The following is a 115,343-nucleotide window of genomic DNA, read 5'->3' as shown; positions in this document are numbered from 1 at the left end:
GTCGCATTGCTGTCGGCCTTGGACCATTCCACCAGTGCCGGAGAGATCGATGATGCCGAACCCGCGACCGTGAACAGCGCGTCGGCCACCTGATGAGTCCAGGCCGGGAAGTCGGTGCGCCACTGCGCCCGCATCTCGTCCCACGCGGCCATCGCGATGCCCGCCGGATTGTCCGGCGTCTGCAGCATGAGCGGCAGCGCCGAGGAGACGAGCACGATCCTGGCGACCCGGGCGGACCCGTGTCGCACGAGATAGCGCACGATCTCCGCGGTTCCGGTCGAATGCCCGACGAGGGTGACCTCGCGCAGGTCGAGCCTTTCGATCACGGTCGCGAGATCGTCTGCGAGGGTGTCGAATTCGTATCCGTCCCAGGGTTGGGCGGAGCGCCCGTGGCCACGGCGGTCGTAGGTGACGCAGCGCAGCCCCTGCTCGGCCAGCGCCATCGCCTGGTACTGCCACATCGCCGAACTCAGCGCCCAAGTGTGGGTGAACACTACCGGCGCGCCGACGCCCCAATCGCGGTAGAAAAGTTCGACGTTGTCGTTGACGGTGATGTAAGGCATGGTATTTCGGCTTCCTGCTGGCTCTCTGTCTTGCCGCTCAACCTATTACCTTGCGAGTATCGGAATCCATTACCTCCGTGGTAATTTCGCTCGGCCGCTGCCGATACGCGATGGCAGCGGCGGTCTGAGAAGGCCGGGACGGTCAGGCTCACGCCGCGGACGGGACATCTCCCCCGCAGCTGTCCTGGAGCGGGGCGCCGGATGGCACCAAGAGCTACGCCGTCACCGTCTACGACCCCGACGCACCCACCGGGTCCGGGTTCTGGCACTGGGCGGTGGCCGATATCCCCGCCACCGTCACTGAACTGCCCGAGGGCGCGGGCGATGAGTTGGGCTCCGGCCTGCCCGACGGCGCTTACCAACTGCCCAACGACGCCCGCATGGCTCGCTTCGCCGGCGTCGCGCCGCCCGCCGGGCACGGGCCGCACCGCTATTTCGTCGTGGTGCACGCGCTCGACGTCGAATCCATCGGCGTCCCGGCCGACGCGACGCCGGCCCTGCTCGGCTTCACCGTGTCCGCGCACATCCTGGGTCGCGCGGTACTGATCGCGACCGCGGAAACGCCGGGCGAAAACGTTGAGCGAATAGAGGTTTCGCGGTTCGTGCCCGCCTCCGCCGACGCGATCTTCGCGGTGCTCGCCGATCCGAAGGGGCATGTGGAGATCGACGCGTCGGGCATGCTGATGGATGCCGAAGGCGATCCGGTCGAGCGCGCGGGCGACCGGTTCGTGGTCCACATGGACCGGGAAGCCCTCGGGGATTTTCCGCTCGGCAAGTACGACGTCGAGGTCGTGATCACCGAATTCGTTCCGGGCCGGGAGATCGCCTGGACCGTCGAAGGGCAGATGCGGCCGTTCGTCCGGGACATCTACGGTTACCGGCTGGAACCCGCCGCGGGCGGCACCCTCGTGACCTCCTATTACGACTGGTCGCAGCTCGAGGAGTCGTGGAAGCAGCGGCTCACCTTCCCGATCGTCCCCGAGTCCGCGCTCGAGTCGACCCTGGGGATCCTGGAGCGCACCGTTCGCAGGCGGGCCGCCGATAAGTCGAAATAGGTTGCCGCCGAATCGGATTCGAATTCCGCGTCAGGTGACGACGGTCGGCGTCCGGAAACGCTCCTGCCGATGTTCGGATGCCAGCACCACCTCGGACAGCTGTCGCGCGGCGGCCAGGACATCGGCGTGGGAGACGTAGAGGGCGTTCACGCCGAAGCGCAGCATATCGGGGGCGCGCATATCGACGATGACGTCGCGGGCCGCGAGCGCCCGCGCCAGCGCGTTGGCATCGGGGTGGCGCAGGGTGATCTGGCTGCCGCGGCGGTGCGGATCGCGCGGGGTCACCGTCGTGAAGCCGAGCTCGGCCAGGACGGTGTCGGCGCAGTCGAGGAAAAAACTTGTCAGCGAAAGGCTTTTGGCGCGGACCTCGGCCATGTCGACGCCGTCGAAGGCGGTGAGGGCCGCCTCCAGGGCGAGCAGCGACAGGATCGGCGGAGTGCCGATGCGGGCCCGTTGGACGCCATCGGCCGGGCGGTAATCGCCGCTGAGGCCGAACGGTTCGGCATGCCCGTTCCATCCGGTGAGCGCGTGATCGAAGTCGGCCTGATGCCGTCGAGCGACATACAGGAAGGCGGGGGCGCCCGGCCCGCCGGAGAGGAATTTGTAGCCGCAGCCGACGGCCAGGTCGACGCCGAGCTCGTCGACGCGGATGGGCAGGGCGCCCGCCGCATGGCAAAGGTCCCAGACCGCGAGCGCACCGGCCCGGTGCGCGGCGTCGGTGATCGCGGCCATGTCGTACAGCTCGCCGGTGCGGTAGTCGACGGGGGAGTAGCTTGTCGCGGCGACCCGGTCACCCGCCTCGGCGAGCACCGCCGCGACATCGGCGGGCGGCACCCGGCGGACCTGTAGGCCGAGCAGGCGGCCGACGGCGTCGGCGATGTACTGATCGGTGGGGAAATGCCCTGGATCGGTAAGCAGTAGTGGACGATTCGGCCGCAGCCGGGCCGCGGCCGTGAGCGCGTTGAAAAGCTGCACGCTGGTGGAATCGCCGACCACCGTCTGTCCGGGCGCCGCGCCGATGAGCCCGCCGACGGCGTCGCCGACCCGGATCGGCGCTGCCCACCAAGCGTTTTCGTTCCAGGAGCGAATCAGGCCGGTGCCCCACTGCCGATGCACGACGTCCTCGACGACGGGCGGCACGGCGGCGGGCAGTGCGCCGAGTGAGTTACCGTCAAGGTAGACAACACCTTTGGGAAGCAGGAAGCGCTCCCGCAGCGGTGCGAGCGGGTCGGCGGCGTCCAATGCGGCAGCGTGGGCCGCCAAGGTGTCGTTCATTGCTTTTGGCACCGGTGCTCCGTTCGCTTTCTCGATGTGGGAAGCCTATTTCATCGAGCCGGGCGAAGTGATTGCTCGCCAGCTGCTCTCCCGCGCGGGATCAGTTTGTGGCCGCAGTCGAAAATGCCGAGGATTTCGCACGGACCGCCCTCGGCCCCGATGGCGTGCGCCGGCTGAGGTTCGCCCCGGACGCTCCCGCCGCTCGGTCGTCGTCATCGATGGCGGCGCACCGCGCAACGCACCCGCCGAATTGTTGGCCCGGGTGTGGGGCGCCGGAAACGCCGCCGACCCGATGGCGCAGGTCGGCGCCGCAGCCGGTGCGCATATGAACGCCGATCTTGTTGGCGCAGATACCGATGCGGCCTTGCGGCGGGGTACTGCGCTCGTCTGAACCGGCCTGCTCGGGAAAGCGACTGTGCTGCCGCGACGTTGGGGGCGACCGCATCCGCCCGATTCCCGAACTTGCCCACTGGTCGGTCTCTATGGATCTAGCGTTGTTGTATGGGGGAATTTTTGTGGGTGAGGAGATTTCAATGATCGACATCTTCACGTTTCGCGGTACCAACGAGACGCGCAGCCCGGACGGCACACCGACGGGCATGCTCGCCGCCATAACCGGCCTGCTGGATTCGGCGGATTTCCGTAGTTTCGAACCGAATTGGACCGCATCGATCGGACCCGACCCGAATTTGTGGGGCCCGTCGCTGGACACCTCGGTGCAGGAGGGCACCGCCGCCGGTGTGCAGGCAATCCAGGATTCACCGAATGTCTGTGGGCTGCTGAGCTATTCGCTGGGCGGCATCTGCGTCAGCCGGATCCTGGAGGGTGTGCGGTCCGGGCAGTACACCAATACCGACGGCAGTCCGCTGGAGATAGCGTTCGCCGTCAACCTCGCGAATCCGCTTCGGGCCGAGGGCGATTCGGTCAACAACCTATGCCCGCCGTCGACCTTCGGACTGCACGGGCAGCACGGGCCGTGGCCGGACCAGGTGCAGACGCGCGAATACGCCAATCCGGCCGACATCATCACCGCGTCCCCGGCGGACTCGCCGCTGCGGATCATCGATGTCGGCATCTCGCCGTTCTCCTTCGTGGAGGGCGCGCGTTTCGGCAATGTGAGCTATCTGATCTTCGAAGAGCTGCTGCGGTGGCTGATGCAGGACCCGGTAACGAATTTCGATCGCTACGTCGATGCGACGCGCGGCGTGATCGGCCTGCTGACGCCGTGGCCGGACGGCCCGCACGTCGGCTATTCGGGTCAGAACATGCCGGGCACGAACGTCCTGTGGACAACGCATGCGGCGAACTACATCAACGACACCTTCGCCCACTGAGCGCGATTACACCATCGCGGCGTAATCGCCGACGAGGCTGTGGAATCGGTAGCGCCCCGGCAAAACCTGTTCCAGCATATGCACATCGACGAGGGCTTCCAGGATCCGCTCGGCGGAATCCACATCGATATCGGCCAGTGCGGCGGTGGCGTCGATATCGAAGCTGCGCCCCTGCCGCAACCCGAGCAGCCGGAATACGCGTTGCTGATCGGTCGGCAGATCTTGGAAGCTGGCGGTGAGCGCCGCGGATACGCTGCGGGATCCCGCGGATAGGTGCTCGAGCCGATTCCGCGGCTGGCGTAGTCGTTTGGCCAATCGGTCGATGGGCCAGACCGGCCGGGCCCGGAGCCGCCCGGCGGCGATGCGGATGGCCAGCGGCAGATAACCGCACAGCCGGACGGTCTCTGCCACCGCGTCGGGCTGGGTGAGCACCCGGTCGTCGCTGACGATGCTGGTGAACAGCGTCGTCGCGTCCTCGCGCGAAAGTACATCCAGCGAAAGGGTTCTGGAGACTTCCAGGTCGATGAGCCGGCGGCGGCTGGTGATCAGGACCAGGCAGTCGGGCGTCCCGGGCAGCAGCGGCCGAACCTGATCCGCGTCGGCCACATTGTCCAGGACGAGCAGCACCGAAAGTGAGGCGATTCGCGTGCGCCACAGGGCGGCTCGGGCATCGAGGTCCGCGGGCATCGTCTCGTCCGGCACGCCCACCGCACGGAGGAGCTGTGCCAGCGCGGCCATCGGGTCGACCGGTTCGCGGTCGGTGGCGTACCCGTGCAGGTCGATGTAGAGCTGGGCGTCCGGATAGCGGCCGCTGAGTAGATGGGCCGCGTGTATCGCCAGCGCCGTCTTGCCGACACCGGCCATGCCATCGATGGCCTCGATCAATACGGTGCGGTGGGCGGCCGCCCGCGGCGGTACGTCGGCCAGCAGGCTGTCCAATTCCATACTGCGGCCGGTGAAGTCGGCGATATCGCCGGGTAACTGGTTGCGGCTCGGCTCGCCGGCATCGGCCGCGGTGCCCGCCGGTTCGGGCACGGCGACCTCCGGCACCGGCGTGATCGTGTGCGGCCGACGCAATTCGAGGTCGCGGCCGATGAAATCGGTGATGCCGCCGGTTGATTCGCCGAACGCCGGTTCGATCTCGTCGCGCAGGATCCGCCGGTGCAGTTCGCGCAGTTCCCGGCCCGGCTCGATGCCGACCTCGTTGGCGAGGCGGCGCTGCGCGTCCTGGAAGACCATCAACGCCTCGGCCTGGCGGCCACAGTGGTAGAGGCCGAGCATCAGCAGCGCCCGAAACCGTTCCTGCAGTGGATAGGACACGACGAGTGGGACGAGTTCGGCGACCGCCTCGGCATGCCTGCCGCGGGCGAGTTTGATCCCGGCCCGGAGTTCGAGCGAGGTCAGATATCGCTCCTGTAGTCGTCGGCGCTCGGCCTCGATTGTGGGACCGGCCAGTCCGCTGAACGGTTCGCCGCGCCAGAGCTCCAGCGCGGCATTGGTGTGCGCGGCCGCCGCCGCGAGGTCGCCTTCGCGCCAGTATTGTTCGGCGGTTCCGATACGCCGGTCGAAGGCAACGTAATCCGCAAGTGAAGGGTTGCCGTGTAACACATATCCGGTATCGGCCCACACCAGCGCGGATTCCGACATATTGCGCGCCGGGCGCGGTGCGAGCGCCCGGCGTAATCGGCTGACGTAGGTCTGCACGCCATTGCGCGCATCGCCGGGTGGGTGTTCTCCCCAAACCCCGTCGATGATCGCATTCATTGTTACCGGTCGGTTCATTTCCAAGAGCAGTGCAACCAGAACGGCCTGTTGTTTCGCCGTGCCCAACTCGATCTCACGGTCATCCCGCCACGCCGTGAACGAACCGAGCACGTCGTATCTGATCTGCGGTTGAGCCATGGACAAACCCCTCCTGAGCCATGTGCTGCCACCAACGAGGATAGGCCGCTGACGCCTAGTTGAAGCCTAGAACGACCGATAACACTGTCCGACCAGTCGTTTATGTGGGAGTACAGCGACAATTACGCGGACTGGGACATCCTGATCGGGTGTGCTGCAACGGGATTCGGGGCCTCGATTTCCTGGCCAATCGAAAAAGCCTGTGGTTCACAATAGTTCACCCGGCCGTGGTCGAGCGTTCAACTGTGGGCCTGGCCGTGGTGTGCACCAGTCGGGTCGCCAATGTCGGCGCACCGGGCCACAAAGTCCGTGGCGGTGCGTCGCGAAGCGCGTGTCGGGGCCGGCGTCGTCGAGTGTGCGGAGATCGGGCTTCGGATGAACGCCGAGGTCCACCCAGCCGCTGAGCGGCGGACCGTAGCCGAGGCGCTTGCCGCGGAAGACCTATTCGATCGACACAGGATCGTATCGCCCGATAAACGGTGATAAGCGAGGAAGTTTGCCATGCAATCCGGTAACAAATCGCGCCTGCGCAGTCTCACTTCGATTCAGCATGAGCTGTGGCTGGCACACGAGCTGTCGGATGTTCCCAACAACTGTCTTATCTACATCGACATTCACGCCGAACTGGAACAGCGACTTTTCGTCACCGCGCTGCGGCGGGCATTCGCCGAGTCCGAGGCACTCGGTGTGAACTTCGTCCGCTGCGCCGACGGCCCGATGCAGATCGAGCGCGATACCAGCGATTGGTCGCCGGTGTTGCTGGACCTCACCCGGGCGCCGGATCCGGTATCCGCGGCATTCGAATATATGTCCGGAGAACGGGAATTGGGCTTCGATCTGGAGCGCGATCCGCTGCTACGGGTCGCACTGCTGGAACTCGGTGACAATCATTACTTCCTGGCGATGTGTTTTCACCACATCATCATGGACGGTGTCGGCGTCGCGGCCTGGGCCCAACGCGTTCTGGACGTGTACGGCGCGCTGACGACCGGAATTCCCGTCGGGCCATCGGAATTCGTGCGTATCGACGATATCGTCGACAGCGACCTTTCATATCGCCGCGAACGGCGGGCCGTCGACCGGGAATACTGGCGCGGCCGGATACCGGCGGTAATCGAACCGCTCAGACTTCCCGGTAGCGCGAACGGCGGCGCGCGGCCGGGCCGAATCGGTTGCACACGAGACCTTTCGCGGGCAGAACTCGACGAATTGTCCGAATCGGCGCGATCCGCCGGTGTCAAGCTGCCGTATCTGTTGATGTCCGTCGCGGCGGCGGCGGTGCGTCGCTATGCGTCGCGAGACGAATTCTGCGTACAGATACCGGTATCGAATCGAGGCGGTATCGTCGGTAATACGCCGTGCCAACTTTCGGATACCGTTCCGCTGCTGATCAATTCGGGCCGGGACCTCTCGCTCGGCGCGTTGGCGGGCCGGATCGGTGCGAGCATCGCGAGCGACCGGGACCACTTCCGGTACGGGATGTCGGATATCCGGCGGGATATGGGAATACCCGGTCTCGATGGGAACTCCCTCGGTCCGGTCATCAACGTCATGTCCTTCTTCGGCGCGCTGCGAATGCCGGGCGGGACGGCCGATCTCCAGGTCTACTCGGCGGGTAATCGCGGCGACCTATCGATACTGTTCTACTACGAAAAGCAATCGGCCCGCGGTGGCCAGCTGCGGATCGAGGGCGATTCCGAGCTGTATTCCGAGGACGATCTGCGCGGCTATCTCGGATCGATATCCCGTTATCTGCGGCAGGCGATTTCCGATCCGGGGGCGCCGATAGGAACGGTGGACATCTTCGGCGCCGATCGGCGTCTGGTGGTGCAGACCTGGAACGACACGGCGGTGCCGACCGATCCGGACGCGACATTGGTCGGGCTGTTCGAGGATCGGGTGCGCCGGACGCCGGATGCGGTGGCGGTGGTGTCCGGTGCGGTTGAGCTGTCGTACCGGCGGCTGGACAGCTGGGCGGACAGTGTCGCGCGGACCTTGTCCGCATCGGGGGTGCGTCCGGATTGCGTTGTGGCGGTGGCATTGCCGAGGTCGGTGGAGCTGATTGTCGCCATACTCGCGGTGCTGAAGGCCGGCGGCGCGTACCTGCCGATCGATCCGTCCTACCCTACGGACCGGTTGGTATTCATTCTCGACGATGCCGCACCCGTCGCGATCCTGACCGATGCCGCCACCTCGAAAACCCTGCCGGATACCCGGATTCCGCACCTGCTCGTCGAGGAGTCCGGCACGGAGCGGGCGGGGGCGCCGATCGATCCGCTGCCGGGCAACCTCGCCTATCTGATCTACACCTCCGGCTCCACCGGCACGCCGAAAGGCGTCGCCGTCACCCACCGCAATGTGGTGTCACTTTTCCAGAGCACCGCCGGGTGGTGCGAATTCGGCGCCGATGACGTGTGGGCCTGGTGCCATTCCCAGGCATTCGACTTTTCGGTGTGGGAGATCTGGGGTGCGCTGCTGCACGGTGGCCGGGTCGTCGTCGTGCCGTGGGATGTGGTGCGCACACCGGCGCAATTGTGGGATCTGGTCGTCGACCGGGGGGTCACGATTCTCAATCAGACCCCGTCCGCGTTTCGCGCACTGGCCGAGGCCCGATCGGTTCGCGGCGACACCGATTCGGCCCTGCGCATGGTGATATTCGGCGGAGAGGCATTGCAGGACACTCATCTGCGCCCCTGGTATTCCGGCGATCGCGGCGACGGACCCGCGCTGGTGAATATGTATGGGATCACCGAGACCACGGTGCATGTGACGAAGCTGGAACTGTCGGCGTCCTCCGGCACTCGGGGTGACAGCCCGATCGGGCGCCCGCTCGGGAATATGCGGGTTTACGTATTGGATTCGGATCTGGCGCCGGTGCCGGTCGGCGTCGCCGGTGAGTTGTATGTCGCGGGTGCGCAGTTGGCGCGGGGGTATTACGGACGGGCCGGGATGACGGCGGCCCGATTCGTCGCCGATCCATTCGGATCCGGTGGGCGGCTGTACCGCACCGGCGATGTGGTGCGCTGGAACAGCGCCGGGGTGTTGGAGTTCGTCGGCCGGGCCGACGACCAGGTGAAGATTCGCGGTTTTCGGATCGAACCCGGCGAAGTGGAAAGTGCACTCGCCCAGTACCCCTCGGTATCGCATGCGGTGGTGGTGGCCCGCGACGGCGCCGATGGCGATAAGCGGTTGATCGGTTATGTCGTCACCGACGGCAACGGCACGGTCGACGGGGGCGCGGTGCGCCGTTTCGCCGCCGGCCGATTGCCGGAGTTCATGGTGCCCGCGGTGGTGATGGTTATCGAGTCGATACCGTTGACGCCGAACGGGAAATTGGATCGCCGGGCGCTGCCGGATCCGGAATTGGTGTCCTCGGCGCGATATCGGGCGCCGGGCAACACCGGGGAACGCGTACTCGCGGAGCTGTTCGGTGAGGTACTCGGGCGCGACCGGATCGGCGTCGACGACAATTTCTTCGAGTTGGGCGGCCATTCGCTGTCCGCCACCCGGCTGATCAGCCGGATTCGGGCGGAACTCGGGGTCGAGGTGCCGATTCGGACGGTCTTCGACGCGCCGACGGTCGGCCAATTGGCGCTCAGGTTGGATTCGGGTATACGGGTGCGCCCGAAACTGTTGAGCGGGCCGCGTCCGGAGGTTATTCCGCTGTCGTTCGCGCAGCGCCGGTTGTGGTTCATCAATCGGCTGGAGGGACCTTCCGCCACCTACAACATCCCGGTGGTCGCGCGGTTGACCGGCGCGTTCGACGCGTCGGCGTTCGGGGCCGCGGTCGCCGATGTCGTTGCGCGGCACGAAAGTCTGCGCACGGTCTTCGTCGAAGTCGACGGCGTTCCGGCACAGCGGGTTCTCGATGCCGACGGCGTCGAGGTGCCGGTCGAGATCGCCGAGGTGGCTCCGGCCGAAATAGCCGAGGCGGTTTCGGAGGCGAAGCGGTACCGATTCGACCTGTCCACCCAGATTCCGATCCGGGCGGCCGTATTCCGGTGCGGCGTCGGCGAATCCGTGCTGGTACTGCTGCTGCACCACATCGCCGGCGACGGTTGGTCGGCGGCGACGCTCTTGCGCGATCTGTCGCTGGCCTATGCGGCGCGCGTGGACAACCGTGCGCCGCAGTGGGAGCCGCTGCCGGTGCAGTACGTGGATTACACGCTGTGGCAACAGGATCTGCTCGGGTCGTCCGACGATCCGGAAAGCCTTGTCCGCGAACAGTTCGAGTATTGGCGCAGTGAGCTGTCGGGGCTGCCGGAGCAGTTGCGGTTGCCGACGGATCGGCCGCGTCCTCGGGTGGCGAGTTATCGCGGTGACATGGTGTTGTTCGAGATCGATGCCGAGATTCGTAACGCGGTGGAGCGGTTGGCGGTTCGCGAGGGTGCGACCGTATCCATGGTGCTGCAATCGGCGTTGGCGGTCTTGCTGTTCAAACTAGGTGCCGGGGAAGATATTCCGATCGGGTCGCCGATCGCGGGTCGTACCGATGAGGCACTGAACGAATTGGTCGGTTTCTTCGTGAACACCTGGGTGCTGCGGGCAACCGTCGCTCCGGCAGCGACTTTCCGCGAGATCCTTGCGCAGGTCAGGGCAAAGGCGTTGGCCGCGTACGAGAATCAGGACGCACCGTTCGAATTGCTGGTCGAGCTGCTGAATCCGGCGCGCTCGGCGGCGCACCATCCGCTGTTCCAGGTCCTGCTGAGCTTCCAGGACAACACCCTGGACACGCTGGAACTGCCCGGGGTCGAGGTCGAGCCGCTGCCGCCGGCGGGCGCCACATCGCGATTCGATTTGACGGTCAATATCGGCGACCGCGCGAACGGCGGATGGGACGGATTCATCGAATACGCCACCGACCTGTTCGATCGGCCGACGGTCGAGGCCATATCGGAGCGGCTGGTACGGATCCTCAGGCAGTCGGTGTCGGATCCGGGCGCCGCGGTGGGGACGATCGATGTGCTCGGCACCGAGGAACGTGAGGCGGTGCTGTGGCGGTGGAACGAGACGGCCGCCGCCGTCGCGGGTGCCACCGTCACCGAACTGTTCCGGGCCCAGGCCGCCCGAACGCCGACCGGGATCGCCGTGTTCTGCGGCGATACGGAGGTGACCTACGGGGAACTCGATAGTCGAGCGGATCGGCTTGCACGGGTGCTGATTTCGCGTGGCGTGGGCCCCGACCGTGTTGCCGCGGTGGCATTGCCGCGCTCGGTGGAGCTGATCGTCGCGCTGCTCGCGGTGCTGAGGGCCGGTGGCGCGTATCTGCCGATCGACCCGGCCTACCCGTCGGATCGGTTGGCATTCATCCTCACCGATGCCGCGCCGGTGATCGTCGTGACCGACTCCGACACCGGGAGGATCCTGCCCGACACGGGAATACCGCGGCTGGAGCTCGACACCGCCGAGATCCCGGGCCGGACCGATATGAATCGGATTGTGCGACCGCAGAATCTGGCGTACGTGATCTACACCTCCGGATCGACGGGTGTGCCGAAGGGCGTCGGCATCACGCACGGCAACGTGCTGAACCTGGTCTCCCAGGACTGGTCGGCCGGCCTCGGCGAGCGGGTGCTCGTCCATTCCTCGATCGCCTTCGACGCGTCGACCTACGAGATCTGGCCCGCGCTGACGCACGGCGGCGCGGTGGTTTTGGCGGCGGAACAGCGCTCGGATCCGGCGGAGATCATCCGATTGGTCGCGAAACGGTCGGTGACCAAGATGTTCTCGACACCGGCACTGCTATCGATACTGCTCGATCAAGTGGCGGCGTCGCCCGGCGATCCATTCCGGAGCCTGACCCAGGTGATCGCGGGCGGAGCCGAACTCTCCTCGGCGGTGGTTCGTCGGCTGAAAACCGTTGCGAACGGTTACGGTCCGACGGAAACCACCGTATTCGCCACCATGTTCGCGGCCGATGGCATATCGGCGGACGGTCCGGTGCCGATCGGCTCGGCGTTGGCCAATGTTCGTGCCTTCGTGCTGGATTCGGGGCTGCTGCCGGTGCCGGTCGGGGTACCCGGCGAACTCTATATCGCCGGTGCGCAGGTGGCGCGGGGGTATCACGGCCGGGCCGGGTTGACGGCGGCCAGGTTCGTCGCCGATCCGTTCGATCGGTCCGGTGGCCGGATGTATCGCACCGGCGATGTGGTGCGTTGGAATGCCGACGGGCAGTTGGAGTTCGTCGGACGCGTCGACGAGCAGGTGAAGATCCGTGGCTTCCGGGTGGAGCCCGGTGAGGTGGAAGCCGTTCTGACACAGCATCCTTCGGTCTCGCAGGCGGTGGTTGTCGCGCGCGACGTCGGAGGCGACGGCGGTACTCGGCTGGTCGGCTATGTGACCGGTGACCGGGCCGAAACGAATGGGCACATCGGCGCGAAACGGCTCGACGGCCGCGAGGTGCGCCGGTTCGCGGCCGAGCGGTTGCCCGAGTTCATGGTGCCGGCGGTAGTGATGGTGCTCGATTCGCTGCCGTTGACCGCGAACGGGAAACTCGATCGCGCGGCGCTGCCGGATCCGGAATTCGCTTCGGGAGCGGAATACCGGGCGCCGAACACCATCCAGGAACACCTGCTGGCCGAGCTGTTCGCCGAGATCTTGGAACTCGACCGGGTCGGAGTCGACGACAGTTTCTTTGCGCTGGGCGGTCATTCGCTGCTGGCCACCCGTTTGGCCAGCCGGATCCGGGCGGTGCTCGGAGTCGAGGTGCCCATACGGACGATCTTCGATGCTCCGACGGTGGCCAAACTGGCCGACCGGTTGGACGTGGGCGTGCAGGTGCGCCCGATGCTGTCGGCACGGCCACGGCCGGAAGTCGTTCCGCTGTCGTTCGCGCAGCGGCGGCTGTGGTTCATTCATCGGTTGGAAGGCCGTTCCGCCACCTACAACATGGCGTTGGCGGTCCGCCTGTACGGCGTGGACGCGGCGGCCTTGCGTGCCGCGATCGGCGATGTCATCGCCCGGCACGAGAGCCTGCGCACGATCTTCGTCGACGCCGATGGCGTTCCGTCGCAGCGGGTTCTGAACGCCGATGACGTCGAGCCGCCGATGACGGTGTCCGAGACCGATGATGCCGGGCTTGCCGAGGCGGTGACCGCCGCGGCGCGTTACGGATTCGATCTGTCCTCGGAAATACCCATACGCGCCACCGTCTTTCGCTGTGGCGACGAGGAATCCGTGCTGGTGCTGCTGATGCACCACATCGCCGGTGACGGCTGGTCGCTGACGCCGCTGCTGCGTGATCTGTCGGTGGCGTACGGTGCGCGTCTCGCCGGGCGCGCACCTGGATGGGCCCCCTTGCCCGTGCAGTACGTGGACTACACGCTGTGGCAGCGAGAGTTGCTGGGGGAGTTGAGCGATGCCGACAGTGTGCTGTCGCGGCAGTTCGCGTATTGGCAGCGTGAGCTGGACGGGGTGCCGGAGCAGTTGCGGTTGCCGACGGATCGGCCGCGTCCTCGGGTGGCGAGTTATCGCGGTGACATGGTGCTGTTCGATATCGATCGCGAAACCCGCACCGGCGTGGAGCGGTTGGCCGCCCGCACGGGTGCGACGGTATCGATGGTGTTGCAATCGGCGCTGGCGGTGTTGCTGTTCAAACTCGGTGCGGGAGAGGATATTCCGATCGGGTCGCCGATCGCCGGTCGTACCGATGAGGCATTGAGCGAGCTGGTCGGCTTCTTCGTCAATACCTGGGTATTGCGGACGGAGGTCGTACCGTCGGCATCGTTCACCGAGATTCTGGAGCAGGTCAGGGCTAAGGCGTTGGCCGCCTACGAGAATCAGGATGTCCCGTTCGAATTGCTGGTGGAGTTGCTGAATCCGGTTCGCTCGGCGGCGCATCACCCGTTGTTCCAGGTGTCGCTGGCGTTCCAGAACAACACCCTTCCTGCCCTGGATCTTTCGGGTGTGCGGATCGAACCCTACCCGGCCTCCACCGCGACATCTCGCTTCGATCTGTTCTTCAATATCGCCGACGCCCCGGCGGGTTACGGGTGGAACGGCTTCGTCGAATACGCGACCGAGCTGTTCGACCGGAGCACGGTCGAAGCGATGGCGCGGCGATTGGTGCGGCTGCTGCGGCTGATCGTGTCGGAGCCGAATCTGCCGGTGGGGTCGGTGGATATCCTCGGGGACGCGGAACGCGAGCTGGTATTGCGGCGGTGGAACGAAACCACGCTCGCGGTCGAGGACACCACCCTCGTCGGGCTGATGGATGCGCGAATCGCCGCTACCCCGGACGCGGTCGCGGTGGTGTGCGGTGACGTTTCGTTGACGTATCGGGAGCTCGATGCACGCGCCGCCCAGCTGGCGGGTGCCCTGATTTCCCATGGGGTCGGCCCGGATCGGATCGTCGCCGTCGCGTTGCCCAGATCCGCAGAGCTGCTCGTGGCCCTGCTCGCGGTGGTGCGGGCGGGCGGCGCGTATCTGCCGATCGATCCGGCGTATCCGTCGGATCGGTTGGCGTTCATCCTCACCGACGCGGACCCGCTGGTCGTCCTGACCGATCGCGATACCGGAAAAGTACTGCCGCACAGCGTGATACCGCATCTGTACGTCGACGAGGCGCGAGACCGAGCCGAGCTCATCCCTGCCGCGACTCCGCGACCGGAGAATCTGGCATATGTGATCTACACGTCGGGCTCCACCGGCGTGCCGAAAGGTGTTGGTATCACTCACCGCAACGTGGTGAACCTGATCGCGCAGGCGTGGGCGGCCGGTCCCGGGGATCGGGTGCTGGTGCAGTCCTCGGTCGCGTTCGATGCCTCGACCTATGAGATCTGGCCTGCCCTGTGCGGCGGTGCGACAGCCGTGGTGGCGCGGGAGCGGCGCGCCGATCCAGCGGAGCTCACCCGGCTCATCGAGCACCGGTCGGTGACGAAGATGTTCGCGACGCCGCCGCTGCTGTCCGCACTGCTCGAGCGCGCCGAAACGCTGCCCGGCAACTGTTTCCGGAGTCTGGCGCAGGTGAATACGGGCGCCGATACGCTGACGGCGGGACTGGCCCGCGCCCTGCGAAGCAAGTGCGCGGATGTCCGGATCGACAACCTGTACGGACCCACCGAGGCGACGGTGAATGTGACGTCGTCGGTGGTGCCGGAGGTGATCCACGGTCCGGCGGCGCCGATCGGTGGCCCGGTGGCCAATACCCGAGTGTTCGTGCTGGATTCGGGATTGGTACCGGTGCCGGTGGGCATACCCGGCGAACTGTACGTGGCCGGTGCGCAATTGGCGCGCGGCTATCGGGGCCGGGCCGGATTGACGGCGGCGCGGTTCGTCGCCGATCCGTTCGATCGGTCCGGTGGCCGGATGTATCGCACCGGCGATGTGGTGCGTTGGAATCCCGACGGGCAGTTGGAGTTCGTCGGCCGAATCGATGACCAGGTGAAGATCCGGGGATTCCGGGTAGAGCCAGGTGAGGTGGAAAGCGCACTCGCCCAACATCCTTCGGTCTCTCAGGCGGTGGTGGTCGCCCGCGATACCGATAACGGCGGCAAACAGCTGATCGGCTATGTGGTCGCCGATACGACCGGGCCCGCCGTCGGCGAGGACGAACTGGTCGGCCAGTGGCGCCGGGTGTACGACGACCTGTATTCCGGTGCCGCCGAGACGGAAACGACTCGGACCGAGCCCGAATTCGGCGCGGATTTCGGCGGCTGGAACAGCAGCTACACCGGTATGCCCATCCCGGTGGAGCAGATGCGCGAGTGGCAGTCCGCGACCGTCGACCGCATCCGCGGGCTGCGTCCTCGGCGGGTGCTCGAGATCGGTGTCGGGTCGGGGTTGCTGCTGGCCCGGTTGGCCCCGGATTGCGAAGAGTATTGGGCGACGGACTTTTCCGCCGCCACCATCGCGGCGCTCGACCATCGCCTGCGCGAGATCGGCACGGACTGGGCCGGTCGGGTCTCGCTCAGCGTCCGGACCGCCGACGACACAGCCGGACTGCCGGAGAGCTACTTCGACACCGTGGTGCTGAACTCGGTGGTCCAGTACTTCCCCGGGGCGGCATATCTGCGCAGGGTGCTCGAACAGGTGTCGCGCGTGCTGGTGCCCGGCGGCGCGGTATTCGTCGGTGACGTCCGGAATTTGGCGCTGCTGCCGGAATTCGCGACCGCGGTGCAGCTCGCGCGGCACGGCGACGACGATCCGGCGGCGATCGCCGACCGAGTGCGCCGGGATATCGCCGCCGAGCAGGAATTGCTGCTTGCCCCCGAATTCTTCGTCGACATATGTTGTGCGGCAACGGGTTTCGACGCGGTCGATATCGAGCTCAAGCGCGGGCGCGCGGTCAACGAGTTGACCCGATATCGCTACGATGTCGTGCTGCGCGCGACCCCGGCCGATGCGGTATCGGTCGCCGATGTGCCGAAAGCCGAGTTCCGCGACCACGATCGGCTTCTCGGGTTGCTGCACGAACGAAATCCCGAAGGCATCAGGGTAACCGGTATCCCGCATGCCGGGCTGATCGACGATACCGGTTTCGAAGGGGTACTCGATCCCGTCGACGCGCAGGCGGGTGTGCTGCCCGAGGATCTGCACGAACTCGGGCGGCGGCTCGGTTACACCGTCGCGGTGACGTGGTCCGCGGAGCCGGGTCGGATGGATGCGGTCTTCTTGGACACCGCAACAGTCGGCGACCGACCGCTGACGGGCGTGTATGTGCCTGCGGCGGTCGATGATTCGATACCGCGCGCCAATAACCCGCAATCCGGCCTGTTGGCGGCGGAGGTGCGCAGGTGGGTGAGTGATCGGTTACCGGAGTTCATGGTGCCAGCGGTGGTGATGGTGCTCGATTCGGTGCCGTTGACCGCGAACGGGAAGCTCGATCGCGAGGCCCTACCGGATCCGGAATTCGGCTCCGGAGCGGAATATCGGGCGCCGAGCACCATTCAGGAGCAGATGCTCGCAGAGTTGTTCGCCGAGATTCTCGGGCTGGATCGGGTCGGGGTCGACGACAGTTTCTTTGCGCTGGGCGGTCATTCGCTGCTGGCGACCCGGCTGGCCAGCCGGATCCGGGCGGTGCTCGGGGTGGAGGTGCCGATTCGCACGGTCTTCGACGCTCCGACGGTCGCCCAATTGGCGAGTCGACTGGATTCGGGTGTGCAGGTGCGGCCGATGCTGTCGGCGCGGCCGCGGCCGGAGGTGGTCCCGCTGTCGTTCGCACAGCGGCGGCTGTGGTTCATCCATCGATTGGAAGGACCGTCGGCCACCTACAACATCGCCTTGGCGGTCCGGTTGACGGGCGCGTTCGATACGTCGGCGTTCGCGGCCGCGGTCGGCGATGTCGTTGCGCGGCACGAGAGTTTGCGCACGATCTTCGTCGAGGCGGACGGCACGCCCGTGCAGCGGGTGCTGGCGGCCGACGACGTCGAGGTGCCGGTGACGGTGACCGGTGTCGACGCCGCCGAGCTGGATGCGGCGGTGACCGAATCGGTGCGGTACCGATTCGATCTATCGTCGGAACTGCCCATCCGCGCCAACGTTTTTCGCACGGGGCGCGAGGAATGTGTGCTGGTCGTCCTGATCCATCACATCGCCGGTGACGGTTGGTCGATGACGCCGCTGCTGCGCGACCTGACAACGGCGTATGCGGCGCGGCTCGCGCATCGTGTGCCGGGGTGGGAGCCGCTGCCGGTGCAGTACGCGGATTACACGGTGTGGCAACAGGATCTGCTGGGATCGGCCACGGATCCGGACAGCGTGCTTTCGCGGCAGTTCGAGTATTGGCGCAGTGAGCTCGACGGGTTGCCGGAGCAGTTGCGGTTGCCGACGGATCGGCCGCGTCCTCGGGTGGCGAGTTATCGCGGTGACATGGTGTTGTTCGAGATCGATGCCGAGATTCGTAATGCGGTGGAAAGACTGGCGGTTCGCGAGGGCGCGACGGTGTCGATGGTGTTGCAGTCGGCGCTGGCGGTGTTGCTGTTCAAACTCGGTGCCGGGGAAGATATTCCGATCGGGTCGCCGATCGCGGGTCGTACCGACGAGGCTTTGAGCGACCTGGTTGGGTTCTTCGTCAATACCTGGGTGCTGCGGGCCGAGCCGACCGCCTCGGCTACGTTCGGCGAGATCCTGAGCCAGGTCAGGGCGAAGGCGTTGGCCGCCTACGAGAATCAGGATGTCCCGTTCGAATTGCTGGTGGAGTTGCTGAATCCGGTTCGCTCGGCGGCGCATCACCCGTTGTTCCAGGTGTCGCTGGCGTTCCAGAACAACACGCTGCCGGTGCTGGAGCTGTCCGGCGTTCGGATCGAACCGCATCCCGCATTCACCGCGACCGCGCGGTTCGACCTGTTCTTCAATATCGCCGATGCCCCGGCAGGTCGCGCGTGGAGCGGGTTGGTCGAATACGCGACCGAACTGTTCGACCGCTCGACGGTCGAGGCGATGGCGGCCCGATTCGTTCGGATATTGCGGTCGATCGGGTCCGAGCCCAGCACACCGGTGGGCACCATCGACGTTCTCGGCACCGAGGAACGGGAATCGGTGCTGCGCCGGTGGAACGACACGATTGCCGACGTCGCCGACACCACCGTCACCGAATTGTTCCGGGCGCGGGTCCTTCGCGCCCCGGACGCGGTCGCGGTCGTCTGCGGCGACACGCACATGTCGTATCGGGAGCTCGATACGACAGCGGAACATCTTGCGCGGGTGTTGGTTTCGCGCGGGGCCGGTCCAGACACCATTGTCGCGGTGGCGCTGCCGCGTTCGGCCGAACTGATCGTCGCGCTGCTCGCGGTGCTGAAGGCCGGTGGCGCGTATCTGCCGATCGACCCGGCCTACCCGTCGGATCGGTTGGCGTTCGTGCTCACCGATGCCGCGCCGGTGGTCATGGTGACCGACTCCGCCACCGCGAAACTCCTGCCCGACACCGAGATACCGCGCATTCATCTCGACGCACCGAATACCAATGGTGTGCGGGGCCACCGGCTCGGTGCGGTACACCCGTCGAATCTGGCCTACGTGATCTACACATCCGGATCGACCGGTGTGCCGAAAGGCGTCGGTATCACCCACCGCAACGTGGTGAACCTGGTATCCGAGGCGTGGACCGTCCGCCCCGAGGATCGAGTACTCGCGCATTCCTCGGTGGCGTTCGACGCCTCCACGTACGAGATCTGGCCCGCCCTGTGCGGCGGGGCGACCCTGGTGGTGGCGGCCGAGCGGCGCTCGGATCTGGCGGAGATCACGCGATTGATCGAAACCCGGTCGGTCACCAAGATGTTCGCGACGCCGCCGATGTTGTCGGCGCTGCTCGACCACGCCGAATCCGTGCCGGGCGCACCGCTGCGGACGCTGGGGCGGATCATCGTCGGCGGCGCCGAGCTGACGGCGGATGTGGTGCACAAGCTGACCGCGAAATATCCGGGCGCCCAGGTGATGAACGGATACGGTCCCACCGAGACGACGGCGTGCGTCACCGATTACGACGCGTTGCCGGGCATCGGCGGCGCGGTACCGATCGGCCGTCCGCTCGGCAATGTGCGGGTGTACGTGCTGGATTCGGGGCTGACGCCGACGCCGGTGGGCGTGCCCGGCGAATTGTATGTCGCGGGTGCGCAATTGGCGCGAGGCTACCACGGCCGGGCAGGGCTGACCGCGGCCAGATTCGTGGCCGATCCGTTCGATCCGGACGGGGGCCGACTGTATCGGACCGGGGACGTGGTGCGGTGGACCGCATCGGGACTGTTGGAGTTCGTCGGCCGGGTCGACGATCAGCTGAAGATCCGTGGATTCCGGGTCGAGCCCGGCGAGGTGGAAGGCGCACTGGCCCAACACCCTTCGGTGTCGCAAGCCGTGGTAGTCGCGCGGGAGACCGATACGGGCGGCAAACAGTTGGTCGCCTACGTGGTTGCCGACCGGTCCGGTCCCGTGGCCGGCGAGGACGAATTGGTGGGGCAGTGGCGCCGCGTGTACGAGGATCTGTACGGCGGGAACGGGAAACAAAACGGCAACGGCAACGGCAACGGATCCGGATTCGGCTCGGATTTCGGCGGCTGGAACAGCAGTTACACCGGCGCCCCGATACCGCTGGCGCAGATGCGCGAATGGCGGATGGCAACGGTCGAGCGGATCCGCGCGCTGCGGCCGCGGCGGGTGCTGGAGATCGGCGTCGGCTCGGGTCTGCTGCTTTCGCAGCTGGCACCCGACTGCGAAGAGTATTGGGCGACAGACTTTTCCGCCGCCACCATACACACGCTCCAGGAACATCTGGCGGGACTGGACGCGGAATGGGTCGATCGCGTCGTCACCAGCGTCCAAGCGGCCGACGATCCGGATGGCTTGCCCGAAGGTCGTTTCGACACCGTGGTGCTGAATTCGGTCGTGCAGTACTTCCCCGGGGAGGCCTACCTGCGCCGGGTCCTCGAGCAGGTGCACCGCGTACTGGCCCCCGGTGGCGCGGTATTCGTCGGCGATGTCCGCAATCTCGCGCTGCTCGAGGAATTCGTCACCGCGGTGCAGATCACCCGAAACGGCGGCGATGATCCCGGCGCGGTCCGGGATCGGGTGCGCCGCAGTCTCCTCGCCGAGCGCGAACTGTTGGTCGCGCCGGAGTACTTCCTCGGCGTCGGTGGCTTCGACGCCGTCGATATCGAGTTGAAGCGTGGGTATTCGGTCAACGAGTTGAGCCGCTACCGCTACGACGTCGTGCTGCGCAAGTCACCGGTGCAGCCGCTGTCGGTGCGTGATGTACCGAAAGCCGAATTCCGCGAGCATGATTGGCTGTGCGAACTGCTGCGTACCCGACACCCCGACGGAATTCGGGTTGTCGGCATCCCGCATGCGGGGCTGCTCGGTGAAATAGCGGTCACCGAGTGCATACGGTCCGGTCGAGCCGTCGAGAGTCGGCAAAACGGCTCCCTCGCAGCGGGTTTCGAAGGCGTACTCGACGCGGTGCCCGAGCGCGCGAGTGCGGGTCTGCTGCCCGAGGACCTGTATGTGCTAGGCCGGCGATTCGGATACGCGACCGCGGTCACCTGGTCCGCGGAGCCGGGTCGGATGGAGGCGGTCTTCATCGACGCCGCGGCGGCCCAGGACCGGCCACTCACCGATGTGTTCGCACCGCAGGCCATTTCGGGAGATCCGGCCGCATACGCCAACAATCCGCAGGACACCCTCATGCCCGCCGATGTGCGCCGGTTCGCGGCCGAGCGATTGCCGGAGTTCATGGTTCCCGCCGTGGTGATGGTGCTCGAGTCGGTGCCGTTGACCGCGAACGGGAAGCTCGATCGTGCGGCGCTGCCCGATCCGGAGTTCGCCGCCGCGGCGGAATATCGCGCACCGAGTAGCGAACGGGAACGGGTGCTGGCCGAATTGTTCGCCGAAATCCTCGGGCGTGACCGGGTGGGCGTCGACGACAGCTTCTTCGCGCTGGGCGGCCATTCGCTGTTGGCCACCCGCCTGGCCAGCCGGATCCGCGACGTACTGCGCGTCGAGGTGCCGGTGCGCATCATCTTCGACGCGCCGACCGTCGCCCAACTCGCACAACGATGGCCACAGCTGGCCCCCGCGCGGCGACCAGCTCTGCGCAAGATGAGCCGAGAGGTGGGTCTGTGATGATTCCGCTTTCCTACGCACAGCGCCGGTTGTGGTTCATCCATCGGCTCGACGGACCGTCCGCCGCGTACAACATGCCGGTCGCGGTCCGGCTGCGTGGCGAATTCGACGAGTCGGCCTTCGCCGCCGCGATCGGTGACGTGGTCGCAAGGCATGAGAGCCTGCGCACGATATTCGTCGAAATCGACGGTGTACCAACGCAACAGGTGCTCGACGACGTCGAGGTGCCGATCGCGCTCGCCGACCTGCCCGCCGCCGAGGTGGACGCGGCGATCGCCGATGCGGCGGGGTATCCGTTCGAACTGTCCACCGAGATCCCGATTCGCGTCACGGTAATACGGTGCGGCGCCACCGAATGCGTTGTGCTGCTGCTGATTCACCACATAGCCGGTGACGGCTGGTCGATGGCGCCGCTGCTGCGGGATCTGTCGACGGCGTACGCGGCGCGCAGACAGCGGCGCGCGCCGGACTGGGCACCGCTGCCGGTGCAATATATCGATTACACGCTGTGGCAACGGGAGCTGCTCGGCGAGTCGACCGACCCGGAAAGCCTGCTCTCCCAACAGTTCGAGTATTGGCGGCGCGAGCTCGCGGGCGTGCCCGAACAGTTGCCGTTGCCGACCGATCGGCCGCGTCCGCGGTTGGCGAGCTATCGCGGTGATGTTGTCGTCGCCGGTATCGATCCGGAGATTCGGGCCGGTGTGGAACGTCTCGCCGCCCGCGAAGGTGTTTCGGCGGCGATGGTCATGCAGTCGGCGTTGGCCGTGCTGCTGTTCAAACTCGGTGCGGGCGAGGATATTCCGATCGGCTCACCGATCGCCGGGCGCACCGATGAGGGTCTGGCCGATCTGGTCGGGTTCTTCGTCAACACGTGGGTGCTGCGCGCGATCGTGGTGCCCGGGGCATCGTTCACCGAGCTGCTGCGTCAGGTCAGGGCGAAAGCGTTGGCCGCGTACGAGAATCAGGATGTTCCATTCGAATTGCTGGTGGAGCTGCTGAATCCGGTCCGCTCCTCGGCGCATCATCCGCTGTTCCAGGTGCTGCTCAGCTTCCAGAACAATGCCGGGCCCACCCTGGAATTGCCCGGGGTGGTATTCGAACCCTATGCGCTCGCCGCGACGACGTCGCGATTCGATCTGGTATTCAATATCGTCGATGCCGCGGCCGGGTGGGATATCCACGCCGAATACGCGACGGATCTGTTCGACCGCGCCACGGTCGAGGCGATGGTGGCGCGGCTGACAGCCATACTGCGGCTGGTGATTTCGGATCCGGGCCGGTCGGTTGGGTCGATCGATGTGCTGGACGACGCTGAACGCGAACTCGTCCTGCACCGATGGAATGAGACCGCCGTCGACGTTCCGGACACCACGGTGCTCGAGTTGTTCCGGGCGCAGGTCTCGCGCACCCCGGATGCGGACGCCGTGGTCTGCGGTGACTCCGCGCTCACCTACCGGGAACTCGATCTTCGGGCGGATCGGCTCGCGCGCAGCCTGATCTCGCGCGGGCTGGTCCCGGATCAGGTCGTCGCGGTGGCGCTTTCGCGGTCGGTGGAGTTGGTCGTCGCATACCTCGCGGTGTTGAAGGCGGGTGGTGCGTATCTGCCGATCGACCCGGCGTACCCGTCGGATCGGTTGGCGTTCGTGCTCGCCGATGCCGCGCCGGTGGTTGTCGTGACCGATGCGGCCACCGCGAAGGTGCTGCCCGGCAACGCGATACCGCATCTCTATCTCGATACGCCGTTGGATGACGCCGAGCTCGGTGGCCTTGTCGCGGTACGGCCCGCGAATCTGGCGTACCTGATCTACACCTCTGGTTCGACCGGTGTGCCGAAAGGTGTTGCCATCACCCACCGCAACGTGGTGAACCTGGTCGCTCAGGCGTGGTCGGCGGGTTCTGGAGACCGGGTCCTGGTGCATTCGTCGGTGGCGTTCGATGCCTCGACGTATGAGATCTGGCCCGCCCTGTGCGGTGGTGCGACCTTGGTGATCGCGGGTGAGCTGCGTTCGGATCCGGTGGAGATCGCGCGGCTGGTCGCGGCCCGGTCGGTGACGAAGATCTTCGCGACACCGCCGTTGCTCGCGGTACTGGCCGACCATGCGAAGACACTGCCGGAGCACACATTTGAGAGCCTGACCGAGGTTCACACCGGTGCGGACACGCTCACCGCCGAGCTGGTGCACGCGTGGCGTGCGCTGTGCCCGGGGCTGCGGATCGACAACCTCTACGGTCCGACGGAGGCGACCGTCGATGTGACCTCGATGGCCGTGCCCGATGAAGTATCGGGTGCAGTGCCGATCGGCGTTCCGGTGGCCAATACCCAGGTGTACGTGCTGGATTCGGCGTTGGCTCCGGTACCTGTCGGCGTACCGGGCGAGTTGTACGTCGCCGGTGCGCAATTGGCGCGGGGCTACCGGGGCCGGGCCGGGCTGACCGCGGCACGGTTCGTCGCCGATCCCTTCGATTCCTCCGGCGGCCGGTTGTACCGCACCGGCGATGTGGTGCGCTGGAATCGCGCCGGGGTGCTGGAATTCGTCGGCCGGGTCGACGATCAGGTGAAGATCCGTGGTTTCCGGGTCGAGCCCGGTGAGGTGGAAAGCATTCTGGCACAGCATCCTTCGGTCTCCCGGTCGGTGGTGGTGGCGCGCGAGACCGATACCGGTGACAAGCAGTTGGTGGGATATGTGGTCGCCGATGGCATCGACGGGGCGGACGTGCGTGGTTTCGTGGCCGAGCGGCTGCCGGACTTCATGGTGCCCGCGGCCGTCGTGGTGCTCGACTCGATTCCGTTGACCGCCAACGGAAAGGTGAATCGGTCGGCGCTGCCCATCCCGGAGCTCAGGTCGTCGGTGGCGTACCGGGCGCCGGGCAGTGTCCGCGAACAATTGCTGGCCGAATTGTTCGCCGAGGTGCTCGGCCGCGACCGCGTCGGCGTCGACGACGGCTTCTTCGCGCTGGGCGGTCATTCGCTGCTGGCCACCCGGTTGGTGAGCCGGATCCGGGCGGTACTCGGGATCGAGGTCCCGATCCGGACGGTCTTCGATGCCCCGACTGTCGCGCAACTGGCGCGCCGGATGGATACGGGTGAGCGGATGCGTCCGGCGCTGCTGGCTCGGCAACGGCCGCAAGAGGTTCCGGTGTCGTTCGCGCAACGGCGGTTGTGGTTCATCCACTGGATGGAAGGGCCGTCCGCCACCTACAACATGCCGGTGACCGCCCGGTTGACGGGCGCGCTCGATGCGGCGGCGCTCGCGGCGGCGCTCGGCGATGTGGTCGCTCGGCACGAGAGCCTGCGCACGGTATTCCGGGAGGTCGACGGTGCGCCCGTGCAGCGGGTGTTGGATGCCGAGGATATCGCGGTGCCGGTGTCGGTGACCGGCGTCGACGCGGCCGAGCTGGATGCGGCGGTGACCGCGGCGGTGCGGTATCGGTTCGATCTGTCGTCGGAAATTCCCATACGGGCCAGCGTCTTTCGCTATAGCACCGACGAGTGCGTGTTGGTGTTGCTGATTCACCATATCGCCGGTGACGGGTGGTCGGCGGCGGTGCTGCTGCGAGATCTGTCGGTCGCGTATGCGGCGCGGGTCGCGGGCGCTTCGCCGGGGTGGGATCCGCTGCCGGTCCAGTATGCGGATTACTCGCTGTGGCAGGCGGATTTACTCGGGTCGTCCATCGATCCGGATAGCGTGTTGTCGCGGCAGTTCGAGTATTGGCGGCGCGAACTCGACGGCGTACCGGAACAGTTGCGCTTGCCCACCGATCGGCCGCGGCCGAAATCGGCCAGCTACCGCGGCGATGTCGTCGGCTTCGACATCGATCTCGAAACCCGCGCCGCGGTGGAGCGATTGGCGGCCGGTGCCGGTGCCACGGCGTCGATGGCATTGCAGGCGGCGCTGGCCGTATTGCTGCTCAAACTCGGTGCGGGGGAGGACATTCCGATCGGTTCGCCGATCGCCGGTCGCACCGATGACGCGCTCGCCGATCTGGTCGGGTTCTTCGTGAACACATGGGTGTTGCGTGCGGAGGTCGATCCGTCGGCGTCGTTCACCGAGATTCTGGAGCAGGTCAGGGCAAAGGCGTTGGCCGCGTACGAGAATCAGGATGTTCCGTTCGAATTGCTGGTGGAGTTGCTGAATCCGGTTCGCTCCGCGGCGCATCACCCGTTGTTCCAGGTGTCGCTGGCGTTCCAGAACAACACGCTGCCGAAGCTCGAATTGCCCGGTGTGCGGGTAGAACCCCATCCCGCTACAACGGCGACCGCGCGGTTCGATCTGTTTTTCAATATCGCCGACGCCCCGGTGGATCACGCGTGGAGCGGTTTGGTCGAATTCGCGACGGATCTGTTCGACCGCTCGACGGTCGAGACGATGGCGGCGCGGTTCGTCCGCCTGCTGCGGCAGGTGGTGGCCGATCCGGATGCGCCGGTCGGCGCGGTCGATGTGCTCGGGGGCGAGGAACGGGAATTGGTGCTGCGCCGGTGGAACGGCACCGCCGCGGACGTCTCCGATGCCACCGTGCCGGAGTTGTTCGAGGCGCAAGCCGTTCGGACACCGGATGCGGTTGCGGTGTGCTGCGGTGACGCCACGGTCTCGTATCGGGAGCTCGATCGCCTATCGGATCGGCTCGCGCAGGTGTTGGTTTCGCGCGGGGTCGGTCCGGAGGCCATTGTCGCGGTCGCCCTGCCGCGATCGGTGGATTTGATCGTCGCGTTGCTCGCGGTTTCCAAGGCCGGTGGCGCGTATCTGCCGATCGATCCGGTGTACCCGTCGGATCGGCTGGCCTTCATGCTCGCCGATGCCGCGCCGGTGGTGGTGGTATCCGACTCGGTTACCGCGAAGATACTGCCCGACAATGAAATACCGCGCCTTTATCTGGACTCGCTCGACGTCGCGGACCGGACGGCCGCGCAGCGGAGCGTCGCGGCGCGCCCGCACAACCTGGCGTACGTGATCTATACCTCGGGCTCCACCGGCGTGCCGAAAGGTGTTGGCGTCACGCACCGCAACCTGGCGAACCTGGTCGCTCAGGTGCGGTCGACGGGGCCGGACGATCGCGTGCTGGTGCACTCCTCGGTCGCGTTCGACGCCTCGACATATGAGATTTGGCCCGCCCTGTGCGATGGCGCCGGTCTGGTGGTCTCGGATGCGCAGCGCTCCGATCCGGTGGAGATCACGCGATTGGTCGAGACGTGGTCGGTGACGAAGATATTCGTCACCCCGCCATTGCTATCGGCTCTGGTGGATCACATCGAGTCGGTGCCGGGCCACCCGTTGCGGACGGTGACGCGGGTGCTGGCCGGTGGCGCCGAGCTGTCGGCCGATGTGGTCCGGCGATTGACCGCGAAATACGCCGATATCCAGTTGACGAATATCTACGGGCCCACGGAGACAACGGTATTCGTAACCGCCCAAGCTGCGGCGGCGGATGCCACCGGTGCGGTGCCGATCGGTGGTCCGGTGCTCAATACCCGTGTGTTCGTGCTCGACTCGTGGTTGCGACCGGTGCCGGTGGGTGTCGCGGGCGAATTGTATGTGGCCGGTGCGCAATTGGCGCGCGGCTATCGGGGCCGGGCCGGATTCACCGCGTCGCGTTTCGTCGCGGATCCGTTCGATCGGTGTGGTGGCCGGTTGTATCGCACGGGTGACGTGGTGCGGTGGAATGCCGACGGGCAGTTGGAATTCGTCGGTCGCAGCGACGACCAGGTGAAGATCCGCGGGTTCCGGGTCGAGCCGGGCGAGGTGGAATGCGTGCTCGCGCAACATCCATCGGTCTCCCAAGCCGTCGTCGTCGCGCGCGGAACCGATTCCGGCGCAAAGCAACTCATCGGTTATGTGACAGCGGCCGGCGACGCGGTGGACGCGGCGGACGTGCGCGGGTTCGCGGCCGAGCGTTTGCCGGAGTTCATGGTGCCCGCGATGGTGCTGGTGCTCGATTCGATGCCGTTGACGGCCAACGGAAAACTCGACCGCGCCGCACTGCCGGAGCCGGAGTTCACCTCCTCTGTACGGTATCGAGCGCCGCGTACCCACCCCGAGCAAGTTCTCGCAACGGTATTCGCCGAGGTGCTCGGTTTGACCCGAGTGGGCGTCGACGACAACTTCTTCGAGCTGGGCGGCGACAGCATTCGCTCGATCCAGTTGGTTTCGCGGGCCCGCGCGTCGGGCGTCGAGGTGAGTCCCCGTGCGGTGTTCGAATGCCGGACGGTGGCCGCATTGGCGGCCGTAGCCGTCGAACGCACACAAACGGAACTGGATGAGCTGCCGGGCGGCGGGGTCGGCTGGCAACCGTTGCTGCCGGTCGCGCGATTCGTACGCGAATTGGGTGGCGGATTCGACGATTTCAATCAGACGATGGTGCTCGATCTGCCCGTCGGTATCGATCGGGCGGGCCTGGTGGCCACCCTGACAGCGGTGATCGACCGGCATGACATATTGCGGTCGCGACTGGTCGACGACGAACGCGGCCCCGGGTTGGAGGTCGCGCCGGTCGGGTCGATCGACGTGGGACGGTTGCTGTCTCGCGCGGAGAGTGGCGAGCAGGTGTCCGCCCGATTGGATCCGGCCGCCGGGGTGATGGTGCGGTTCGTGTGGTTCGATGCCGGTCCGGAGCGGGCGGGCCGGTTGGCGATCGTCGCGCACCACCTGGTGATCGATGGCGTGTCCTGGCGAATTCTGCTGCCGGACTTGGCTGCTGCCTGGCAGCAGATCTCCTCGGGTGCAGCACCGGCACCCGTGACGGGAACGTCGATGCGGCGTTGGGCGCACGGGCTCGTCGATGCGGCCGCCCAGCCGGAGCGGGTGGCTGAACTGCCGTGGTGGCGTTCGGTTCTCGATGGCCCGGACCCGATGCTCGGTGCGCGGCCGCTGGATCCGGCGGTGGATGTCATGGCGACCGTCGGCCACACGATCGTCGAACTGCCGGTGACCGAGACCGAGCAGCTTTTGACCACGCTGCCCGCGGTATTCCACGGTGGTGTCGAGGATGGGCTGTTGGCGGCGCTGTCCGCGGCGGTGACGCGGTGGCGGGGTGTGCCCGAGGATTCGGTGCTTATCCGGTTGGAAGGTCATGGGCGGGAAGAGGACACGGTTCCCGGTGCCGATCTGTCGAATACGGTTGGTTGGTTCACCAGCATGTACCCGGTGCGATTGCGCACGGACGCAACGGCGTGGGACGAGCTTCGTGCGGGCGGCCAGGCTGCGGGCGCATTGGTCAAGTCGGTCAAGGAACAGCTGCGCGCGGTTCCGGGGAAGGGCATCGGTTACGGTTTGCTCCGATACCTGAATCCCGAGACATCCGCTGTGCTGCGGGAGTTTTCGGCGGGACAGATCGGATTCAACCATCTCGGCAGGTTCACCTCCGCCGACCTCATGCCGCAGCGTCTGCGAGGCAACGGGTGGACTCCGGCCCGTGCCGAGGCGGAATCCATTGCGGCGCAGGATCCGGCGCTGCCCGCGCTGGCTGCGCTCGATGTCACCACAATGGTCGTCGACGGCGACGAAGGGCCGGTGTTGCGAGCGATATTCGCGACACCGACCGGAGTGCTGGCGACTACCGAGGCCGAGGAACTGGCCGGGTTGTGGCGGGACGCGGCCATGGGATTGGCCCGGCATGCCGCCGGGCCGGGCGCCGGCGGATTGACCCCTTCGGATCTTCCGCTGGTCGCGATGGAACAGCGGGAGATCGAAGACCTGGAACGACGGTATCCGGGCTTGGCGCAGATCTGGCCGCTGACCGCGATGCAGTCGGGTTTGCTGTTCCATCAGGCGTTGGCGGGCAAGGGTTTCGACGCCTATCACATGCAGGTGGTTTTCGGCCTGACCGGCCGCGTCGATCCGGCCCGGATGCGCGCCGCCGGTCAGGGACTGCTGGACCGCTATCCGAATCTGCGGGTCGGATTCGCCGCCGACTCGCACGGCGCTCCGGTGCAAATTGTCGTAGACGGTATCGAAATGCCTTGGCGAGTGGTCGATCTGCGTGATGTGGCCGAGTCGGAACGCGCGGCGGCACTGGAACTGCTGCTGATCGAGGACCGGAATACGCATTTCGATTCGTCGATTCCGCCGCTGCTGCGTTTCACCCTGGTGCTGACGGCGGAGCAACGGTCGGAACTGGTTTTCACCGCCCACCACGTACTGCTCGACGGTTGGTCGCTGCCGCTGCTGATCCGGGATCTGCTGCGCCTCTACGGTTCCGGCGGTGACACCGCGGCACTGCCGCCGGTCGCCGACTACCGCGAATTCCTGAAGTGGCTGCACCAACAGGACATTCATGTCGGCATTCAGGCATGGCTCGACGAACTCGACGGCGTCCGGGAACCGACGTTGCTCGCCGGTGGGACGGGCACTGCCGCACCGGTGGGCGTCGAGCAGGTCGATGTGTCGCTGCCCGCGCTGGTAAGCCCGGAATTATCAAGGCGGGCACGGGAGCTCGGTGTCACGCTGAATACGGTCGTGCAGGCCGCGTGGGGCATCCTGCTCGCGGCTTCGACCGGCCGCCGCGATGTACTGGCCGGTGCCACCGTATCCGGCCGCCCTTCGGCGATAGCCGGAGTGGATTCGATGGTCGGGTTGTTCATCAATACCGTGCCGGTGCGCGTGCGATTCGGCGACCGTGACACCCTCGCAGGCCTTTTGACCGGACTACAGGCCCGGCGGGCCGCGCTGCTGGAGCATCACCATGTCGGGTTGAGCGAAATTCATCAGGCCACCGGCCTGAATGTCTTGTTCGACACCCTGATCGGGTTCGAGTCCTACCCGGTCGACCGCGCCGGAATCGGTGCGGCCGTGACGGCAAGCGGTATCGCCATCGCCGATCTGCGGTCCACCGCGCCGACGCACTACCCGTTGACGGTCGTGGCGGGCGCCGACCCCGATCTCACGCTGCGGCTCGAATATCGCACCGATGTGTTCACCCGGCCCGCGGTCGAAGCTATGTCGACGCGATTGGTGCGAATATTGGCTCAGGTGGCGGCCGACCCGGATATCCCGGTGGCATCGATCGATATCCTCGGCGACGAGCGCGATCTGGTGCTGCGCCGGTGGAACGAGACCACCGTCGAAATCCCGGACGTCACCCTGGTCGGATTGTTCGAGGCGCGGGCGGCCCGGACCCCGGATGCGGTCGCGGTGCACTGCGGCGAGGTCGAGCTCTCGTATCGGGAGCTCGATACGCGGGCGGATCGGGTTGCGCGGGCGTTGATTTCGCGTGGGGCCGGTCCAGATACGATTGTCGCGGTCGCATTGCCGAGATCGGCGGAATTGCTGGTCGCGCTGGTGGCGGTGCTGAAGGCCGGTGGCGGGTATCTGCCGATCGATCCGGCGTACCCCTCGGATCGGCTGGCCTTCGTCATGGCCGACGCCGCCCCGGTCGTCGTCGTGACCGATCCGGAGACGGCAAAGATACTGCCGCACAACGATATACCGCTCCTATATCTCGACGGCATCGACGACGTGGACGGTAGCGACCGGACCGTCCCGGTGCGGCCACAGAATTTGGCGTACCTGATCTACACCTCGGGTTCCACCGGCGTGCCGAAAGGTGTTGGTATCACCCACCGCAACGTGGTGAACCTGGTCGCTCAGGCGTGGCAGGCGGATCCCGGCGAACGGGTGCTGATGCATTCGTCGGTGGCCTTCGACGCCTCGACATACGAGATCTGGCCCGCGCTGTGCGGCGGTGCGACGCTGGTTGTCGCGAGTGAGCGGCGTTCGGACCCGGCCGAGATCACCCGGCTGGTCGAGACCTGCTCGGTGACAAAGATGTTCGCCACCCCGCCGCTGCTGTCCGCGCTGGTCGAATACACGGAATCGTCGCGGTGCGACGCGCTTCGGAGCCTGACACAGGTGAATACCGGGGCGGACACGCTCACCGCGGGACTGGTCCACGCGCTGAAGGCCGCCTGCGGCGGCGTGCGGATCGATAATCTGTACGGTCCCACCGAGGCGACGGTCGATGTGACATCGCTGGCCGTGCCCGACGGGGTGGTCGGCGCGGTGCCGATCGGTGTTCCGGTGACCAATACCCGGGCGTACGTACTGGATCCGTGGTTGGCGCCGGTGCCGGTCGGGATCGCCGGTGAGCTGTATGTGGCAGGCACGCAATTGGCGCGCGGCTATCGCGGGCAGGCCGGATTGACCGCGGCGCGGTTCGTGGCCGATCCGTTCGATCCGGCCGGTGGCAGGCTGTACCGCACCGGTGACGTGGTGCGGTGGAATGCCGACGGGCAGTTGGAATTCGTCGGCCGCAGCGACGATCAGGTGAAGATCCGCGGGTTCCGCGTGGAACCGGGTGAGGTGGAAACCGCGCTCGCCCAGCATCCTTCGGTATCCAGGGCGGTGGTCGTCGCGCTCGAGGCCGATGGCGGCGGCAAACAGCTTGTCGGATACGTCGTCCCGGACCGGACCGATTCGGCCGAACTGGATGGTGCGCGGGTGCGCGAGTTCGTCTCCGAGCGGCTGCCCGATTTCATGGTGCCCGCCGCGGTGCTGGTGCTGGACTCGATCCCGTTGACCGCCAACGGGAAAATCGATCGCGCGGCGCTGCCGGTGCCGGAATTGGTGTCGTCGGCGGAATACCGGGCGCCGAGCACCGCCGAGGAACGGGTGCTGGCAACGATTTTCGCCGAGGTGCTCGGGCTGGACCGGGTCGGCATCGACGACAACTTTTTCGAATTGGGTGGGGACAGTATCCGTTCCATCCAGGTGGTGTCGCGGGCACGCGCACTCGGCGTTGTGGTGAGCCCACGGGAGGTGTTCGAGCGCAGGACCGTCGCGGCGCTTGCGGCAGTGGCCGATGGGCGCGCGGTGGATTCGGTATTGGGGGAGTTGGCCGGTGGCGGGGTCGGCTGGCTGCCATTGCTGCCGGTGGCCCGATTCGTGCGCGAATCGGGCGGCGGCTTCGAACGTTTCAGCCAGTCGATGGTGCTGGATCTGCCGGTCGGCATCGATCGGGCAGGCCTGGTGGCGACGCTCACCGCGGTGCTCGACCGTCACGATGTGCTGCGGGCGCGGTTGGCCGACGACGAGCGCGGCCCTGGGCTGGAGGTCGCGCCGGCCGGGTCGGTCGATGCCTGGCGGTTGGTGCATCGCGTCGAAGTGACCGATTTCGGGGCGGATGTGGTTGCCGCGGAGTTGGAAGCGGCGGTGAGCCGATTGGATCCGGCGGCCGGAATGATGGTGCGGTTCGTGTGGTTCGATGCCGGTCCGGAGCGGGCGGGACGGTTGGCGATCGTCGCGCATCATCTGGCCGTCGACGGGGTGTCTTGGCGAATCCTCCTGCCGGACTTCGTATCCGCGTGGCAGGCGATCTCCTCGGGTGTCGCACCGGGACCCGTGGCGGGGACGTCGATGCGGCGTTGGGCGCACGGGCTTGTCGATGCGGCCGCCCAGCCGGAGCGCGTGGCTGAACTGCCTTGGTGGCGTTCAGTTCTCGACGGGCCGGATCCGATGCTCGGTGCGCGGCCGTTGGATCCGGCCGTCGATGTGCTGGCCACCGTCGAGCGCATCCAGATACAGATTCCGCGGGCCGAGACGGAGATCCTGTTGACCATGCTGCCCGCGGTATTCCACGGCGGCGTCGAGGACGGGCTGTTGGCGGCGCTGTCCGCGGCGGTGACGCGGTGGCGGGGTGTGCCCGAGGATTCGGTGTTGATCCGGTTGGAAGGTCATGGGCGGGAAGAGGACACGGTTCCCGGTGCCGATCTGTCGAATACGGTTGGTTGGTTCACCAGCATGTACCCGGTGCGATTGCGCGCCACCGCGGCGGATTGGGATGAACTTTGCGCGGGCGGTGACATCGCGGGCGCCCTGTTCAAATCGATCAAGGAACAGCTGCGCGCGCTGCCGGACAAAGGTATCGGCTACGGGCTGCTGCGCTACTTGAACTCCGAGACAGCACCTGTGCTGCAACAGTTTTCGACCGGGCAGATCGCGTTCAATTATCTGGGCCGATTCACCTCGGCGGATTTGTTGCCGCCGCGACTGCACGGAACGGGCTGGACGCCCGCGGTCGATGCCGGGCAGCTGATCACACCGATGGATCCGGCGCTTTCGGCCATGCCCGCACTGTCGGTGCTCGACGTGAACGCGATGGTCGTCGACACCGGCGACGGACCGGAGTTGCGGGCGGTATTCGCCGCGCCGTCAGGCGTATTGGCGCGGGACGAGGTCGCCGAGTTGGCCGGGCTGTGGCGGAATGCGGTGGCCGGGTTGGCGCGTCACGCCACCGCCGCCGGCGCGGGCGGTCGGACGCCGTCGGATCTGCCGCTGGTGGAACTGGCACAGCACGAGATCGAGGTCCTGGAGGACCGGTATCCGGGCCTGGTGGATGTGTGGCCGCTGACCCCGATGCAGTCGGGGCTGCTGTTCCATCAGGTATTGGCGGACAGCGGATTCGACGCCTACCACTTGCAGGTAGTTTTCTGCCTGACCGGATCGGTCGATCCGGCTCGGCTGCGCGCGGCGGGCCAGGGTCTGCTCGACCGCTATCCGAATCTGCGAGTGGGTTTCGCCGCCGACGCACACGGCGCTCCGATTCAAGTGGTTGTTGACCATGTCGAATTGCCTTGGCGCGTAGTGGATTTACGTGAGCTCCCGGAGGCCGACCGGGACGCTGCGGCGCGCGCGGCGCTGACCGAGGAACGGGACGAGCATTTCGATTTCGCGGTCGCGCCGCTGATGCGGTTGACCTTGGTGATCACCGGCGAGCAGCGCTCGGAACTGATCCTCACCTCGCATCACGTATTGCTGGACGGCTGGTCGCTGCCGCTGCTGCTCCGCGATCTGTTGTGGCTCTACGGTTCCGGTGGCGATGCCGCGGGCTTGCCACCGGTGCCCGACTACCGGGACTACCTGAAGTGGCTGATCCGGCAGGATTCGAACTCCGGTGTGCGGGCCTGGATTCGGGAGCTCGACGGCGTCGACGAACCGACGCTGCTCGCCGACAGCCTCGGAAAGTCGAGTGGCACAGATCATTCCGCGCAGGCCGGTGTCGAACGCATCGCGGTGCCGCTGACCGCCGAGACGGTCGCGGCGGTCGGCGGGCGCGCCATGGCGCTCGGGGTCACGGTGAACACCGTGGTGCAGGGCGCATGGGGAATGCTGCTGGCCCTGTCGACCGGCCGCCGCGATGTGATCGCGGGCGCCACCGTATCGGGCCGTCCGCCCGCGGTGCCGGGCGTGGATTCGATGGTCGGGCTGTTCATCAATACCGTGCCCATGCGGGTGCGGTTCGGTATGCGCGACACCATCGCCCAGGTGCTGACCGATCTGCAGGCCCGGCAGGTCGCGCTGCTCGACCAGCACCACGTCGGGTTGAGCGATATCCACCAGGGCGTCGGCGTGCACGTCCTGTTCGACACGCTCGTCGCTTTCGAGTCCTACCCCGTCGATCGGCACGGAATCGCCGAGGCCGCGAGCACGAGCGGCATCACCATCACCGAGCTGCGCCCCGATACGCCGTCGCACTACGCGGTGACGTTGATCGCCAATGCCGGTCCCACCCTGAACCTGCATCTCGAATATCGCACCGATATGTTCGAGCGGTCGACGGTGGCGGCGCTGGCGGAGCGGCTCGCGCGCGTATTCCGGCAGCTGGTAACCGATCCGGATATTCCGGTGGGCTCGATCGATATCCTCGGCGCCGACGAACGTGAGCTGGTGCTGCGGCGCTGGAACGCGACCGCTGTCGAATTTCCGGACACCACCGTCGTCGGACAGTTCCTGGCGCAGGTCGGCGCGCATCCGGATGCGATCGCAATCATTTGCGGCGACGCGGAATCGACGTATCGGGAACTCGATATCCAGTCCGACCGGCTCGCGCGAACCCTCATATCGCATGGGGTGCATGTCGATTCGGTGGTCGCGGTCGCGCTGCCGAGATCGGCGGAATTGATCGTCGCGCTGCTCGCGGTGCTGAAGGCCGGTGGCGCGTATCTGCCGATCGACCCCGCATATCCCTCGGATCGCTTGGCTTTCATACTCGGCGATGCGGACCCGGTCGTCGTCCTGACCGATCGGGCCACCGCGAAACTCTTGCCCCACAATGCGATACCGCACCTGTACCCGGATACCGTCGACGGACCCGGACTCGATCGGGCCGTCGCGGTGCGGCCGCAGAACCTGGCCTACCTGATCTACACCTCCGGTTCCACCGGCGTGCCGAAAGGCGTTGCCGTCACCCATCGAAATGTGGTGGCCTTCGCGAATCAGCCCGGGTGGCGCGACGGTGCGCATCACAGCGTGCTGGTGCACTCCTCGGTCGCCTTCGACGCCTCCACCTACGAGATATGGGTGCCGCTGCTCGGCGGTGGCCGGGTGATCGTCGCGCCCCCGGGACGTACGGATATCGCGGCGTTGGCCGGTGTGCTTGCCGCACAACGGGTTACCGCGGCCTTCTTCACCACCCGGCTGTTCGAGTTGATCGTCGAACAGCATCCGGGTGCGCTCGGCGAGCTTCGGCATATTTCGGTCGGTGGCGAGGAGATGACGCCGGAGATGCTCCGGCGCGCTGTGCGGGCCTGTCCCGAGACGCGCGTCATGAACGGATATGGGCCGACGGAGACAACGACGTTCGCGGTCTGCCGGTCTTTCCAGAAGGCGTTCGAGAACGAGTCGGTGCCGATCGGGTCCGCGTTGGCGAACCTGCGAGCGTTCGTGCTCGATTCGCGCCTCGCGCCGGTGCCGGTCGGGGCCGCCGGTGAGTTGTACATCGCCGGTGCGCAATTGGCCCGCGGCTATCACGACCGTGCCGGGCTCACCGCCGCACGGTTCGTCGCGGATCCGTTCGATCCGGCCGGTGGCCGGTTGTATCGGACGGGCGATGTCGTGCGTTGGAATGCCGACGGGCAGTTGGAATTTGTCGGTCGGATCGACGACCAAGTGAAGATCCGTGGTTTCCGGGTGGAGCCCGGTGAGGTGGAAAGCGCGTTGGCGCAACATCCTTCGGTGTCGCACGCGGTGGTGGTCGCCCGTGAGAGCGAGGCGGGCGGTAAACAACTGGTCGGATACGTTGTCCCCGACGGTAATGCGGTCGACGGCCGGGAGGTGCGCCGGTGGGTGGCCGACCGGTTGCCGGAGTACATGGTGCCGGTCGCGGTGCTGGTGATCGAGTCGATTCCGTTGACCGCCAACGGAAAGGTGGATCGTGACGCGCTGCCGGATCCGGAGCTCGTGTCATCGGTGGCGTACCGCGCGCCGAGCGGCGAGCGGGAACGGGTGCTGGCCGAGCTGTTCGGTGAGGTGCTCGGGCGCGAGCGGATCGGCGTCGATGACGGCTTCTTCGAATTGGGCGGCCATTCCTTGTTGGCGACCCGCCTGGTGAGCCGGATCCGGATGGTACTCAGGGTCGAGGTGCCGATCCGGGCCATCTTCGACGCTCCGACGGTGGCACAACTGGCCACCAGGCTGGATGCGGGTGGGCGAGCGCGTCCGGCGCTCTCGGCCCGGATACGGCCGGAGGTGGTTCCGCTGTCATTCGCGCAGCGGCGGTTGTGGTTCGTACATCGGTTGGAGGGGCCGTCCGCCACATACAACATTCCGTTGGTCGCGCGGTTGACCGGCGTATTCGACGCGCGGGTGTTCGCGGCAGCGGTCGGCGATGTCGTTGCGCGGCACGAGGGTTTGCGCACGATCTTCGCCGAGGTCGACGGTGAGCCCGTGCAGCGAGTGCTCGACGCCGCGGATGTCGAGGTGCCGGTGACCGTCGCCGCGGTGAAGGCCGCCGAGCTGAATGCCGCGGTGACCGCGGCGGTGCGGTACGGATTCGATCTGTCGACGGAAATTCCGCTGCGGGTCAACGTTTTTCGATCGGACAACGACGAATGCGTGCTGGTCTTGGTGCTGCACCACATCGCCGGTGACGGCTGGTCGATGACGCCGCTGCTGCGCGATCTGGCGCTGGCGTATACGGCGCGCCTGGACAATCGTGCGCCGGGATGGAAACCGCTGCCGGTGCAGTATGTGGATTACACGCTGTGGCAACAGGAATGGCTCGGCTCGGCCACCGATCCCGAGAGCGTCTTGTCGCGGCAGTTCGATTATTGGCGGCGGGAGCTCGACGGGTTGCCGGAGCAGTTGCGGTTGCCCACCGATCGGCCGCGCCCACACGTCGCCAGTTATCGCGGTGACATGGTGTTGTTCGATATCGATGCCGAGATTCGTAATGCCGTGGAGCGGCTGGCGGTTCGCGAGGGCGCGACCGTGTCGATGGTGTTGCAGTCGGCGTTGGCGGTCTTGTTGTTCAAACTCGGTGCGGGCGAGGACATTCCGATCGGCTCGCCGATCGCGGGGCGTACCGATGAGGCATTGGCCGATCTTGTCGGGTTCTTCGTGAACACCTGGGTGCTGCGCGCCGGCGTGACTCCGGCCGCATCGTTCACCGAGATCCTGAGCCAGGTCAGGGCAAAGGCGTTGGCCGCGTACGAGAATCAGGATGCGCCGTTCGAGCTGTTGGTCGAGTTGCTCAACCCGGTCCGCTCGGCGGCGCATCATCCGCTGTTCCAGGTATCGCTGGCGTTCCAGAACAACACCATGCCGACGGTCGAACTGGCGGGCGTCGGGTTCGAGGCCTATCCGGCGTCCATCGCCGCATCGCGATTCGACCTGTTCTTCAATATCGCCGATGCGCCGGGTGGACACACCTGGAACGGCTTCGTCGAGTACGCGACGGAACTTTTCGATCGGTCGACCGTCGAAACAATGGTGGAGCGGTTGATATCCGTACTGCGGCAGGTGATTTCGGACCCGAGTGGTGCGGTCGGGTCGCTCGATATCCTCGGCGGTGACGAGCGTCGGTTGGTGCTGCATCGTTGGAACGACACAGCAGTGCCGGTCGATTCGAACCAGACACTGGTCGGACTGTTCCGAGCACAGGTTGCGGCGACGCCGGATGCGACCGCGGTGGTCTGTGGTGCGACCGAGCTCTCGTATCGGGAGCTCGACATTCGTGCGGATCGATTGGCGCGGGTGCTGGTTTCGCGTGGGGTGGGGCCGGAGACGATCGTCGCGGTGGCGCTGCCGAGGTCGGTGGAGTTGATCGTGGCGTTGCTGGCGGTGCTGCGGGCCGGTGGTGGGTATCTGCCGATCGATCCGGCTTATCCCTCGGATCGGTTGGCGTTCATCTTGGCCGATGCCGCGCCGGTGTCCGTCGTAACCGACCGTGCGACGGCAAAGGTGTTGCCCCACAACGAGATACCGCACCTCTACCTCGACGCACTCGACACTGTCGTTGTAGACGTACGCGATCGGGTGCGTCCGCAGAATCTGGCGTACCTGATCTACACCTCCGGATCTACCGGTATCCCGAAAGGCGTTGCGATATCCCACCGTAACGTGGTGAACCTGGTCGCCGCGGCGCGGCCGGTCGCCGCGGCGGACCGGATGCTGGTGCATTCCTCGACCGCGTTCGATGCCTCGACCTATGAGATCTGGCCCGCCCTGTGCTGCGGCGCCGTTCTGGTGCTGGCGGACGAGCAGCGCTCGGATCCGGCGGAGATCACTCGGTTGATCGAGGCGCGCTCGGTGACGAAGATGTTCGTGACACCGCCGCTGTTCTCGGCCTTGCTGGACTATGTCGAGTCCTTGCCGGACAACCCCTTCCGAACGTTGACGCAGATTCTGGCCGGTGGCGCCGAGCTGACGGCGGCCGTGGTTCGGAGATTGAACGCGCATTATGCCGGTATTCAAGTGATGAACGGTTACGGGCCGACCGAAACCACGGCGTTCGCAACGGTATTCGAGGCCGCCGACGATAGCGGCGATGTCTCGGTGCCGATCGGCTCCGCATTGGCCAATGTCCGGGTGTACGTGCTGGATTCGGGGTTGATGCCGGTGCCGGTAGGGGTGCCGGGTGAGTTGTATATCGCCGGTGCGCAGCTCGGGCGGGGCTATCGGGGGCGGGCGGGATTGACCGCGTCGCGGTTCATCGCGGATCCGTTCGATCCGGCCGGTGGTCGGCTGTATCGGACGGGTGATGTGGTGCGGTGGGATTCCGGCGGGCAGTTGGAATTCGTCGGCCGAGTCGATGATCAGGTGAAGATCCGTGGTTTCCGGGTGGAGCCGGGTGAGGTGGAAGCTGTTCTGGCGCAACATCCTTCGGTGTCGCAGGCGGTGGTGGTCGCGCGCGAGACCGACGGTGGTAAGCAGTTGATCGGGTATGTGGTCGCCGACCGGTCCGGGCCGGTGGTCGGCGCCGACGAGTTGGTCGGGCAGTGGCGCCGGGTATATGACGACCTGTACAGCGGTTCCGAAAACCGTGGCATCGAGGCCGATTTCAGCGGCTGGAACAGCAGCTATACCGGTGCGCCGATTCCGCTGGAGCAGATGCGGGAGTGGCGGTCGGCCACGGTGGAGCGGGTTCGCGGGCTGCGACCGCGGCGGGTGCTCGAGATCGGTGTCGGGTCGGGGCTGCTGTTGTCGCAGCTGGCGCCGGACTGCGAAGAGTATTGGGCGACAGACTTTTCCGCTACGACCATCGCCACACTCAGGCAGCGGTTGGGTGCGCTGGACGCGGAGTGGGTCGACCGTGTCGCGTTGAGTGTGCGGACCGCCGACGATATCGATGGGCTGCCGGAGAACCACTTCGACACCGTCGTTTTGAATTCGGTTGTTCAGTATTTCCCCGGTCAGGGCTATCTTCGCGAGGTGCTCGAGCGGGTGCGCGGGCTGCTCGTGCCCGGCGGTGCGATATTCATCGGCGATGTGCGCAATCTGGCTCTGCTGGAGGAGTTCACCACCGCGGTACAGATCGTCCGGGGTGGCGGCGATGATCCGGCCGCGGTCGGTGCCCGAGTCCGCCGGGATATCTCGGCGGAGCAGGAGCTGTTGCTGGCACCGGAGTATTTCACGAGTTTGGGTATGGCCGTCGATATTCGACTCAAGCGCGGGTACGCGGTCAATGAGTTGAGCCGATACCGCTACGACGTCGTGCTGCGCGACTCGACCGCGCTGTCGGTCGCCGATGTGCCGAAGTTCGAATTCCACGACCATGATTCGCTGCGCACGCTCCTGGAAAGTAGGCGCCGCGGCGGAATTCGTGTCACCGGGATCCCGCACGCCGGACTGATCGATGAGGTCGAAGCGACGCGGCGGATCAGGGCAGGGTTGCCGACCGACAACAGCGGTGTCGGCTTCGAAGGATTACTCGACACCGGCGCCGATCGGACAGGTGGGGGTCTGCTGCCCGAAGACGTCTATGTGCTGGGGGAGCGGTACGGGTACACCACCGCGGTCACCTGGTCGGCTGAAAACGGCAGTATGGACGCGGTTTTCGTCGATACCGCGAGCGGGCCGCTGACCGACGTGTACCTGCCGTCGTCAGCCGCCGTCCACGCCAACAACCCACAGGCTGGGCTGCTGTCTGCCGATGTGCGTCGGTGGGTGGGCGAGCGGTTGCCGGAGTTCATGGTGCCGTCGGTGGTGATGGTGATCGAGTCGATGCCGCTGACCGCGAACGGGAAAGTGGATCGGAAGGTGTTGCCGGATCCGGAATTCGCCTCGTCGGTGGCGTATCGCGCGCCGGTCGGTGAGCGGGAGCGGATGCTGGCCGCGCTGTTCGCCGAGATCCTCGGGCTCGACCGGGTCGGCGTCGATGACGACTTCTTCGCCCTGGGCGGGCATTCCCTGTTGGCGACGCGTCTCACCAGCAGGATTCGGGCGGTGCTCGGGGCGGAGGTTCCGGTCCGGGCGATCTTCGATTCTCCTACCGTCGCCCAGTTGGCGGCCCGGCTCGACGACGGTGTCGACTCGGCGACGGATTTCGATCCGGTGCTGCTGCTGAAACGTTCGGGATCGCGAAAACCGCTGTGGTGTCTGCATCCCGGCGGTGGACTCGGCTGGTTCTATCAGCAACTCGGACCGCACCTGCCCGACCGGCCCGTCTACGCCATCCAGTCCCGCGGACTCGACGGTGGGCCGCTGGCCGCCTCATTCCAGGAGATGATCGACGACTACATCGATCGGATGCGCGCACTCCAAGACGAAGGCCCGTACTACCTGCTCGGTTGGTCGTACGGCGGAATAGTCGCGCATGTGCTCGCACAACAACTCGCCGAGCGCGCGATGCCGGTCGGATTCCTCGGCATCATCGACAGCAAACCCGTTGTGCCGTCGGAGATTCCACCCGACGTGTCGGAAGACGAAGCCATGGCGGCACTACGCGTCTGGGCGGCCGAAAGATTCGGCGAACAACTCGAATCCCCCGTCATCCAGGAGCTGGTGGGACGAGCGACGAAAGTCCTCCTCAACAACAGCACCCTATTGGCGGGCTGCACCTCCCCCCGCTACGAAGGCGACATGACAATATTCGCCGCCGCCCGCGACTCCGACGGCCACCGAATAGCCGACTCGACCGAAGACCTGCGACAACTCTGGCGCCCCCACGTCACCGGCCATATCGACATAATCGAAATAGACTGCGCCCACGGCGATTTCGACCGCCCCGAAAATATGGCCCGAGTAGGCCGAATCCTGCACGACCTCCTATGAGGACGCGACCCCGTACGGGTCGTCGAGGGTAGTCGGGGTACCGGCGACGTCCAACACCGGCGCGGGATAACTCGGTCCGGCAGCTACGTCAACGATGTGTCTACCTGAGTTGCTGCTCGGTTCGGATCGTGAGATCACCAGATGGCACATACTTTCCATTGCGGAAAGTATGTGCCATGCTTTCAATCATGGATGCGAGGGAAGCGCAACAACATCTGCGAACCGCCGAGGATGCCTACCGGGCCGCGGCGTTGCCGTCACTGCCGATGCGGATCGTCGTGCCGGTCGCCGTAATGATCGGGGGCGCGGTCGCCGTGAGCGGCCAATATTCCGGCAACGGCGTTATCCGGCTGTCGTACTGGATCGGCGCGGTCGTGCTGGCGATCTGTGCGATCGGTTTGGTTCAGCGGGCTCGCCACCGTCGAGGGCTGACCGGGCTTCGCGGGCCCGCGCGCGAGGCGCTGACCGCGCAGCTGACCTGCGCTCTGGCTGTGCTCACGCTTGCGATCGTCGCCCCTGCCGGTATGGGTCTGTACTTCATCGGGGCCGGAGTCGTCATCGGGGTTGTCGCGGGCGTCTTGCTGCGTAAGCCGGGGTATCTGTTGGCGGGGCACCGGCGATGACACCCGCGTTGGATCCGGCGTTGCAGTCGTCGACCCGTCTCATGGTCGTCAGTTACCTGTCCGGGTGCGACAGCGCCGAATTCCAAGCCGTGCAACAGTATTGCGACCTCACCCCGTCAAACCTGTCCAAACACGCCAACACGCTGGCGGAACTGGGATATGTCCACATCGACAAGGGCTATGTCGGCAAACGGCCGCGAACCTGGCTGTCGCTCACGCCGAACGGACGCACCGCGTTGACCACACACCTCGAGGCGTTGCAACACATCGCGACGGCCGCGGCCCGAGCCGCCACCAACCAGTCGAGGTAGTCCACCGGCACCCGGTCCTGTTCGGCCGCAGGGGGAGCTGCCCGGCATCTGCCAATGATCGGCTCGCAGCTACTGCCAATCACGATCCCGCACCAAGCACACCGGCTGATTCCGGGGTCCGGAAGAGCTGTCCCCGTTGATATTTCGATCGTCCTACTCGGCCCCGCCGAAATAGCGCCGCAGTTCCGGCGCCACTGCGGCCGGATTGCCGCCCTCGTTGGTTTGGCTGCGGTCGGCGGGTGACCCGTGATCCAGGCCGTTGAGTACCACGCTACGGTGGTTGGGCAGGACGCGGTCGAGTGCTTCGAAGGCGGGCAGGATGAATGCCGGACCTTTTTTCGTGCCGCGCAGCAAGAGTACGTCGGTTCGCAGGTCGGCGAAATCGGCTAGCCTGCCTGCTTTTTCGGCGAGAATGACGGCCTCGTAGCGCAGGGTGGGAGTCATCTTGCGGAGTGTGATGGCGTCCGGCGGTGCGGTGCGGTCCTCCTTCTTCATGGCGGCGTCGATGAAGGCGGCCAGCATCCGGCGCGGCATGAATTTCATTGCGGCCGGGGCGAGATCGAATCCGAGCAGGCAGGTGACGATCGCCGCGCCGTCGCGCCCCTCGGCGAGTTCGCGATCGAAGCGGGTTACCCAGTCGGTGTAGATTCCGGAGTCGTCGAGCAACAGTCCCGGCTCGTAGGCGGCGAGTTTCCGGATGCCGGGCAGGGTGCGCGCCGCCTCCAATGCGATCACCCCGCTGGAGCTGATCCCGAAAACCAGCTCGGCCCCGGACATTTCCAGCACGGCCGCCAGATCCGCCACTTCGGTGCGCAGCGAATGCCCGGGCCGATGCGGCCCGGAGCCGCCGCGCCCCCGGCGGTCCGGCAGATAGACGGTGAACGAATCCGACAGTGCCGCAGCCAATCCCGACAGGCTGCGCCCGGATTGATTGCTGCCGTGCAGCAAGACCAGCGCGGGCCCGCTACCGGTCCGCAGATATCCGATGGTGGTGCCATCGGCGGAGGTGACCGAACCGGCCTGGAATTCGACGGACATGAGCTGCTCCTGCGGCTTCTAGTTTCCAAGTATCTAGTTATCAAGAAACTACTCGTATGCGAGCATATAGCGCAAGCCCACCGATATCGCGCGACCTCAGACGTTGTCGAGGACGCGTTCGGCCGCCCTCGCGGGTGTACGAGATCTGTTGTGTCCGTAGATGATTCCGGCAACAAGAATGACAAGCAGAACCGCGGTGGTGCCGTAGGTGCCGAAGCCGAGGCCGCCCTTGGCGTGCGGTTTGGACAGCAGATCGCCGACGGTGGCGCCGAGCGGCCTGGTGAGGATGAACGCCAACCAGAACAGCAGCACACCGGAGATCCGGGTGAGGTAGTGGGCGGCGAGGATGGCGGCCATGATCGCGGCGATGAGCAGGGCGCTGCCGCCGAAGCCGAGTCCGGAGCTGTCGGACAGGTAGTCGCCGAGCGAGGTGCCGAGGGTGTTCGACAGCAGGATCGCGCTCCAGTAGAGGAGTTCGCCGCGGAAGTCGGTGATGTCGGCGACGTCGTAGGTTTGGCCGCTGACCTTCCAGACGAGGAAGACGATCGCCAGGCCGGTGATCAGGATCGCCGCGCCCGCACCGTATCCGAGTCCGTCGTCGGTGGAGGTATCCGAGCCGGGACCGCGGTTGATGAAATCGGAGATGGTGGTGCCCGCGGTGCTCGTCGCCGCGATGACCGTCCAATACCGGGCCGGGTGGAATCGGCGCGCCCTCAGCTGGGTGATCAGCGCGACCGCGAACAGGCCGAGAAATAGCGCGGAGGCCGCCGCGTAACCGAGGCGCAGGGTCTGCGCGAGTAGATCGCCGCCGGTCTCGCCGAGCGTGGTGGCGGCGACTTTGAGAACCCAGAACAGTGCGGTGACCTGTGGCAGCTTGTAATCGGTGCGGTAGTGCGCCGAATCCATGCGCGTAATCCCTTCTGCGGGTGAGCCGGACGCGGGGGAGTCTGCCGTTCGGTCGCTGAGAACACGCTGAGACGGTCGGTTCGCGAGGACGGGTAGTGGTCGATTATGGGTGGCGTGATTCGGATTCCGATCTGGCTGCGGCCGTCGCGGTGGGGACTGCGCATTCGGTCGGCGGTGGCGTGTGCGCTGGTGGTCGGCGTCATCTCGGCCGCCGCGGCCGCAGCCATGCTGTGGTTTCTGCACCGGTCGCTCACCCGCGAGCTCGACGCCGCCGCGGATGCGCGGGCGGGTGAGATCGCCGCCGAATTCGACCGCGCGCCGGGTGGTCGGCTGCCGGAGGGACTGCTGTCGGCCGAGGGGCAGATCGTGGCGGTTCAGCTGATCGATGCGGACGGACAGGTCGTCGAGTCATCGGGTCCGAAGCTCACCCGGCCGTTGCTCGCCGACCCGGCCTCGGCCGGTGACCGCGCCGCCGGACTGCGACCGGTGCGCGAATACGACGACGACTGGCGGGTCGCGGTCCGAACCGCGGCGCGCGGATATGTGGTGCTGGTGGCCGCCGACAGCGAATCGGCCGAACACGCCGTGACCGAGACGGCGGCGCTGTTGGCGATCGGCGGGCCGATCGTGGTGCTGACGGCGGCGGCCGCGACCTATCTGCTGGTCGGGCGCTCATTGCGGTCGATGGAGGAGATCAGGGCGCGGGTCTCGGGTATCGGCGCGGGCGATCTGTCCGCACGGGTTCCGGTGCCGGTCGCCCGCGACGAGATCGCCCGGCTCGCCGAGACGATGAACGATATGCTCGCCCGCGTCCAGGCCGGTCACGAGGCGCAGCGCCGTTTCGTCGGCGATGCCTCGCACGAGCTGCGCAGCCCGCTGACCACCATCACCGCCGCGCTGGAGCTTGCGGCGGACCGGCCGGAAATCCTCGATCGCGAGCTGATCGGCGCGACATTGTTGCCGGAGGCGCGGCGGATGAAATATCTGATCGAGGATCTGCTCACGCTGGCGGCGGCCGATGAGAACGGCCTCGAATTGCGCAGGGGCGAAGTGGATCTCGACGATATCGCGGACAGCGAGGCAGCGGCGCTGCGCCTGCGCCGCGATGTGGCGGTCCGGCGGGAGATCCGGCCGGTGCGGGTGATCGGCGACCGGGCCAGGCTCGGCAGGGCCGTGCGCAACATCCTCGACAACGCCGCCGCGCACGCCCGCTCCGAGATCGGCATCGGGGTGTCGACGGTCGGTTCGCGGGCGCGGATCGTCATCGATGACGACGGACCCGGCATCCCGGAGGCGGACAGGTCGCGAATTTTCGACAGATTCGTGCGCCTGCAGGACGACCGGGCGCGTGCGACCGGCGGCTCCGGACTGGGCTTGGCGATCGTCGCCGAAATCGTTGCCGCACACGGCGGCACCATAACCGTGACCGAATCACCTTGGGGCGGAGCCAGATTCGTTATCGACCTACCTGCCGCGGTCGGGATCGGCCAGCCGGTAGCCGACCCCGCGTAAAGTTTCGATACTGTTGCGGCCGAAGGGTGTATCGATCTTCTTGCGCAAATAGCCGACGTACACCTCCACCACATTCTCCGGTCCGTCGTAGTGGGTGTCCCATACGTTGCGCAGGATTTCGGATTTCGTGAGCACGATTCCCTTGTGCCGCAAGAAGAATTCGAGCAGCCCGAATTCGCGGGGGGTCAATGTCAGCTCGGTGCCGCCACGGGTGACGATCCGGCGGGCCGGATCCAACATCAGATCACCCGCGGTCAATCGGGCGGGCAGCTGCGGGGTGCGCCGCCGCACCAGCGCCCGAAGCCGCGCGATCAGCACGACGAACGAGAACGGCTTGGTCAGGTAGTCGTCGGCGCCGAGATCGAGGGCGTCCGCCTGCTCGTAGTCGCCGTCCTTGGCCGTGAGCATCAGCACCGGAGTCGTCACATCCCGCGCGCGCAATCGCCGCAACACCTCGTAGCCGCTCATCCCGGGCAACATGATGTCGAGCACGATCACATCGAAATCGTCCTCGACCGCCAGCCACAGCCCGTCGGTGCCGCTGTGTGCCAGTTGCACCACGAATCCCGCCAACTCGAGCCCGCGGCGGACCGTATCGGCCAGCCGCTGCTCGTCCTCCACCACCAGCACCCGCACCGGTCAAGCTTGCCGCATCGCCGCTGCCTCTCAACGTATTCTCAGCCGGAATATGCCAGCGTCGTGGCGTGATGTTGGAATCTGTGCCTATGACACGGCAATCGAGGGTTTCGCGCCGAGTGCCGATCGGCTGGCTCGCGATCCTCGTATGCGCGCTGGCCGTTTGCGGCTTGACGGTGTTCGTCGCGAGTCGGCACGGTCCGGCCGGTGTGGACTCCGATCTGCTGCGCTGGGTGGTCGACCGGCGCAACGGCACGCTGACGGCGGCGGCGAAGGCGGCGAGTTTCGTCGGCGACACCTTCGTGCTCGCGGCCATCGCGGCGATGGCCTGCGCGGTCTCGGCATTGCGCAACCTTTGGCGGCAGGCGACGCTGATCGCGGCGACAACCGCCGGCGCCGCGGTGCTGGTCGTGGTCGGCAAGCACGTCATCGGGCGGGCGCGACCACCGGTCGGCTACCACCTCGTCGTCGAAACCAATCTGTCGTATCCGTCCGGGCACAGCCTCGGTTCGGCGGCGGTGTTCGGCGTGCTCGCCGTCGTCGGATTCGCACGGACACACCGGCGTTGGCTCCGAACCGCCGTGCTCATCGCCGCGGCGGCCGGTGTGTTGGCCATCGGCGCGTCGCGCCTGTATCTGGGCGTGCACTGGCCCACCGACATCCTGGCCGGCTGGCTGCTCGGCTTGCTGTGGTTGATGATCTGCGTCCGCGTTTACCCACTGAACTCGCGAGGTTCCAGATCCACAGCATGATGGTGGGATGGCCGAGAGGGTGAGTGCATGCGGGCAATACTGATACTGATCGTTGTCCTGGCGATCGCGGCGATCGTCGGCGACCGGGTCGGGGTCGTGGTGGCGCAGAACGAGATCGGCAGGCAGATCGCCGCCCAATACAAGCTGCCGAACGAACCGCGGGTCCGGATCGGCGGCTTCCCGTTCCTGACGCAGGCCGTCGACGGCAACTACCACGACATCGATATCCGGGTGGGCGACTGGAGCGATCAGAAGATCTCCGTGCACGATCTCGATGTCACGCTGACCGACGTATCCGCGCCGCTGAGCGATGTGATCCACAATCGGACGTCGAATTTCGTCGCGGCGACGGCCAATGCGACGGCCCTCGTTCCCTACGACACCGTGAAGGGTTTCGCGCCCTCGGGTGTGGAATCGATCTCCAACAGCCCCAACGGATTACGTGTCACGGGCACGTTCTCGGTGGAGGGTATTCCGATGCCCGCGACCGTTGTCGTCACCGTCGCGCCGACCGACGACGGCATCGAGGTCACGCCGGTGTCGGTCCAGGCCGCGGCGGGCGGGCCGACGATCCCGCTGGCGATGCTGCGCCGGACGCTCACCTTCACCGTGCCGTTGCAGCGGCTGCCGCTCGGCGCACGGGTGACGTCCATCCAGCCGAGCGCCAATGGCCTACAGGTGACCGCCGTCGCACACAACGTGCGGTTATCCGACCTGTCGTGAACTACAACCAGCCCGCGTCGGTGGCGCGGCGGACGGCGTCGACGCGGTTGCGGGCCTGCAGTTTCGATACCGCAGCGGCCAGATAGTTGCGCACGGTGCCGTAGGACAGGTGCAATCCGGTGGCGATCTCCTTGGGGTCGGCGCCCGCGGCGTAGCGGCGCAACACATCGGCTTCCCGGTCGGTGAGCGGGCTGTCCGCGGTGCGCAGTGCGGTGAAGGCCAGGCCCGGGTCGAGTACGACGCCGCCCGCGGCCACGGTCCGCACGGCGTGCAGCAGTTCTTCGCGGGGGCTGTCCTCGAGGACGAAGCCCGCCACACCGATCTCGGTGGCGCGCTTGACATATCCGGGGCTGGTGAGCGCGGTCAGGATGAGGACGCGGCAGTCCGGGCAGTGCTCGCGCAGTCCGGCGGCGGCGGTCAACCCGTCCTGGCCCGGTAGGTCGATGTCGAGGATCGCGACCCGGGCACGCTCGGCGATTGCTGTGGCGACGATCGGCTCGCCGCGGTCCAGCGCGGCGACGATTTCGACGTCGTCCTCCAATTCCAGTGTCGCCACGAGTGTTTCGCGCAGCAGGCGCATATCCTCGGCCACCAGCACCCTGATCATATTCACACTCCTCACCGCAGGTCAGGCCGTAGTTCGCTTGCTCTTGCGGCCCTACCTGGTATGCAATCTTGGGCGTGTCTTTTTTGCCCCGCTGCACCGGGTACCTGTTCTTGATCCTGATCACGGTGTCGGTGTCGATGAACGGAGCTGGGGCGGTACCGGCGATTTGCTGTGCGGCGCAAGCCGTTCTGCTCGTCCTGGCGCAGCGGCGGCCCGGCGGCCGAGCGTGGATACTGCCGGTCCAACTGCTGGTCACCTACCTGCCGTTCGCCTTGTCGACCGGACCGGTGAATCTCGATGGCCTGCTGGCGGCCACGGTGCTGTGGTGTTTGCCCCTGCACTGGGCAAGGTTCGGGTTCCTGCTGGTCGTCGCGGTCTCCGGCGGCATACACGGCGGACGGCACGACTACCTCTATGCCGCGGTGACAACGGCGGCGATCGGCCTGGTTGTCTATGTGCTGCTGCGCCTTCCGATCCTGATCGACGAGTTGCGATCGAGCAGGCACGAACTCGCCGAGCTGACGTTGGCGCGGGAACGTCTGGAGGCGACGCAACGGCTGCGTGCCGTGCTCGGCGACCGGCTGACATCCGTCATCGACCTGCTACAGCAGGCGCGTGCGGCGCTGGATCCGCTGCGGGCGCGGGACGCCGTCGGCGCGGCCGCGAGCGCCACCCGGGAGATCATCGGCACCGTCCGGCAGACGGCGGTCCGGGAGGGCGCCCTCACCAGGCTGCCGCCGGACTCGGCGACTTCGCGACTGGCGCCGCAGCTGACGCTGGTCGCGTTGGTCGTCGGTCTGGCGGGGTGGACGGTGATCGAGGCCGTAGAGATCGGGCGACCGTACTGGCCGACCGTGCTCGGTGGCGCGACAATGTCGATTTTGCTGCTGGGCCAGCTGTTGTGGCCGAGGTGGGAACGGCGTTTGCTGCTCGTCCAGGCGGCTGCCACATTGGCGCCGCTGCCGTGGGTGGGCTCGTGGTCGGTCTGGCTGATGCTGCTCGCGGTGTCGGCCCTGCTTTCGCTGTCCGGTGTGGGCGCGGCGATCGCCGTCGCCGGTCTGTTCGCGCTGCGGGCCGCGTATTCGGTGCCGACCTCGGGGCTATCCGGCCACGGCAACTGGATCATCCCCGCCGCCGAGGCCACGCTGGTGCTGTACGGGCTCGCGCGGTTCCGGCAGCTGTCGGTGCGGTTGAACGAGGCGCGCGCGGCGCTGGTGCGGATGACGCTGCAGGTGGAGCGGCTGCGCATCGCCCGTGATATCCACGATCTACTCGGCCTGACGCTGTCGGTGCTGGCATTGAAGAGCGACCTCGTCGCCGAATTGGTCGTCCGCGACCAGGACCGGGCGGTCGCGGAGCTCGACCAGGCGCTGCGGATCGCCGCCAATGCCAGGACCGAGGCGATCGCGCTCGTCGACGACAACACCGCCCGCTCGTTGCGGCACGAATTGCGGCTGGCCGGACAGGCACTCGCCGCCGCGTGCGGCGACGTCGACGTGGCCTATGACGACGATCTGCCGGAGCGGGCGGGTGCGGTACTCGCACCGGTGGTGCGGGAGGCGGTCACCAATGTGCTCCGCCACAGCGCGGCCACCCGGGTGGCCATCGAATGCCGACGGCACGACGGCCAGCTGCGCCTGAAAATCCACAACAACGGCGCCACCGGCGCACCCGATTCCGATGGGCAGGGTCTGCGCAATATGCGGGCGCGGGTGACCGATGCGGGCGGATCCTTCGCGGCCTCGGCCACCGGCGACGAATTCCTGCTCACGGCGCTCATTCCGTGCTGACCTCGCCGATGTGCAATTTGCACGGTGCCGACGCTGCGGGTCGCACGTCCGGCCGGTGCTCGCGGCACTACTGACGGCATCGTCGCGATGTGAGGCTTTTCGTCGTCACCGAGACAATGAAGGAGCCCATGTCATGGCCGTGATGAGAGTGCATCGGTACCGCGTTGCCGATGCCGATCTCGACGCCCTGCTGGCGCAGCGCGCCACCCTGATCGACGGAATCCGCAGGGCCGTCCCAGGATTGACCGAAACCCGGCTGACCCGCCTGGAAGACGGCAGCTACACCGATACCTGGCGCTGGGAGTCGGCCGAGCAGATGCTCACCGCACTCGCTGCGGCACAAGGCTTTCCGCTCACCGACGCGACGATGGCGTTGACGGCGGACGCGACCGCGCAAAACGGCGAAATCATCGACGAGCGTTAGGACTTCAGCACAATGAATATCGCCTATCACATCGTCGGCGTGGTGGCCGCCCTCTGGATCGGCTTCTCCGGTTATTCGCTGTTCGCCCAAAAGGGATTCGTCGTCGATCCGCTCGTCGAATACGGAGTGCCGAAGTCCTGGTGGAATTGGCTCGCGCTGGCCAAATCCGCGGGCGCGCTCGGCTTGCTCGCCGGATTCTTCGTCCCGGTGCTCGGCATCGCCGCCGCTGTCGCGCTGATTTTCTACTTCCTCGGCGCGGCGGCCACCACCATCCGGGCGCATTCGTACCAGACCACGGTGTTCCCGCTGCTGTATCTGGCCCCCGCCGCCGCGACCCTCGTCCTGCAAGTGATCCGATAGGAGCATCGTGATGTCCCGTTTCGCGTTCTACGACAACGACATTGCCGCCAAATTCAACAAGCGGCTGACCACCGCCGCCCGCGTCATCGATGAATCGGCGCTGCCGAAGCCCACCCAGGAATTGATCAAAATCCGTGCCTCGCAATTGAACGGCTGCGGCATGTGCCTGGACATGCACACCAAGGACGCCGCACATGCCGGTGAATCCGCGGTCCGGCTCGCGCTGGTGGCCGCCTGGCGCGACTCCACCGTATTCACCGATGCGGAACGCGCCGCGCTCGCGCTCACCGAGGCGGGCACCCGGCTCACCGATTCCGGTATTTCCGCCGATACGTGGGCGCAGGTGCGCGAGAACTACGACGACGATCAGATCGGCGCCATGATCTCGTTGATCGCCACCATCAACGCGTGGAACCGGCTGAACGTGATCTCCGGTCAGCTCGGCGGCGGGTACGTCCCCGGCCAGTGGTGAACGGACTGAGCCCATTCGGACATCCGAATGGGCTCAGCCGGAATACGTTGCGGCGCAACGCGTTCAGCTCCGCGCCGCCTTCGGCAGCAGGAAGACGACGCAGCCCGCCAGCACGGCGATGGCGCAGGTCCCGAACGACGCGGCGGCGAGGGCGTGGCCCGCGGCGGCGGCGCTGCCCGCCGACTCGGGATGGAACGACGCGAAGAAGACCGCTCCGATAACGGCGACGCCCAGCGCTCCGCCGCACTGCTGGGCCGTGGACAGGGCGCCCGACGCGACTCCGGCCGACTGCGGTTCGATGCGGCTGAGCACCGTGTTGAGCGCGGGCGTGATGACCAGTCCGCCGCCGACGCTCTGCAGGACGAGGGTGGGGATCACCAGCAGCGGGGTGATGCGCGGGCCCGACACCAGCAGCAGTCCGGTCGCCAGATAGCCGCTCGCCAGGATGATCGCCCCGACCTCGAGCACCCGTCGGCCGTATTTCGGAATGATCCGGCTGGCCACCATGCTGAACACGAAGAATGCGATGGCCGCGGGCGTGTAGACCAGCCCGGCGCCGAGCGCCGACATACCGAGACCCTGCTGCAGCGCCACCGACAAGGCCAGGTAATACGAGTAGATCAGCGCGTACAGGGCGAGTACGAGCACGATCCCCAGCGAGAACGAGCGTTGTTCGAACAGCGACGGCGGGACCAGCGGATCCCCGCCCCGCCGTTCGAGTTTCCGCTCGATCGCGGCGAACAGGCCGAATGCGACCGCGCTGCCCGCGAAGCAGGCCCAGACCCAGTTCGGCCAACCTGCCTGCTGTCCCTGGATCAGCGGGAGCACCAGCAGGAACAGCGCCGCGCTGAGTACCGCGACACCGGGCAGGTCCAGCCTGCGGTCGGCGGCCGAACCCGTCGCGGGCACGGATCGCAGGGCGAGCAGGAACATGACGATTCCGATCGGCACGTTCACCCAGAACACCAGGCGCCAGCCGGAATCGAACAGGTTGGCGCCGATCAGCAGTCCGCCGATGACCTGTCCGCCGATGGTGGCCATCCCCATGACGACGCCGAGCACGCCGTACACGCTGTGCCGCCGCGCCGCAGGCACCAGCACGGTGACGTACGCGAATACCTGGGGGACCATCAGCGCGGCTCCCAGACCCTGGACGACTCGCGCGGCGATCAGGCCGCCCGCGTTCGGCGCCAGCGCGCAGGCGACCGACGACAGCGTGAACACAGCCACCCCGAGCAGGAAGATCCGCTTGCGGCCGTACATGTCGGCCAGGCGAGTCGCGGTGATGATGAAGACCGCGTAGCTGAGTTGATAACCCGCGAGCACCCACTGGACATCGCCGGAGGAGGCGCGCAGGTCCGCGACGATCGACGGGTCGGCGACCACGACGATGAACGAGTCGAGGACCGCAATGAACAAGGCGGTCAAGACAATTGAGATCGTCGCCCATGGGATCGCGACAACCGGCCTGCTGACCGACCGTTGGTCACTCACCACGATGGGAACCTCCTAGGAAACCGGCCAGCTTCTTGATCACCTCGGCCGCCATAACGGCCTGACCCGAGGCCGAGAAGTGGATGCGGTCGGCGCTGAGCAGGTTGTCGCGGTCGTTGACCGGGTGATCCCACATGTCGACCACGAGTGCGTCGTATTCGGCGGCGAGCCCGCGCACGATCTCGTTGACCGCGGCGACCCGCTGCGCCCAGTCGGGGAATACGGGTACGACATACGCGCTGCCGAGGGTGAAGGTTGTCAGCAGAGCGCCGGTGCCTTTCGCCAGGTCGTACATTCGCCGAAGCGTTCGGGCTATCGCATCGAAATCCGGTGTGCGCCGCGCGATGTCGTTGGCTCCGCAGGGCAGGTGCAGCAGGTCCGGGGTGAATTCGACGATGCGGGCCGCCTGATGTTCGAGCGTCCGTTCGGTCGTCGCCCCGATTTCGGCGACGTTCAGGTACCGCAGATCCGGCCGGACGGATCGCAGCGCCCCGGCGACTCGTTCCGGCCAGCCTTGGTCCCGGTAACCCTCGGTGGGATCGCCGGTTCCGGCCGAAAGGCTGTCGCCCATAACGGCATACCGGCTCCACGGGGCGCCGGTCAGCAGTGCCGTGGCTGCTGTCTGGTCCAAGCAGAAGGGGTCGCTCGCTTCGGCGAGCATGGATGGGTTCACCCAATAGACAATACGTACGGCCGTATGTCTTTTTCAAGTGACTAGCGCACGGTAACGTTCCGGAATGTGAAATCTGTTGCGAGGGAGCGGTTTTCCCGACGCACGTCGACGACGGTCATGCCCGCGCCGATGGCCGCGTCGATTCCCGCGGCGGAGTTCTCGTAGGCCAGACATCGGCCGGGAGCCACGTCCAAGCGCGCGGCCGCGAGCAGATATGCCTCCGGCGCCGGTTTGACCGCGCGGACGTGTTCCCTGGTCACAACGGTGCCGAACAGCGTTGCGATACCGGCGATCTCGAGTCCCGCACGCACCAGTTCGGCGTAGTTCGCCGAGGCGACGGCCAGCCGCGCGCCCGCCGCCGCCAGCTCGACCGCGATCGCGACCACCGGAGTCGGGCGGATCTCGTCGCGATGGTCGAGCCAGTAGCCGACTGCGGTGGTGGTCAGCTCGTCATCGGAACAGTCGAGACGGATCCCGAAATCGGTGGCGAGACGGGTCCGCAACCGCGCCATGGAGACCAATGGTTCGGCGGCGCACCACTCCCACGACGGATGAGCGCCGAACCGGGCCAGCGCCGCGAGCGCCGCATCGACACCGAGCCGCTCGGTGTCGAGCAGGGTGCCGTCGAAGTCGAATATGTACCCGTCGTAGGTCGGCATGATTTCCTCACGACGAAACCTCGTGACCACTGGATACGGATTACCGAATACGCTACGGCAAACCCGAAAGGGGCAAAAGCCGCAATCGCCGACCGCTGTCGCGACGAAGGTGGGTACAATTGGCGCACAGCAAATTTCGAGTTCTTGAAGGTCGAGCGGCTACACCGAGATCGGCCCGGCGCGCGAAACTCGACTTCCCGGGGCCCGATGTTGCGATGCCCGCAGCCCAAGGTTCCTACGATCGTGGGGGTCAACGATGCGACCTGCGATACCCACCGCAACCCAGGTGCCCTGGCCCCATGAACTCTTTCCCGCGGCACTCGACAGCGCAACCGCGCGGCTGCGGTCCCATCTGCTGGCCCGCGTCGGCCCCGACGGCGCGGTGCGCGACACCTGCCACAGCCGAATCCTCGAGTCGGTGCTCGCGCTCAACCTGTTGGAGCGCACCGATTCCCAACCCGAGCGGCGCGCCCGCCTCGCCGGCTATCTGCGGGCACAGACCACGACCGACCCGCTGGCCCGCATCCTCGTCGACCTGGCACTCACCCGCGCCGCGGTAGATCCGCCCGCGGGACTGGCCGAGGCGTTCGTCGCCCAGGCGCCCAGTTTCACCGGCGCCCGCAAACACGCCATGCTCGAAGCGATCTTCGCCCTGTACGGCCTCCCGCCCCGTCGCCCGCTCGATCCGGCGGCCTTCGAACTGGCCGGCCTGCACTGCTGGGCCAGGGTGCAGGTCACCGCCGTGAAGATAGTGCTCGCCGACGCCACCGGCCGTCGCGACCGCATCAACGACGACGACGTGCGGATACTGCTGGAAACCCAACGCCAGAGCGATATTTGGGAAAACAACGTCCTGCTCCACCTGTGGGCGCTGCACGCCCTGCACCGGCTACCCGGCACGGAAAGCGTTGTGGCCGAAGGGATTACCAAAGCCGTTGCGCACCAACAGGAAGACGGTGGCATGCCGTTCGTCGGCGACGCCGATATCTGGTGCACCGCCAATGCCGGTGTCGCGCTTGCGATTACCGGCGCACCACGCGATGTCCTGCACCGAATCGCCGCATATCTGCTGTCGCAGCGGCAGCCCGACGGCGGCTGGTCCTACACCGACCTGGCGCATCAGACCGATGTCGACGACACCTCGGTCGTCGTCCAATTCCTGGACATACTCGATACCGGCAGGTATCGCGAAGCGATCCGCCGAGGCGAGCAATCGATGCTCGCGGTCCGCAACCCGGACGGTGGATTCCCCACCTATATCGCCGGGGCGGCGTCCGAGGCCTGTATGACCGCCGCCGTGGTGGACGCGCTCACAACACGCTGGCAACGCCATCGCGACATCATCGTCTCCGGGCTCGAATTCCTGGCGGGCCAGCAATGCGAGGACGGATCCTTCCCGCCCGCCTGGTCCAGCAGCCGCCTGCACGCCGTCTTCCGCGCATTGCTTGCGGCCACCCGCAACCCCCGCCATCAACCCGCCTACCTCCAGCAGATGATCAAACGAATCATGACCCTCGTACTGGACGGGCAGCATCCCGATGGCGGCTGGGGTCAGCAATCCGGGGAACCCAGCGACGCGATCAGCACCGCCTACGCCCTCATCGCCCTGTGCTGTCAGGACGATCCGGGACCGGCCGTGCGCGCGGCGGCCTACCTGCTGACCTGCCAGCGCGAAGACGGTGGCATCGATTCCATCTCCGATTCGGTCGGGCCGCGACCGGTGCGATTCACCGTCCCGGTCCTCGCCGACATTTTCCCGCTGCTCGCACTCGGGCACCTCGCCCACCGCATCGCGAAGCCCGCTGCCTGATCACTACGTCCAATCGGGTCCAGAATCGGGCCATCGGATCGGTCCAATTCGCGATATGCCAGGGGTTCACCGGAATATCCTGTCCTCCTGAACTTTCGCGAGCCGCCGCGAACCGGCGGTAGGTAGGTGTGGTGAGATCGGCAGGTCCTGCGCGACCACCCGCGGAGAGGGAACGTCATGTCGGATAGTCGCGGGCGGATAAGTTCCCGTTTGCCGACGAGTATCAACACGAACAAGGCGCACGAGGCTCGGTTCTACGATTACTGGCTCGGCGGGCGAGACAACTATCCGGTCGATCGCGCGCTCGGCGATCAGATCGCCACCCATGTCCCCGGCATTCGAACCATGGTGCGGCACAACCGCTCCTTCCTCGGCCGCGCGGTGCGCTATGCGATGACCGAACTGGGCATCACCCAGTTCCTCGATATCGGCACCGGCCTGCCGACCGCGCGCAACACCCACCAGGTGGCCCAGGACGTGAACCCGGCGGCGCGAATCGTCTACGTGGACAAGGATCCGCTAGTCCTCGCGCATGCGCGCGCCCTGATGGTCAGCACCGAGGAGGGCAAGACCGCGTTCATCCACGCCGATCTGCACGACCCCGAATCGATCCTGACCGATCCGGCGCTCACCGACACCCTCGACCTCACCCGCCCCGTCGCCATCACGTTGACGTTGATAATGATGTACTTCCGCGACTCGGACGATCCCTACGGCATTGTGGCGCGACTGCTCGACGCGGTGCCGTCCGGGAGCAGCCTGACGATCAGTCACCCCACCGCCGACTTCAATCCGGCGGCCGCGCAACGCGGCGTGCAGGCCTGCGAGCACGCCGGTATCACCATGGTCCCGCGCACCCGCGCCGAGACCGAAAGATTCTTCACCGGAATGGAACTCGTGGAACCAGGGGTGGTCACGCTGGAAGACTGGCACCCCGAACTCGCCGAGGAACCACTGTTCGAGGTCGAGTCGGGCACCGGACCGGCCTGGATCTGGGCCGGTGTCGGACGCAAGCCTTGAGCCGAAAGCCCTTCGGCCAGTTCGGATATCGAGCGGGCCGAAGGCATTCCGGGCGGCATGGCTCGGTCTGGCCCTGATCGGCGTCGCGATCATCGCGTTCGGTGTGATCGCCTCGGTGACACACCTATCCGGCGACGAGGGGCTGTGGCAGGCCGATGCCGTGGCCAGCATCGGAACCGGACTGTTCGGGCTGCTGATCACGATCTTCGCCTTCCGGCGCGGCGAACGATGGGCCTGGTGGACGCTGTGGTTCTATCCCGTGTTCTGGCTGGCCCATCTGATCGGTGAGCTGCCACCGGGCAAGGACCATGTCCACCAGATCCTGTTCATCGTCATCTCACTGGCCGCGTTGCTCGGCACCATCCCACACTTCTTCCGGCGGGTTACCGAATAACCGAGGCGCGGAACGTCATTCGACGACTCGGTCAGTCCTTGCCCATCGGCTCGGCGGACTTGCTGCCCTCGCCGTGTTCGGCACGCTGCGCCTTGATCTCGGCCTGCCACTTCTCGAAATCGGCCCGCATCACGGTGATCTGACCTTCGATGGCCTCCCTGGTCTCCGACCACCACTTCTGCGCGGCCTCCCGCAACTCCGCCGTGGTTTTCTCGAATTCGGTCTTTTCGCGGTCGAGGGTGGCCCCGAGCTCTTCGCGCCGAGTCTGCAATACGGCGCGATTCTTCTCCCGAGCCGTGGCGGACGACTCTTCGAACTGCTTCACCCTGGCCGCGAGATCCATCAGCGATTCCGACAACGGTTTCATATTCCTGGCCTCTCGAATCTCGTTATCTCGCACCGGAATTCGGTGCGACACGCATTAAGCGTGCCCTCCGAGTCCGTCCGGTCCAAGGGCAGAACGTCACCTGATGTCCTCACATCCGATGCCACGGCTCAGCCGGTGCTGCTTCGACCCCGGGCAATCGAACCTGGAATCCGTTGGCTCGGTTGCCAGGGGTCGAATCGAGACCGGCAGGTCGGTGGCTGGTCGCTCTACCAGCCACCGCCCCAGATTCAGAGCAGCCAGGGGTTGCCGGTGCATGCCAGGTCGGGATGGGCGACCGGGTCGAGTGCGTGCAGCGCGATCGATATGGCCCTGGGCGAGTAGAGCATCGAGTTGTGGTCGGAGGTGTCCTGCGGGCAACCGTCTTGCAGGACAACGTTATCGACGGTCGCGCCGGGTCCCGGCGTGAGGAATGTCTTGTCGAACGGGGTGGACACCTCGTCGTAGCGGTCGCCGACGATGGTGTAGTCGACACCCGGCATGGTGTCGCCGCCCTCGTTCAGCTCCAGGATCACCGGTGAGTCGTACACCTGCTGGATTCCGCCCGCACCCATGGCTTGGGTGAACGGCACATGCAGATCGATGATGCCGGGCGGGAGTTTGCTCTGGATGGCCAAGATGAGCGTGCCGAATCCGTCGAGTGAGGTGCCGTGATTGGTGCCACCGTAGGTGATGACGTGTTTGACCTTGTTGTGGGCCGGATCGTCAGGGTTCGCGCCGCCATTGAACTTCAAATACCGGCGTGCCTCCAGGGCGCCCTGGGAGTGCGCGATCATATCGACCTGATCGGCGCCGGTCGCGGCGAGCACACGGTCGACGAAGGCGGCCAGTTGTCCGGTCGACTCCGGGATGTCACCGGTGGCGCCGGGCAGTAGTGCGTCGAGGCCGGGGCCGGGGACATTGGGGCGACCGAAATTGAAGGTGAATACGCAGTAGCCCGCCCGCGCCAGTTGTGGGGACATGGCGGCGTAGGCGCCGTAGGCGTTCGCCCAAGTTCCGTGCACGAGCACGACCGGGCGCGGATGGGCGCCGTCGGGTTTACATCCCCAGTTGTTGGCGCCCTGCGGCGCGACGTCGGGGTTGAAGAACCCGTAGGCGAAGGCGGCCGCTTCGTCCGGCAGTTCCGGGCCGTATCCGATGGTGTCGGCGGAATGCGAGCCCGCGTATCCCGGTGCGACCCGGGGCGGATTCGGGATCGGCTCGGCCGATGCCACCGCGGTGCTCGCGCCGAACGTCGCGGACGCGGCCAACACGGCGCAGATGATTCGGTTGATCGACTGCGCCGCAACCGATTTCGCGCCCCGGCTCATCGCAGCACTCCGATCCCGTAGCCGGGGACATTGATCCCCGGCACATCGGCGCCCAACGCGATCGCCTGGTTGAGCACGTTGTGGTACTGCTTCACCGAGGCGATGCCACCGTCGCGGAAGCAGATCTCACCGACGAATTCGGCGCGATAGCCGCGGCCGCTCTCCCGCGCCGTCAACCGGCCGCCGACCTCGGCGAGCCAGGCGTGGTCGGACGCGAACGGCCGGACCGCGATGCTCGTCACCAGCCCGACACTCCACAGCTCGGCCGTCCACGTCATCACGATGTCGCGCAGTTCGTCGCGTCCGACGGCGCGCGCGGGCAAACCGGGCAGCTGCCACGGCACGTGCAGCACCACATCGTCGGTGACCATATTCAGCACCGGCTCGAAGTCCTGGGCGAACATCAGCTCGTAAAACCGTTCGACCGTTGCGCTTTCGTGTGTCGCGTCGATGGTCGCGCGTCGCCGATCACGTCCGGGTCCCCAGCGCCGCGGGAAGGTGGTCATGCTCGTCATCACGTAACTCCCTTCGGACAATCCGGCCGAGTTGGTCGGTCGATCAATAGTCCTGGGCAAATTGATGGCAAACGAGTGGCGGGCTTGCCGCCTTTCGATAAGATCGCGACATGCGAGTAGTCGCGATCACCATTCCCGACGGTGTGAACGCCTTCGATGCGGTCTCCGGCGGTCAGATCTTCGCGGCAGCCCGGCTCCCGGACGGCACTCCCTGCTATGACGTGCGGTTTTGCGGTGCGACGACCACCGCGCTGGCATCTGGGCAGCAATTGTTTTCACTGCGGCCGAGCTGGCCATTCGCCGCCGTCGACGAGGCGGACACCGTGATCGTCCCCGCCGCCGCCAGCATCTTCGATCCACCCGCCCGGCCGCTGGCCGGAGCCATCGAGCGGGCCGTGGGCCGCGGCGCCCGGGTCGCATCGATCTGCACCGGCGCCTTCGCGCTGGCCGCCCTGGGCCTGCTCGACGGACTCCGCGCGACAACTCATTGGCAGTACTGCGATGAGCTTGCGCGACGGTATCCGCTCATCGAGGTCGACCCCGCGGTACTTTTCGTCGACAACAACACGATCCTCACCTCGGCGGGCGCGTCAGCTGGCATGGATATGTGCCTGCACATGGTCCGATGTGATTACGGATCGGCTGTCGCGACCGACACCGCGCGCCGCATCGTGATGCCGCCGCAACGCGCGGGCGGCCAGGCCCAGTTCATCAACCGCCACGTGCCGCCGCAGGGCGCGACGGCATTGCAGCCCGTGCTGACCTGGATCGAGGAACACCTCGAAAACCCGCTCACGCTGGCCGATATCGCGAACCACGCCGGGCTCAGCATTCGAACCCTGCAGCGCCGCTTCCGAACTCAGCTCGGCACGACAGCGCTGCAATGGTTGTTGAGCGCCCGCATCCACCGTGCGCAACAGCTGCTGGAGACCACCGACCTGCCGATCGAGCGCATCGCCGACGAATCGGGTTTCGGCTCGGTGGTGACGTTGCGGCACCACTTCACCCGCACCGTCGGCACGGCGCCGCGGAATTACCGAAGGACCTTCGGCGCTCCTTCGGCGGTGTAGCGCAGGTATTTGTCAGAACGGTCCGATCGTGGGAGCGGGATCTCCGGTGTGCAGCCGTCGGACGAAGCCGAGGATTCCGGCGCGGCCCGAGGCCCAGGACATGGTGGGGGACTGGTCGGTTGGGCGACGGGGGATGTCGTCGGGGTTGTCGGTTATGCCACGGAGGAGGAGTTGGGTCATCGCGGAGTGAGCCGCCTCGGTGAAGCGGGCCTCGGCGGTGGTTTCGGCGAGGCGCAGCACGAAGTCGCCGACGCCCGCGATACCGCAGCAGGCGGTGGGGTGGGATAGGTAGGGGATCCACTCCGCGCACCGGTCGCCCGCGGCGACGGCGAGATCCAATGCTTCTGCGTCGGAGCAGCTTTCGGATATGTCCAGGAGGGCATTGCCGATTCCGGCGAGTCCGCGGCACCATGAGACGCACAGGGGGACCGCGGTTGTCCGGCCCGAACGTTCGATCAGCTCGCGAGTCTGCCGGTACAGCACCGGGATTCGGGCATCGATCCCGGAAAGCTCCGGTTCGATGACGCCGGCGCGGATCATGTGCAGCAGTGCGGTGATGATTCCGGCCTGTCCGTGTCCGAGCCCGGCGGTGGTATCCAGTCCGGCGGCGACGGGCAGATCCTCAGCGGGATAACGTGATTCGGCATCGGAGTGTTCGGACAGCGCTCGCGCGCATTCGCGGGCCACCGCGAGATGGCGGTCCCGCTCGTCCGGAACGGCCTCGGCGAGCAGACAGTGTCCGAGTCCGACACCGGCCGCGCCGACGATGATATCGTCCCCGTAGGGTTGCCAATCGGCCGCTGGCCACGCCAAATCGGTTGGCAGTGTTGGTATTTCGATCCCTTCGGCGCGGACGCGGCGGAGCATGATCTCGATGCCGGTCGAACCGACGAACAAGCCGGGTTGGCTGCGCACCCAGCTCGCCGTCCCGGCGGTGAATTGGGCCAGACGGCCAACGGCTTCGGCGACATCGGGTCGGTGCATATGATGGCGCAGTTCGAGGGCGACGCCCGCCGCGCCCCGGTATACGTTGACCTCGGGCCACTCGCCCGCCGAATCGAGCATCGTGTCGACCTCGGTGAGGATATCGTCGACGAGACGATCGGCGAGCTCGGCCGGCTCCATTCGTGCGATGCGGTCCGGAGTGCGGAATCCGTTGAACTGCTGCGGCTTTCCGGAACTCAGGATTCGTAGCGCCGCGGTTCGGCGATCGATGTCCGCATCGAGCAGACCGGCGACGCAGCGTATCGAGGGCGGCGGCTGGTCGCCGTAGATCCGCCGGATGGTCTGCAGTGCGCGCATGCGTGGCGCGTCGGGGTCTGGTCCGCCCATGACCGGAACCGCGCCGGTCGCGGCGAACAGCAGCGTCATGCCGAGGGCGTACATATCGTCGGCGGGCGTGGCAGGCGCACCGGCCAACTGCCCCTGCGGCGAATATCCGGGAGTGCCGCCGGTGAAATGGATATCGTCGTGACCGCTCAGCCCGAAATCGATGAAGGTCGGCTCACCGGTGGCCTCGCGGATGACGACGTTCTTCGGCGACAGATCGGTGACAGTTATTCCGCGGTCGTGGATTTCGAGCAGGATTCGCGCCAAGCGTTCCGCCAACCGGTCGAGCGTTCGCTCTCCCCGATCCGCGCCGGGCCCGGCCGGTCTATACCGTCCATTGCGCGGGACGTCGTCGGCCAGATCGTGCTCACCGTCGCAGCTGGTGACCAGATATTCGTCGGATCCGTGCCGGAAATGATCGAAAAACCTTGGCACACCGTCGATTCCGTCGAGACGCTGGAGGACGAGCCGTTCGTTGCGCAGCCGCAGGCAGGCGTCCTCGCCGGAAGGGGCTTCGGCGGTGTAGGCGCGGGCCTGCTTGACGATGACCTGTTCTCCGGTGCGGATATCCTCCGCGCGATAGACATTGCCCTGTCCGGATTGTTTGAGACCGTCCGTCGGGCGATAGTGGTCGCCGAGGATTTCGACCGGACGATCGTCGCTCGCACCGAACGGATCCTCGGCCCACGGCGGTTGCTGATATGTCTGTTTGGCCAGCCCGTCGAAGATTTCGCCGTTCGGCCCGGTCATTCGCGTATTCAGACTGCCATCGGATTCCGCGACCAATTGCCGCATGAATGGGCCATAGCGATAGTAGACCGGCGCGTCCGGGCTGACACGTCGATCGGAGAGGATCCGCGGACCGGATTCGCCCCGGAGTAGTTCCGCCAGCTCTTTACCGAGGCTCTGGACCAGTGCGGGGTCCGGATATACGGTGAAGGCTTTGCCGATCGATCCCGAGGCGTCTCTGCCCTCGTTCAACGACATCAATATCTTCGCTGATCGCGCCAATTTGAAATTGCAACCGGCCGTCAGCAGCACCGGGACCACTATTCGCGCGATCCGCTCGAACTGTGTGCTGCGAGCCGAAATATGTAGTTTCCAACCGTGTTCGGGCAACGCCTCGTCCGGGTTGTCCACGTATAGCCAAACCGGCGATCGACGCAGGCGGCGGCCGTACCCGGCCGCCGCCCACGCCACGGCCCGCTCGATTTCGGTGTGCTCGGCATCCTTCATGCGAACACTGCTCCTTCAGAATTACCGTGCACAGGACCGATCATCGATTATCGGGCTGTATCAATCAATTGAATTCGAAATGGCCGGTGCCGATGCAATCTTCCGATACCGGAAAGTCGCCACAAATCATGGTCTTCGGACAGGCGTCCGGGTGCAGCTGATCGGCCTTGCCGAAGGTGATATCGGGCTCGACCGTGGTCGAGCCCGCATCGCGGGGGGGCCAGTTCAAGCAGGGTTTTCATAATCGAATCTCTTTCACTCATTGGTCGGTGCGATGCAGCTGTGAGCACATTGCTGCGTGTAATTATCACAACCGCAGCTGGTCAGGCATGCGTTTACCTCATGCAACTGCAGTGTGTCGGGGAATTCAATATTCGCTTCGACCGTATCCGATCCCGCGTCGCGCGGGGCCAGTTCAAGCAAGGTTGTCATTTCAAGGCGCTTTCACTCGGTGGGCGGCGCAATGCGGCTGCGGTAGCAGTGTGCCGCTTCATACCCAGAATTCGGTGGCCAGACAGCCGGCGGAGTCGAACCTGCAATGCGCGGTGGCGGCGCACGCATTCACGTCGTGCAACTCGGGTGTACCGGGAAATTCGACATCCGTTTCGACGGTCTCCGAGCCCGCAAAGCGAGGGGACAATTCCAGCAGTGCTTCCATTTAAATACCTTCATTCGTGAAACACGGTAAATAAAGACCCATGGCAGCGCACGGCACAAACCGTTACGGTTGCCAAGGGGTGTGGAATGACTGGTGGTCCCGGACGACTCGCCAGCCTCGACCGACGGTCCCGGATCGACTCGTCTGCCCAAGTGGTCCTCCAATGATATGACGTCCTACGAAAGCGTGTCAACGGCAAGGTTTTTCGTGGCCAGCGCGATTCGGTGTCACCCGCGAGCCGGTCGGATCAGGTGAAAAGCCCTATCGCCGTGGTGCTTTCGCAGAGACGACCCGAGAGTCCGGGCCCGAGCTGTACTTCCGCGCCAACTCGCGCAGCCGGGAGAGCAGTTCCGGTGTAGCCGAAAGGCTTTCCGGCTTCATCAGCACGCTGCGGAGGATGCGGACATCCGGGCGATCGGGTGTCACGTCGGTATCGCGGAGCGCGAAATCGTTTGCCCGCACGCGCAGCAACGCCACATAGACCGGATCGGTGTCGGTCATGCCCGCTGTCATGAGAGTGGCGGACGCGGCGTCCAGCGCGGTCAGGGTGCGCGGCTGGGCGGGGTGGTAGGTGACGATATCGAGGTCCGGCTCCTGATACAGCCGCAATACCGGATCGTGGCGCAATTCCGCCGCCCAGCGCAACGCGGCCTGCCGACCGGGGGCCAGTACCGCGCCCAGGCCGTCGGGGGTGAGTGGGAAGACCCGCAAAGTCAGCCACAGTGCCGCGGCGGCCGCGCCGGATCGCGAACACTCGAGGCTCAGCTCGCCGGGATGCAGCTCGCCGGAGGTGAAATAGGTGTAAGGGGAGTCGTGCAGGAAGAAGCGACCAACCTCGGGGTCGCGATAAAGCACGGCCCCGCAGCCATAAGGTTGCAGCCCGTGTTTGTGCGGGTCGACGACGACCGAGTCGCAATCTGCGATCGCCCGCCACGGAGCCGGATCGAGAGTCGAGGTATCGCTTTCCGCGATCGTCTTGTGGAATCCCCCGTAGGCGGCATCGACATGAACCCGGACCCCGTGACGACGGGCGAGGGGGAGAATCTCGTGTACCGGGTCGACCGCACCCAATGCGGTGGTGCCGACGGTCACGACCACCGTGCCGACCCGTCCGGTGCGCAACGTCTGCTCGAGCGCCGCGAGATCCAGGCGGCCGCGTTCGTCGACCGCGACGGGGTGAGCCGGAATATTCAGGACGTGACACATTCTGGCATGGGTGTAATGGGCGTCGGCGCTGAACGCGACACCCGCTCCCGGATGGCTTTCGCGGGCGACATAGAGCGCTTGCAGGTTTCCGAGAGTGCCACTGGATGTCAAGTGGCCGAAGGGAATCGGCAACCCGAACATGGCGGCCAGCTGTTCGATGACCTCTCGCTCCAAGGCGGCGGTCGCCGGACCGCCGTCCAGCGCATGGTTATTGGGATTGGCCAGCATCGCGGTCAGATAGCCGAGTGCCGCGACCGGATGCGGCGGCTTGAGCATCTGTCCGACGTAGCGCGGATGGAAGAACGGGTAGGTGTCTCGCAGCCGCCCGGCGAGTTCGGCGAAGGCGTCGCCGAGCCGTTCCTCGTCCACCGCACATGCCGGATGGGCGGCGAAATCCGGCCAGCGGCCGGTCCATTCCCGGTGGGCGGCCACCGACCGTGGCAGCCAGGTCGCGAAATCCATTCGATGCCTTACCGTTTCGAGCCAGCTGCGGCGTTGATCAGCGCGGCGCGGGTCCGGCCGCATTCGGCGACGTGATCGAGGGTGTCCTCGACGTGCCGGATGCTGGTCCGCGGATTGATCGTGCACATGCGCAACACGGTCTCGCCGCGCACAGCGGTGGTGGTGATCATGGCGAACCCGGCCTTCAGCACCGTGTCGGCCAGCTCGGCCTGGAAGGAATCGAGGTCATGGCCGGGTGCCACGCCCGGCGGACGGTATCGGAAGGTGACCACACCCAGCCCCGGTTCGCTGGCCGGTTCGAGCTCGGGATGGCTGGCGATGACGGTGGCCGCGTGTTCGGCGAGCGCGATCCCTTGATCGATGGCGTCGCGGAAAGCGTTGGCGCCGAAGGTTTTCAACGACAACCACAGTTTGAGCGCGCGCAGTCCGCGGGTTTGCTGCGGGCCGTAGTCGGACAGATTGGGTTCTCGCCCATCGGATTCGGCGACCGCGAGGTAGCCGGTGTCGAGAAAATGCCGGGCCATCGCGAAGGTTTCCTTCAACCGCTCCGGTCGGCGCAGCAGGACACAGCCGAGTTCGTAGGGCTGGAAGAGCCATTTGTGCGGATCGAGGGTCAGCGAATCGACACGATTCAGACCCGCGGTCATCCGGCGGCCGCGGTCGGTGGCCGCGGCCGCCGCCCCGAACGCGCCGTCGGCGTGCAGCCACAATCCATATCGTCCACAGATGTCGGCGAGGTCATCGAGCGGATCCACCGCGCCGGTGCTGGTGGTGCCGACCGTCGCGACGACCAGAAACGGGCGCAATCCAGCGTCGCGGTCCTGCCGAATCCGTTCGGCCAACCGAACCGGGTCCAGCCGGAGCCGGTCGTCGGGCGGCAGGACCACGAGCTGGTCACGTCCGATGCCGATGATGTGGAGCGCGCGGGCGATCGAGGGATGGGCCTGGGTCGAGCAGTAGGCCCGCGCCCCGGTGAGATCGCCGCCGAGCAGGCTGTCCCGTGCCACGGTCAATGCCGTGAGGTTGGCCATCGAGCCGCCGGAGACGAACAATCCGCCGAAACCCGCGTCGAGGCCGAGTAATTCGCGCAGCCAACGCAGCGTGACCAATTCCAGCTGGGTGGGCCCGGAGCCGACCAGCCATGCCCCTGGCACCGACAGAAACGCTGCCGCGAGCGCGTCCGCGAGCACCGCCGGATAGTTGCCCGAGGTCGGCACGAAGGCGAAACACCGCGGATGGTCGGAGTGCATACCCGATGGCAGTGTGTCGGCGGCCAGTCGCTCCAACAGCCCCACCAGATCCTGGCCGTGTTCGGGAATGGGCTCATCCCAATCACGTTCGAGGTCTCGGCGGGATCGGCGGACGAGCACCGGTCCGAGCTCACCTTCGTTCATGCGCTCGATGATCAGCTCGATTCCGCGGTGGCCCGCCGCACGCATCTGATCGTCCGGCAGGGTCAGCGGCAGGCTCGGCATCACGACCCCTCGACGTAAGCGGTTACGGCGGTTACCCAGTCGGCCGCGGCCGGGGTGAGTCGCGAGTGTGTCTGCAAGCTCGCTACGGCCTCAGCGACTTGGATCAGCACGAGCTCGTCTCCCAGCCGCACCTCCGTTCCGGATTCGGTCTGTGCCCACAGCAGTGCGTGTCCGGCCGAAAGGTCTGTCAGACAAAGGCTTTCGACGAGCACCGGGATATCGTCGATCAACCGGTAGGTTCCGGATTCCGGCAGTGCGCCCAGCCGCCGGTCCCGGTCGGCATGCACCACCAGTTGGCCGAGCGTCGGCACCGGCGCCGTGACGGTCTGGACCGGCAGCTCCGGCAGCAGACAGGCGAGCACGTGCAGACCGAGACACGGCAATAGGCCCGCGCGTTGTTCGACCGCCTGCACCAATGACACGACCGTCTGGAATCGGGGATTGATTTCGATGGCAAGCGGCCGATCTCGTTCCAACACCAGATCCAGACCGAAAACTCCGCGAAATCCGCGGCGGCGCAGCCGATCTCCTACTCGAGCCGCGGCCGCGCGGATGGCCTCGTAGCTGCCGTCGGGCAGATCGGCGGGTGCGATGAGCTGATTGCCGCAGTGCGCGCCCCAGACGGTGGTCAAACCGGGAATGCCGACCAGCTGATGTGACACCGCCGATACGATCGTCGCATTCCCGGCGACGCACGCGGTGACGGTCACCGAGGGACCGTCGACGTACCGGGCCACCCTCAATTCCCTTCCGGCCCAGTCATCCAGGCATCCCTGCAATTCCTGGGGATCGCGCACCAAGCGGGTGCCTCTGCCGATCAGATTGTTCTCCCGACGCTGCACCACCGCTGCCTGCCAGCCGTCGGGCCAGTATTGTCTCGCGGCGGCACGATCGTTCGACGGCACCCGCACGAATTCCGGTGTCTCGACATCGGCTTCGGCGAACAATGCCATCGCGTCGAGTTTGTCGGCCGCGATCGCCGACGCCGCCGGGTCGGGCGCCAATAAAGGCAAGTCCCTGGCCGCGGCCCAATCGCGGGCCGAGCGGCCGTGCTCGGGGGCGAATGCCACGCACACCCCGCGCCCGGCCACGGTACCGCTCCCATCGGCATTCGAAAACGGTGCGACCGCATACAGTTCGGGTCGGCACCCAGCGTCGAAGGCCGGGTGAGCGGATGCGGCCAAGAATGGGGAACGGTCCAACCAGTGAATCTCGTCGACCGCTGCCGCCAATAGGTCCATACCCTCGTTCAGGCCCAGTCCGTCGATAATCGCGAATTTCTGTGCTGGAAGGCCGGACTCGGCCGTGTCGCAGCCGGTCGCCTGGCTGATCGTCATAGCCCGCGACTCTATCCGAGTCATGCTCATAAGGCGGGGATGCCGCTCGGCCGGAAATTCGCTGAAAATTCACGTGTTTTGTGCCGAAGGCAAGGGAGATTTCTGGACCTCGTCGGCGGAATGGCCGTATCGATCCTGATTTCGAGTGCGGTGAATACGTGTTGCGACGGTGCGGTGCTGCTAACTTCATGAGCCATGATCAATTCACGATTGGTCGTGCTGACCACTTCCGCATTCTGTGCGCTGACCTGGGTGCCGCTCGCGGGGACCGCCAACGCAGCTGTTGTGCTCGCATGCGATGAGACCGGCACCGTCACCTGGGACGCTCCGGGAATCGGCGCCTCGCCGGCGAAAGTGCATTGGACCGACAAGATAAAGTTCGGCAATTGCACCGGCACGGCCGTCGATCAGAAGCAACCGACTCCGGTAAGCGAGACCGACGACGGTACCGAGACCGCCAGCTGCGGCGTGGAAACCACCGATAACACCAGCAAGGGGACGATCACCTGGTCCGACGGCTCCACCAGCGAGGTCAGCGCCGAAGGGCGGGCGAAGAACAAGGACGACGGCTCCCGCCCCGGCGTTTTCCCGACGCGCATCCGCACCGGAAACTACCAGGGCAAAACGGCCACCGACGTCAATGCGGTGACCCCCACCCCGGGCCAGAAATGCCCCGGCATGACCTCCGCGGCACTCGCCGGAACCTTCACGATCACCGACTGACCCCCCAGAACTGGGGATGGTGTTCTTGTCCTCTGCCGACGCGCGGCTTCATGATCTCTACCTCGGGTAGCTTTGTCCGGAAAGGAGCTTCCGTGCGTCGATCAGTTTCCCTGTTGGCCGGAATCCTGTTGGTAGCCAGTAGTTTTGCGGTATCCGGCGAGGCCGGGGCCGCGCCGGAACCGGAGCGATTGCATGCGACTCCGGGACAGCCGTTCGTCAACAGTAGTGGCCCGGTCAGGTTGTTCGGGCCCAATGTTCAGCCGATTTGGGATCCGAAGACGACGGATACCTGGTCGCAGGGGACCTATCACGAGATCCGCCGCAAGGGATTCACCGCGGTGCGAATGGTGTTGTTCTGGGACGATTTCGAGCCGCAGCAGGCTCAGTGGAACACAACCGCATTCGATACCCTGAAGAAGGCGGTGGGGTACGCGAAGGATGAGGGGCTGTACGTCGTACTGGACTGCATCCATCTTTACGGGGGCAATAACGACGGTAAGGGCCGATTCCCGGCGTGGACGATGAAGGGACCGAATAAGGATCTCCCGGCATTCGACCAAGCCGTGGCCGACGGTCTCGGCTTCCTGCAATACCTCGCGGGCGAATACGCCAATGAGACCGCGATAGCCGCGTACGACCCGATCAATGAGCCCTACCACGATCCGTCGGATCCGAACGGGCTGATGCGGGGTTACGCGAAGGTGGTCGACGCGATCCGGGCCAAGGACAAGAATGCGAGCATCATGCTCGAACCCTCCTATGGGGACGCCAAAGTGCCGAGCTCGGCGTTCACGCCGTTCAACAACAATCCGAACAACGCGCTCAACTTGATCTGGTCCATCCACGACTATTACCCGGGCGGGGCGGGTGAAGGCTACGGCGATGACGGATCCGCGACAACCCCCAACGCGTCACAGGGCAACGAAAACAACGGGCCCAACGATTTCACCGAATACAAGCCCGGACATACCGCCGATCTCGAAGCTCATCTGAATGTGCAACTCGATCTGACTCGATCCGTCGGACTGCCGCTGTGGATCGGCGAATTCGGCATCGCCTCCGCGAAGAAGGGGCATGACGCCTTCATCGATGATTACGTGGCCCTGTTCAAGAACAAGGGGCTGGGATTCGCCTGGTGGGAGTACAAGGACGGCGGCAGCTTCCGGATGATCAACCCGGACGACGACAGCTGGCTCGACTGGGTCGACCGGCTACTGCCGCGGTGAAGCCGATTACGAGTCGATATCTCGTAGTGCCGAGAGCGCACCACGTGACCCCGTCGGCAGCTGGTCGTCGATCAACTTGCGTGACTTGGCTTCTCGTCGTTCCAGCCAGTTCAGGACGGGGACCGTCATGGTGGTGGTGACGAGGGCGACCAGGACGAGGGCGGCGAAGAGTTCGGCGGAGACGATGCCGGCTTGCAGTCCGACATTGAGGGCGACGAGCTGCATGAGACCCCTGGCGTTCATCAGGGCGCCGATGCGCAGCGCGACCGAATTGGGTTCACCGCGCAGGCGGGCGGCGAGCCAGCAGCCGCCGAATTTGCCGACCACGGCCACCGCGACGGCGGCGATGCCGAATACCAGTACGGCCGGTTCGGTGAAGAGATCGAATCTGGTTTGCAGGCCCGAGTAGGTGAAGAACATGGGCAGGAAGATCACCCGTGTCACCGAATGTGTGCTGTGCACAACGTGTTCGGCGGCTTCGCCGCGCGGCATCGCCATGCCGACGCAGAATGCGCCGAACACCGCGTACAGACCGATCACATCGATGAACCACGCGCCCGCGAACAGCACGGCGACCGTCACCAACAGTCGTGACTCGTCGTTCCAGCCCGGCCGGGACAGGCACCAGCCGAGCACGCGGCGGATGACCAGCAGCAACACCGCGACGAAGAGCAGCCCGCCACCGATCGCGAGCATGATGGGCCGGGCCCGGCCCGCCGCGGCGCTCAGCACACCGGCGAGCATGATCCAGGCGACCACGTCATCGGTCGCGCCCGCGGCCAATGACAGCGAACCGTATCTGGTCCCCGAGATGCCGGTCTCGGTGATGATTCTGGCCAGCATGGGAAAGGCGGTGATGGCCAGCGCGACGGCGACGAACGCGACCGTCACCCCGAGCGGAATCCGATCCACGAAGATCGCGACCCGTCCTTTCGCGCCCAGCGCCAATGCCAGGCCGAGCACGAACGGAACGAGTACGCCCGCCGCCGAGATCGCGATCGCACTCGCGGCCAGTCCCCGCCCGGCATGTTTACGGAACTCGTATCCGGCGTGAAACATCAACGCCACCACGCCGATCTGCCCCGCGACGTACAGCACCGGACGTAGCTCACCGGGAAAGAGACGCTCCGACAGGCCGGGCGCGAGCAGCCCGAATACCGAGGGTCCGAGAAGTACCCCGGCGATCATCTCGCCGACCACCGCGGGCTGCCCGAACCGATTGAGGGCATACGATACGAGTCGGCAGAACAACAGGATCACCACGGCGGCGACGAAGAACACCGGCGCGAGTTCACCAACGTTCACGACACACCAACCTCTCGATCGGCGAAGTAGTTGCCGCACAACTGCTTCCGCCGCGCGTCCCAGACCATCCAGCTGCCGTACACCAGCTGAACCACGCTGCGCGGTAAGGATTCCCAGCGATCACACAACCGCATCAGCATCAATCGCGCTGTCGGCCTGCGTGTTCCGATGACGCGCGGGGTGAATACGCACGGCCCGCGATTGGGCAGCGATCGAGTGTGTTGTGCCGCGGAGTCCAACCGGTAGCGGCGCAGCACCTCTCGCGCGCACACCCGCATGGTGAGGGTGGCGAAGCCGCGCGCGGGGCAGGGCCGGTTGGCCGGGATGCCGAACGGAATATAGTGCGGCGGTTTGGATTCCGGCGCGATCCAGCGATCGGGATCGAACTCCGGGCGACCGGCGCCCTGCTGATAGCGCGGATAGTCGAACAGCAGCACCGTTCCCGGCGGTATGGCGGGGTGATCCGCGGTACTCGCTATCTCCGCGGTCGTTATCCGGTGCGCGATGCCGAAAAGTGGATAGTGCCAGAGCGTTTCGTCGATGACGCGGTCCAGGTACCCGTCGTCGTCCGGTGCGGCGGACAGGCGGTCCTGCACGGCGGGATGGGTGGCGATGGCCAGCAGCAGATGCGCCATCGCCTCGGACATCTGCACCACCGCCGTATTGAAGAAGGTGCCCTGCAGGTAATGCGCCTGCTCGTCCGGCGAGAGGGTGGCCGGGAGCGGTTCCGGCGGCCGCTCGGCGGCTATCCGCTTGCGCAGATAGGCCGTGAGCCGGGCCCGCCGGTCCATGTGGCGCAGCCGAGTGCATTTGAGCGCGCTGACCACATCGTCGGCATTGCCGGTGATGAGATCTCGGGTGCCGCCGGGACACGGCTGCCGGAAAACCAGTTCGTAGTACACCTCGGCCCAGATCGGCATCATCAGGTCCCGCAGCCGGACCGAGCGGATCCGGCCGGTGTCGTACTCATCCAGAACCTGGCGGGTGCAGCGGCCGACCAATTCGGCCCATTCCGGTTTGCCGAGCCGCGCCAGTATCCGCCGAGTGGTTCTGGCGACGTCGTCGTAGCGCGGGCCCGGCTCCAAATGTTCCTGATGGACTTCGGCGCCCGGCGCCAGCCAGTACCAGAAAAGGTCCGATAGTGCGGCACCCCTGCTGCGGCCGTTGGCGGCCGGATGTCCGTACAGTCGCTTGAATTCGGCGATCGGGAGGTCGGCGCTCGGCGTCGTCATACCGGTATCGCCGTTGATCGCGGCGAAGATCCGAACCCGAAGCGCGACAACGGCGGGCGGCAGCCAGTAGGGCAGGGCGACCACCACCGGCGCCGCGAGAAGCGCCCAGCGGGCGTTCATCGCGATACCTCACGGACCAGATCGGGCGTCAGGTCGCGCGGTATCGCGCCGCCGCACAGGGTCAACGCGTCGTCGAATTCCTCGCGCAGCAGTTCCAGTACTTGCCGCACACCGGTTTCGCCGCCGGCGGCCAGCCCCCACAGCACGGGACGGCCGATGCCGACCGCGGCCGCGCCGAGCGCCAGCGCCTTCGCCACATCGGTGCCGCGCCGCACCCCGCCATCGAGCAGCACCGGAATTCGTCCGCCGACGGCGGCCACCACCTCGGGTAGCAGCTCGATGGTCGATGGCACGGTATCCAGTTGCCGCCCACCGTGATTGGACAGCAGCAGGCCGTCGACACCGCGCCGCACGGCCTCGCGCACATCCTCCGGATGCAGCAGTCCCTTGAGCACGATCGGCAGCGAGGTGATCTGGCGCAGCCAGTCGATATGCGACCACGAGATCTCCGGCGACATGACGATCTGCCGGACCAGGCCGGGCTCACCGTCGCGCATATCGCGCAGATTCTCGCAGGCCAGCCCCGGCGGCAGATCGGTGAAACCGTTGCGCACATTGCGTTCGTTGGTGCCGCGCGCCGGCGAGTCCACGGTGACGACGAGCGCCGCGCACCCCGCGGCCGTGGCCCGCCGCACGAGGATTTCGGTGAGTTCCAGATCCGGTTGGATATACAGCTGGAACCACAGCGTCGCGGGGTCGCCCGCGACGGCCCTTGCCGCGGCGGCCACCTGGTCCACCGCCACCGTCGCCGCCATCGCGACGATCATGATCGTATCCGCCGCCGCGGCGGCCCGAGCCGTCGCCAACTCCCCATCCGGATGGACGAGTTTATGAAATGCGGTGGGCGACACCAGAATCGGCATACTCGATCGGCTGCCGAGCAGGGTGGTGTGCAGCTCACGCTTGCTCGCGCCGCGCAGCATTCGCGGCAGCAGCCGCAGCCGGGTGAAGGCCGCCTCGTTCTCGCGCAGGGTGAGTTCGTCTCGGGCTCCGCCCGCGATGTAATCGACGTAGACCGGGTCGAGCACGGCTCGCGCCGCGTATTCGATTTCGCGCAGGTTCAACGGATTCGGCAGGTCGATCATCGCGATTCACCGGCTCGGCGCGGCCGTGGGCGCGAGGATCGCGGCGAAGAATTCGGTGAGCGGCGCGCGGTGGGCCCGGGGATCGTTCCACTCGTTCTCCAGATTTTCCGCCATATGGTGCACGGCGCCGCTGCTCCGGTGCCGGATCACCGGATGCAGATATGCCGCGTCGACCGCCTGTTCCGGTGCGTTCTGGGCGGTGCGCCGCACCGTTATGTCGAACGGATCGACCTTGTCGTGATCGGGCCCGTACTCCAGGGTGATGGTGAAATAGTCGCAGCCGTAATCGTTTTCGTGCGCGTAGTCGACCGGGACCTCCTCGAGATACCGCGCGGGGCCCTCCGGCGGAAGCAGGAGCACATCCCCGATAACCCCGAACTGTTGCCACAGCGCCGAACTCCGGTTGACCCGCGCCACCACCGCATCCGCCAGCGCCGATGCGGTGGCGGCGATCTCGCGGTGCGGCCAGGGCCTGTTGTGATACCGCTCGCCCAGGATATTCGCCAAAGCCCGTGCCGCGTAACGGAATCCGTGGATGAATCCGCCGGTCGACCTTTTGAAATCGCGCTGCTGAACCAGGGTGCCCGCGAAGTACATGCCCGGCACGTCGACCGATTCGTAGGCGGCGGTCAGCTCGGGAAAGCGGTCGTCGATGACCAGGCGCGGGCGGCAGTCCGGATCGAAAATCGAAGGGTCGAAACGGAATCCGGTGCACACCAGCACCCGGTCGTAGCGCAGCGGTTTGATCAGCTCGTCGGCGCGGGAGAAGCTGAAACGCACCAGGTAGCCCGTGTCGTCGCGGTCGATCGACACCACGTTGCCGTCGAGCAGCGCGTTCTGTGATTTGAGCTGGTAGGTGTCGAGGAAGTTGTTGTTCACCGCGCGCAAATGGCCGACGTAGTGGGTATTCCATGCCATGCGGATGGAGCTGCGCCCCGCGACATGGATGACCGCGGCGGAGGCGATCAGGTTGTCCGCGGTCTCGAAGGCCGAATTGCCCTTACCGATGATCAGCACCCGCTGGTCGGTGAAATCCGCCGGGTCGACCGTTGCGGTGGCATAGTGCTCCGCCGTCTCGATTCCGGGAATGGTGGGAATGTTCGGAGCAAGTCCGGTCGCCACCACCAACCGCCGTGCTCGATATTCGGCGCCGTGCTGGTCCGTGGCGACGAATCCGTTTTTCACGCGCCGGATACGCGTCACCCGCGTGCGATAGGATACGGAAAGGCCGAGCTTATCGGTGAAATCCGCGAGGTAACGCACGAAATCGTCGGCGGCGGGAAAGTAATCCGGACTGTACCGGGTGAACAGTAACTCCGGATCCGGCGAGAGCAGCGAGTTCCAGTCCATCCGCATATTCAGCTCCGGATCGGTGGTGCCGGTATGCCGTTTATTGATGGAAATCAGAGTTCGGTGGCGCGGGAAGGTCGTGAAAAAGGTGCCCGGTCCGGTGCCGGATTCCAGTATCCGATAGGAATGCCCTGCGGCGTCCAGTGCCTGCCCGAGCTGCAGACCGCCCGGGCCCGCGCCGATGACGAGATAATCGAGGAGTGATTCGGTTTGCATGGTTCACCGCCGAGCGAGAGTGCCTGTGGAACCCTTCGGATTATCGATCACGGACCAACATAATTCAGACTTTTACTACTTTTCCCCAGTTCGAGATCCCCAGTTGCCATATTCGCGGTTCCGTGTAGGCTCGCCGAAGAATATGAATTCGATCTACAACAATCTATCGATCGTGAGTTCCTGCCGTCGATCGGGTGTGAATTGCTGGCGTCCTCGGACGACTACGGTTCGCGGCCCATCCTGTGCAAAAGCCGGACCTGCTGAGACGTGGCCGGTATCGCGGTGTGCGTATGCGGTCCGTAATACCGGTGGCCGTCGGTGAGCGGGCTCTCGGAAACTTCGTGATAAATCCATTCGAAGTTGTCGAGGATCCACCGCACGGTCCTCGGGTCCAGGTGTTCGTCGAGCCCTACCGCGCGGGCCAGATCCCAGGTGTGCACGACGGCGTCCACCACATACAACCCCAGCAACTGCCGCCCGGGCACCGGGCCGAACGGGTAGTCGACGATGCGGTCGAGCGCGCCCTCGACGCGGAACGCCGCCCGGCACTGCTCGACGGCCACCTCGTAAGCAGCCACCGGGTCGTTGTGGTTGCCTTCCTGACCCAGGCGCGCCATGAACTCCGCGGCGCTGCCCCCGCGCAACATGGCCACGTAAATGTCGTTTCCCTGGATCATGTGGTCGACCAACTGGCTGACATTCCATTCGGTGCAGGGTGTGGGATGGTCCCAGTGAGTCGGCGGCACCATCCGGAGGCGATCACCGAATCCGGTGGCCGCGGCGTCGAAATGGGCGAGCAGTTCGCTGTCCGTGTCATCCATGCCAATGGATTTTGAACAGGGCCCGCTGACGATGCTGGCGGGAATCGGATCTCGGCCTGCCCCTCGAAGGGTATGCCGCCTCCTACCAGAGTTGGATGGACCTCGACGGGCCCGGCCCTAGCGTTGTCCGCGTGACGATTATCCGGCGCTTGGGCCTCGACTTCGCATACACGTTCCTGGGACTGCCCCTCGCAGTGGTCAATTTCGGCCTCCTTGTATCCCTTTTCGCGGCGAGCCTCGGCACGGTGGTGATATTCATCGGAATTCCGCTGCTCGCGCTGACGCTGTTGGTCGCGCGTGGCTTCGCCGATATCGAGCGTGTACGCCTTCAGCAGCTGACGGGCGAGGCGACACCACGGCCTCGATACGCCCAGGCGCCGGAGGGGGCGGGATGGTTGCATCGGATCAGCGCACCGATCAGGCAAGGGCAGAGCTGGCTGGACCTGCTATACGCGGTCGTCAACCTGCCGATCGCGATCATCACGTTCGTATTGCCGATCGTGTGGTGGGCGATGACGCTGGGTGGCTTGACGTACTGGTTCTGGGGCAGGTTCATTCCCTACGGCGACAGCCATGACATCGTCGTCGAGACGATCATGGGTGCGGACACCGCTCACAACCGGACGGTCTTCCACACGATCATCGGTGTCGTAGCGCTGCTCACCGTGTACTTCGTCCAGCGGGGGAGTGCCGCTCTACACGCCGCCCTCGCGCAGACCCTGCTCACCCGACTCGCCGTCATGCAGGGGCGCATTCAGGAGCCGACCACCGGCCGGGCGGCGGCCGACGCACCCGAGGCGACCGCGCTGCGCTCGTAGGCGGTGGGTCTGCCTGCCATTGCCGCCGTCGGTGGCGCGCCCCGGCCTCGCAGCCAGAGTCCAGTCGTGCGCTCCAGCGCCGAGGTCATAGGTCGATCACGACCTTGCCACGAACATGTCGGGCCGCTTGGAGTTCGACTGCGGCACGGATGTCTTCGACCGGAAAGGTCGCGGCGATGGGCACCCGCAGCTGACCGGATGCGACAAGGCGCGCGATGTTGTCGAGCGCATCGGGCGCGGCGTTGGCTCCGTTGGCGGCCGGAACCCCTTCGACCACGGCCGCGATGGTGCAGATACGACTATCCGGAACTCCCAGCTCCCGGGCGACGTGCACGGTGTCTGTCCCGTGCAGGTCCAGTGCCGCGGTGACGGGACCCCCATCGAGGTCGCGGACCCTGGCGGTCAGCCCCTCGCCGTACGCGACGGGTTCGGCGCCGAGGCTTCGCAGATACTCCGCTGTCGACGGCGATCCGGTCCCGATGACTCGTGCGCCCGCGATTCGGGCCAACTGGACGGCGAATACACCGACCCCGCCGCCCGCGCCGCCGATCAGCACCGTGTCCTGCGGACCGAGGTGGAGGACGTCCAGCGCGGCGGCCGCGGTACTGCCCGCGATCGAGAGCGTGGCGGCGGTGCGATCATCGACCTCGCCCGGGGTGTGATGGGCGATGCCGCTCGCGATGTTCCCGTCCGCGTCGACCACGACGTAGTCGGCGACAGCTCGGGACAACGCCGCCCCGAACACCCGATCGCCGACCGCGTAACCGGTCGCGCCCGCACCGACCTGATCGACGACTCCCGCGTAATCGGTTCCGAACCCGGCGGGCAGACCCAGGCCGAACCTCGCCGCGGTGCCCGCCTCCGCGATCATGAGCCAGTCCATCGGATTCAAGCCGGCCGCAGTAACTTCGACGCGTATCTGCCCGGCGCCCGCCTGCGGTTCGGGCACTTCCTGGACGGTCAATACCTCAGGGCCGCCGAAAGATTCGAGTCGGACCGCCCTGCTCATGCTCGCTCGACGCTCGTCATTATGCTGCATCCTCGCTCGTCTCCTCAGGTTCGTGTAGCCATCCTGAAACGCGCTTATGCTTCGCTGATCGGAGCTTTGCGGCACCCGGACGTGCCGTTCTCACCGCTATTGATCATTGCAGGATCGACTGCTCACCATCGAGGGTTGGGCCGCACGGCCTCGACGCACCGACATGCCTGCGGGTTCAGGCGGTCATCCCGTCCCCGGTGGGCGGGGATTTCCGGGCGCCGAACCGACGCGTCAGGCGAGCCGGTCCGGTTGGGTTTCCTCGGGTGTGCTGAGGCTTATGAACTTTTTCGCCTCAATCACCGCCCCGTGGGGTTTGACCTTCCCGACGTTGGCTCGGGCCCAGGCGCGGATCGCGGCACTCTGTTCCTGTTCCGTGTAGGGCTGTGTCCAGCAACCACGCCGCACGCTTCGAGCGCGCGTCCCTTGTGCGGTGAGAAGCCGTGAGAGCTCGTCGAACTGCGTCGGTGTCACGAAGGCCAGGTGGTAGTCTCCGCCGGAATTCAGCGACGCCAGTACCGTTCCGAGGGCAAACGCGTGCTCACCGATCTCTTCCAGGAACGCTTTGAGGTAGTCGGCTCGACGATCGCCGGCGTGCTCGGTATCGAAGGCGGCGACCCAATCCCACGGCAGTGCCGCGGGATAGGACCTCAGCGACGTCAACTGCTCGCGGACAGACCGGGGATCCTGCTCGGGGGAGATGATCGCCATAGCCGCGATCTCGTCCGGAGATTCGGCTTTGCGAATCCATTCGGCGGCACCGGGTGTCAGATGTGCCAGCCGTTCAGCCATGATGCGCCGCACGCTGAACTCGGAATCCGATTCCGCCGCAACCGATTCCCCGCGGTAGATGCCGTCGGTGTCCACCCTGTTCGCGAAGTCCTCCCAGCCCAGGTTTGCGATGTTGATGTTGTTCTCCACGCCCCACAGCTGGGCGGGTACGACCCGGAACGGCCTGTAGTCGCGGTGGTCGAAATCCTGGGGTGGCAGGACCCGGACCGCCAGGATGGGATGCTCGGGGTGGGTGAGGGTGATCTCGTCGGCGAGGAATGACACGATCGCCCCGCCCGGTTGCTTCGCCTGCAACGCTTCAGGGCTCAGACCCTCGAACTCCGGGTCGTTCACCAGAGTCGAATAGGCCAGGAACCCCTCTTCGCTGGGTGTCAGGACCTCTCGGACCAGCGAACCCCACGCGCGGTCATCACCGAACCACGTGCGGACCAGGACTGAATTACTTGGTAGCTCTGCCATGTCCGCACCGTAACGACAGGGTCCGACACTCCGGTGTGGGCGCAGCGTGCGCCAGATACGTTGGGCCGGTGGGAAATGCGGGGTTCCGGCCGGTATCAACCGATCTCGGACCCGCACAGCGGTGGGCGGCGAGACCGGTTGCGGCTCAGGAACATCCGATATTGACGGCGTTGGTAAAACGTTCAGATTTGTTGGGCAGCACGGTATTTCGACGGGTGCGCATGCCGATCGAGCTCGGTTACCGGCGTGAGGTGTCGGTACTGGATGTCAGAATTCTCATATGTCACTGGAGTTTTTCAACAGGTTATCCGGGACGTTGGCGATCGAGCTGACGGAGCCGACCGAGGAGATCGCGCCGAACCTGGCTAATCGGCGTGCAACAGCGACCGCCGCGATCACGGGGGTCACGTTCGCCCTGGAGGTGTTCGAGGATGAGCGTTTTCGTGACTTGACCGTCGACGAGTTCGACCGCGTCGTCCTGAAGGTGCCCGTGCTGAACTTGCGTGGGTTGGGTGACCCCGTCGAGCACCGAGCGTCGAACGGGAAGTGGTTCACGGTGCGTGATCTTGCCGCCGCCATCGCCGAGACGGAACGAAGCACTCGCGGGCAGTCGCGGTGGTACGGCGGTGTCGACGTACATCACATCTACTTCGAAGGCATCCACGAAGGAGACGCCGGAGTTTGGGAGATCCATTGGGGATCGTGAACATTCGGTATCGACTGAGCACGGGCATTTGATCGAGCGTTGAGATCATCTGGGCGACAGAGGCTTTCAGACGATGCCAGCGCTCTCGTGGGCGTGCTAGATCACCAGGGCACTGTTCCGGCGTCGTCGAAGAATCCGCCGGTCGATCCGTCGTCGGGGAGGGTCGCGAGGTGAATCGCGATGGCCGCGCCCTGTGCGGGGGTGCGGTGGCCGCGGAAGCCGTTGAGGTCGGTGGCGGTGTAGCCGGGGCAGCCGCAGTTGATCAGGATGTTGGTGTCGCTCAGTTCTTTTGCGTATTGGACGGTGACGGCGTTGAGGAAGGTCTTCGACGCCGCGTACGCGGCGGAAATCGGGCCGGTCTCGCTGCCGGGCGTGGTCTGCAGTGTGAGCGAGCCGACGCTGCTGGACATGTTCACGATTCGCGGTGACGCCGAGCCGCGCAGCATGGGCAGCATCGCGTTGGTGACGCGGATGACGCCGATCACGTTGGTTTCCACCGCGGTTCGCACGGTCGCGGGATCGACCGTGGTGGGCGTCTGTGGGATACCGCCGGTGATCGCCGCGTTGTTGACGAGGACGTCGAGGCCGCCGGCTCGGTCGGCGATGAGATCGGCCGCGGCGGCCACACTCGCGTCGTCGGTCACGTCGAGCGGTACACCGAACGCATCGGCTCCCGCCGCGCGCAGCTTCGCCACCGCGGTGTCGCGGCGCTGCGAATCCCGCGCGCCCACACCGATCTTCCAGCCGAGGGCGCCGAGGCCCGCCGCGATCTCGTATCCGATTCCTTTATTCGCACCGGTCACCAGCGCGATCGTCTGTGTACTCATGCCGTCGATCCTGATACGACCTCGGGTGGCGCGTCCAAGACCGACCGAGTAGGCGGCCATACCGCACGGGTATTGGTCGTGTTGAGCGCCGGATACGATGCCACGGTGGAGACGCGGGAGTTGCGATACTTCGTCGCCGTCGCCGAGGAGTTGCACTTCGGGCGGGCGGCGCAGCGGCTCGCCATGGCGCAACCACCACTGTCTCGGGCGATCCAGCAGCTCGAGCGGCGACTCGGAGTGGTGCTGCTGCACCGCACCTCTCGCGCAATCACTTTGACCGAGGCCGGGGCGGTGCTGCTGCGGGAGGCGCGGGCCGCGCTCGACGCGGTCGAAGCCGCGGAGCGCCGCACTCGACGCGCCGCCGCAGACCGGCCGGGCGTAGTGCTGGCCACGAAGGCCGGAGCGTCCAGCGAACTGTTGTCGAAGCTGCTCGACGCCTACGCCGCCGAACCGGGCGCCGTCGCCGTCGAGGTGCTGCTGTGCGGGCCGGGCGAACAGGGAAGATTCCTGCGTGACGGTCGCGCCGACGTCGCCCTGCTCCACCGGCCCTTCGACACGATGGCCGGACTCGACACCGAGGACCTGCACACCGAACGGCAGGTCGTGGTCCTGCCCGCAGGGCACCACCTCGCCAACCGGGCCCAGATATCTTTGGCTGAAGTCTCCGCCTTGACCGACCTGCCGTCGCCTCGCTGGCCTCGACAGGACGGGAGCTATCCGGACGGCCCCGGCCCGCAGGTTCGCGACCACACCCAGTTGACCCAACTGATCGCGCTCGGCCGGACCTGTGCGGTCATGCCCGAGTCCGTCCGAACCCACTTGCGCGACAAGCACGCCATCGTGCCGGTACCCGACGCGCCTGCGGTCACGACCGTCATCGCCTGGCCACCGCACAGCAGATCCAAAGCCGTCGCCGACCTCGTCCGCACCGCGATACGCCTCTAGTCGATACCTCTACGCACGGTTCAGGATCCACCGCATACCGCGCGTGGGATCGGTTGTGCCGCAGAACATCCGGTAACGATGGCCCCTCGCGCAATCTTTGTGGCCTTGTTTCGGGTTGACTACTTTGTGCCGGGGCAGTCCCCGTTCCAACCGCAGCTGCACCGTCACCCATTGGGACGCAAAAAATTAGCGAGCCACACCGATCATGCTGGTGGGCAGCCGATTAGAGAGCCGCCCGCCGGGCGCGGTCTCGACCAGCTGCTGGGCGCGCGGTATCCGGATTCGGTTGGCCGCCAGCGCAACTCGATGCCCCGCCTAGGGTCGAGTTGCGAATAGCCGCTGGGCCGCCAAGCCGACGATGGCGGGCCTGCTGTGCACTCGAAACGCCAACGAGCGGAGATCATCTCGGCCACCGCAGAACTTCCGGCAGCGCACTCCCATGCGCCGGTCGAGCGTCCGCTGCGAGATCGACTGCGGTGCAGTACATCCGCTCATGCCGATTTTCGTGCCTTGGTGGACCTCGATTTCGAGCGGAGCTGGTCATCTATCTGGTGGCAGGATCAGACCGATGTGGAAGGAGTTGATCGCAGAACTCTATGACGACGCCGAGTTCGCGGCCCCGGCCTCTGACGGTGACATAGACGAGATCGAGGGTCGGCTGGGACAGCCGGTACCGGTGGAGCTGCGAGATCTATTGCGGCACACGGATGGTGTGCGGGTCGAGTGGGGATCCGGGTTGGTATGGCCGGTCCAGGAGATCATCGAGCAGAACACCGCGTTCCGCGGCGATCGTGAATTCGCTGAGCTGTATGGGACCTTCGACCAGCTGGTGTTTTTCGGAGACAACGGCGGGGGTGACCAGTTCGCCTATGCAGGAGGATCGCCCGGACAGGTCGCCGGGGTGTACGTGTGGGACCACGAAACCGATGAGCGCACCTGGGTCGCAAGCTCGTTGACCGACTACCTGCAACGGCGGGCCGCGGCTGATGGCGAGGATTGGTACAGATGAGGCGGCACCCACGAGTGCGGCCGTAAACGCATCTCGTGTGGCGTCGCGATGAGTTCTGCCCTCGGGTGCAGTCTGATCTGTATGGGCAGACTCATCTATGGCTTCAACGTGTCGGTGGACGGGTATATCGCCGACGCACAAGGCAATATCGACTGGTCCGATCCGAGCGAAGAACTGCATCAGTACTGGAACGACTTCGAGCGGGAGACCGCCCTGTCGTTCTATGGGCGGCGGCTCTACGAACTGATGTCGGCGTACTGGCCGACCGCCGACAAGGCCCCGGACGCCACCCCGCTGATCGTCGACTTCGCGCACATCTGGCGCGACATGCCCAAGGTCGTGTTCTCGCGCACCCTGGAGTCGGTCGACTGGAACTCCCGCCTGGAACGCGGCGACCCGGTCGAGGTGGTGACGAAGCTGAAAGCCGAAACCGACGGCAGGCTGGAGGTGGCCGGCGCGACGCTGGCCGCACCGATCGTGCGGGCCGGACTGGTGGACGAGTACCGGATCGTGATCGCGCCCACCGCGGTCGGCGGCGGCACACCGTTCTTTCCGACACTGCCGTCGTGGATCTCACTGCGACTGTTGGAGAATCGCACCTTCCCTGGCGGCACGGTCCTGCTGCGCTACGAGGCGAAACACGACTGATCCCACCAACGCGACGCCGGAAATCCGCCAGCGCCCGGGCTGCCCAGGCGGCAGGTTGTGCTGCATGGATCTTGGTTTGCACAATCTGGTCGCGGTGGTGACGGGCGCGTCGAAGGGTATCGGGCTCGCCACCGCTCGGACGCTCCATGCCGAAGGCGCGCTGGTGGTTGCCGCATCACGACGCTCCACCCCGGAACTCGACGCACTGGTGGGCGAGCGGTTGGTCCATGCCGCCGTCGATCTCGCGACACCGGAGGGCCCGGCTCAGGCTATTGCGAAGGCGGAGAACGCTTTTGGTGGGCTCGACATCCTCGTCAACAATGCGGGCGGTCCGCCGCCGGGCGCGGTCCTGCCACGCTTCTCGTTCACCGCGCTCACCGACGCGGACTGGGCCGCGATGCTGGATTTCAACCTCATGTCCGCGGTCCGGGCGGTTCGCGCGGCGATACCATTGCTCCTCGCGCGTGGCCGGGGCTCCATCGTCAACGTCACCTCGACCCATGCCCTCGTGCCCAGCGGTGTCAACGTCGACTACGGGGCGGCGAAGGCGGCGGTCGGCAATCTGACCCAAGCATTGTCGGAAGAGTTCGGCCCGAAAGGAATTCGGGTCAACTCTGTCGTTCCGGGGCCGGTGCGTACACCGTGGTGGACCGATGCGGGCGGAGCGGCCGACGTCTTGGCGGCAGCCGTCGGCACCGACCGCGATACGATCCTGAACCAGAAGGCTGCCGAGATGATGCAATTGACCACCGGCCGACTCATCGACCCACAGGAAGTCGCCGACGCCATCGTCCTGCTTTCCTCGCCACGGTCGGCAAGCATTACGGGCTCAGCGGTTCTCGTGGACGCGGGTTTGAGCAAAACCGTCTGACCTACTCGCCCTGGCGATTTCGTGACCGGCTTGCCCGCCGACGGCCGCGCGCACCGGTGCATGGTGACGCGGCCTAGGCCGCGAGATCCTCTGCGGCGCAAGGCTCCACCGGCAAGACGGATGCCGGGTCCGTGCGCCGTCGTCGTTCGGCGACCGCGGTGACGGTGACCGTGACCAAGGCGAGGGCGGCGGTCACCAGCGAGCACCACGGGGCGAGCAGGTACCGGCCGGGATGCCAGGTGATGAGCAACCCGGCGATGGCCGGCCCCAACGCATTACCGAGATTGAGCATGGCGACGTTCACGCCCGACGCCAGCGTGGGCGCGTCACCCGCCAGCGCGAACACACGACCGTTGAGGGCGGGAGTGATCGCGCAAGCGGCTGTCCCGAAAAGGAAGACGACCACACCCAACACGATCAACGACTGGTGGATCAACACCATCAACGCCACGATCGTGACGATGGTGCCGATCAGGCTGATCACCATGGTGCGCAGGAAACCGTGCCGGACCGCGGCGCCACCGACGGTGACGCCGATCATGGACCCGACCCCGAACAAGGCGAGAAGTCCGCCCGTCATACCGGATCCGAGGTGCCCGATCTGCGTTGTCAATGGCTGCAGGTAGGTGAACGTGGCGAACATGGCCACCTGGAACAGCACCACCACGGCAAAGGTGACCAGCATCGCCGGACGGATCAGGACGCGCGCTTCCACGACCAGCTGCGTGCGCAGGCCGTCGCCGGCCGACGGTGCGGGTTCGATCCTGATCCTCGCCAGGAACGCACATCCGACCACGGCAAGCACGGCAACCAGCACGAAGGCGGCCTGCCAACCGAAAAACGACCCGACCCACGCCGAAACCGGCACTCCCACAACGTTCGCCACGGTCATGCCGCCGAGCAGCACGGCCAGCGCCCGCGCCGACATCGACGGTTCGACCATCCGCACCGCCGCGACCGCGCCGACGGACAGCAGTGTGGCGCATGCGATACCGGATACCGCGCGGAAGGCGATCACCGCCCAGAAGACCGGGCTCGCCGCCGAAAGCACATGCGCGACAGCGAATGCCGACATCGCGGCGATCAGGGTGCGCTTGGGGTGCAACCGGACGGTGAACGCCGCCGTGACGGGTGCGCTGACCATCACCGCGACAGCGAAAACCGTGGTGAGCAACGCGATCACCGGCGCAGGCCGCCGGAACGAGGCGGACATCGCATCGAGCAGGCCCGAGATCATGAATTCGCTGATACAGACCGTGAATACGCACGTCGAGAGCACCAATACGCCGGATGGCAGGCGTCTCGCCGGCCTTGTCGTTGTCGTCATACCCGGCAGCGTCGAGGATTGACGCTTGTGGCAAGGTCAAGTCCGATCCACGCGCATTATCGAGGAGAGTTCGATGCAGATTGGCGATTTCGCAGCGGCAACCGGCACGACCACCCGCATGCTGCGCCACTACGAATCACAGGGCTTACTGGAACCGGCCCGCCGGGACGCCAACGGCTACCGCGACTACGACGAGACGCAGATCGCCCAGGCCCGACAGATCCGGGAGCTGATCCGCTGCGGGATCCCCAGCCGCCTGGTCAAGGATCTGCTCAGCGCGCTGACCGACAGCGACGGAATCTACCCCGAGCACATCGATCCCGGCACCGTCGACGCCGTCGAGAACGAATGGCAGCGGATGTGCAGGTGTGTCAACTGCATGGCGCAGCGCCGCGATGCCCTACGCGCCTACCTCGACCAGATCTCCTCCCCGGCACGTCCGGCCTGATCCGAATATCACTGGTCCGTCGCCGACAGCAACGCAACCTCGATCAAGACCATGCTGGATCTCGGCTGGTGATCCACAGCGCCGCAGGGGGATTCAATCCGCTCCGCTGTGTGGCGAGCCGACCGCGCCGGTCGATGAGGACAGCATGTCGCCGATGCTGGGATCTCACTTCCATCCGGAACCTCCGCGACCACGAATGTGAGGAGGCGCCTTCGCGTACCGATCGGCCCATGGGCCCATCCACCCCGAGGGAGCGCCCACGGAAACGAAGAGAGGAAGCTCTATGAGGATGCTGCTCGGCGCGTTCGTGCTTTCCGCCAGTGCCGCGCTCGTGTTCATGCCGACCGCCGGCGCCAGGCCCGACGCGAGCGAAGCCAATGTCGCAGTGCTGAAGGTCAATCACTCCAACGGCGACGTCACCGCTGCGTACGAGTGCAGCGGCATAGAAAACCCAAAGATCGAAGTTACGTTGATGCGCAAGGCGGATGGCAAGACCGGCGATGGCGAAACCAGCGACCTGAACTGCGACGGGAAACCGCACTTCACCACCTTCCCGACTACCTTGGGGGCGGGAAAACACGGCGACAAGTACGACGCCGACATCAGTCTCGGCGAAATGGAAGTAAGGATCCAAGGCAGTGAGGACGTGCGCTACTAGTTTCGCGGTCGTATGACCTGCTGACACGGTGCGGGGTCGTCGGTTGAACCGATCGCGAGCGTGACACAAGACCCATGTCAAGCCTTGGCGGGTCTCCGTGGGCGGTTCAGCCGACGGGCCAAGTCCGCTGCCTGGCCGTGTGGCCGTCCGCTCAATGCCGCGGGGCGGGCGTTCGCAAGGCCACTGCGCGCATCGTCTATCGGAACGAAAGCGTCTCTGTCACAACGATTTCGGTACAAGGTACCGGCGAAAGTCAAGGCGATGTAGAGCAGCCGGGCAGCTGCCTGATTACTCTGCCGCGCCCGCCTGTGTCCGCCATAAGCGGCGGCCGACCGTGGCGGCATTGGCGCGATCCATGTCGACCTCGAGTGTCTGGTCGGCGAGGCGATACGGCACCACGATGTCGATCGCCTGCCCTTCGCGATGTTCGAGTGTGACCTTGATGGCGTCGCCGCGCACCGGCGTCACCGCGTCGACGTCGAATACTGTTGCTCGCGCGCGGAGTTGGGCGCCGTCGCCGGGCCGCTCGAGCCGGGCGCGGATGGCATCCTCGGTGGTGGCCGTGCCGGGCTCGCCGAGTGCGCGCATCGCGCGAGCGCCGGTCAGGTCGATCGCGAGCATGAATGGCGCGAAAGTGCCGCGACCGCCCAATATTTCGGCTGCCGCACGTATACTGTCCTCGAGCAGGGTGTCGAGGTCGTCGCGGGCTTGCTGGGATGCCGATTCTCGCCAGTCCACTGTTCGCTCCAGGGGATTCGTTGCCAACGCGGGGAGGCATAGAGCATGGCACAGCACATCTTACAGGTCGATCCAGACCATTTGCGGCGCGGCGCAGGCCGATTCGACGAACATCACGGGGATATGTGTGGCGTTCTGGCCGATATCCACCACGGACATGACCGATTGCAGGATTCGTGGTCCGGAGCGGCGGCCGATACGGTCCGGGAGGTGTGGGACGATCTGCATCCCCGGATCAGGACCCATGTCGACCGGATCGCCACCTACGCCGCCGACCTGAATTCGGCGGCGACGGCCTATCACGGCACCGATACCGACAGTGGGTCGGAAATCAGCGGCGCCGCAGGGTATCTGGAGATCTAGCGATCATGGCGCACCGATACGATCTCGCGGCGATGGAGCGGTTCGTCACCGATCTGGACGGGCACATCCGGCGGCTCGCGGGCATGCACGAGGCGGTCGGGCGATCCGCCGCCGACCTCCGGCCCCACTTCGTCGGCGACGGTGGTGACGGGTTCAGCACCGCTCATGCCGACTGGCAGTCCGATTCGGGCGAACGCCTCGACGAGTTACGCGCACTGCGCACACAGGTGCACACCGCCCACCACAATTACGCTGAGGCCGAGCGGCTCAACCGCGAAATGTTCGGCTTCGCGGGGTAGCAGGTGCTCGCCCAACGAATCGCGATGCTCACGTTGTTCGTCGTCGCGACCGGGTGCGGCAGATCCGGTGACGCCCCGCCCGCGGCGACCACGGTCGATACCGCGTACTCCTGTGATGCGGCCAAGCCGAGCGGGCAGGTATTCGTTCGGGAGGCCGACCGGCGTCAGCCGTTCCGGATAGCGCTGCCGCGGTTGGACGGTTGGGCCGAGAATCCGGTGTCGACCGGCGAACTGTCGATCGTCCGGCGCGACGGCGCCCGATTCGCCATGGTGTCCGCCATCGCCGGGGAGACCCCGTTCGACAACGACGATGCGAATGCGACCTACCTGTCCGGGCTCGCCGGCGCGCCGGATACCCGAGGTTGGCAGGAGCACACCAGCGTGCCCGCTCAGGTGTGCGGGCACCGAGCCGTCGCCGTCGACGGCGAATTCCGGCAACCTTATCTGTACAAATCGAAATCGTTTCTCGGACTTATCGTTTCGTGCGATGCGCGGACCGCGACGGTCCAGCTGTCCGGTCTGGTTCGCGGCGCGACGAATGCGTTCGACGAAGAGATCGCGACGATCATGCGCAATCTGCAAATCGGCACCTGTGTGAAGGATTAGAGCGTCATGACGACAGTGCATCCCGAGTGGTATTGGGACGTCGCGCGCCAGTTGGGTGATCTGAGCACGAAACTGGAGCAGAAGCTGCGCGAGCTCGACGGGAATCTGGACGTCTCACGTTCCGCCGGTGTGCACTCCACCGCCGGAACGGGTTGGGCCGCGGCCTATTCGCAGTCGGCCGCGGATATTTTCGAACTCACCTCACTCAGCGCCATCGCGGCGGGTAATTTCGCGAAGATGGTGCACACCGCGGGCGCCAACCACGCCGAGGCCGAGAACAAGAACGCGCCGGAGAAGTCGCAGATTCCGATCCCGCCGCCACCGCAAGTGACCAGCCTGCAGTACTCGCTGCACCCGACCCGGCTGTGCAACGGCGGCCTCGGCGACATACCCGACCGGTGGCACCTGATCGACGGACGACATAAAAAGGCATGGGCCGATTGCGATACCGGCAAGATCGAGCATGCGAGCCAGATGTTCGGCAAATTCAGCGGGGACTTCAAGGACGTCAAGCTGAATCTGCCCGGCAATCCGGACGAGCCGGAAGATGTGCCGATGATCCGGTCGGCCGTTGATCGATTCCTCAACGCGGTCGACGACGTCTCCGCGTTCTCCGGCTATCTCGGCAGCGCCTGCCACGAGGTCGCGGATAAATCGCATATCGAACGGGAACAGATCAAACAGGTCCTTTTCTACTGCGAGATGACGATCAACACGTGGAAGATCACCAGGGCGGCGCCGGTCCTGCGATGGTTCGTGAAGAAGATGATCGACGCGTATATCGAGGAGTTGAAGGACAGGGCCGGGCGCGACGTCGATGCGCTGCTGACGGAATTGGACGGATTCGTCGATGGCGCCGTTCAGCAGACCGGCGGATCGATGGCGGGCGCGACCGGCGACGTTCAGCTGTGGCTGGCGCCGTTCCTGGGACGGTATGCGCGCCAAGGCTATCCGGTGACGGGACGCAACCTCTTCGATAACATTCGGGCCGGGCGCGACGGCGAACTGCGCGCCGGATTGGATCCGAATGCGCCCAAGCGTGCGGTGTTCGTCAACGGTCGCACCAGGATTCCCGACCGGATCGACGATGTGAACCGGCAGGTCACCGAGGTCAAGAACACCAATGACACGCAAGGTTCGGCGCAGCAGATTCATGACGAGTCCGATTGGGCGGCGCAGAATGGCTATACCATGACATTGGTTGTCGATAACCGCACGCAGCTGGCGCCCGATACGCAACAGCTGGTGAACGAGGGCAGGGTCACCGTCATTCGCGAGGAATTGGACGACAATCTGCCCAAAGGCCAGTCGCCCGCGCCGTTCATTCCCAAACCGGGTTGGGGTCCGCCGGCCAGTAACAAGGATCCGCGCGGCTCGACCGGGGTGCCGGTGCCGTGAATTACGAATACGCGCGGATGCCGAAAGGCGACAACTGGCTCGACGAATTACCCGCGGGCTATCGCGACGGCACGAACGGATTCGACCTGCGGATCGCCAGGGAGCTCGCCGCGGTCGGCGTGCGCTGCTATACCTTGGACGATCTGGCGAACGGTCCGCGGACCATCCCGCCGGCGATTCCCATCTTCGTCGATTGGCTCGAACATCTCGACGAGCGGATACCCGGCCCCGAAACCCACCATAAATGGGCCATTCGCACCGGATTGATCCGCAATCTCATCGATCCGGCGGCCAAGCGCAACCGGCGGGCGATCGAGGTGTTGTTCCGCGAGATCGAGCACGGCGATCCGCCGCTGCAACCACATGTCGAGTTCTGGGCGGCGCTCGCACTGGACACCATTGCCGAGCGAGGCGACTACGACCGCATGGTGCACCTGTTGCACACCCTGCCCAATATCGCGTCGAAGGTGCCGATCCTGCACTTTCTGGGTCGGTTCAGAACCGAGGAGGCGCGCGAGCTGGTGCTGCCGTATGTCGCGGATCCGAACACCAGGGGATCGGCGATCAGGGCGTTGACCAAATTCAAGAACCCGGCCGATCGCGCATTGATCGAGCAATATGCCGACGATCCCAACAGTCAGGTACGTACAGCCGTCAAAGCGGCCCTAGCGAAAATTCCGCTCCGATGACACCCGACTACTCCGCATTCGGACCGCGCGGGGCCGAGCTGCTGAACCGGCTGGCCGAGCAGGCGCGCAGGCTCACCGAGATCGCCGAGGAGGTCGAGGAGCTAGAGGCCGAGGCCACCGACGATCGGCGGACGGTCACCGTGCGCGTCACGGTGGGCGGCTCGGTGCGGTCCATGACAATTCATCCGGTGGCCCGCCGCCTGACCAACGAAACCTTGGGCGAGTTGATCGTCGAGACAACGAATGCGGCGTTCGCCAAGGCGCATGCCCTCGCGGCCGAACACGCGGGCAAATATTATGCCGCGCAACGGAATTTCACCGAGGAGCTGCGCAAGCACGATCCGACCGCAGCGGCGGCGCTCACAGAACTCACCAACAGTGTGGCCGGTGCGCCCGCGCCACCCGCGCCCGCCGGCGACGAGGACGACGATCCTCGACACCCTTGGCCGAGGGTATTCGACAGATCGACCTGATCCGACGCTTATGCCCGGGTCGCCGTCACGACGGTCGGTTCCTGCCGGTCGGTGCGGCATGTATCGCCGACGATACGGCGGGTTCGACCGGTACGGCGCGACAGTGAGACCGATGTTCAACGGGCCGTGAACAATTCGTAGTCGCCGATGTCACGACACCGCGTTCGCGGCCGACGCCATGGCCTGCGGGCTTGCGCGTGCGAGCGTTTCCGAGCCGGTGAGACTGCCGCGTTGCTGGCGGCAGCTACTGAAAACAAAACCCTTGTGCGCGAGGGGGCTTGAACCCACACGTCTGGTCACCGACGATACCGAGAGGTGCTTAGGGGTCCTCTAGTCATACGTTAGCCATCGGATAACTGCCAAATCTCTTGTTCTGCAAGGCGTTCGGGGTTCATCGTGAAAAGTGTTGAAAGTCAGTGGTACTGACCATTGCTAGCTCGAAATTCGGTGGCACGGACGAGGTTTTGCCTACAGATAGCGCCGTCGCCATCGGCACCTCGTGCATGGATACTTCGTATCGACGAGGGGGACTTCGACACGAAAAGGAGGTTCATGAGCCTAGGGCTCATGTTCACGCGCACTGGATTCTGCGGCGGGAGAGGGTGGGACTGTCGGCTTGTTGTTCATCCGGTCGCTGGGGTTGTCCATAGTGCGCTGATCGGTATGCAGGACACGCCGTCGCCGAAGGGGAGTTGTTGGTCGCCGCAGTAGAGGACGAAGCCGGCGTGGAATCGGTCGCCGAGGCGGTTTTGCAGGATGCGGAGGGCGCGGAAGTCGTCGGCGCGGATGGTTTCGGAGGCTTTCACTTCGATGGCTATCACTCGGCCGGCGTTGTCCTCGAGTATCGCGTCGACCTCGTAGCCGTCGCGGTCGCGGTAGTGGTGAAGTCGGGCCATGGTCTGGCTCCAGGTGAGTTGGCGGGTGAGTTCGCCGAGTACGAAGGTTTCGATGAGGCCGCCTGTCGTAGCGTCATTGGTGATTCCGGTGACGAGATGGGCGGCTAGACCCGAGTCGTTGAAGACCAGTTTCGGTGTGGCGATTGCCCGCCTGGTTGCGTTGGCTGACCATGCGGGGATCAAGCGGATCAAATAGATGACCTCGAGCAAGCCGACGTATTCACGGACTGTGGTGGCGGGGATGCCCAGGTCCGATGACAGTCGGCTGTAGTTGAGCAGGCCGCCGCTCTGCGCGGCCAGGGTCGCGATGAGGCGGCGCATGTCTGAGCTGCGGTGAATGTCGGCGACCTGGTGGATGTCGCGACTCATGATGTCGTCGAGGTAGGACTTGAAGAATTGGGCGCGGCGGCGGGGCGCGGCCCGGTGGATGGCTTCGGGGTATCCGCCGCGGGCGGCGATGGCCAGGTAGTCCTTGCGCCGCAAGTCAGACGGTGCGGTTCGCAGTTGGTGGCCTTCGGCGAATGCCGCGTCGGTGAAACCGTCCGGTGCACCGAGGATTTCGCCCTGGGAGAGCGGAAAAAGCTCAATGGTTTCGGAGCGTCCGGGCAGCGCGTCCGGGAGTTCGCTGAGGCTGAGCAGTCGTGCGGAACCGGTCAGGAGGAATCGTCCGGGGCGAGGGTCGCGATCGACGGTGTTCTTGATGGCCAGCCACAAGTCGGGAACTCGTTGAACCTCGTCGATCAGCATCGTTCCTGGTGTGTCGAGAAAAGCAACCGGATCCGCGGCGGCGGAAGCTCTGGTACGAGGGTCATCGAGATACCGCTTCACCGTGTTCGGGTGGGTGGCCGTGGATCTGCCGATAGTTCTGCCGCGAATCTGCCGACATATGCGCCGTGGATCTGCCGATCAATCAGCCGTGGATCTGCCGATGGATTCGGTGCGAGTCCGCCGATATCTATGTGTGGATTGCCGATCTACGTTACGGCTTGTTTCGGCGACGACATGCCCATGGAATGTCATGCGATCCTGCGACCTTCCTCGGGGTGCGGACTTCTGATCGTCAGGCGGAGCGGGTCCATGGATATGGGGAGCTTATTAGAGTCCAGCTCCCCTCCGCAGGCCGCCCGAGTTGATCGCCGAGGCTATTGGGATTCAGTTGAGGTGTCGTGCTCGATTCGGAGGTTCCTACTCGAAGTAATCTTCGTCGACCTCGACGACAGTAAACAGTGCTCGCTGCTGAACGCCGATGCCGTACTTGATCATCAGCGAGGCCAGGCGCGGACCGTCGATCAGGATAACTCTGGTGTTGATGTTGTTCGCGTAGTCGCGGGCTCCTTGGGAGAAGGTGCTGGTGGTGATGAACACCGCCCGGGAGGCGCCAACACCGTGCAAAGCGCCGACGAACACTTGGACCGCCGGTCGCTGCACGATGTTGTCTTGCCCGTATCGTTTCGCTTGCACATAGATTCGATCGAGCCCGAGCGGGTCTTGGTCGATAACTCCGTCGAAGCCACCGTCGCCGGAGCCGCCGATCCGGGTTGCACGCTGTTCGGTGCCGCCGTAGCCCATCGCGATCAAGACATCGAGCACTGACTGCTCCAGGAAGTCTGGGTGTTGTTCACGCAATCGTTTCAGTAGGTCGGCGGCTACATCGCTGTGCAGGCGGGCAACGCCTGCTTCGATCTGCTCGAGTGGATCGCTCAGAGTCGCTGGATCAGCGGAATTGACAAGTGCGCTGGCGGAAGCCTTCGCAGGCACATAGTCCTGATATGCGGGCACGCTCCGCAGTATCTTCTCGTCCAGTCCGCCGGGATATGCGGCGAGGATCGCGCGGCCCGCATCAGTAATGGTGAACGTCGCTCGCGCGGGTTTGGATACCAGCTCGGCACGATTCAGTGCGCTGAGCGCCCATCCGACACGATTGTCAGCTCGGTGTTGCCCCGACGGGAGGACCTCGGCTCGCTGCTCCGTCGTCAGTTCGAGGTGAGCGAAGACCGCCTCGTGGAGATCTCGTTTCTTCCACACTTTGCCGTCGTTCAGCACCTCCAGCACAGGGGTGAGGAATCCATACCAAACGGGCATGCCCGAAACTGGTTCGGTCACAACACCTCCCGCGTATCTTCGGTCGACTCGTTCGAAGACCGTCGAGACGGCAAGATTCGACGGACACATAAAGTGGTGAGACCGTATACGATCCGGCTGGCTCACACAGGCCTATCGAACGGGCGACTTTGCTTGGTCGACCTTTTGCCCGACCGGCTGTTGGCTCGGAGCCGCCGAGCACGCTACAGCTAGGGCATCGATGAGGTTGTCCAGGTCGCGTGGTGCTCGGTCGATCCTGGTGAACTTCAGCCCTGCGAATGGCGCTGCACACTGCACGGATTGCCAAACGTGAGCGTTTCCGAGCCGGTGAGACTGCCGCCTTGGCCGGCGCCAGCTACCGAAAATGAACCTTGTGCGCGAGGGGGCTTGAACCCTCGGCTTGGTTCACCGATGACACCGAGAGGTGTTTAAGGTCTCTCTGAACACTAGATTTGCTAGTTGATGTCTGTCAAGTGTGTTGCGGGGCTGTGGTGTTCGATGGTGTCGGTGCGGGATTGGTTGGATGAGAGGGGCAACCGCGCCGGTTGGGGTGACATTCACTGGTGTGAGGTGTGATTCGACGATGGCGGTGGTGACAGGGTGATTCGTTGCGGGTTGGGTTGCTGTTGTGCTGCCGGGGTGGGTTTGTGGTGGTTCGGTCCGATGCCGCGGCGCGGGGTTGGACCGAATCTGTTGGGTGTCAGGCTATCTGGTGAATGGTGGGGTGTGTGGTGGATGAGGGGGTGGGCGATTTCGTAGAGGCTGGCTTCGGTGTAGATGGTGGTGGAGTCGTTTTTGGTGCGGTGGCCGCCGTAGGTGTGGGCGGTGGCGTAGGGGTCGATGACGCGTCTTCGTTGACGTGTCTCGACCCTAACCAACAGAAGTTGATGCCAATCAATATAGTATGATTAATTGATGATCATCAACTTATGATGACCTGCGGTGCACAGGTTTCACGCCGTGCCAGTGAGGTGATCGAGCGAGCCATGTAAGCGCCCGCGCTGGATGGGCACGCACGATTCGGGGAATTCCTGGACGATGTCGACACCGAGGATCGACAGTCGGTCGAGGAAGCGGGGCAGGTGCCGCATCGCGCCGGTGGGTAGGTCATGCAGGACGATCAGACTCCATGAGCGCGAGGCGATATCGGTAAGGCACCGCTCGACCCAGTCGTCGGGACGGTCCCAGTCGTGCGGAACGCAATTCCACAGCACGCAGGTGTAACGGTGTCGGCACAGGTAGTCCACGGCACCCGGTGAGAACAATCTCCGGTCGAGCACGCCGCCCCTGCCGTAGGGGCGAAACAGCTTGTCCGGGTGGGCAAGTCGACCGATGACGTCCTGAGCCGTGCCGATCTCACGGGTCGGCAAATCCGCGGTCGCGGCGTAGTCGCCGAACTGAATCGAGTGGGTCATGGTGTGATTGCCGATCCAATGTCCCTCGGCCACAGCACGTTCGGCGATCTCGCGGGCCCCCGGTCGGGCGAGCTCGGCGCCGATGGCGAAGAACGTCGCCTGGATTCCACGGTCGCCGAGCACGTCGAGCACAGTCGGGGTAGCCGGACTCGGTCCGTTGTCGAAACTGAGCGTCACCTTCATGGTGCGTGCTCTTCGCGGGTCAGGCACCGCGGGCACGCAGCCCGGCCACGAGCAGGTCGGCGACGAACTCGGCCTGCTGGCGGACCGCGTCGGGATCGAGTGGATCGAGCGGATTCAGCCGCTTGGCGAGGGGAACCAGGCTGAACGGCGCGGTCGCGCCGTGTGCGACAAGGAAATGCAGGGTGCGGATATCGGATTCGGCCAGCACCCCGCGATCGACAAGCACCTTCAGCGGTGCCGTGATGCGAGCGTGCAGTGGTCCGACGTGCGCATCGAACAGGTAGGTCAGACGCGGCCCTTCCGTGGCGCCTTCGACGGTGACCAGTCGCAGGATCTGCGGGTGCGTGGAATGTAGCCGCAGGAACCGCACGATCGTCTGATGGGCGGCTTCCAGCGGGTCCGCGGACATTGGATCCGAGGCCATATGGTCGGCGATCTGGCCGAAGGCCCAATCGACCGTGGCGTACCACAACCCTTCCTTGGACCCGAACCGCTGATGGATGAGGTTGTGACTCACCCCGAGCTCACGATTGAGCGCCGCCACCGACGTGCCGTCGAAACCGCACTCGGCGAACACATTCAACGCCGCCGACAAGATCTGGTTCAGCGATGCCGGTGACAACTCTGTCGGTGGCCGTCCCATGCGCGTCTTCGTCGTCATGGGCCCAGCCTAGAACAATATGTTGACGATCATCAACTTCTATGCTTTATTGATTGTCATCAACTTTTATCACGCAGGACACAAGGAGGTGGCCTGATGCGCAGAGAAGAACACATCGTCGGCGACACATTCACCTATCGATTCGCCGATCCCGCCGCCGATCACGTGCTGCTCGTACAGCACGGCATCGGTGGTCACGGCGGCATCTACGACACATTCGCCGCCCACTACGCCGACCTCGGAGCCGAGGTCTGGTGCATGGACGCCCCCGGGCACGGCCGCTCGTGCGTGGGTCGGCGCGCCGGGCAGTTCACCTTGGAAGAGTGGATCGAGGCAGCACTGCGACTGACCGATCACATCCGCACCACCACCGGGCTGCCGGTGTTCATCAAGGGATCCTCACTCGGCGCGTCCGCCGCGTACGGCGCCTACGCCGCGTCGGAGGCGTTCGCGGGCGCGATCCTGATGGGCTTCGCGATTCCGTCCTCGCCGTTGATCCCCGCCGACAATCCTTTCCGGACAACGACATTCGAACAGATGATCGCCAAATTCGGACCGGCGCTGCGTTTCGACATCGAGCAGTCCATCGATTTCGACACCGATTACGGCTTCCCTGGCGCGGGCCGGCAGAAACATCAGGATCCGCTCAACACATGGACCTACGACCTGTCATCGTGGGCCTCGATCGCGCGCTACGACCCCGCGGTGCCGTTGTCGGCCAACACCAAGCCGATCCTGTTCGCCGTCGGCGAGAAGGACCCGATCTTCACCCCGGCCATGGCACAGACCGTCGTCGACGCCACCGGGGGTCCGGTCGATTTCCACATTCATCCGGGCGGTGTGCATCAGCTGATGCTGTTCCACACCGCCGACTACGCCCAAGTCGTGCGCACCTGGTGCCACAAACAACTGCTCGTCCCGACCACCGCTGAAAGAAGTGACCATCATGACCGTCACCCATCCCGTCGGCGTGAACCACCTGGCGATCGCCACCCGTGACATCAAAGCCCAGATCGCGTTCTTCACCGACGTCCTCGGTATGCCCCTCAAAGCGCTGTACCGCATGCATGGCGCCCAAGGCGCCTGGCACGGATTCGTCGAGCTCAACCCCACGTCCTACATCGCTTTCGTCTTCCACCCCGCCAACCCCGAAACCCGCGAACTCGGCGTCACCCACGCCGCCGAACCGACCGGACCGGTCGCTCCCGGCGCCATGCAGCATGTCGCACTGCACGTGCGGGACCTCGACGAACTGCTGAGCTTGCGTGACCGTATCCGCAGCCGCGGCATCATCGTCCTGGGCCCGATCGACCACGGGTTCTGTCGCTCGATCTATTTCGCGGGCCCGGAAGGGTTGTTGGTCGAACTTACCTCCGGCGACGCCATCGACGACCGCGCCTGGATCGATCCCGAAGTCGTGGAGATCAACGGCATCACCGCAGAAGAGCTCGAAACCTATAAACACCCCGCGCCCTTCACCCGGCCCGCCGAACCGGTTCCCCAGCCGACCTACGACCCGACCAAGCCGAACATGGCCTACCCGGATGATGTCTACCGGATGATGATCTCCCTGTCCGACGACATGGTGTGGCAGATGGCCAGCGAGCCCGATCCGCCGGTCCGGCTCGACTAGCCACGCAACCGATCAGGGCCACGCACCCAACCGATCCAGCGGTGCGTGGCCCGGCCCACCCGACAGGAGGCCCATCCCCGATGAAGCTCGCCAATCTCGACGGCCGCGCCACCATCGTCACCGACACCGGAATCATCGACCTCGCCGACGCCTCCGACGGCGTCCTGCCCAGCGACCCCGATCGAGCCATCGCTCAACTACGACAGATCCTTACCTGGTACCGCGGCCAGCGCCCGCACGCCGATCGCCGCCTCACCAGCGCTGATCTACTCGCCGATCTATCGCGGCTCGGCCCGCCGGTACCGGCTCCACGACAGATCTTCGCCGTCGGACTCAACTACGCCGACCACAGCGCCGAAACCGGTCTCACCATGCCCGAGGAACCACTGGTGTTCACCAAATTCGCCTCCGCGATCACCGGCCCCGGCAACGTGATCCCACTGCCCACCGCCACCTGTGACTGGGAAGTCGAACTCGTCGCCGTGATCGGCACCGCGGGACGCGACATCCACGCCGACCACGCCCTGGACCATATCGCCGGATTCTGCATCGGCCAGGACATCTCCGAACGCCGATCCCAAATGTCCGGCACCCCACCACAATTCAGCCTCGCCAAGAGCCACGCCGGATTCGCGCCCATCGGCCCGTGGCTGACCACACTCGACGAACTCGAAAATCCCGACGACCTCGCGATCGAAGCCACCATAGATGGCGAAATCGTGCAATCGGCCCGAACCGAACAGATGCTGTTCGACGTCACCGCACTGGTCATCCACCTATCGAGCATCTGTGAACTTTTCCCCGGAGATCTGATCTTCACCGGCACCCCGGCAGGCGTGGGCTACTCCCGCACCCCCGCTCGATTCCTCAACCCGGGCGACATCCTGCGCTCGGCGATCGAGGGCCTCGGCGAACTCCGCAACCCCTGCGAAACCGCGTAGGCGTCGTCGGCTGCTTGGATCTCCTCCTCGGTGAGCCGTCGTTGAGGAGGAGCCGTACGGGTTGTTACGGGTGCGCCGCGGAATTTGTCGAGCTGGTTGCGGATTCGGGGTCGACTGTATGGAGTGCATGACGTGGTTCATCGGCTCGCGAGAAATTCGTTCCATCCGGCCGCGATTTCTTCCATGATTTGTTCTGTCGGATCGGTTTCTTCGATCAGTCCGTCGTCGTAGAGCTGGATGGCCTTGTCGTAGTCGGCCCAGTAGATCCGGCCACGGCCTGGCTCGGTCAATCGGATCGCGACTCCGCCGCCCGCGCCGTCGCCGATGACCACATATTCCTTCGGTACCGATACCGCGAAGCCGCGGCCGTAGTTTCGGGCCAGCTCGGTCGGGGACAAGAACTCCTCCAGCACGCCCTCGCCGCCGGGGGCAGGCATCTCCAGTGTCGAGGTGTAACCGCCGCCGTTCGCTGTCAGCCACGCCCGGTAGGGCTCGGGAAGCGTAGTGTCCAGCATTGCCTCGGCGTCGGCGACGACCGATTCACCGACAGCGCCTTTGGGCTGTATCGCGATCATTTGCCCCCTCCATTCTTGTAGGTTGCCTATCTGTGGTGTGGCGGCGGCGATCGAGGCAGGCGATCAACGTACTTGCCCGAGGGATGCGCCGGCATCCCTCGACGGCGCGTGATCTGCTCGAGCGCTGTGGCGCAGTACACCCTGTGCCGCGTCGTCGCAGCGGGCTTCGACTGAGTCTGGCTGAACGCGAGGAGCTCTCACGCGGATTGGCCGCCGTGGATGCCGCGTGGGATAGTCCGGGCCTGGGGCGGGTGCGAGACACGGCTTGCCGGTGCACGCGCTATCGTCCGCTTCGAGATGCCTGATGGCTACGTAAATCGGTGCGCGAGAGGGGATTTGAACCCCTACGTCCGAAGACACTGGAACCTGAATCCAGCGCGTCCGCCTGTTTCGCCACTCGCACGTGCGCGAGGTGCTAGCCGGGCGACCCGATAGCGACGGTTCACCTGTCGTGGCGTCGACGCCAGGGCCCGACCTCGATTGTGCGCGAGGGGGGACTTGAACCCCCACGTCCGTGGACACCAGAACCTAAATCTGGCGCGTCTGCCAATTTCGCCACTCGCGCTTGATGGTACGACCGTCCAAACTCTACCGGGGTTGACCGGGGAAGCGAAGCTTGGGGCCGGGGTGTCGTACTCATGAGTAACCCTACCAGGGATTATAACAATCTGGTAACTGTCAACATGAGGGGCGCTCATGTTTCATACGCGTTGGTAACCGAGTGGACCAGCGGGTTCAAACATGAGGAGGGGTCATGTTTCTACCGATTCTGGTACGGAAGTACCTGAATACGTGTGAGTAGTGGGCGTGGCTGGGGGCAAACGTGAGGATTTCCTCATGATTTTGTGCCATCCTCGCCCGTACCAAGCCGATTGGCGCAGGAGCGGTCGTGCCCGGGAGGGAGCGGCGTGTCCCCGCAGGCGTGTCGCAACGAGAAGGAAGTCGAAGCGTCTTGACTATCAACGAGAGCACCGAGACCGGTACGGAACAGGCGAAGGTAGTTGGGGCACAGCGCGGTGCGAACGGTACTAATGGGGCGGTCCGGGCGCCGCTCGTCGATCGTTTACTGACCGGGACGCCGTATGCGCTGGCATTCGGCGGCCAGGGAGCCCAGTGGCTGGGCGAGCTGGAGGAGATCGGGCGCGACAGCGCGCTGGAGCCGGAGTTGACCGCGCTGGTCAACGAGGCGGCCGCGCTGCTGGAACCCGTTGCGGCGCAACTGCTGGTCGTGCGTCCCGTCGGCTTCGATCCGATCGGCTGGATGCTCGAGGACGAACTGGTCGACGCCGACCAGGGCGAGACCTCGGCCGCGCCGTCGGCGGCGGAACTGCGCGCGGCGGCCGTCTCCATGCCCGGCGTGCTGCTGACCCAGATCGCGGCGCTGCGGGCGCTGCGGCTGCAGGGCCTCGACCCGGCCGCGCACGCGCCGGTCGCCGTCATCGGCCATTCGCAGGGACGTCTCGCCGCGACGGCGATCGAGACCGGTGGCCGTCGCGACGCCGAACTGCTCGCCATCGCCCAATTGATCGGCGCCGCAGGCAGTTTGATCGCGCGCAGGCGCGGGCTGATGCCGGTGGGCGAGGCCGCGCCGATGGTCGCGGTGTCGAATGTGGATCCGGAGCGGCTGCGCGCGGTGGTCGCCGAGGTGTCCGAGGGTGTCGATCCCGCTGCGGCGGCGGTGGTCTCGATCCGCAACGGCCGCAGGCGGGCCGTATTGTCCGGCACCCCGGCACAATTGGCCCGGGTGCGGCAGCACTGCGCCCGGATCCACGAGGCGGAGAGCCGGGAGCGGGACGGAAAGACCCGCGGCGGTGCGGTTTTCGCGCCCGTCTTCGAGGACGTGGCCGTCGATGTCGCCTTCCATCACCCGGCGCTCGCCGAAACCGTCGACCTGGTCCGCGGCTGGGCCGCGCAGTGCGGTATCGACGCCGAGCTGGCCGGTGGGCTCACCCGGGAGATCCTGGTGGACCCGATCGACTGGGTCGAGGTGGTCGACGGTGCGGTTGTCGCTGGCGCGCAATGGATTCTGGACCTCGGGCCGGGCGATCTGCTCACCCGCCTCACCGTCGGCTCGCTGAAGGGCTCCGGGGTCGGCATCGTCGCCGCCGCCACCCGCGCCGGCCAGCGCAGCCTGCTCACCCCGGGCGCCGCGCCCGAGGTGGCCAAGCCGTGGTCGGCCTTCGCGCCGCGCCCGGTGCGCCTGCCGAACGGGCGGATCGTGGTGGAGACCGCGTTCACCCGGCTGACCGGACGCTCGCCGGTGCTGCTCGCCGGTATGACCCCCACCACCGTCGACGCGAAAATCGTTGCCGCGGCGGCGAATGCGGGCCACTGGGCCGAGCTCGCCGGCGGCGGCCAGGTGACCGAGCAGATCTTCGCCGACCGGGTGGCCGAGCTGAAGACGCTGCTGCGGCCCGGCCGCACTGTGCAGTTCAACTCGCTGTTCCTCGACCCGTACCTGTGGAAGCTGCAGCTGGGCGGTAAGCGCCTGGTGCAGCGGGCCCGTCAGGCGGGCGCCCCGTTCGACGGCGTCATCGTCACGGCCGGCATCCCGGAGCTCGACGAGGCCGTCGCGCTCATCCGGGAGCTGACCGAAATCGGTTTCTCCCATGTGGCTTTCAAGCCGGGCACGGTGGCGCAGATCCGCGCCGTGCTGCGCATCGCCGACGAGGTCCCGGACTGCCCGGTGATCATGCACATCGAGGGCGGCAGGGCCGGCGGCCACCACTCCTGGGAAGACCTGGACGACCTGCTGCTGGAGACCTACGCGGAACTGCGCTCCCGCGAGAACGTCGTCGTCTGTGTCGGCGGCGGCATCGGAACCCCTGAGCGCGCAACGGAATACCTCACCGGCGAGTGGGCGGCCGCGCACGGCTACCCGGCGATGCCGCTGGACGGCGTGCTGGTCGGCACCGCGGCCATGGCGACGCTGGAGGCCACCACCGCACCCGAGGTGAAGCAGTTGCTGGTGGACACCCCCGGCACCCCGCACTGGGTCGGCGCGGGCACCGCCTCGGGTGGAATGGCTTCCGGCCGTAGCCAATTGGGCGCCGACATCCACGAGATCGACAACGCCGCCTCGCGCACCGGCCGCCTGCTGGACGAGGTGGCCGGTGACGCCGCCGCCGTCGCGAAGCGCCGCGACGAGATCATCGCGGCCCTGAACGCAACGGCCAAGCCGTATTTCGGCGATGTGGCCACGATGACCTATCTGGAGTGGCTGGAGCGCTACGTCGAACTCGCCGTCGGCCTGGATCGCCGCAAGGATTTCGACTGCGGCAGCGACCTGGGTGAGGCGTTCCTCGACGCCACCCGCTCGGTCTGGCTGGACATCACCTGGCGCGACCGCTTCGCGGAAATGATGCGGCGCACCGAATCCCGGATCAACCCGGCCGACCGCGGGGAAATCCCAACGCTTTTCGGCACCGACGACGAATTCGAGAATCCGGTCGCCGCGCTGTGCGCATTGCGCGAACGGTACCCGTCGATCGCGAATACGCTGCTGCACCCGGCGGATGTGCCGTTCTTCGTCGCGCTGTGCAAGACGCCGGGCAAGCCGGTGAATTTCGTTCCGGTGGTGGACGGTGACGTGCGCCGCTGGTGGCGTTCGGATTCGCTGTGGCAGGCGCACGATCCGCGCTACTCCGCCGATCAGGTGTGCGTCATCCCCGGCACGGTGGCCGTCGCGGGCATCACCCGGGTGGACGAGCCGGTCGGCGAGCTGCTCGACCGTTTCGAACAGGACACCGCCTACTCGCTGGTGCGCGCGGGCGTCGTACCCGTCGCGGTCGACGCGCGCCGGGTCGCCGGCGTCACCGCGGGCCCGATCGATACGGTGCTGGCCGCGCCGGACGTACAGTGGGCGGGCCGCACCACCATCAACCCGGTGCACCGGCTCGGCGATCTGGACGAGTGGACCGTCGACGGCAAGGGCGCCGTGCATCCGCGTACCGGCGCCACGCTGGTGGAGACCACTGGACCCGAGGACGAGAGCGCCTACGTCGAACTCACCGTTCCGCTGCTCGGCCGCGACGCGGTGCGGATCAGGATCACCGTTCCGGTCTCGACCTACAACGGTGGCGCCCCGGTGATCACCGCCGCCGATGCCGATGCCGCCATGAAGGCGCTGCTGGCCGTCGCGGCCGGTAAGGAACTGCCCGAGGTGAAGGGGCGCACCGCTCACCTCAACCTGGCCTGGACCCCGGATCTGCTCGCCGACCATGCGGGCGTCACCGGCAGCGGCCTGCCCGCCAATCTGAGCACGCTGGGCCGCACCGTCCCCGACGTGCTGGTCGGCGCGTGCTGGCCCGCCGTCTTCGCGGTGCTCGGCGCGACCCGCACCGCCGATGACGAGAGCGTCATCGAGGGCATGCTCGACCTGGTCCACCTCGATCACCAGATCGATCTGGTCGGTGAATTGCCCTCGGCCACAAGCGTTCTCGCTGTCCGTGCGGAGGCGGGGGAGACGCTCGACACCGATATGGGCCGGGTGGTCGAGGTCAAGGTGAAGGTCACCGCGATGCTGGACCGGCCGGAGACCGGAATGTCCATGCCGACGGTCGCGACGCTCACCGAGCGCTTCGCCATCCGCGGCCGCAACGGGGCGGGCGTGCTCACCGATCCGCCGCGCGCCGCGGGCACGGCCGCCGCGGCCACCGACACACCGCGCCGCCGCAGGCGCGATGTGGTCGTCACCGCGCCGCGCACCATGAACGCGTTCGCCGCGGTCTCCGGCGATCACAACCCGATCCACACCAGTGATAACGCCGCCAAGCTCGCCGGGCTCGGCAGCCCGATCGTGCACGGCATGTGGCTTTCCGCCGCGGCACAGCATGCGGTTTCCGCGGTGGATCCCGAAAGCTCCGTTCCGGCAAGGACTTTGACCGCGTGGACGGCCCGCTTCCTCGGTATGGTCCGGCCTGGCGCGCAGATCGACGTCCGGGTCGAGCGGATCGCGGTCGACGCGGGCAGTGAGATCGTCGAGGTCTCCTGCCGGACCGGCGGCGACCTGGTGCTGACCGCCACCGGCCGCACCGCCGCGCCGAAGACCGTGTACGCCTTCCCTGGCCAGGGCATTCAGCGCAAGGGCATGGGCCTGGACGCGCGGAGCCGGTCCAAGGCGGCCAAGGAGATCTGGGACCGCGCCGACAAGCACACCCGCGCGGCGCTCGGCTTCTCGATCCTGGCCGTGGTGCGCGACAACCCGACCTACCTCAAGGCGCGCGGCGTCGAGCACCGGCACCCGGACGGCGTGCTGCACCTGACCCAGTTCACCCAGGTCGCGATGGCGACCCTCGGCGTCGCGCAGATCGCCGAACTGCGCGAGGCGGGTGCGTTCGTCGACGGCGCGATGCTGGCCGGCCATTCGGTCGGCGAGTACAACGCGCTGTCCGCGGTCGCCGGGGTGCTGCCGCTGGAGGCGGTGCTGGAGGTGGTGTTCCAGCGCGGTTCCGCGATGCATCAGCTGGTGCCGCGAGATGCGCAGGGGCGCAGCAACTATCGGATGGCCGCGATCCGTCCCTCGCAGATGGGGATGAGCGACGACGAGGTGGTGCCGTTCGTGCAGAGCGTCGCCGAGCGGTCCGGTGAATTCCTCGAGGTGGTCAACCTGAACCTGCGCGGCTCGCAGTACGCGATCGCGGGCACGGTGGCCGGCCTGGAGGCGCTGGAGACCGAGATCGAAAGGCGGCGTTCCGAATTCGGCGGTAAGCGGGCCTTCATCCTGGTGCCCGGCATCGACGTGCCGTTCCATTCGACGGTGCTGCGCAAGGGTGTTCCGGAATTCCGGCAGAAGCTCGAACAGCTGCTGCCCGCCGACCTGCACGCGGAAACCCTTATCGGACGCTACATTCCGAATCTGGTGCCGCGACCGTTCTCGCTGGAGCGGGAATTCGTGCAGGAGATCGCGGATTTGGTGCCGTCCGAGCCGCTGGCCGCGGTGCTGGCCGACTTCGACGGCTGGGCCGCCCGCCCGGCCGACCTGTGCCGGGTGGTGTTGATCGAACTGCTCGCCTGGCAGTTCGCCAGCCCGGTGCGCTGGATCGAGACGCAGGACCTGCTGTTCACCGATGTGGCGCACGGCGGTCTCGGCGTCGAGCGGTTCGTCGAAATCGGTTTGGGCGCAACGCCGACCGTCGCCAACCTGGCCAGCCAGACGCTGAAGCTGCCGCGATTCAGCGGCGCGACCGTCGAGGTGCTCAATATCGAGCGCGAGGCGGGCATCGTGTACTCGACCGACACCGATCCGGCGCAGGTCGACGAGCCGGTCGACGAACCCGTCGAAACCACAAGCGCCGCACCGGCTCCCGTGGCTGCGGCACCCGCGCCGGTGCAGAGCTCCGGCGGCCCGCGCCCCGACGACATCGCCTTCACCGCCGCCGACGCCACCCGCGTGCTGATCGCGCTGTGGACCAAGCTGCGGATGGATCAGATCGGCCCGGTGGACACCATCGAGGGCCTGTGCGACGGCGTTTCGTCGCGGCGTAACCAGCTGCTCGTCGACCTGGGCTCGGAGCTTTCGCTCGGTGCCATCGACGGTGCCGCCGACGCCGATATGGGCGCGCTCTCGGCCACCGTCGAACGGTTGGCCCGCACCTACAAGCCGTTCGGCTCGGTGCTGTCCGACGCCATCGGCGACCACCTGCGCAAGGTGTTCGGTCCGTCCGGCAAGCGGCCCGCCGCCATCGCCGAGCGGGTGAAGAAGGTGTGGGAACTCGGTGACGGCTGGGCCAGCCACGTCACCGCCGAGGTTTCGCTCGGCACCCGGGAGGGCGCCAGCGTGCGCGGCGGCGACCTCGGCGGACTGGTGTCCGGTGCGCTCGGCGACGGTGCCGCGGTGGATGCCGCGATCGACGCTGCCGTGCAGTCGGTGGCCGCGCGCCGCGGTATCGCGGTATCGCTGCCGAGTGCGGGCGGTGGCGGCGGCGCGACCGTCGACGCGGCCGCGCTCGGTGAGTTCACCGAGCAGATCACCGGCCGCGACGGCGTGCTCGCAACGGCGGCCAGGGTGGTGCTCGAGCAGCTCGGCCTCAGCGAGCGGGTTTCGGCGCCGGAGGCGACCGCCGATTCACTGGTGGATCTGGTTTCGGCCGAATTGGGTTCGGACTGGCCGCGTTTGGTCGCGCCGGTATTCGATGCCCGCAAGGCCGTGCTGATCGACGACCGCTGGGCGACCGCCCGCGAGGATCTCGCGCTGCTGTGGCTGGGCGAGGACGCCGAGAATGCCGAACTGCCGGTCACTGGATATCTGGGTGCGGGCGAAGCCGTTGCCGCACAGGCGAACTGGTGGCGGGACCGGGCGCGGCACGAGGCCCGCTCGGTGTTGGCGGGTGTGTACGAGCGGATCGCCGATGCCGCGCTGAGCACCGAGGAGCCCGGCCAGTGGTCCGCCGATATCGCCGTGATCACCGGCGCCAGTAAGGGTTCCATCGCGGCGGCGGTCACCGGGCGACTGCTCGCGGGCGGCGCCACCGTCGTCGTCACCACCTCCGGACTCAACGACGACCGGCTGTCCTTCTACCGAAAGCTGTACCGCGACAACGCCAGGCACGGCGCGGCCCTGTGGGTGCTGCCCGCGAATATGGCCTCCTACCAGGATGTCGACGCCGTCATCGACTGGGTCGGCAACGAGCAGGTGGACAGCGCGGGCGGGGCCAAGGTCAAGGTCAAGGACGCCATGACGCCCACCCTGCTGCTGCCGTTCGCGGCGCCGCGGGTGGCGGGCGATCTGAGCGATGCGGGCGCCCGCGCCGAAATGGAGATGCGGGTGCTGCTCTGGTCGGTGGAGCGGCTGATCGGCGGCCTGTCCAAGCTGGGTGCCGACCACGACGTCGACGCGAAACTGCATGTGGTGCTGCCGGGTTCGCCGAACCGCGGTATGTTCGGCGGTGACGGTGCCTACGGCGAGTCCAAGGCCGCCCTCGACGCCGTCGTCGCTAAGTGGCGGGCCGAGAAGTCGTGGTCGAGCCGGGTGACGCTGGTGCACGCGCTGATCGGCTGGGTGCGCGGCACCGGACTGATGGGGCACAACGATCCGATGGTCGCCGCGGTCGAAAAGGCCGGCGTGCACACCTGGTCCACCGCCGAGATGGCCGACGAACTGCTCAAGTGGTGCACCATGCGCGCGCGTCAGGTGACCATCGCCGGGCCGCAGCAGATCGACCTGACCGGCGGATTGGCAAGGGCCAAGCTGGATCTGCCCGCGTTGGCCAAGGAGGCCGCCGAGGCGGCCGATCTCGCGGTCGAGGAAATCGCGAGCGGGCCGACCATTCCCGCCCTGCCAACACCGCCGACCGCCTCCTCGGCGCTTCCGGTGCCCGAATGGGGCAGTGTCACCGCCGATCTCGCCGATATGGTGGTGATCGTCGGTGCGGCCGAACTCGGCCCGTACGGCTCCTCGCGCACCCGGTTCGAGATGGAGGTCTCCGACGAGCTCTCCGCCGCCGGCGTGCTGGAGCTGGCCTGGACCACCGGCATGGTGCGGTGGGAGAACGATCCCAAACCCGGCTGGTACGACACCGAATCCGGTGACTACGTACCGGAATCCGAACTCGCCGAGCGCTACCACGATGCGGTGGTGGCCCGGTGTGGCGTGCGCCGCTACGGCGACGACGGCGAAATGGTCGACAACACAGCGCCTTTGATGACGTCGGTGTTCCTCGACCAGGATCTGTCGTTCACCGTCGGCAGCGAGGCCGAGGCGCGCGCATTCCATCAGGCGAACCCGGAGCAGACGATCATCACCCCGGTCCCGGATTCCGGCGATTGGACGGTAACGCGCAAGGCGGGCACCGAGATTCGCGTGCCGCGCAAGGCGAAGCTGTCCCGCACGGTCGGTGGCCAGATACCCACCGGCTGGGATCCGGTGATCTGGGGTATCTCCGCCGATATGGCGAATTCCGTAGACCGCGTCGCGCTCTGGAATATCGCCTGCACGGTGGATGCGTTCATCGGCTCCGGGTTCAGCCCGTCGGAATTGATGAGCTGGGTGCATCCGAGCCTGGTCGCCAACACGCAGGGCACCGGTATGGGCGGCATGTCCTCGATGCGCTCGCTCTACATCGACAACCTGCTGGGCGAGTCGCGTGCGAACGACATTCTGCAGGAAGCACTTCCGAACGTGGCGCTGGCACATGTGGTGCAGTCCTACGTCGGCAGCTACGGCGCGATGGTGCATCCGGTCGCGGCCTGCGCGACGGCGGCGGTATCGGTCGAGGAGGGCGTGGACAAGATCCGCCTCGGCAAGGCCGATGTCGTGGTCGCGGGCGGCTACGACGATCTCGGCATCGAGGGCATCGTCGGATTCGGTGATATGTCGGCCACCGCAGATTCGGCGGTCATGAGCGCCAAGGGCATCAGCGACCGCTACTTCTCCAGGGCCAACGACCGGCGGCGCGGCGGCTTCGTCGAATCACAGGGCGGCGGAACGATTCTGCTCGCCCGCGGCGATATCGCGCTGGAGATGGGGCTGCCGGTGCTCGGCGTCGTCGCCTTCGCCCAGTCCTTCGCCGACGGCGTGCACACCTCGATTCCGGCGCCCGGCCTCGGTGCGCTCGGCGCGGGTCGCGGTGGGCGCGAATCCCGGCTCGCCGCCGAACTGCGCAAGCTCGGCGTCGGCCCGGACGATATCGCGGTGATCTCCAAGCACGACACCTCCACCGCCGCAAACGATCCCAACGAATCGGAGCTGCACGAGCGGTTGGCCGAGGCGCTGGGCCGCACCGACGGCAACCCGCTGTTCGTGGTGTCGCAGAAGAGCCTGACCGGTCACGCCAAGGGCGGTGCGGCCGCCTTCCAACTGATCGGGCTGTGCCAGGTGCTGGAAAACGGTGTGGTGCCGCCGAATCGGAGCCTCGACTGCGTCGACGACAAGATGCAGGCCTACTCGCATCTGGTGTGGCCGCGGCAGCCGCTGCGGTTCGGTGAGCGGTTCGCGCTGAAGGCCGGCCTGGTCACCTCGCTCGGCTTCGGACATGTGTCGGGTCTGCTCGCGGTGGTGCATCCGCAGGCGTTCGTCCAGGCGATCGAGCCGGGACGGCGCGAGGAGTACCAGCGCCGGGCCGAGGAGCGCGTGCTGCGGGGACGGCAGCGGTTCGCCGAGGCGATGTGCGGCGGCGCCCCGCTGTACGAGCGTCCCGCGGATCGCCGACTGGGCCCGGATGGCACGCCCGCCAAGCAGATTCGGCAGTTGGAGGCCGATGTGCTGCTGTCGCCGGAGGCCCGTTTGGCCGCCGACGGCCGGTACCGGGCCGACGGGTTCGGATGCAACACCGGGCAGGGTAGTGACACGGCCGCGCGGGCCAGGTCGTAGGCTGCGCGTCTGTGACGATCCTCGGTATCGGTTTGGACTTGGTGACCATCTCCGAGTTCGCCGAACAACTGCAGCGCGCCGGAACCACCATGCTCCGGGAGAGTTTCACCGCCGGTGAACGCCGGTACTGCCAGAGCAAGGGGACCGATCCGGCGCGCAGCTACGCGGCGCGGTGGGCGGCGAAGGAGGCGGTGCTCAAGGCTTGGGCATCGTCTCGGTTCGCCCGCAGTCCGCAGATCGGCGACAATCCGTATCCGCTCATCGAAGTTGTCAACGACGCATGGGGCAGGCCGAGCATCAAACTGCACGGCCTCGCCGCCGAATTCCTGCCTCGCGCAAGGGTTCACCTGTCGCTGACGCACGACGGCGACACGGCCGCTGCGATGGTGGTCCTGGAGGATCCGGGCGAACTGGCCGACTTGATAGCCGGACGCGAACCGAATAAGTAACTCGCGCTTCAAGCTTTACCGCTGGAGCGCGACTCCTTCTCCGCCACAAGCAGATACGCGACCATGAGCCGCTTCAGCTCGGCCACCGCGTCGGCGTGGCTCTGTTCGTCCTGCACCGAGAAGTTCAGCATCGAATAGACCACGTGCACCAGCACCTCGGCCATCATGGTGCGCCGGACCCGCGGGGTGCGCGGGGTGAGTGGCCGCAGCATCTGCGACACCACCTCGGCGAATTCCTTCTCGTGTATCGCGCCGGTGGCCCTGGTGGACGGGGTGGACTGCATGGCGAGCCACACCTCGCGCCGGGACGGGTCGGTGACCCAGAGGTTGGCCAGATGGTCGACGAACTGGTTCATATGCCGCAGCCAGTCCAGCGACGGGATCTCGCCGTGGAAATCGGCCAGCTCCTGTGAAACCGCCACCAGGTCTTGCCGATTCAACTCGCAGACGATCACATATTTGTTGGCGAAGAACTGATACAGCGTGCCGATCGGCACCTCGGCCCGCGCCGCCACCTCTTCACAGGTGAACGACTCGAAGCCGACCTCGACCAGCAATTCCCGCGACGCCTGCAGCAGCGCGTCGAACTTGCGTTTGGAACGTTCCTGCGTCGGCCTGCGGCGCGGCATGAGCTCCTGTGGGTCGTCCTGGAGCTCCAACGCAGGGTCGAGCCGCTGCTTCGACCTGGCCTCCGCGCGTACTTCCACGCATCAAGGCTAGCGGTATGGACACGCAGGCGACACGCGCACGGCATCTGCGTGTCCGGGCTTGTCGGATCCGCCAACCCATCCGTGTCGTTTTCGGCACCGAACACATAACCGAATCCGTGTCCATAGTGACGCGCGTTTCGAGCAGGGGAATCCAAGGTGGCTCATGGGTTTCGCGCTCGTGAGCTCGGCCCAAGGGAGGCGTGGATCAGTGGTAGCACGAGCTGTGGTGACTCTCGGTGTTTCCACCGAACGCGGCGCCGTTCACGCGGTAGCGCTCGCCGAATCCGGCGAGAAGCTACCCGAGCGGGTGCTGTTTCATTTGGTGGAGAAAACGCCCGGCGACAGTAAGGCGGAATTGGCCGCCGCGGTCGAGACGGCGATGGATGAACTAGCCGCGCGGATCGGGCCGGACCGGGAGATCGGGGGCGCCGCGGTCGCCTACCGTGATGCCGCCGAGCGCCGTGCGATCGTCACCCGATTGGCGACGGGGCGGTGGCATACCGCCTCACTGGTGTCGGCGAAATCCGCACACCTGCATGTCGCCGGGGTGATGACGTGGCTGGACGAATTCGATGATCTGTTGATCTGTGAGGTGGTTCCGGGTTATCAGGCGTTCACCCTGATCGATCGGGGTAGACGCAGAGTGCTGGCCGCGATCGGCCAGGCGGGCGGTGCGACGGCGGAGGCCATGGGTTCGGCGGTCACCGCGGCATGGGATCAGTTCGAGGCGGCGGCGGTCCGCCCCGATGCGGTGGTGTTGATCGGTTCGGCCGCGGAGGAGCCCGAGGTGCTCGCCGCGGTGGACCGTTTCGGTGCGCCGGTGATTCCGTGCAAGATCGCGGATTTCGCGCCCGCGGTCGGCGCCGCCCTGGCGGCGCTCGCCGAGCTGGAGGAGCCCGGCGGCGAGTTGGTGGAGCGGGTGCATCGCGGCAGGGGCGCTGCGGCGTTGTTCGCGGCGGCCAGTGTGCTCGCGGGTGGTCTGGTTGTGGGCGGCGTCTATGTTGCGGGCAGTTCGTCGCGCTCGATTCCGGGGGTCGTCGCCGATGCCAGAACCACCTCCGACGCGCATTCGGTCGGCGGCGAGCCGGTGGCAACCGGTCCCGGCCCGGTCGAGGTGCCGCTGCCGAGAAGACATGAGGTCGGGCATCCGACGGGCGTCGCGTCCGCCGTCGTGCCCGACCCGGAACCGGCGATGGTGACGCTCGATTCGGATATTCAGCAGCCGACGCAGCACATCGTGCAGCATTGGGGCAGTCCGGCGCAGGACCGGCCGGTACCGCTGGTGCAGGCCGAGCCCGCGATGCACGGCACCGACCCGGCGACCCACGAATCCGATCACGCGGTAACTCCCGCAGTATCCGGTTCCGGGGTTCCTTCGCTCACCACGAAGGTCGGCGCCCCCGACGCCTCACTGCTCTTCCCGGGTGAATCCCCGCCACCCGCAGCCTTCACCGCCGAATCCGCGGCCTGGTGGGACAACCACTTCAGAACCATGGTGATGTGGGCAGCACAGCAAATATCGCCCTCATCGCCGGTATCGCCCGTCTGATCGAACCCGAGAGGCCCGGTGTCCTTCGAGACACCGGGCCTCTTGCGATTGTTCAGGGTGGTTCCACCGTATTCGGTAGGCAATTACGCTGCTGGCATGACGCTGCCTGCCTGGGCCACGGACCCTTCGATGCTGTTGCTGACGGAGGAACAATACGAGGCATTGCCGGAAGATGTGTGCCGGACGATCGAGGTGGTCTACGGCCAGGTTGTGTTCTTGCAAGCACCGACCCGGGAACATAGTCGAATCGGTCGGCGGTTGGCGGCGGCTGTGGAACGGGTACGCCCGGAGTCACCCTGTATCGAAGTAGACACCGAGATCGACGTGCGTTACTCGCTGAAGAACGCGTACGCGACCTCATCGGGGAAGTCGTTCACATTCCGCAGGCCGGATGTCGTGGTGTACGAGTGCCTTCCGCGTGGAACCAAGGTGCAGAGCCACCACGTGAAGCTGATGGTCGAGATCGCGAACGGCGACTCGTATGAGCGTGACGGTGTCGACAAACGAGCCGAGTACGCGAATCAGCGCATCCCGCTGTATCTGGTCGTGATCGTCGACGACAACGGTCGAATCCGCGCGATCGAGGAGTACCGGCTCGACTGGTCAGGCCGGAATTACGGACAGGCTGATACGCATTACGACGCGCTGGATGTGGAGATTGTTCCGGGTATGCGGTTGGCGGTGTCGTTCGATCAGTTGGAGAACTGACGATGAGGGACCCGGTGTCGTCACGGCACCGGGCTTCCCCGCCAGGGTTCAAACGGACAGTTCGCGGCGCAGCTTTGCTACGTGGCCTGTCGCGCGGACGTTGTATTGGGCGACTTCGATTTTGCCCTGTTCGTCGACCAGGAAGGTGGAGCGGATGACGCCGACTACGGTTTTGCCGTACATGGTTTTCTCGCCGTAGGCGCCGTATGCGGAGAGGACGGTGCGGTCCGGGTCGGACAGGAGTGGGAAGGTCAGTCGCTCGGTGTCGCGGAATTTGGCGAGTTTGGCCGGTTTGTCGGGGGAGATGCCGATGACGTCGATGCCCGCGCCCTCGAGTTCGGCGAGGCTGTCGCGGAAGTCGCAGGCCTGTTTGGTGCAGCCGGGGGTGCTGGCGGCGGGGTAGAAGTACACGATCACCTTGCGGCCGCGGTAGTCGGCCAGCGAGACGTCCTTGCCGTCGGCATCGGGCAGGGTGAAATCGGGGGCTGGGTCGCCGGGGGCGAGCCGGTGGTTGTCGGTCACGTCCTGCACGGTAATCGAACCTACCGACTCCGGGGCCGGGTACAGACCTGGCCTCGCCCGTTAGGCCCTGTGTCGAAGTCCCATCCGGCGCCTCCGTGGTCCAGCTCGCCGCCTGGCCGCGTTGTCGTCGTCGCCGATACAAACCCGGTATCGGCTCCTCCTCCGCCTTGCCAGGCG

General features: G+C 66.0%; 76 protein-coding genes, 2 tRNA genes and 1 pseudogene (1 of these 79 running past the window's edge). 42 read left to right on the top strand and 37 right to left on the bottom strand.

Translation table 11 applies throughout. The features are described 5' to 3' along the window. Positions 1-563: the 5' portion of an alpha/beta fold hydrolase gene (locus LGY53_RS21060; protein WP_225728405.1), read on the bottom strand. 259 nt of this gene lie to the left of the window's left edge; only the first 563 of its 822 coding nucleotides appear in the window; it begins with the start codon at positions 561-563; its stop codon lies off the left edge, out of view. Positions 564-736: 173 nt separating this feature from the next. Between LGY53_RS21060 and LGY53_RS21055 the strand changes: the two are divergent. Both LGY53_RS21055 and LGY53_RS21050 read left to right on the top strand, forming a co-directional pair. Continuing rightward, positions 737-1,141 (top strand): annotated as a pseudogene (locus tag LGY53_RS21055) (YbhB/YbcL family Raf kinase inhibitor-like protein); the annotation flags it as partial. Positions 1,142-1,147: 6 nt separating this feature from the next. Next, positions 1,148-1,618 (top strand): SRPBCC family protein, encoded by a 471-nt coding sequence (locus LGY53_RS21050; protein ID WP_225728604.1) that lies wholly within the window; start codon positions 1,148-1,150, stop codon positions 1,616-1,618. A 30-nt stretch (positions 1,619-1,648) separates the two neighbouring features. Here LGY53_RS21050 and kynU read toward each other — a convergent pair whose 3' ends face one another. Beyond that, positions 1,649-2,893 (bottom strand): kynureninase, encoded by a 1,245-nt coding sequence (gene kynU / locus LGY53_RS21045; protein WP_225728404.1) that lies wholly within the window; start codon positions 2,891-2,893, stop codon positions 1,649-1,651. Here kynU and LGY53_RS21040 point away from each other — a divergent pair. Both LGY53_RS21040 and LGY53_RS21035 read left to right on the top strand, forming a co-directional pair. Next, entirely contained in the window at positions 2,883-3,284 is a 402-nt protein-coding gene (locus LGY53_RS21040) for a hypothetical protein (protein WP_225728403.1), read from the top strand. The two genes, kynU and LGY53_RS21040, sit on opposite strands and share 11 nt — an antisense overlap. Positions 3,285-3,426: 142 nt before the next feature. After that, on the top strand, positions 3,427-4,227 hold the full coding sequence (locus tag LGY53_RS21035; RefSeq protein WP_225728402.1) for a hypothetical protein: 801 nt from the start codon (positions 3,427-3,429) through the stop codon (positions 4,225-4,227). A gap of 6 nt (positions 4,228-4,233) precedes the next feature. Here LGY53_RS21035 and LGY53_RS21030 read toward each other — a convergent pair whose 3' ends face one another. Next, positions 4,234-6,129, bottom strand: a complete 1,896-nt coding sequence (locus LGY53_RS21030) for an AfsR/SARP family transcriptional regulator (RefSeq protein ID WP_225728401.1) — start codon at positions 6,127-6,129, stop codon at positions 4,234-4,236. A gap of 501 nt (positions 6,130-6,630) precedes the next feature. On the opposite strand from LGY53_RS21030, the gene LGY53_RS21025 reads away from it, so the two are divergent. The 4 genes from LGY53_RS21025 to LGY53_RS21010 all read left to right on the top strand — a co-directional run bounded on the left by LGY53_RS21025 (position 6,631) and on the right by LGY53_RS21010 (position 43,092). Continuing rightward, positions 6,631-21,678, top strand: a complete 15,048-nt coding sequence (locus LGY53_RS21025; RefSeq protein WP_225728400.1) for a non-ribosomal peptide synthetase — start codon at positions 6,631-6,633, stop codon at positions 21,676-21,678. Next, complete coding sequence (locus LGY53_RS21020; protein WP_225728603.1) at positions 21,678-42,158, top strand: non-ribosomal peptide synthase/polyketide synthase; 20,481 nt, start codon at positions 21,678-21,680, stop codon at positions 42,156-42,158. Before LGY53_RS21025 ends, LGY53_RS21020 begins: the two co-directional genes overlap by 1 nt. A gap of 188 nt (positions 42,159-42,346) precedes the next feature. Next, a complete protein-coding gene (locus tag LGY53_RS21015; RefSeq protein WP_225728399.1) occupies positions 42,347-42,781 on the top strand; it encodes a hypothetical protein in 435 nt (144 codons plus the stop codon). Continuing rightward, positions 42,778-43,092, top strand: coding sequence for a transcriptional regulator (locus LGY53_RS21010; protein WP_225728398.1), 315 nt, complete (start codon positions 42,778-42,780; stop codon positions 43,090-43,092). Before LGY53_RS21015 ends, LGY53_RS21010 begins: the two co-directional genes overlap by 4 nt. Positions 43,093-43,245: 153 nt before the next feature. On the opposite strand, the gene LGY53_RS21005 is transcribed toward LGY53_RS21010, so the two are convergent. Together LGY53_RS21005 and LGY53_RS21000 are read right to left on the bottom strand one after the other, a co-directional pair. Then, positions 43,246-44,130 (bottom strand): alpha/beta fold hydrolase, encoded by an 885-nt coding sequence (locus LGY53_RS21005; protein WP_225728397.1) that lies wholly within the window; start codon positions 44,128-44,130, stop codon positions 43,246-43,248. A gap of 96 nt (positions 44,131-44,226) precedes the next feature. Continuing rightward, positions 44,227-45,036, bottom strand: coding sequence for a hypothetical protein (locus tag LGY53_RS21000; RefSeq protein WP_225728396.1), 810 nt, complete (start codon positions 45,034-45,036; stop codon positions 44,227-44,229). Positions 45,037-45,141: 105 nt separating this feature from the next. On the opposite strand from LGY53_RS21000, the gene LGY53_RS20995 reads away from it, so the two are divergent. Next, entirely contained in the window at positions 45,142-46,548 is a 1,407-nt protein-coding gene (locus tag LGY53_RS20995; protein WP_374111206.1) for an ATP-binding protein, read from the top strand. Here the strand turns inward: LGY53_RS20995 and LGY53_RS20990 are convergent. Continuing rightward, on the bottom strand, positions 46,501-47,184 hold the full coding sequence (locus LGY53_RS20990; protein WP_225728394.1) for a response regulator transcription factor: 684 nt from the start codon (positions 47,182-47,184) through the stop codon (positions 46,501-46,503). The genes LGY53_RS20995 and LGY53_RS20990 overlap by 48 nt on opposite strands. 89 nt (positions 47,185-47,273) lie before the next feature. Here LGY53_RS20990 and LGY53_RS20985 point away from each other — a divergent pair, with 89 nt between their 5' ends. Together LGY53_RS20985 and LGY53_RS20980 are read left to right on the top strand one after the other, a co-directional pair. Then, a complete protein-coding gene (locus LGY53_RS20985; protein WP_225728393.1) occupies positions 47,274-47,936 on the top strand; it encodes a phosphatase PAP2 family protein in 663 nt (220 codons plus the stop codon). Between the two features lie 27 nt (positions 47,937-47,963). Continuing rightward, on the top strand, positions 47,964-48,659 hold the full coding sequence (locus tag LGY53_RS20980) for a DUF2993 domain-containing protein (protein WP_225728392.1): 696 nt from the start codon (positions 47,964-47,966) through the stop codon (positions 48,657-48,659). 1 nt (position 48,660) lies between these two features. Here the strand turns inward: LGY53_RS20980 and LGY53_RS20975 are convergent, their stop codons facing one another. Beyond that, positions 48,661-49,266: a DNA-binding response regulator gene (locus LGY53_RS20975; protein ID WP_225728391.1), complete on the bottom strand. Its 606-nt coding sequence runs from the start codon at positions 49,264-49,266 to the stop codon at positions 48,661-48,663. Positions 49,267-49,340: 74 nt separating this feature from the next. Here LGY53_RS20975 and LGY53_RS20970 point away from each other — a divergent pair, with 74 nt between their 5' ends. The 4 genes from LGY53_RS20970 (at position 49,341) to LGY53_RS20955 (ending at position 52,312) form a co-directional block, all read left to right on the top strand. Continuing rightward, the gene (locus tag LGY53_RS20970; protein ID WP_225728390.1) at positions 49,341-51,056 is read left to right on the top strand and encodes a histidine kinase; all 1,716 of its coding nucleotides are present in this window, start codon (positions 49,341-49,343) and stop codon (positions 51,054-51,056) included. Positions 51,057-51,189: 133 nt separating this feature from the next. Further along, a complete protein-coding gene (locus tag LGY53_RS20965; RefSeq protein ID WP_225728389.1) occupies positions 51,190-51,480 on the top strand; it encodes a hypothetical protein in 291 nt (96 codons plus the stop codon). A gap of 12 nt (positions 51,481-51,492) precedes the next feature. Continuing rightward, positions 51,493-51,840, top strand: a complete 348-nt coding sequence (locus LGY53_RS20960) for a DoxX family protein (protein WP_225728388.1) — start codon at positions 51,493-51,495, stop codon at positions 51,838-51,840. Between the two features lie 10 nt (positions 51,841-51,850). Next, positions 51,851-52,312: a carboxymuconolactone decarboxylase family protein gene (locus tag LGY53_RS20955; RefSeq protein ID WP_255664990.1), complete on the top strand. Its 462-nt coding sequence runs from the start codon at positions 51,851-51,853 to the stop codon at positions 52,310-52,312. A 63-nt stretch (positions 52,313-52,375) separates the two neighbouring features. Here LGY53_RS20955 and LGY53_RS20950 read toward each other — a convergent pair whose 3' ends face one another. Genes LGY53_RS20950 through LGY53_RS20940 form a run of 3 tightly spaced genes read right to left on the bottom strand, consistent with a single transcriptional unit; the run spans position 52,376 to position 55,138 of the window. Further along, a complete protein-coding gene (locus LGY53_RS20950; protein ID WP_225728386.1) occupies positions 52,376-53,740 on the bottom strand; it encodes an MFS transporter in 1,365 nt (454 codons plus the stop codon). 58 nt (positions 53,741-53,798) lie between these two features. Beyond that, positions 53,799-54,479, bottom strand: a complete 681-nt coding sequence (locus tag LGY53_RS20945; protein WP_225728385.1) for an SGNH/GDSL hydrolase family protein — start codon at positions 54,477-54,479, stop codon at positions 53,799-53,801. Positions 54,480-54,520: 41 nt separating this feature from the next. Next, positions 54,521-55,138, bottom strand: a complete 618-nt coding sequence (locus LGY53_RS20940) for an HAD family phosphatase (protein WP_225728384.1) — start codon at positions 55,136-55,138, stop codon at positions 54,521-54,523. A 286-nt stretch (positions 55,139-55,424) separates the two neighbouring features. Here LGY53_RS20940 and LGY53_RS44175 point away from each other — a divergent pair, with 286 nt between their 5' ends. The 3 genes from LGY53_RS44175 to LGY53_RS20925 all read left to right on the top strand — a co-directional run bounded on the left by LGY53_RS44175 (position 55,425) and on the right by LGY53_RS20925 (position 58,362). Continuing rightward, positions 55,425-56,948: a prenyltransferase/squalene oxidase repeat-containing protein gene (locus LGY53_RS44175; RefSeq protein ID WP_225728383.1), complete on the top strand. Its 1,524-nt coding sequence runs from the start codon at positions 55,425-55,427 to the stop codon at positions 56,946-56,948. Positions 56,949-57,125: 177 nt separating this feature from the next. After that, positions 57,126-57,968, top strand: a complete 843-nt coding sequence (locus LGY53_RS20930) for an SAM-dependent methyltransferase (protein WP_225728382.1) — start codon at positions 57,126-57,128, stop codon at positions 57,966-57,968. Continuing rightward, the gene (locus tag LGY53_RS20925; RefSeq protein WP_225728381.1) at positions 57,949-58,362 is read left to right on the top strand and encodes a hypothetical protein; all 414 of its coding nucleotides are present in this window, start codon (positions 57,949-57,951) and stop codon (positions 58,360-58,362) included. The genes LGY53_RS20930 and LGY53_RS20925 overlap by 20 nt, the downstream gene beginning before the upstream one ends. 31 nt (positions 58,363-58,393) lie before the next feature. Here LGY53_RS20925 and LGY53_RS20920 read toward each other — a convergent pair whose 3' ends face one another. From LGY53_RS20920 to LGY53_RS20910, 3 genes are all read right to left on the bottom strand, one after another. Further along, positions 58,394-58,729 (bottom strand): hypothetical protein, encoded by a 336-nt coding sequence (locus LGY53_RS20920; RefSeq protein ID WP_225728380.1) that lies wholly within the window; start codon positions 58,727-58,729, stop codon positions 58,394-58,396. 248 nt (positions 58,730-58,977) lie between these two features. Continuing rightward, positions 58,978-60,057 carry a triacylglycerol lipase gene (locus LGY53_RS20915; protein ID WP_225728379.1) on the bottom strand — a complete coding sequence of 360 codons (1,080 nt, stop codon included), beginning with the start codon at positions 60,055-60,057 and terminating at the stop codon, positions 58,978-58,980. Next, a complete protein-coding gene (locus tag LGY53_RS20910; protein ID WP_225728378.1) occupies positions 60,054-60,572 on the bottom strand; it encodes a nuclear transport factor 2 family protein in 519 nt (172 codons plus the stop codon). The genes LGY53_RS20915 and LGY53_RS20910 overlap by 4 nt, the downstream gene beginning before the upstream one ends. A 110-nt stretch (positions 60,573-60,682) precedes the next feature. On the opposite strand from LGY53_RS20910, the gene LGY53_RS20905 reads away from it, so the two are divergent. Beyond that, positions 60,683-61,642 (top strand): GlxA family transcriptional regulator, encoded by a 960-nt coding sequence (locus LGY53_RS20905; protein ID WP_225728377.1) that lies wholly within the window; start codon positions 60,683-60,685, stop codon positions 61,640-61,642. 12 nt (positions 61,643-61,654) lie between these two features. Here LGY53_RS20905 and LGY53_RS20900 read toward each other — a convergent pair whose 3' ends face one another. The 5 genes from LGY53_RS20900 to LGY53_RS20880 all read right to left on the bottom strand — a co-directional run bounded on the left by LGY53_RS20900 (position 61,655) and on the right by LGY53_RS20880 (position 69,345). After that, positions 61,655-64,207: a lanthionine synthetase LanC family protein gene (locus LGY53_RS20900; RefSeq protein WP_225728376.1), complete on the bottom strand. Its 2,553-nt coding sequence runs from the start codon at positions 64,205-64,207 to the stop codon at positions 61,655-61,657. 490 nt (positions 64,208-64,697) lie between these two features. After that, complete coding sequence (locus LGY53_RS20895; RefSeq protein ID WP_225728375.1) at positions 64,698-64,865, bottom strand: hypothetical protein; 168 nt, start codon at positions 64,863-64,865, stop codon at positions 64,698-64,700. A 261-nt stretch (positions 64,866-65,126) separates the two neighbouring features. Next, the gene (locus LGY53_RS20890) at positions 65,127-66,533 is read right to left on the bottom strand and encodes an aminotransferase class V-fold PLP-dependent enzyme (protein WP_225728374.1); all 1,407 of its coding nucleotides are present in this window, start codon (positions 66,531-66,533) and stop codon (positions 65,127-65,129) included. 8 nt (positions 66,534-66,541) lie between these two features. Next, complete coding sequence (locus tag LGY53_RS20885) at positions 66,542-68,008, bottom strand: pyridoxal-dependent decarboxylase (RefSeq protein ID WP_225728373.1); 1,467 nt, start codon at positions 68,006-68,008, stop codon at positions 66,542-66,544. Then, complete coding sequence (locus LGY53_RS20880; protein ID WP_225728372.1) at positions 68,008-69,345, bottom strand: ATP-grasp domain-containing protein; 1,338 nt, start codon at positions 69,343-69,345, stop codon at positions 68,008-68,010. The genes LGY53_RS20885 and LGY53_RS20880 overlap by 1 nt, the downstream gene beginning before the upstream one ends. 210 nt (positions 69,346-69,555) lie before the next feature. Here LGY53_RS20880 and LGY53_RS20875 point away from each other — a divergent pair, with 210 nt between their 5' ends. Both LGY53_RS20875 and LGY53_RS20870 read left to right on the top strand, forming a co-directional pair. Next, complete coding sequence (locus LGY53_RS20875; protein WP_225728371.1) at positions 69,556-70,068, top strand: hypothetical protein; 513 nt, start codon at positions 69,556-69,558, stop codon at positions 70,066-70,068. 92 nt (positions 70,069-70,160) lie between these two features. Continuing rightward, on the top strand, positions 70,161-71,294 hold the full coding sequence (locus LGY53_RS20870) for a glycoside hydrolase family 5 protein (protein ID WP_225728370.1): 1,134 nt from the start codon (positions 70,161-70,163) through the stop codon (positions 71,292-71,294). A 6-nt stretch (positions 71,295-71,300) separates the two neighbouring features. Here LGY53_RS20870 and LGY53_RS20865 read toward each other — a convergent pair whose 3' ends face one another. The 5 genes from LGY53_RS20865 to LGY53_RS20845 all read right to left on the bottom strand — a co-directional run bounded on the left by LGY53_RS20865 (position 71,301) and on the right by LGY53_RS20845 (position 77,423). Next, positions 71,301-72,599 (bottom strand): cation:proton antiporter, encoded by a 1,299-nt coding sequence (locus LGY53_RS20865; protein ID WP_225728369.1) that lies wholly within the window; start codon positions 72,597-72,599, stop codon positions 71,301-71,303. Beyond that, entirely contained in the window at positions 72,596-73,951 is a 1,356-nt protein-coding gene (locus LGY53_RS20860) for a cytochrome P450 (RefSeq protein WP_225728368.1), read from the bottom strand. The genes LGY53_RS20865 and LGY53_RS20860 overlap by 4 nt, the downstream gene beginning before the upstream one ends. Then, positions 73,948-75,036: an alpha-hydroxy acid oxidase gene (locus LGY53_RS20855; RefSeq protein WP_225728367.1), complete on the bottom strand. Its 1,089-nt coding sequence runs from the start codon at positions 75,034-75,036 to the stop codon at positions 73,948-73,950. Before LGY53_RS20855 ends, LGY53_RS20860 begins: the two co-directional genes overlap by 4 nt. Before the next feature lie 6 nt (positions 75,037-75,042). Beyond that, positions 75,043-76,602, bottom strand: a complete 1,560-nt coding sequence (locus LGY53_RS20850; RefSeq protein WP_225728366.1) for an NAD(P)-binding domain-containing protein — start codon at positions 76,600-76,602, stop codon at positions 75,043-75,045. Between the two features lie 221 nt (positions 76,603-76,823). Continuing rightward, positions 76,824-77,423 (bottom strand): TIGR03086 family metal-binding protein, encoded by a 600-nt coding sequence (locus LGY53_RS20845; RefSeq protein WP_225728365.1) that lies wholly within the window; start codon positions 77,421-77,423, stop codon positions 76,824-76,826. Positions 77,424-77,518: 95 nt separating this feature from the next. Here LGY53_RS20845 and LGY53_RS20840 point away from each other — a divergent pair, with 95 nt between their 5' ends. Beyond that, positions 77,519-78,241: a sensor domain-containing protein gene (locus LGY53_RS20840; RefSeq protein ID WP_225728364.1), complete on the top strand. Its 723-nt coding sequence runs from the start codon at positions 77,519-77,521 to the stop codon at positions 78,239-78,241. 85 nt (positions 78,242-78,326) lie between these two features. On the opposite strand, the gene LGY53_RS20835 is transcribed toward LGY53_RS20840, so the two are convergent. Both LGY53_RS20835 and LGY53_RS20830 read right to left on the bottom strand, forming a co-directional pair. Next, positions 78,327-79,250, bottom strand: a complete 924-nt coding sequence (locus tag LGY53_RS20835) for an NADP-dependent oxidoreductase (protein WP_225728363.1) — start codon at positions 79,248-79,250, stop codon at positions 78,327-78,329. Between the two features lie 261 nt (positions 79,251-79,511). Then, positions 79,512-80,528 carry a hypothetical protein gene (locus tag LGY53_RS20830; RefSeq protein ID WP_374111213.1) on the bottom strand — a complete coding sequence of 339 codons (1,017 nt, stop codon included), beginning with the start codon at positions 80,526-80,528 and terminating at the stop codon, positions 79,512-79,514. 280 nt (positions 80,529-80,808) lie between these two features. On the opposite strand from LGY53_RS20830, the gene LGY53_RS20825 reads away from it, so the two are divergent. Continuing rightward, the gene (locus LGY53_RS20825) at positions 80,809-81,234 is read left to right on the top strand and encodes a hypothetical protein (protein WP_225728361.1); all 426 of its coding nucleotides are present in this window, start codon (positions 80,809-80,811) and stop codon (positions 81,232-81,234) included. Positions 81,235-81,335: 101 nt separating this feature from the next. Here LGY53_RS20825 and LGY53_RS20820 read toward each other — a convergent pair whose 3' ends face one another. Then, positions 81,336-82,061, bottom strand: a complete 726-nt coding sequence (locus LGY53_RS20820; RefSeq protein ID WP_225728360.1) for an SDR family NAD(P)-dependent oxidoreductase — start codon at positions 82,059-82,061, stop codon at positions 81,336-81,338. Between the two features lie 105 nt (positions 82,062-82,166). Between LGY53_RS20820 and LGY53_RS20815 the strand changes: the two genes are divergently transcribed. The 4 genes from LGY53_RS20815 (at position 82,167) to LGY53_RS20800 (ending at position 85,534) form a co-directional block, all read left to right on the top strand. Continuing rightward, complete coding sequence (locus LGY53_RS20815; RefSeq protein WP_225728359.1) at positions 82,167-83,006, top strand: LysR family transcriptional regulator; 840 nt, start codon at positions 82,167-82,169, stop codon at positions 83,004-83,006. 568 nt (positions 83,007-83,574) lie between these two features. Then, positions 83,575-84,015, top strand: a complete 441-nt coding sequence (locus LGY53_RS20810) for an SMI1/KNR4 family protein (protein ID WP_225728358.1) — start codon at positions 83,575-83,577, stop codon at positions 84,013-84,015. Positions 84,016-84,096: 81 nt separating this feature from the next. Next, positions 84,097-84,663 (top strand): dihydrofolate reductase family protein, encoded by a 567-nt coding sequence (locus tag LGY53_RS20805; RefSeq protein ID WP_225728357.1) that lies wholly within the window; start codon positions 84,097-84,099, stop codon positions 84,661-84,663. Between the two features lie 76 nt (positions 84,664-84,739). Further along, on the top strand, positions 84,740-85,534 hold the full coding sequence (locus LGY53_RS20800; RefSeq protein WP_225728356.1) for an SDR family NAD(P)-dependent oxidoreductase: 795 nt from the start codon (positions 84,740-84,742) through the stop codon (positions 85,532-85,534). A gap of 73 nt (positions 85,535-85,607) precedes the next feature. Here the strand turns inward: LGY53_RS20800 and LGY53_RS20795 are convergent, their stop codons facing one another. Next, complete coding sequence (locus tag LGY53_RS20795) at positions 85,608-86,771, bottom strand: MFS transporter (protein ID WP_255664992.1); 1,164 nt, start codon at positions 86,769-86,771, stop codon at positions 85,608-85,610. Positions 86,772-86,934: 163 nt separating this feature from the next. Between LGY53_RS20795 and LGY53_RS20790 the strand changes: the two genes are divergently transcribed. Both LGY53_RS20790 and LGY53_RS20785 read left to right on the top strand, forming a co-directional pair. After that, positions 86,935-87,309, top strand: coding sequence for a MerR family transcriptional regulator (locus LGY53_RS20790; protein ID WP_225728355.1), 375 nt, complete (start codon positions 86,935-86,937; stop codon positions 87,307-87,309). A 283-nt stretch (positions 87,310-87,592) separates the two neighbouring features. Then, positions 87,593-87,967, top strand: a complete 375-nt coding sequence (locus tag LGY53_RS20785) for a hypothetical protein (protein ID WP_225728354.1) — start codon at positions 87,593-87,595, stop codon at positions 87,965-87,967. Between the two features lie 288 nt (positions 87,968-88,255). On the opposite strand, the gene LGY53_RS20780 is transcribed toward LGY53_RS20785, so the two are convergent. Continuing rightward, positions 88,256-88,705 carry a hypothetical protein gene (locus tag LGY53_RS20780; protein ID WP_225728353.1) on the bottom strand — a complete coding sequence of 150 codons (450 nt, stop codon included), beginning with the start codon at positions 88,703-88,705 and terminating at the stop codon, positions 88,256-88,258. 45 nt (positions 88,706-88,750) lie between these two features. Here LGY53_RS20780 and LGY53_RS20775 point away from each other — a divergent pair, with 45 nt between their 5' ends. Genes LGY53_RS20775 through LGY53_RS20750 form a run of 6 tightly spaced genes read left to right on the top strand, consistent with a single transcriptional unit; the run spans position 88,751 to position 92,533 of the window. Next, positions 88,751-89,068, top strand: a complete 318-nt coding sequence (locus LGY53_RS20775; protein WP_225728352.1) for a WXG100 family type VII secretion target — start codon at positions 88,751-88,753, stop codon at positions 89,066-89,068. A 5-nt stretch (positions 89,069-89,073) separates the two neighbouring features. After that, on the top strand, positions 89,074-89,367 hold the full coding sequence (locus LGY53_RS20770; RefSeq protein WP_225728351.1) for a WXG100 family type VII secretion target: 294 nt from the start codon (positions 89,074-89,076) through the stop codon (positions 89,365-89,367). 24 nt (positions 89,368-89,391) lie between these two features. Beyond that, positions 89,392-89,973, top strand: coding sequence for a hypothetical protein (locus LGY53_RS20765; RefSeq protein WP_225728350.1), 582 nt, complete (start codon positions 89,392-89,394; stop codon positions 89,971-89,973). Between the two features lie 6 nt (positions 89,974-89,979). Next, on the top strand, positions 89,980-91,371 hold the full coding sequence (locus LGY53_RS20760) for a putative toxin (protein ID WP_225728349.1): 1,392 nt from the start codon (positions 89,980-89,982) through the stop codon (positions 91,369-91,371). After that, entirely contained in the window at positions 91,368-92,060 is a 693-nt protein-coding gene (locus LGY53_RS44170; RefSeq protein ID WP_225728348.1) for a HEAT repeat domain-containing protein, read from the top strand. The genes LGY53_RS20760 and LGY53_RS44170 overlap by 4 nt, the downstream gene beginning before the upstream one ends. Continuing rightward, a complete protein-coding gene (locus tag LGY53_RS20750; protein ID WP_225728347.1) occupies positions 92,057-92,533 on the top strand; it encodes a YbaB/EbfC family nucleoid-associated protein in 477 nt (158 codons plus the stop codon). The genes LGY53_RS44170 and LGY53_RS20750 overlap by 4 nt, the downstream gene beginning before the upstream one ends. 623 nt (positions 92,534-93,156) lie before the next feature. Here the strand turns inward: LGY53_RS20750 and LGY53_RS44165 are convergent. The 4 genes from LGY53_RS44165 to LGY53_RS20730 form a co-directional block, all read right to left on the bottom strand. Further along, positions 93,157-94,257, bottom strand: a complete 1,101-nt coding sequence (locus tag LGY53_RS44165) for an ATP-binding protein (protein WP_225728346.1) — start codon at positions 94,255-94,257, stop codon at positions 93,157-93,159. A 357-nt stretch (positions 94,258-94,614) separates the two neighbouring features. Then, positions 94,615-95,532, bottom strand: coding sequence for a restriction endonuclease (locus tag LGY53_RS20740; RefSeq protein ID WP_225728345.1), 918 nt, complete (start codon positions 95,530-95,532; stop codon positions 94,615-94,617). Positions 95,533-96,464: 932 nt separating this feature from the next. Then, positions 96,465-97,109: a polysaccharide deacetylase family protein gene (locus LGY53_RS20735; RefSeq protein WP_225728344.1), complete on the bottom strand. Its 645-nt coding sequence runs from the start codon at positions 97,107-97,109 to the stop codon at positions 96,465-96,467. Positions 97,110-97,128: 19 nt separating this feature from the next. Further along, positions 97,129-97,770, bottom strand: a complete 642-nt coding sequence (locus LGY53_RS20730) for a TetR/AcrR family transcriptional regulator (protein WP_225728343.1) — start codon at positions 97,768-97,770, stop codon at positions 97,129-97,131. Positions 97,771-97,866: 96 nt separating this feature from the next. On the opposite strand from LGY53_RS20730, the gene LGY53_RS20725 reads away from it, so the two are divergent. The 3 genes from LGY53_RS20725 (at position 97,867) to LGY53_RS20715 (ending at position 100,344) form a co-directional block, all read left to right on the top strand. Then, on the top strand, positions 97,867-98,769 hold the full coding sequence (locus LGY53_RS20725) for an alpha/beta hydrolase (protein ID WP_225728342.1): 903 nt from the start codon (positions 97,867-97,869) through the stop codon (positions 98,767-98,769). Continuing rightward, positions 98,717-99,403, top strand: a complete 687-nt coding sequence (locus LGY53_RS20720) for a VOC family protein (RefSeq protein WP_225728341.1) — start codon at positions 98,717-98,719, stop codon at positions 99,401-99,403. Before LGY53_RS20725 ends, LGY53_RS20720 begins: the two co-directional genes overlap by 53 nt. An 80-nt stretch (positions 99,404-99,483) precedes the next feature. After that, entirely contained in the window at positions 99,484-100,344 is an 861-nt protein-coding gene (locus LGY53_RS20715; RefSeq protein WP_225728340.1) for a fumarylacetoacetate hydrolase family protein, read from the top strand. Positions 100,345-100,481: 137 nt separating this feature from the next. Here the strand turns inward: LGY53_RS20715 and LGY53_RS20710 are convergent, their stop codons facing one another. The 3 genes from LGY53_RS20710 to LGY53_RS20700 form a co-directional block, all read right to left on the bottom strand. After that, positions 100,482-100,919 (bottom strand): SMI1/KNR4 family protein, encoded by a 438-nt coding sequence (locus LGY53_RS20710; RefSeq protein WP_225728339.1) that lies wholly within the window; start codon positions 100,917-100,919, stop codon positions 100,482-100,484. A gap of 321 nt (positions 100,920-101,240) precedes the next feature. After that, a tRNA-Leu gene (locus LGY53_RS20705) sits at positions 101,241-101,322 on the bottom strand. Between the two features lie 80 nt (positions 101,323-101,402). Further along, a tRNA-Leu gene (locus LGY53_RS20700) sits at positions 101,403-101,484 on the bottom strand. A 387-nt stretch (positions 101,485-101,871) separates the two neighbouring features. Here LGY53_RS20700 and LGY53_RS20695 point away from each other — a divergent pair. Together LGY53_RS20695 and LGY53_RS20690 are read left to right on the top strand one after the other, a co-directional pair. Continuing rightward, positions 101,872-111,228 (top strand): type I polyketide synthase, encoded by a 9,357-nt coding sequence (locus LGY53_RS20695; RefSeq protein WP_305082737.1) that lies wholly within the window; start codon positions 101,872-101,874, stop codon positions 111,226-111,228. A gap of 11 nt (positions 111,229-111,239) precedes the next feature. Continuing rightward, positions 111,240-111,677, top strand: a complete 438-nt coding sequence (locus LGY53_RS20690) for a holo-ACP synthase (protein ID WP_167472808.1) — start codon at positions 111,240-111,242, stop codon at positions 111,675-111,677. 8 nt (positions 111,678-111,685) lie between these two features. On the opposite strand, the gene LGY53_RS20685 is transcribed toward LGY53_RS20690, so the two are convergent. Then, the gene (locus LGY53_RS20685) at positions 111,686-112,306 is read right to left on the bottom strand and encodes a TetR/AcrR family transcriptional regulator (RefSeq protein ID WP_167479081.1); all 621 of its coding nucleotides are present in this window, start codon (positions 112,304-112,306) and stop codon (positions 111,686-111,688) included. A 289-nt stretch (positions 112,307-112,595) separates the two neighbouring features. Here LGY53_RS20685 and LGY53_RS20680 point away from each other — a divergent pair, with 289 nt between their 5' ends. Then, positions 112,596-113,936 (top strand): hypothetical protein, encoded by a 1,341-nt coding sequence (locus tag LGY53_RS20680; protein WP_225728338.1) that lies wholly within the window; start codon positions 112,596-112,598, stop codon positions 113,934-113,936. A gap of 96 nt (positions 113,937-114,032) precedes the next feature. After that, entirely contained in the window at positions 114,033-114,644 is a 612-nt protein-coding gene (locus LGY53_RS20675; protein ID WP_225728337.1) for a Uma2 family endonuclease, read from the top strand. Between the two features lie 48 nt (positions 114,645-114,692). Here the strand turns inward: LGY53_RS20675 and bcp are convergent, their stop codons facing one another. After that, positions 114,693-115,166 (bottom strand): thioredoxin-dependent thiol peroxidase, encoded by a 474-nt coding sequence (bcp, locus tag LGY53_RS20670; RefSeq protein ID WP_167472814.1) that lies wholly within the window; start codon positions 115,164-115,166, stop codon positions 114,693-114,695. Positions 115,167-115,343 lie beyond the last annotated feature (177 nt).

Origin of the sequence: Nocardia sp. JCM 34519.1, assembly GCF_020361265.1 — a bacterium.
Classification (GTDB): Bacteria; Actinomycetota; Actinomycetes; order Mycobacteriales; family Mycobacteriaceae; genus Nocardia; species Nocardia arthritidis_A.
The sequence above is the reverse complement of the archived record's forward strand: the minus strand, read 5'-3'. Positions and strand labels throughout refer to the sequence as shown.

Bases quoted from the DNA above. Each gene is read 5' to 3' on its own strand.
- kynU (WP_225728404.1), bottom strand. From the start codon at position 2,893: ATGAACGACACCTTGGCGGCCCACGCTGCCGCATTGGACGCCGCCGAC.
- LGY53_RS21035 (WP_225728402.1), top strand. From the start codon at position 3,427: ATGATCGACATCTTCACGTTTCGCGGTACCAACGAGACGCGCAGCCCG.
- LGY53_RS21030 (WP_225728401.1), bottom strand. From the start codon at position 6,129: ATGGCTCAACCGCAGATCAGATACGACGTGCTCGGTTCGTTCACGGCG.
- LGY53_RS21025 (WP_225728400.1), top strand. From the start codon at position 6,631: ATGCAATCCGGTAACAAATCGCGCCTGCGCAGTCTCACTTCGATTCAG.
- LGY53_RS21020 (WP_225728603.1), top strand. From the start codon at position 21,678: ATGATTCCGCTTTCCTACGCACAGCGCCGGTTGTGGTTCATCCATCGG.
- LGY53_RS21015 (WP_225728399.1), top strand. From the start codon at position 42,347: ATGGATGCGAGGGAAGCGCAACAACATCTGCGAACCGCCGAGGATGCC.
- LGY53_RS21010 (WP_225728398.1), top strand. From the start codon at position 42,778: ATGACACCCGCGTTGGATCCGGCGTTGCAGTCGTCGACCCGTCTCATG.
- LGY53_RS21005 (WP_225728397.1), bottom strand. From the start codon at position 44,130: ATGTCCGTCGAATTCCAGGCCGGTTCGGTCACCTCCGCCGATGGCACC.
- LGY53_RS21000 (WP_225728396.1), bottom strand. From the start codon at position 45,036: ATGGATTCGGCGCACTACCGCACCGATTACAAGCTGCCACAGGTCACC.
- LGY53_RS20995 (WP_374111206.1), top strand. From the start codon at position 45,142: ATGGGTGGCGTGATTCGGATTCCGATCTGGCTGCGGCCGTCGCGGTGG.
- LGY53_RS20985 (WP_225728393.1), top strand. From the start codon at position 47,274: ATGACACGGCAATCGAGGGTTTCGCGCCGAGTGCCGATCGGCTGGCTC.
- LGY53_RS20980 (WP_225728392.1), top strand. From the start codon at position 47,964: ATGCGGGCAATACTGATACTGATCGTTGTCCTGGCGATCGCGGCGATC.
- LGY53_RS20975 (WP_225728391.1), bottom strand. From the start codon at position 49,266: ATGATCAGGGTGCTGGTGGCCGAGGATATGCGCCTGCTGCGCGAAACA.
- LGY53_RS20965 (WP_225728389.1), top strand. From the start codon at position 51,190: ATGGCCGTGATGAGAGTGCATCGGTACCGCGTTGCCGATGCCGATCTC.
- LGY53_RS20960 (WP_225728388.1), top strand. From the start codon at position 51,493: ATGAATATCGCCTATCACATCGTCGGCGTGGTGGCCGCCCTCTGGATC.
- LGY53_RS20955 (WP_255664990.1), top strand. From the start codon at position 51,851: ATGTCCCGTTTCGCGTTCTACGACAACGACATTGCCGCCAAATTCAAC.
- LGY53_RS20940 (WP_225728384.1), bottom strand. From the start codon at position 55,138: ATGCCGACCTACGACGGGTACATATTCGACTTCGACGGCACCCTGCTC.
- LGY53_RS20930 (WP_225728382.1), top strand. From the start codon at position 57,126: ATGTCGGATAGTCGCGGGCGGATAAGTTCCCGTTTGCCGACGAGTATC.
- LGY53_RS20920 (WP_225728380.1), bottom strand. From the start codon at position 58,729: ATGAAACCGTTGTCGGAATCGCTGATGGATCTCGCGGCCAGGGTGAAG.
- LGY53_RS20915 (WP_225728379.1), bottom strand. From the start codon at position 60,057: ATGAGCCGGGGCGCGAAATCGGTTGCGGCGCAGTCGATCAACCGAATC.
- LGY53_RS20910 (WP_225728378.1), bottom strand. From the start codon at position 60,572: ATGACGAGCATGACCACCTTCCCGCGGCGCTGGGGACCCGGACGTGAT.
- LGY53_RS20905 (WP_225728377.1), top strand. From the start codon at position 60,683: ATGCGAGTAGTCGCGATCACCATTCCCGACGGTGTGAACGCCTTCGAT.
- LGY53_RS20900 (WP_225728376.1), bottom strand. From the start codon at position 64,207: ATGAAGGATGCCGAGCACACCGAAATCGAGCGGGCCGTGGCGTGGGCG.
- LGY53_RS20895 (WP_225728375.1), bottom strand. From the start codon at position 64,865: ATGGAAGCACTGCTGGAATTGTCCCCTCGCTTTGCGGGCTCGGAGACC.
- LGY53_RS20890 (WP_225728374.1), bottom strand. From the start codon at position 66,533: ATGGATTTCGCGACCTGGCTGCCACGGTCGGTGGCCGCCCACCGGGAA.
- LGY53_RS20885 (WP_225728373.1), bottom strand. From the start codon at position 68,008: ATGCCGAGCCTGCCGCTGACCCTGCCGGACGATCAGATGCGTGCGGCG.
- LGY53_RS20880 (WP_225728372.1), bottom strand. From the start codon at position 69,345: ATGACGATCAGCCAGGCGACCGGCTGCGACACGGCCGAGTCCGGCCTT.
- LGY53_RS20860 (WP_225728368.1), bottom strand. From the start codon at position 73,951: ATGAACGCCCGCTGGGCGCTTCTCGCGGCGCCGGTGGTGGTCGCCCTG.
- LGY53_RS20855 (WP_225728367.1), bottom strand. From the start codon at position 75,036: ATGATCGACCTGCCGAATCCGTTGAACCTGCGCGAAATCGAATACGCG.
- LGY53_RS20850 (WP_225728366.1), bottom strand. From the start codon at position 76,602: ATGCAAACCGAATCACTCCTCGATTATCTCGTCATCGGCGCGGGCCCG.
- LGY53_RS20845 (WP_225728365.1), bottom strand. From the start codon at position 77,423: ATGGATGACACGGACAGCGAACTGCTCGCCCATTTCGACGCCGCGGCC.
- LGY53_RS20840 (WP_225728364.1), top strand. From the start codon at position 77,519: ATGGACCTCGACGGGCCCGGCCCTAGCGTTGTCCGCGTGACGATTATC.
- LGY53_RS20835 (WP_225728363.1), bottom strand. From the start codon at position 79,250: ATGAGCAGGGCGGTCCGACTCGAATCTTTCGGCGGCCCTGAGGTATTG.
- LGY53_RS20830 (WP_374111213.1), bottom strand. From the start codon at position 80,528: ATGGCAGAGCTACCAAGTAATTCAGTCCTGGTCCGCACGTGGTTCGGT.
- LGY53_RS20825 (WP_225728361.1), top strand. From the start codon at position 80,809: ATGTCACTGGAGTTTTTCAACAGGTTATCCGGGACGTTGGCGATCGAG.
- LGY53_RS20820 (WP_225728360.1), bottom strand. From the start codon at position 82,061: ATGAGTACACAGACGATCGCGCTGGTGACCGGTGCGAATAAAGGAATC.
- LGY53_RS20810 (WP_225728358.1), top strand. From the start codon at position 83,575: ATGTGGAAGGAGTTGATCGCAGAACTCTATGACGACGCCGAGTTCGCG.
- LGY53_RS20805 (WP_225728357.1), top strand. From the start codon at position 84,097: ATGGGCAGACTCATCTATGGCTTCAACGTGTCGGTGGACGGGTATATC.
- LGY53_RS20795 (WP_255664992.1), bottom strand. From the start codon at position 86,771: ATGATCTCGGGCCTGCTCGATGCGATGTCCGCCTCGTTCCGGCGGCCT.
- LGY53_RS20790 (WP_225728355.1), top strand. From the start codon at position 86,935: ATGCAGATTGGCGATTTCGCAGCGGCAACCGGCACGACCACCCGCATG.
- LGY53_RS20785 (WP_225728354.1), top strand. From the start codon at position 87,593: ATGAGGATGCTGCTCGGCGCGTTCGTGCTTTCCGCCAGTGCCGCGCTC.
- LGY53_RS20775 (WP_225728352.1), top strand. From the start codon at position 88,751: ATGGCACAGCACATCTTACAGGTCGATCCAGACCATTTGCGGCGCGGC.
- LGY53_RS20770 (WP_225728351.1), top strand. From the start codon at position 89,074: ATGGCGCACCGATACGATCTCGCGGCGATGGAGCGGTTCGTCACCGAT.
- LGY53_RS20765 (WP_225728350.1), top strand. From the start codon at position 89,392: ATGCTCACGTTGTTCGTCGTCGCGACCGGGTGCGGCAGATCCGGTGAC.
- LGY53_RS20760 (WP_225728349.1), top strand. From the start codon at position 89,980: ATGACGACAGTGCATCCCGAGTGGTATTGGGACGTCGCGCGCCAGTTG.
- LGY53_RS20750 (WP_225728347.1), top strand. From the start codon at position 92,057: ATGACACCCGACTACTCCGCATTCGGACCGCGCGGGGCCGAGCTGCTG.
- LGY53_RS20735 (WP_225728344.1), bottom strand. From the start codon at position 97,109: ATGAAGGTGACGCTCAGTTTCGACAACGGACCGAGTCCGGCTACCCCG.
- LGY53_RS20730 (WP_225728343.1), bottom strand. From the start codon at position 97,770: ATGACGACGAAGACGCGCATGGGACGGCCACCGACAGAGTTGTCACCG.
- LGY53_RS20725 (WP_225728342.1), top strand. From the start codon at position 97,867: ATGCGCAGAGAAGAACACATCGTCGGCGACACATTCACCTATCGATTC.
- LGY53_RS20720 (WP_225728341.1), top strand. From the start codon at position 98,717: ATGACCGTCACCCATCCCGTCGGCGTGAACCACCTGGCGATCGCCACC.
- LGY53_RS20715 (WP_225728340.1), top strand. From the start codon at position 99,484: ATGAAGCTCGCCAATCTCGACGGCCGCGCCACCATCGTCACCGACACC.
- LGY53_RS20710 (WP_225728339.1), bottom strand. From the start codon at position 100,919: ATGATCGCGATACAGCCCAAAGGCGCTGTCGGTGAATCGGTCGTCGCC.
- LGY53_RS20685 (WP_167479081.1), bottom strand. From the start codon at position 112,306: ATGCCGCGCCGCAGGCCGACGCAGGAACGTTCCAAACGCAAGTTCGAC.
- LGY53_RS20675 (WP_225728337.1), top strand. From the start codon at position 114,033: ATGACGCTGCCTGCCTGGGCCACGGACCCTTCGATGCTGTTGCTGACG.